Raw genomic sequence first — 112,441 nt, 5'->3', positions numbered from 1 at the left:
GCTGCGATCGCCGATCATGATGGCGCGCTGCGGATCGACGCTGGCCTCGTCGAGCGCATAGCGGAGCAGGTCGCGCTTGTCGACGCGGGTGCCGTCGAGCTCGGAGCCGAACACGCGTTCGAAATACGGTTTCAGGCCGAAATGATCGACGATGCGCGTGGCGTAGACCGCAGGCTTGCTGGTCGCCACGAACATGCGCTGACGTGTCGCTGCGAGCGTCGACAATGTGTCCGTAATTCCGCTGTAAGCCTCGTTCTCGAACAGGCCGATGTCGCTGAAGCGCTCGCGATAGAGCAGGAGCGCGCGGTCAGCGAGTTCATCGGTCCCGGTGAGCTTCTTGAGGCTGGCATGCAGCGGAGGGCCGATGCACCAGGTCAATTCGTCCTCGCTCGGCACCAAAACGCCGAGCCGTTCCAGCGCGTACTGGATCGAGCGGGTGATCCCGGGCTTCGGGTTGGTCAGCGTGCCATCGAGATCAAAAAAGATTGTCACCATCGGAGCGGGACCTGCGTTGATACTGCCGCTCGTTGCTAGTTGGCTGGGGTTCCAAGTCAAGGTCCGAATTGTCCGATAGCGTCAATGCCATGCGAATAGCTCGGGTTATCGCTGTCTTGTGCCAGACCCTCGTGCTGTCGCCGGCGCTGGCGGAGGAGGCGCCTTCGTCCGTCGTGCCTCCGAACGCCGAGGAACCCGCGAAGCCGGCGGAGAAACCGAAGGACGCCCGCGAGAGCGACACGCGGGAGTCGCTCTGCCTGATCATCGAGGCGGCGGCGCGCGAGGCCAATCTGCCGCTGGAGTTTTTCGCCCGCGTGATCTGGCAGGAAAGCCGCTTCCAGTCCGATGCGGTCGGACCGGTGACCCGCAACGGCGAGCACGCACAAGGGATCGCGCAGTTCATGCCGGGCACTGCAAGCGAGCGCGGGCTGCTCAATCCGTTCAATCCGGTGCAGGCATTGCCGAAGTCGGCGGAGTTCTTGAACGAGCTGCGCAACCAGTTCGGTAATCTCGGCCTCGCGGCGGCCGCCTACAATGCGGGCCCGCGGCGGGTGCAGGAATGGCTCGCGGGCACGGGACCGATGCCGGAGCAGACCCGCAACTACGTCTTCGCCATCACCGGCACGAGCGTCGATGCCTGGGCCAAGGCAGGCAGCACCGGCAAGGGACCGCCGAGTTCACCGCCGACGAGCTGCCGCGATCTCATGGCGTTGCTCAAGCGCGCGCCCAACCCGTTCGTGGCCGAACTCGAGCAGCATGTCGAGCTTGCCGCCGCAAAGGTCTGGGGCGTGCAGCTCGCCGCTGGCTTCGACCGCAACAGGGCGCTGGCGATGTATTCCCGCGCGGTCACGCGGCTGAGCGCGGTGATCGGCGACCGCGATCCGAGCTTGCTGAGCTCAGTGATGCGCAGCCGCGGCACACGCGCCTTCTATCAGGTGCGCATCGGTGCCGACACGCGCGCCGAGGCGGATGATCTGTGCAATCGTATCCGCAAAGCGGGCGGTGCGTGCTTCGTGCTGAAGAACCGCGGTGTGAGTGGGTAGGGCTTGTCATTCGGGGCGCGCCTCTTGGCGCGAGCCCGGAATCCATCGGGCCGCAGAGATCGTGGTGAAATGGATTCCGGGCTCGCGACTTTGTCGCGCCCCGGAATGACGTCGGCGGGTGCCCCGCGCCACGTGCGCATGCCAGCCCCGCCGCGGGCTTTCTTGACGTGCGTCGCCGTATCGCCCGTTATGAGGCACGATTCCTCTCCTCGACCAAACCTCCCGTGGCGCTCCCTCCGCTCGATTCACCTCAATGGCAAAGCTCCTGGCGTGCCTTTGCGTGGGGGCTGCGCTCGATCACGCAGACGATTCTCACCATCGTGCTGTTCGTGACCTATCTCGGCATCGGCGCGCTCGCCCACGACACCCATTTCAGCCTGCTCTGGGCGCTCGCCTCGACGTTGTTCGTCTGGGCGGGTCCTGCGCAGATTATCCTGATCACCACGCTTGGCTCGGGTGCCACCATCATCCAGTCGGCGATCGCGGTCACCGTTAGTGCCATCCGCCTGTTTCCGATGGTGGTCTCGGTGTTGCCCTTGATGCGCACGCCGACGACGAAACGGCGCGAGCTGATCTTCGCCGCGCATCTCACCGCGGTGACGCTGTGGGTCGAATGCCACCGCTTCCTGCCGCTTGTGCCGCGCGAGCGGCGCATCGCCTTCGTCCACGGGCTCGGCTGTGGCTTGGTCTCGGTGTGCCTCTGCGCCAACACGGTTGGTTATTTCCTCGCCGCCAATCTGACGCAGACGCTTGGCGCGGCGATTCTGCTGCTGACCCCGCTGTCGTTCCTGTTCTCGACCGCACGCAATAGCCGCGAGGTCGCTGATGTCGTCGCATTGACGCTCGGGATCTTGCTCTATCCGCTGGCGGCGAAAATGAACTCGGGCCTCGACATCCTGGTCAGCGGCGTCGTGGCTGGCACGATCGCCTATGGCGTGCATTGGTGGCGGGAGGTGCGCGCATGAGCTTTTCGCAGCTCATCGGCGACTGGCATGCGCTCGCCGTGCTCTTCGTCGCCGGCGTCGTTCCCAACCAGATCTGGCGCATGCTGGGCCTGTGGTTCGGCGGCGGCATCGACGAGGGCTCCGAGTTGCTGGTCTGGGTGCGGGCGGTCGCGACCGCGATCCTGGCCGGCGTCATCGCCCAGATCGTGGTCGAGCCGCCAGGGGCGCTTGCCAGCGTGTCGGATATCTTGCGCTATGGCGCGGTGGGAGCGGGGCTCGTCGTCTTCCTGCTGACCCGCCGCTCGATCTTCGCGGGCGTGGTCACGGGCGAACTCTTCATGCTGGCCGGCAAGTGGTGGTTGGGCTAAAACCGCCGGCGAACAGCAAGGAACAGGAAATATGGTTCGCGAACAGGAGCTCCGCGAGGGCGAGGTCGCCATCGAGCTGCCGCCCGCAGAGGATGCCGGCCTCGTCTTCATCGGCCGCATCCGCACGCCCTGGACGTCGCGGCTGGAGACGCCGCGGCAGGGGCGTCACGACGGCCCGGTGTGCCGGCTCGAAATATTCGAGCCGTTCGTGCCGGCCATCAAGGGCGTCGATTTCTACAGCAACCTCGAAGTGCTCTACTGGCTCGACAAGTCGCGCCGCGACATCATCCTGCAGAGCCCAAAGAACAACGAGAAGACCCGCGGCACCTTCTCGCTACGCTCACCGGTGCGGCCCAATCCGATCGGCACCTCGATCGTGAAGCTGGTCGGCATCGAGGGCAATGCGATCCTGGTGCGCGGACTCGACTGCCTCGACAACACGCCGCTGATCGACATCAAGCCGGACCGTTGCGAGTTCACGCCCTTGGCGGCCCCGCAGAAGGGCGATTTCGAGACGGAGTGAAGTCTCTCCTCCGTCATTGCGAGGAGCCCTTGCGACGAAGCATCCACCGTCTCCGCGGAAGCAGTCTGGATTGCTTCGCTTCGCTCGCAATGACGAGGAGGAGCCATCGTAGCCCGCATGGAGCGAAGCGGAATGCGGGGACAGTCCCGGATTGCGCTTCGCTCCATCCGGGCTACGGGGCGCGCCCCGGAATGACGAGCGGAGAGATCTACCCCGCCTTCAACGCCGCCATCAGCTTGGCTGCGTGCTGTTCCAGCACCTTGGTGTCTTCCTTGCGGCTCGCGGGCGGCAGCATGGCGACACCGTCGCGGCGCGGCATCACGTGCATGTGGAGATGAAACACCACCTGTCCGCCGGCGGGCTCGTTGAACTGCTGCACGGTGATTCCGTCGGCCTCGAACGCCTTCATCGCGGCCGCCGCGATCTTGTGCGCGCCGCGGGCGACATGGGCGAAGTCGTCCGGTCTGATGTCGAGGATGTTGCGGGCAGCGGCCTTCGGGATCACCAGCGTGTGGCCAGGCACGCGCGGCATGATGTCGAGAAAGGCGAAGACGTGCTCGTCCTCGTACACCTTGTAGCAGGGCAGCTCGCCGCGCAGGATCTTTGCGAAGATGTTGTTGGTGTCGTAGGCGGTCATGCTAGCTCCTCGGCGGCTCCTCGAGATTTTGCGCTTACTGTCACCAGCCATCGCGAGGCGTCAAGACGCCTCGTCGGCGCCTTTGCGGAACGGGCCGAGCTCGGCGAGCTCGCGTCCGGCTTCCGCAACATAGGCGCGCTCGCGCTTGAGATAGTCGTCGATGGCGCGCCGCAGGCCCGGATCGGCGATGAAGTGGGCGGAATAGGTCGTCTTCGGCAGATAGCCGCGTGCGATCTTGTGCTCGCCCTGCGCGCCGGCCTCGACGTGCCGGAGGCCGCGCTTGATGGCGAAATCGATCGCCTGATAGTAGCAGACCTCGAAATGCAGGAACGGATGATGCTCGACCGCGCCCCAGTTGCGGCCGAACAGCGTGTCCGAGCCGATGAAGTTGATCGCACCCGCGATCCAGCGATTGTTGCGGCGGGCCATCACCAGCAGCACGTCCTCGCTCATCGTCTCGCCGATCAGCGAGAAGAACTCGCGCGTCAGATACGGCCGGCCCCATTTGCGCGAGCCGGTCTCCATGTAGAATTCAAAGAACGCGTCCCAGGCATCCTCGGTGATGTCTTTGCCCGTGAGCCAGTGGATAGTGATGCCGGCGGCGAGCGCATCGCGTCGCTCGCGCTTGATCGACTTGCGGTGGCGCGAGTTCAGCGTCGCCAGAAAGTCATCGAAGCTCGCAAAGCCGTCATCGTGCCAGTGGAACTGCTGGTCGGTGCGCTGGAGGAAACCGTGCTTGGCGAGCAGCTTCCATTCGGTCTCGCGGGCGAAGGTGACGTGCACCGAGGAGGCCTTGCTGACCCCGCACAGCGCCACCAGCCCGCTCGCCAGGGCCTCGCTGATCCGCTCGCGGTCGACACCGTCGCGGACCAGCAGGCGCGGTCCCGTTGCCGGCGTGAAGGGAACCGAGACCTGGAGCTTCGGATAGTACCGTCCGCCGGCCCGCTCATAGGCGTCCGCCCAGCCACGGTCGAAGACATATTCGCCCTGCGAGTGCGACTTGAGATAGCAGGGCACAACGCCGGCGACGTGGCCGTTGAGCTTGGCCACGAGATGCCGCGGTCCCCAGCCGGTGCGGATCGTCGCTGAGCCCGATTTCTCAGCGGCGGAGAGAAATGCGTGTGAGACGAACGGGTTATAGGCCGTCTTTAAGAGACCGGCGGAATCGCCTGGAAGGGCGGATGAGGTTCCCGTGCCATTCCCATTGCAAGCCTTGCCGGGATTGGCGCAGGCGTCCCAATCCTCCGGTGCCACTTCGCCAATCGAAGGTACGGCCTCGAGCGTGATTTCGGATGATGCCATCGTCCCCAAGATCGTGCATTGCAGCAGCGACTTCAAGGGTGGGGAACGCCTCTCTCGTGCCCCGGACGCAGCGCAGCGCTCCTTCAGCAGGGCGCTGCAGCGCCGGGGCCCATGTGGCAGCACGTTCGCGGGGGGATGGGTCCCGGCTCTGCGCCGCAACGCTTGGAGCGTCCGGACACGAGCGCGTTCGCATGCCGTACCCTACGGCACGAACCCCTCGAAGATCATCTGATCCGCATATTGACCGACCCGCGTCCGCTGCTCCGGCGTGCGCACGGTCCAGCCGAGCAGGGCGCAGCCGAAGACGTTGCGGGCAATCCAGGGGGCGGGGGCCGGCAGATGGTCGACTTTGAACGCCACGAAGTGGGGCTGGGTCTGGAAGCCGTGACGCAGGTACAGCATGCTGTCGCGCTGCGCCTGGGTCAGCTTGGCCCAGTACTCGTCCTCATAGGTCCGCTGCGCGACGATGCCGCGCGGGCGGGAGCGCAGCAGCTCGCGTAGCGCCAGCACCTGGTCGGGATCGAAGGACATGCCGACAGCGGGACCGTCGTAGGATGCCAGCACCTCGGCCATCCGCTTCACCAGCTTGCGGTCGCCGCCAAAATGGCTCTTCACCTCGATCACCAGCGGTACCCGGCCGGCGACCAGGGCGCAGAGGTCGCCGAGCGACATCATCCGCTCCGGCGTGTCCTTGAACTTGATGGCTTTCAGCTCGGCTGCGGTCTTCTCGATCACCTCTCCGGTGGCCTCGGTGAGGCGGCCGAGCGCATGGTCGTGATGCACCATGGCCTCACCGTCGGCGGAGAGCTGGATATCGACCTCGATCGAAAAATTGCCTGCGATTGCGGCCTGGACCGCCCCCGGCATGTTTTCCACGATGCCGCGCGAAATGTCATGCAGGCCGCGATGGGCGACCGGCCGGGCTGTCAGCCAATCCGGAGCGCGCATTCGTGTCAGGCGACCTCGAACACGCCATCGACCTCGACCGCCGCGTCGGCAGGCAGCGAGGCGACCCCGACGGTGGTCCGGGCATGGCGGCCCTTGTCACCGAAGGCCGCGACCATCAGGTCGGAGGCACCGTTCAGCACCTTGGGCCCGTCCAGGAAGTCGGGCGCCGAGTTGATGAAGCCGCCGAGGCGGACCACGCGCACGACCTTGTCGAGGTCGCCGAGCGCGGCCTTGACCTGGGCCAGCAGGTTCACCGCGCAGCCGCGGGCGGCCGCAGCGCCGTCTTCGATCGAGACGCCGGCACCCAGCTTGCCCTTGGCGATCAGCTTGCCGGCAGGATCGAAGCAGACCTGGCCGGAGACGAACAGCAAATTGCCGGTGCGCACGAACGGGACATAGTTGGCGACGGGAGTGGGGGCTTCATGCAGCTTGATGCCTTGTTCCGCCAGTTTCTGCTCGACTGTGCCAGCCATGTTCGACCTCGTTGTCCAAGAATTCATCTGCCCCGACGCCTCTGGAGGCCGGCGGTCCTGTTTCGCTCATCGTGCCGCCACATGCAAGCAACCGAAGGGGACTGCATTTTGTTGAGGCAGGGGAGGAGGTTCAACACGCGAGCCGCAACTTTACGTGAAACGGCCTCAGTTGCGACGCAATGGATCGGTCATTAAAATGTCGAATCTGCGCTTCCCCAGGGAATAGACATGGTGCACCTTTTCCGGACTTCGCTCGGTGTGATGGCGCTCGCGGCGGCCACTGTCGGCCTTGGGGGCTGGGCGCAGGCCGCCAACGGTCCGTTCCTCGCGCATCAGGCGCTGTATGACCTCAGCCTCGTGAAATCGCGCTCCAACTCGGTCAACAGTGCCCGCGGCCGCATCCTCTACAATTTCACGGGGAATGCCTGCGAGGGCTATACCTCGGAATTCCGCCAGGTCTCCGAGCTCGACAGCGGCGAGGGTAAGGTCACGCTGAGTGACCTCCGCTCCAATTCCTGGGAGGACGCTGCCGGCAAGAGCTACCGCTTCAACATCGAGACGCGGATGAACGAGGCCGATGCAGGCCGCGTCGACGGCTCGGCCGAGCGCGACGGCGACCACATCAACGTCAAGCTGAAGCTGCCGGCGCCGAAGACGTTTACCCTCGACGGCAAGATCGTATTCCCGACCGAGCAGATCCAGCGCATCATCGCTGCGGCCAACGAAGGCAAGTCGCTGCTCGAGCTCTCCGTCTATGACGGCTCCGACGACGGCCAGAAGGTCTACAACACGCTGACCGTGATCGGCCAGCCGATCCCGGCCGACCGTGCCACGGCGTCCGACCCGTCGATCTCCGACGAGCATATGAAATCGCTCAAGCGCTGGCCCGTCACCGTCAGTTACTTCGACCGCGAGGCCCAGCAGAAGGAAGGCGAGCAGACGCCGGTCTACGCGATGGCGTTCGAGCTCTACGAGAACGGCGTCTCCCGCCAGCTCGTGCTCGATTACAACGATTTCGTGATCTCCGGCGCGATGGGCAAGTTCGACGTGAAGGACAGCAAGCCCTGTAATTGAGGGGCTGTCGCTCTTTCCTCCGTCATTGCGAGCGCAGCGAAGCAATCCAGACTATTTCCATGGTGGCAGTCTGGATTGCTTCGTCGCTTTGCTCCTCGCAATGACAGCTAGCTCTCCGCGCGCTCTCCCGCTACGCTCGGTCCCAATCACAAACATCCGGGAGCCAACCATGCCCAAGCTCGACCATCTCCACCCCAGCGGCCTGCATCACAATCCCGCCTATTCCCACGTCGTCACCGCTTCCGGTGCCCGCACCATCTACATCTCCGGCCAGGTCTCGGTGGACGAGGAGGGGCGGATCGTCGGCGAGGGCGATATTGCTGCACAGACGACGCAGGTGATGCAGAATCTCGGCCACGCGCTGAAAGCGGCGGGGGCGAGCTACGCCAATATCGTCAAGATCACGACCTTCGTCGTGAACTACAAGCCGGAGCTGCGCCCCATCATCGGCAAAGCCCGGTCCGTCTTCTTCGAAGGCATGGAGCCACCGGCCTCTACGCTCGTCGGCGTCTCCGCGCTGGCCGCGCCGGAGTGGCTGATCGAGATCGAGGCGGTAGCGATCGCGGATTGAGGTCTCTCTGTAGCCCGGATGGAGCGAAGCGTAATCCGGGTCTGCTGCTAGGATGCGCTGTCCCGGATTGCGCTCCGCTCCATCCGGGCTACGAGTGTCTCGCGCCAGACATCTTCTGTAGAACAGCCATCGCTTCATCGGCCTTGTCGACAGGCACGAAGAGGTGATCGTGATGGAAGGCCGAAACGGCATTCACGCTGATGCCAGCTGCGGCGAGATGGGCTGTGATCGCAGCCAGGAATCCGACCGCGTCCAGCGACGAATGAATCGTCAGGGTGATCAGGCGCGAGGCGAACTCGTAGCGCAGGCCTGCCGCTTCGGCCTCTTCGCGAGCGATCACCAGTGTCGTTCCTTCGCGTTCGCGGAACGTCAGCATCGGACTGATGGTGGCTGGAATACTCGCGCTGGGCGCAAGCGTGCAAAATACGAAGATGCCGTCCAGGATCTCCGGCTTCATGTTGCTCAGCAGCGCGTCGAGATGGCGTTCGCCTGTCACGATGCCAGCCCCTGAACCGGTCGGATCGTTTGAGCCCTTGCGAAGCAATCGGCGACAGAGGCTGTTGGAGCCATTGTCAACATACCTTTGTATATCTCCTCTATTCCTTCTCATGCGCTGACCTTACGCTGGTAGAATTGAGCGACGGCGGGAGATTCTTACAATTTGAGCCCACTCGGGTCACTGCGAGGAGGCTCAAATGAACGTCGTCATTCGAAAGCTCAACGGCTTGTGGCACCTCATCGTCGGGTCTTGTCAGATCCGAACGCCGTTCCTGGAAACTCAGGATCGGCAGTTGGTCGTTCAGTATGCCCGGCGCGCCTATCCGGGTGCACGGATCTTCGAACGCGACTGAGTTGAGCAGGACTCGATCACTCCTGCGCCTTCTCCGGCCCCTCATACGCAATGCCGCGGATCACCGCGGCACTGCCGAACTTCTTGCGCAGACTGTCCACCGCGCGCTCGGCGTGCGCGGCGCGGCGGTCGAGCATGTCGGTGTCGTCGGAGGCCGAGCCGTCACGCAGCGCGCTGACGCCGGCGCCCATCAGGCGGAAGGCGGTGCCGTCGATCTCTTTTGCCAGCATCTCGCGGCAGATCGAGAAGATCTTTGCGGCGAGCTGCGTCGGGGCGGCGATCGACTGTGAGCGCGTGCGCTGGCGGAAATCGGCGGTCTTCAGCTTCAGCGTGACGGTCGAGCCGGCGAGCTCGCTACTCTTGAGACGCGACGACGTCTTCTCGCACAGCCGCCACAAGGTCTTCTCCAGCGTCGCGAAATCGCGGATGTCGCTCTCGAACGTGGTCTCGCTGGAAATCGTCTTGGCGCCGCGATCAGGCTCGACGCGGCGGTCGTCGATGCCGCGCGCAAGCCGCCACAGCCGGCGGCCGTCACTCGGAAACTGCCGCATCATCTCGATCTCGTCGGCCTTCTGCAGATCGGCGATGATGCGGAAGCCGCGCTGCACAAGGCGTTCCTGCGTGGCCGGTCCGACGCCAAAGATGAAGCCGACCGGCCTCGAAGCCAGCATCAAGCGCGCTTCGTCCTGGTCGAGCGCGGCAAAGCCGCGCGGCTTGTCGAGGTCGGAGGCGATCTTGGCCAAGAACTTGTTGCAGGACAGGCCGACCGAGACGGTGATGCCGATGTCGCGCTCGACCTCGCGCGCAAAGCGCGCCAGCACCTTTGCCGGGATCATGCCGTGGACGCGCTCGGTGCCGGACAGATCGAGGAAGGCCTCGTCGATCGAGAGCGGCTCGACCAGCGGCGTCAGCGCCTGCATGGCCTGGCGCACCTCGCGGCCGACCCGGACATATTTCGCCATGTCGGGGCGGATTACCGTCGCATGCGGACAGGCCTCCAGAGCCTTGAACATCGGCATGGCCGAGCGCACGCCATAGGTCCGGGCGATGTAGCAGGCAGCCGACACCACGCCGCGCTTGCCCCCGCCGATGATGACGGGCTTATCGGCGATAGCAGGATCGTCGCGCTTCTCGACGGTCGCATAGAAGGCGTCGCAGTCGATATGGGCGATGGTCAGGCCCGCGAGCGCGCGGTGGCGGACCAGGCGAGGGGATCCGCAGGAGGAACAGCGCCGCACGCCCATGTCCAGATCGGCCAGACAATCCCGGCAGAAGCAGCGGGGCCCGGCCGGATCGGGGGAGGTCACGGCACGTCGCGCTCCCAGGAGGGGTCGCCGAGCGCGTCGCCCAGCACCTGCCGCGCTGCGGCAACATTGGTCGGATGCAGTTCCGCGGTCTTCGCAAAGGCCTTCACGGTCTCGTCATCGCGCAGCACGAAATCGAGCACGCTGAGCAGGAAATTGGGGTCGGAAGCGGCATTGCGCAGGGTCTCCGGACCGACCCCTGTCTCAGCCAGGAACAGGCCCAGCCGCTCGGGCTCGCCGGCGACGAAGGACAGGGCCTGAATCGCAACGATTTCAGCGACTTCGCGGGGGTTGTGAACAGGCTTTTTCACGGGGCCGGTTTGCCTTTCCGTTAACTTTCGGTCTCTAATTTGGAATCATCATGCCCGAGTCTTCGCCTCGAGTCTTGCGAGCCCGACAAGCAACTGGAAACCACATCGCAGAAAGTCGGCCCTCGGGTTTAACGAAACTAGAGCGAATCTGGGGCTAGTTTGAATCCAGTTTTCGAAGCGCCGGCGAGCGGCGCCTGAGGCGTCACATGTATGGGTCTGCGGACCAATCAGGAGGGCGGGATGGCTAAGACCGTCCTGATCGTGGAAGACAACGAGCTCAACATGAAGCTCTTCCGCGACCTGTTGGAGGCGCACGGCTACCAGACCTCCGGCACCAGCAACGGCTACGAGGCGCTCGATCTCGTTCGCAAGATGCGGCCCGACCTCGTGCTGATGGATATCCAACTGCCGCAGGTCTCGGGCCTCGAGGTGACGCGCTGGATCAAGGACGATCCGGAGCTGCGCGCCATTCCCGTCGTCGCGGTCACCGCCTTCGCGATGAAGGGCGACGAAGAGCGCATCCGCGAGGGCGGCTGCGAAGCCTATTTGTCCAAGCCGATCTCGGTCGGCAAATTCATTGAGACGGTCCGGCGTTTTATCGGATAGGAAGTGAGTTCAAAGTGTCCGCGCGTATCCTGGTTGTCGATGACGTTCCTGCCAACGTCAAGCTCCTCGAAGCCCGCCTGTCTGCCGAATATTTCGACGTGATGACTGCGGCGAACGGCGCCGAGGCGCTGGCGATCAGCCGGCGCGCCGAATGCGACATCATCCTGCTCGACGTGATGATGCCCGACATGGACGGCTTCGAAGTTTGCCGCCGCCTGAAGACGGATCCTGCCACCCACCACATTCCCGTCGTGATGGTCACCGCGCTCGACAGCCCGTCCGACCGCAACCGCGGACTCGAAGCCGGCGCCGACGATTTTCTGACAAAACCCGTCTCCGACGTCGTGCTGATCGCGCGTGTGCGCTCGCTGACGCGCCTGAAGATGATGACCGACGAATTGCGCATGCGCGCCATCACCTCGCTCGAGATCGGCATGCAGGCGCCCGAGCGCAGCGCGGTGGCCGATACCGGCAAGGGCGGCCGCATCCTGCTGGTCGACGACCGCGAGTCCTCCTATGAGCGGCTGGCGACGATCCTCGCCGCCGAGCACACCATCGACGTCGAGCCGAGCCCGACGGAAGCGCTGTTCCACGCCGCCGAGGGCAATTACGACCTCTTGATCGTTTCGCTCGACCTGAACAATTTCGACGGCCTGCGGCTCTGCAGCCAGGCGCGCTCGCTGGAGCGCACGCGCCACGTGCCGATCCTGGCGATCGCCGACCCCGAGAACTCGACGCGGCTGCTCCGCGGCCTCGAGATCGGCGTCAACGACTATCTGCTGCGCCCCATCGACAAGACCGAGCTGCTGGCGCGGGCCCGCACCCAGATCCGCCGCCGCCGCTACACCGATCACTTGCGCGACAACGTGCAGAACTCGATCGAGATGGCGATCACCGACGCGCTCACCGGCCTGCACAATCGCCGCTACATGGAGAGCCATCTGGCGACGCTCGCCGAGCAGGCCGCGACCCGCGGCAAGCCGCTCGCGCTGATGATTTTGGACATCGATTACTTCAAGTCGATCAACGACAATTACGGCCACGACGCCGGCGACGATGTGCTGCGCGAATTCGCGGTGCGGGTGCGCAAGTCGATCCGCGGCATCGATCTGGCCTGCCGCTACGGCGGCGAGGAGTTCGTCATCGTGATGCCCGAGACCGATCTGCACGTCGCCGGCATGGTCGCCGAGCGCCTGCGCCGCTCGATCGCAGGCGAGCCGTTTGCGATCCACAAAGGGACGAAGCGTATCGAGGTCACGATCTCGATCGGCCTGACCACGCTGGAGCAGAAGGGCGAGGCGGTCGCCGACGTCCTCAAGCGCGCCGACACCGCGCTCTACCGCGCCAAGCACGACGGCCGCAACCGCGTGGTGGTGCAGGCGGCGTGAGCTGCCGGCACAAAAAGTGCGAAAACAACCCCATGCACAGTAGCCGGCGGTAGCAAGATCAACGGCTTACGCGAGGAGCAGCGCGGTTTGCGCTGGCGGCAGCGCCATTTGACACGTCGGGCAAAACAGGGGCATTCTGCTATCATCCCGAACAGATCCTACAAACTCCGCTGTCACTCCCCGGGCACGCGGGGAATCCAGTACGCCGCGGCTTCTTGGTTCTAGTTTCACTGTCTCTGGAATACTGGATCACCCGCCTTCGCGGGTGATGACACCGAGTGATGCGGTGGCAGCGATCACTGCGGCGGACGCTTGTCCTTCACCGGCTTCGCATCATCCCCCACATCCACCCCCGCATTGCGCAGCAGCACCTTCGCCGCTTCCTTTGCCGCCCTGGCCATCGCCGGATCGTCGCGGACGAGATCCTGCGCGATGGAGCCGTCGACGAGCAGCACGAGCTGGGTTGCGAGCGCGTCGGCATCGGCGACGCCGAGCTCGGTCAGCCGATCACGAAACCAGACACGGCGGCTTTCCTTGAAGGCGATTGCGATCTTCTTCACGGCGCGGTCGGAAGGCCCGAGCTCGGCGACCGCATTCACGAACGGGCAGCCGCGAAAATCCTTGGATGCAAAGCGACGCTCCAGCGAATCGAACGTCGCAAGGATCTGCTCGGCCGGCGGCTTGTCGGAAGGGCGCGCGCTGACGAAGCGGCGCTCGAGGTAGGCAGCGATCAGCGCGTCCTTGGAGGGGAAGTGGTTGTAGAGCGTGCGCTTGGAGATGCCGATCTCGGCCGCGATGGTGTCGACGCCGATGGCGCGAATGCCTTGCAGATAGAACAGCTTGTCGGCGGTCTGAAGGATCCGCTCTTTCATCGTCTGTGGGGCGGGCGGGGGAGCCATGCGGTAGCGCGCGTCCTGTTCGCTTGACAACACCGGCCCTTTTATAGCCTAAGTACACAGGTCTGTGTAACCAAAATCAACGGCAAAAGCAGACGGCGGCGTTCGCGCCGCGCCCAAAAGGGAGAAGAAAAATGCCCCTGTTGCAGGTTCTGCGTCCGACATTGCCCATCCTGATCGGCGCCTCGATCATGCTGACGCTGAGCATGGGACTGCGGCAGTCGCTCGGCATCTTCCTGCAACCGCTGACGCATGACATCCACATCTCGGTGTCGGATTTCACACTGGCGCTGGCCGTGCAAAACCTCGCTTGGGGCTTTCTCCAGCCGCTCGCCGGCGCCATGACCGAGCGCTACGGCTTTCGTCCCATCATGATCGTGGGCGCGCTGATGTACATCGTCGGCCTTGCGCTGATGGCGACCGCCAACGGGCTTGTCAGCATCATGATCGGCGCCGGCGTTTTGATCGGCACCTCGCTGGCCTGCACGGCGGCTGCGATCGCGATGTCGGTGGCGGCGCGCGCGGTGCCTGAGACGGTGCGTTCCACCGTGCTCGGCATCGTCTCCGGTGCGGGCTCGCTCGGCGCGCTGCTGTCCGCGCCGATCGGGCAGATGCTCAACGAGGGCTTTGGCTGGCGCATTGGCCTTGCCGGCTTCGTTATCATGTCGGTGCTGATGATCCCCGCCGCCTGGTATGCCGGGCGCGTCGACCAGATTCCGCTGCCCAAGCCGGCCGCCGACGAGATCGACGATGCTACGGCTGCGATCGCGGCGCGGACTGCGTTCGGCAATGCGTCCTTCGTGGTGATGACCTGCGCCTATCTCGTCTGCGGCATGCAGCTGGTGTTCCTCACCACGCATCTGCCGTCGTATCTGGCGATCTGCGGCCTCGACCCGATGCTGAGCGCGCAGACGCTCGGCATGATCGGCGGCTTCAACGTGCTGGGCTCGCTGTTCTTCGGCTGGGCCGGGCAGCGCTGGAACAAGCTGGCGCTGCTGGGCGCGATCTACATCCTGCGCTCGCTGGCGCTTGCCTGGTATTTCATGCTGCCGGCGACGTCGTTCTCGACGCTGCTGTTCGGCGCCATCATGGGCTTCCTCTGGATGGGCGTTGGTCCGCTGGTCGCGGGCGCGGTCGCCGAGATGTTCGGCCTGCGCTGGCAGGCGATGATCCAGGGCCTCGCCTTCATGAGCCACCAGATCGGCAGCTTCCTCGGCGCCTACGGGGGAGGGCTGCTCTACGACGCGCTCGGCTCCTACACCATGGCCTGGCGCATCGGAGTGGCACTGGGCCTCGCGGGCGGCATCGTGCAGGTCGCGTTCGCGCTGATCAGGCCGTCGCAGCCGCCGGTGTTGAAGGCGGCGTAGCGAGGGGCGTTGTCGTCAGCGCCAGCCCACGAGTTCAAGCAAACCTCGCGCCGCTTGGCCGCGAATAGCCGCTCGTGCCCCTGAAGCCGACCTGGCGCGCTGTCCAGACCCCGGCCTTTCGTCCGGCTGGGACGGAAGATGTTCATCCTGCTATATTAATTCCAAACTGGCAGGGTGGCGGTGGCTATGGCGCGCGTTGAGAGACGGTTAGCGGCGGTGCTGGCAGCGGACGTTGCCGGTTATTCGCGGTTAATGGGCGCCGATGAGGTCGGCACGCTCGAAGCCCTTAAGGTCATCCGCCGCGAAATCGTCGATCCAGCCATTGCGGAGCACAAGGGCAGGATCGTCAAGACAACTGGCGATGGCCTCCTGGTCGAATTCGCCAGCGCCGTCGACGCGGTGACATGCGCCATGGCCGTTCAAGAGAAGTTGGCCGGCCGGGAAGGACAGATTGCCTTTCGCATCGGCATCAACATCGGCGACATTATCAGCGACGAAAACGACATCTTCGGTGATGGCGTGAATGTGGCCGCACGCGTTGAGAACGAGTGCGCGCCAGGCGGCGTGTGTCTGTCGGGAAGTGCGTTCGAACAAGTCAGGGGAAAAACGACATTCGAGTTCGATGATCTAGGCGAACGATCGCTGAAGAACATCGATCGGGCGGTTCGACTATATGGGGTCAAACCTGCCAATGCGAAGCCAGCGACGGCGGAGAGCAATCGACTGCTGTCATTACCCGACAAACCTTCAATTGCGGTTCTGCCGTTTCAGAATATGTCCGGCGACCCGGAACAGGAGTACTTCGCCGATGGCATGGTGGAGGACATCATCACCGCGCTGTCGCGCTTCAAATGGCTGTTCGTGATCGCCCGCAATTCGACCTTCACGTACAAGGGGCGGTCCGTTGACATCAGGCAGGTCGGACGCGAACTGGGGGTTCGTTACGTGTTGGAAGGCAGTGTGCGACGGGCAGGCGACCGCGTACGGATCACAGCGCAGCTGATTGACGCGGAGACCAGGGCCCATATCTGGGCAGATCGCTACGACCGCGCGCTCGACGACATCTTTGCCTTGCAGGACGAAATTACCGTGAGCACTGTCGCCGCGATCGAGCCCAGCGTGCGTCAGGCCGAAATTGAACGGGCGAAGCGCAAACGGCCTGAAAATCTCGACGCCTACGATCTCGTGTTACGTGCGACGCCGCTGGTGGATACTGGGATGCCGGAGGGCGCGTCGCAGGCGGTGCCACTCCTCGAACGCGCACTTCTACTCGAGCCGAACTACGCGCTCGCGCACGGCCAAACGGCCTTTTGCAATGAAATACTGTATCTCCGAGCGGGAAGGCGTGAAGACAATCGCACGGCCGCGATAAGGTACGCGCATACTGCAGTGGCGCTTGGTCCCGACGATGCCCCGGCACTCGTCTACGCCGCAATCGCTATCGGTCTCGTCGAACATGACCGTATCTTGGCCCTGGAAACCTTCGAGGCCGCCCTGGCAATTTCCCCGTCGGCGGCGTGGGCCTATTCCTGGGGCGCGTTGATCTTGGGCTGGGGAGGGGAAGCCGAGCGCGCCATCGAATGGGGCGAGCGGGGTATCCGCCTTAGTCCATTCGATCCCTGGATTACCGCAGCACTGCATGGCATTTGCATGGGCCATTTTCTTCGTGGACGCTATGAAGATGCCGCGGCGGCAGCGCAACGGGCCATTCGCAGCAAACCAGGTTTCAGCGTCTCGCACATGTTTTTGGCGGCGTCGCTTGCCAAACTCGGACGAATGGAAGACGCGAACGCAGCCGCCGAGCGCGTGATGCAACTTCAGCCCAATTTCAGCAGCAATGGTCAGTGCTCCGCCATCGGCTGCGTGCCGTTGCTCGCAACACCCCTGATCGAAGCAATGCGCGCTTCAGGTCTGCCCGAATAACCGGGATCCGCCGCCTGATGCGTCAGCACAGTTGACTTTTAACCAAAGTTCCACAGGGCTAGGTTGCCAAGATTAATGATCGCGCTCCCGCCAGATGGTGAGAGGAGGCGTGGCATGATCGAACAGCCGCACTTTGATGCGTATTCAATCCCAGCACGTATCTGCTTTACCGTTGCATTGCTTGGTTGTGCCGTACTAATCGCCGTGTTGGTTACGAGCGTCTACTTCCTGGAATAAGGTGTTGGAGTGAAACGAACCAGGCTCGCGCCATCGGCATGGCGGCTGGGAGAACGCTGACCGCCCGTTCCGGGCCACCGGTCCGCGCGAAGCGCGTGCGGGGGCCCACTGCATGCCCATGGCCTACAACCGAGCTTGATCGGAGATATGGGGGACCCGCTGTCGGGCGGTCAGAACAGCGCGCCGTGCTCGCGCGGGCACTCTACCGACGATCCCGAATACTGGGCCAATTCTTACCTGCGCGAGGCATCTCAAGGACCCTCTGGAGCAGCGTGGGATGGCCAAGAACGGCGCGCAATTCCGGCCTTTCGAGCCATGCGACTGCATCCTCCAAGCTTTCGCATTCCTCGAGCTTGGTGGTTGCCGTCGCCAAAGGCACGTCGACGGCGCCAAATTTGCGCGGCCTGGCAAGCGATAGCGATCCCAAATGCTGGCCTAGCAGTTCTGGATCCTGGCTGAGCTGGTGCAGGGCCCCGGTTATCGCTGTTGGCTCAGATGCGGCGAGTTCGTTTGCACGGAGCACCACAGCGGGCGGGTCGTTGGTTTCCGGCGTGGCAAAAAGTCCGGGCGTCTTCAGTCGCTCAGACGTCATGAGGCCCAACGGGATTGAAAGCAGAAGACCCAGCACGACAGGCGACATCCAAAGCAGCAGCGGCAGAGAGACCGCGTAGGCACTGAGCAACAGGGCCAATCCGCAGAGCGTGGGGCCGACGAGCTTGCGATAGATTTCGCCTCGAGCCAGGTAGCCATCGCTTCGGCGCTGCACCTGCCAGCCCGCGTCCCGGCCAGCTAGAATTTCAAACACGGCCTTGGTCTGGAGGATCATCATGCACGGAGCGATCAAAGCCGCAAGAAATGTCTCGCAAACGACTCCGGCCAATACGCGAGGATTCCCTGCGAATCCGATCCGCTCTCTTCGATTGCCGATCAGCACCAGATAGGCCAGCAGCTTCGGCAGGATCAGAAGTCCCATGGTCGCTGCAAAGACCTGGGCGGCAAGCACCGGGTCCTGTTGCGGCCAGGTCGGAAACAAACTGAAGCCTTTGGGAAAATATTCCGGTCGGATGAAGTGCGCCTGCAGTGCAATCAGCAGGCCGAGCACCAGGAATAGAAACCACAGCGGCGCGGTGACATAGGCGCCGATGCCTGTAAGCAAATGCAGACGCGACACCCAGTGTAGCCCGCGCGCGGGCAACACAGCGAGATGCTGAAGGTTACCCTGGCACCAGCGACGATCTCTTGCCGCAAAGTCCAGCAGTGACGGCGGGGCTTCTTCGAAGCTGCCGCCGAGGGTCGGTGCCAGATAGATTGCCCAGCCCGCGCGGCGCATCAACGCGGCCTCGACAAAATCATGGCTCAAGATGTGACCCCCGAAAGGCTTACGACCGCTCAGCTCCGGCAGGCCGGCCTCCGCAGCGAACGCCCGTACGCGGATGATGGCGTTGTGGCCCCAGTAATTGCTGTCGCCACCGTGCCACCAAGCATTGCCGGCTGCAATGATGGGGCCGTAAACGCGCCCCGAGAATTGCTGCAGCCTACTGAACATTGTGCGCGCGTTGACGATGACCGGCTGCGTCTGGATCAGCGCAGCAGCGGGATGGGACTCCATCGCGTTGACAAGGCGAACTATTGTGTCGCCTTCCATGAGGCTGTCCGCGTCGAGAACGATCATGTGATCATAGGCCGAGCCAAACCTCATGACCCAGTCGGCGATATTGCCGGACTTGCGCGCGATGTTGTTGGAGCGATGCCGGTAGTACAGCCGAGCGGCGCCGCAGGCGCGGCGCAGCCGAATGAAGGTCAGCTCTTCACGAATCCAGATGTCGGGATCGGTCGTATCGCTCAGTAAAAACCAGTCGAACTGGTCCCCATATCCGGTCGCTTGAACCGATTCATACATTGCGCGTAGCCGCGCCATGAGATGATGCGGGTCCTCATTATAGGTGGGTAGCAGCATGGCTGTGCGCGAGGTGATAGGAGGCAGTGAGCCCGTCGCATCGATCGGCAGAAAAGACCGGCTGCGCGTGAGCAGCACGAAAAATCCGGCGAGCGCGGACATGAAGGAGAGCGCGACCCATGCGAGCAGCACGAGGAAAAAGCCGAGCAGCACCGCCTCGAGAAAGGTTACACCGCCAACTTTCACCACGTCATACATGCCGTAGCCGCCGGCAAGCGTCAGCACCCCAGTCCCGACAAAAATAAAGAGGCGGCGAACCATCAAAGTGGTACCCGAATGCTCCGGCGACCGGTTAGCTTCAGTCGCGCGATCCAGCCGGCAAGGCAGCATCGGCAGCGGACTTTCCGGCGGCAGAAATGGGCTGCCAGGGGCGTTCGGCGAAGGCGTCGGCGACGGTCTTAGGGCGTCCATCGATAGGTCCACACTTCGGAGACTGGCGCTTCGTTTTGCGCCAGGAAAGCTCGTAATTCGATTGCGGCTTGCTTCTTGACCGAGCATTGGAAGCTCAGACGCCATCCGCCTGTCATGGGATTAGGTTGCGTGACGATGTTGCTGACTTCGGCTTTTGCAGCGGTCACCACGCCTTTGATGGTCTTGGCATCGATGCCTTTGAGTCGGTCCCCCATCAGTTCCAGCACGAACAATTTGCTATCGTCACCCCGGCTTCCGATCCCCGTTCGCGTGAACCGTGCGAGCGCCTCCGGTTTGGGGGCGTCCGGCCCCCAGTGCAGCCGATAGGTGAAGATGTGTTCGCTTTTGGCTTTCAGCGGCTGCTTCGGTTGCCACAGCGCTGCGATGTTGTCGTGGACCTCCTCCTTGGTAGGTATCTCGAATAATTTCACCGCTCCTTCGCCCCAATCGCCGATCGGCTCGAACCATAGGCTTGGGCGCTTTTCGAAGTTGGATTCGAGGTCCTGATAGGCGAAGAAATTCCTCTCCCGCTGCATGAGGCCGAAGCCGCCCGGATTGACGTCGGCAAAGCTGCTGACCTGCAGATCGTGCGGATTGTTCAGGGGACGCCAGAGTTGCTCACCTCTACCGTTGAAGATCGCAAGTCCATCCGAGTCGTGAACCGCGGGGCGGAAATCGTCAAAATCTTTGCGATCGTTCGGCCCGAAGTAGAACATGCTGGTCATAGGCGCGAGCCCGGCATGCTCGACGTCTACCCGCGGATAGAGAGCCATCTCGACGTCGAAAACCGTGCTTTGGCCAGGCCGGATCGTGAATCGGTAGCTTGCGGCCGCACTCTTACTGTCCAGCAGCGCGTGTACTACGATGGAAGAGGCATTCGGCACCGGCTTCTCCAGCCAGAAGGCCTTGAACGCCGGGAACTCTTCGCCCTTGCTCTCGCCGGTATCGATCGCTAGTCCGCGCGCGGACAGGCCATACGTCAGTCCTTTCGCGACTGCTCGGAAGTAACTGGCGCCCAGGAACACACAAACTTCATCGTAGTAATCCGGCCTGTTGATCGGAGCGTGAATGCGGAATCCGCTAAACCCGATGTCGACATCCGGCCATTGTCCGAGACCCTCTCCGAACGAGAAGTCGTCGCGCCGATACGGAATCGGCATGAAGCTCCCGTTCACCACCTGAAAAATCTCGACCCGGTTCTTGTAGAAAAAGCCGCGGTGAAAAAATTGCACTTCGAACGGTAGCTTCTCATCACGCCACAACGCCTTCTCAGGCGTGAAGCGAATTGATCGGTATTGATCGTAGTTGAGATTCTTCAGTGCATCCGGCAGCTTCTCGTCCGGAGGCTCGAATGATTTCGCGGCAAGGGCGCGGGCAAGCTCGCGCACGTAGGACGGGCTGAATGGCGGGGCGGAGCCCGTCTGAGCCTTCGCTGCACGCAGCAGCATGGTGGCAGCCGAGAAGGCAGCCGATGCGCGAAGGACTTGCCGGCGGTTCACGCTTGCGTCTCCCCGTTCAAAACAGGTGGGGAAACGGCCTATGTTCTCCGGAGTTCCATGCGGGTAAGGGGATGTGACACTGCTGACTCCAGAAAAAAATGTGCGGACGGACTCAGGAGAGGGTCTGCAGCAATGGCAGAACGGCCCTGGATTGCTTCGTCGCACCAGCGACAAAATTGCTTTGCAATTTTGTCGCGGGCTCCTCGCAATGACGGCGTGGAGAAATGGTAGCGCATCAATTTCTGTCTCGTGCCCCGGACGCAGCGCAGCGCCTCAGCGGTGCGCTCCTGAGCCGGGGCCCATGTATCAGCATCGCGCTGTGTTGCTTTCTGGGGCTCGGCTCTGCGCAGCAGCGCGACCGGACGATGCTCCGCATCGCCTAGGCTGTATCGCGTTCGGGACACGACAGGGGTCGCAAAATAAAAACGGGGCCCGAAAGGGCCCCGCAAAACTCTTCAACGCTCAGCCGATCTTACTTGATCTTGGCTTCGCGGAATTCGACGTGCTTGCGCGCGACCGGATCGTACTTCTTCTTGACCAGCTTGTCGGTCATGGTGCGCGAATTCTTCTTGGCGACGTAGTAGAAGCCGGTGTCGGCCGAGGACACGAGCTTGACCTTGATGGTGACCGCTTTGGCCATGTTCAGAACCTCAGGAATAAAGGGAATCTGGAGCCGGCCAAACGGCCCGCGTTGGCCGGCAACCTAGCCAGAAACCGTCTGATGTCAAGGTTTTAGGGCCGGAAATCTACCCGAAACGGCCCCATTATGCCTCAAAGAACCGGTTTTTCGGCCGCGGCAGGCCCAGATTCTCCCTCAAAGTGGGCCCTTCATACTCTTTGCGGAAAATCCCGCGGCGCTGCAGCTCCGGCACGACCTTGTCGACGAAATCGTCGAGGCCGGCGGGCAGGAACGGGAACATGATGTTGAAGCCGTCCGAGCCGCGCCCGACCAGCCATTCCTCCATCTGGTCGGCGATGGTCTTGGCGGTGCCGACGAAGGACAGCCCGCCATAGCCGCCGACGCGCTGGGCGAGCTGGCGGACGGTGAGCTTCTCGCGCGCGGCGAGATCGACCATGCGCTGGCGGCCGCTCTTGCTGGCGTTGGTCTCGGGGATGTCCGGGAGAGGGCCGTCCGGATCGAAGCCCGAGGCATCAGTGCCGAGAATGACGGACAGCGAGGCGATGGCGCTGTCGTAATGCACGCGGCTGTCGAGCAGCGCGCGCTTCTCCTTGGCTTCATCGACGCTGTCGCCGACCACGACGAAGGCGCCGGGCAGGATCTTGAGGTGCTCAGGATCGCGGCCGACCTTCTCCATGCGACCTTTGATGTCGGCATAGAGCTTTTGGCCGTCGGCGAGGCTGCCGCCGCCGGTGAACACGGCTTCCGCGGTCTCGGCGGCGAGCTGCTTGCCGTCTTCGGACGCGCCGGCCTGCACGATCACCGGCCAGCCCTGCACCGGGCGGGCGATGTTGAGCGGACCGCGCACTTTGAGATATTTGCCGTTGTGGTCGAGCGTGTGCATCTTCGCGGGATCGAAGAACAGGCCGCTCTCGACGTCGCGCACGAACGCATCGTCCGCGAAGGAATCCCAGAGGCCGGTGACGACGTCGTAGAATTCGCGGGCGCGCCTGTAGCGCTCGGCGTGCTCCATGTGATCGTCGAGGCCGAAATTCAGCGCCGCGTCCGGATTCGAGGTGGTGACGATATTCCAGCCGGCGCGGCCGCCGCTGATGTGATCGAGCGAGGCGAAGCGGCGCGCGACGTGATAGGGCTCGTCGAACGTGGTCGAGCCCGTCGCGATCAGGCCGATGCGCTCGGTGACGGCCGAGAGCGCCGACAGCAGCGTGAACGGCTCGAATGACGTCACGGTGTGGCTGCGCTTGAGTGCATTGATCGGCATGTTCAAGACGGCGAGGTGATCGGCCATGAAGAAGGCATCGAACTTGCCGGCCTCGAGCTTTTGGATCAGCTGCTTGATGTGACCGAAATTGAAGTTGGCGTCGGGCCAGGCGCCGGGATAGCGCCAGGCGCCGGTGTGGATGCTGATCGGGCGCATGAACGCGCCAAGCTTGAGTTGCCGTTGTGCCATCGCCCGGTGTCCGTTTTGGGTGTCGTTGGGGAAAGACATAGGCACGCGGCGGAACTCCGCCATTGGCGGCGGCGGGAAGATTATTTTGTTTTTGCAGATCTCTCAGCACGTCATTCCGGGGCGCGCCTTTTGGCGCGAACTATGATGCGCAATCGCGCATCTGAGAATCCATCGAGCCGCAGACACGGTGGATGAATGGATTCCGGGATCGCGCTGCGCGCGCCCCGGAATGACCAGTGGAGAGAGTCGCGCCCCGGAATGACGGAGAGGGGAGCGCCGATCAGCTCAAAACATCCTTTTGCATCTTGCCGCCGTAGAAATGGAAGAACGGCACCGGCGCATCGTGGCGGAGCGGGCCGGCGGCAAGGCGGGTGTCGAGCTCGTTGAGCACGTTGCGCGTCATCGGATGCAGATCCGCGAGCGGTTTTGAGCCGAGCTCGACCCAGACCAGCTCGACCAGCTCGGCATCGGCATGGATCACGCCGTCGACGCGGTGGGTGATCGCGGAGGCATCCGCCGTGAAGAAGCGCGTATCGAAGCGCTTGACGCGGCCGGGCGGGGTGATGGCGCGGGCGATCAGGAACAGGCCGGATGGGTCGGGCAGGAGGCCGGCATCCGCGAATGGCTTCCAGGGGCCTTCGAGCTTGGGCACCTTGCCCTCCGCTTGGCGGCCGAGGCACAGACCAGTCTCCTCGCAGGCTTCGCGGATCGCAGCAATGGCGAGCGACTTCGCGCGCGAGGCCGGGGTCTTCGGGCTGCCCTTGGCGAGATTGGCTTCGAGCTCCGTGGTGATAGGGGCAGCGCAGGGCACGCGATAATCGGCCTTGTCGACGCGGCCGCCGGGGAAGACGAACTTTCCGGGCATGAACACCACCTTGTCGTGGCGCTTGCCGACCAGCACTTTCGGAATGGGCCCGCTGCGATCGACCAGGATCAGCGTCGCCGCATCCCTCGGGCGAAAATAGGGATGGTGGTCGGCTTCCTTCTCATCGTGAACCTTGGCCTTCTCCACTGCTTGCGCAATATCCGTCATATCCTCACCCAAACCGTTTTTTGCTTCTTACTTACACAGGCGGAATACCATCGGGAGGGTTCTCGTCAAACCCGTGCATGCGCAGAGCCCATTGCAAGCCGACCACAGCTCCCTTCACGGGCTGCAATAGCGCGAGTGAGGCGACGAAGGTGAAGGGCAGATAGGCCACGAAACTGAGCCAGATCGGCGTAGTGTAGTTGGTCTCGATCCAGAGGATGGTCGGCACCACGATGTGACCGACAATGACGATGACGAGATAGGCGGGCAGATCGTCGGCGCGATGCGGGGTGAAGTCGAGGCCGCATTTGGCGCAATTGTCCGCCGTCTTCAGGAAGGCGCGGAACAGCTTGCCCTCGCCGCAGCGCGGGCAGCGGCCGCGAAAGCCGCGCTTCATCGCAGCCCACACGTCGCGCTTCTCGACGAGGCCGCTCTCGCGCGTCCAGATCTTTGGGGCCGTGCTCATCGTCACCATGCCTTGCCCTTCTGTCCCTTGCCTTTGCCCTTTCCCCTGACCTTCCTGCCCTTGGCAGATTTTTGCTTTTCCGGCTTGCGTTTTCTCTCCGGACTGCGGCCGGGATGCGGCTTGGACGATTTGCGCTGCGAGCGGAACGGCCGGCGCTCGCGGGGGCCGGTCTCGCGTTCTGACGACAGCAGTTCGAAGCGTAGCGCGCCTGCGATAGGAGCTGCTTCTATCAGCCGGACGTCGACGACGTCACCCAGCTGATGCATGGTGCCGCTGCGCGTGCCGACCAGGGCGTGGCGGCTCTCGTCATAGTTGAAATATTCCGTGCCGAGGGATCGGATCGGGATCAATCCGTCGGCGCCGGTCTCGCTCAGCTTGACGAACAGGCCGGCGCGCGTGACGCCGGAGACGCGGCCCTGGAAGCTGGCGCCGATGCGGTCGGCGAGATGATGCGCGATCAGGCGATCGACGGTCTCGCGCTCTGCCTTCATCGCGCGCCGTTCGGTCAGCGAGATATGCGCGGCGACTTCGCCGAGACTTTCCGGCGTCTCGCTGTCGGGCAGGGCGCCTTCGCCGAGGCCGAGCGCGCGGACCAGTGCGCGGTGCACGATGAGGTCGGCATAGCGGCGGATCGGCGAGGTGAAATGCGCATAGCGACGCAGGTTCAGGCCGAAATGGCCGTAATTCTCGGAAGAGTATTCCGCCTGCGCCTGGGCGCGCAGCACGACCTCGCTCACCAGCGGGTAATAGTCGTGACCTTCGAGCTGGGCCAGCACGCGGTTGAACAGGGTGGGGCGCAACGCGCCTGATTTCGCGAAGGGAACGTCCAGCGTCTCCAGAAACTCGCTGAGCGCGTGGACCTTCTCCAGCGTCGGCTCGTCATGCACGCGGTAGATCAGCGGCAGCGATTTCTTCTCCAGCATCTCGGCCGCGGCGACGTTGGCGAGGATCATGAACTCCTCGATCAGCTTGTGCGCATCGAGACGTTCCGGCACGACGACGCTGTCGACCGTGCCGTCGCTCTTCAAAAGGATCTTGCGCTCGGGCAGATCGAGATTGAGCGGATCGCGCTCGTCGCGGGCGCGCTTGACGCAAGCATAGGCGGCATAGAGCGGCCTCAGGATCGGATCGAGCAGCGGGCCGGTGGTGTCATCGGGTCGACCGTCGATCGCAGCCTGTGCCTGCGCATAATGCAGCTTCGCCGCCGAGCGCATCAGGATGCGGTGGAAGGTGTGCGAGCGCTTGCGTCCGTCGGGTCCGATCACCATGCGTACCGCGAGCGCGCCGCGCGGCTCGCCCGGCACCAGCGAGCAGAGATTGTTGGAGATGCGCTCGGGCAGCATCGGCACGACGCGGTCAGGGAAATAGACCGAGTTGCCGCGATCGAGCGCGTCGCGGTCGAGCGCGGTGCCCGGCCGCACATAGAAGCTTACGTCGGCGATGGCGACGTTGACGATGAAGCCGCCCTTGTTGTTGGGATCATCGTCGGCCTGCGCATGCACCGCGTCGTCGTGATCCTTCGCATCCGGCGGATCGATGGTGACGAGCGGCACGTCGCGCCAATCCTCGCGCCCTTTCAGGTTCGCCGGCTCGGCCGCCTCCGCCTCGCGCTCGGCCGCAGGCGAGAATTGCAAGGGGATGTCGTGGGCGTAGATCGCGATCAGGCTGATCGCCTTCTCCGACTTGACCGAGCCGAGCTTCTCCTTGACGCGGCCGGAGGCGAGGCCAAAGCCGCGCGAGCGGACGATGTCGACGCTGATGAGGTCGCCGTCCTGTGCGCCTTGTGTGTCGGCCTTCGCGATGTTCAATTCGCGGTCGGCGAACTTCTTGTCGACGGGGACGAGCCGTCCGCCGCCTTCGGGCAGTGCTCGGAATACACCGAGGATGCGGCTCTTGGCCTTGTCGATGAGCTTGATGATGCGGCCGCGATAGGCGGGGCCTTCGTCCTCGTCGGTGCGTTCGATGCGCAGCAGCGCGCGGTCGCCGACACCGGCGGCGGTGCCAGACTTGGGCCGGCGCGGCATCTCGATCAGGATTTTGGGCGGCTCGCCGCTTTCGACCTCGTCCCATTCGGCGGGGGAGGCGATCAATTCGCCGTCGCTGTCGCGCCCGGTGATGTCGGCGAGCAGCGTCGGCGGAAGCGTGTCCGGCTCGGAGACCTTGTGGCGCTTCTTCTTGATGATGCCGTCGTCGGCGAGCTCGCGCAGCATGCGCCTGAGCTCGGCGCGATCGGCATTCTTCAGGCCGAACTCGCGCGCAATTTCGCGGGTCCCGACCTTTCCGTGGTTTGCCTTGATGAAGGCGACGATGGCTGTCCGGTCGGGAAAGCCACGGTCATTCTTGCGTTTCACTTAACCTCTAATTCTTGCCGGCACTCTTCTTGGCCGGAGCCTTGGTGGCGGCTGCCTTGGTCGGCGACGGCTTTGTGGCAGAAGTCTTTGCCGTCGACGGCACGGCGGCGCGCGCCTTGCTGGTGGATTCGGTTTTCGATTTGGCCGCGGCTTTCTTCGCGGCCGGTTTCTTCGGCTTTGGCGCGGCGTCCTCGCCGTCCGTAGCCTTCTTGGCCTTGGCGGGCTTGGCCGCCTTCTTCGCCTTGGTCTTGCCGCCACCCTTGGCCGCGCGCTCGTCGATCAGCGCGATCGCCTGCGGCAGCGTGATGGCGTCCTTTTCGAACTCGGCCGGGATCGTGGCGTTGACACCGCCTGCGGTGACGTAGGGGCCATAGCGGCCGCTCTTCACGGTGACGGTGCCGAGCGTCGGATGATCGCCGATTGCCTTGCCGGGATCGGCGCCGAAGCGGCGGCTCGGGCCCTTCGCGACCTTTTCCGCGATCAGCGTCACCGCGCGGTTGAGGCCGATGTCGAACACCTCGTCGCCGGCCTCGAGGCTGGCGTAAGTCTTCTCGTGCTTCACGAACGGCCCGAAGCGGCCGAGGCCGGCGGTGATCGGCTGACCGGTTTCCGGGTGCTTGCCGATCTCGCGCGGCAGCGACAGCAGTTTCAGCGCAAGCTCGAGGTCGACATCGCTGGGCGAGGTGCCCTTCGGAATGCCCGCGCGCTTCGGCTTCTCGCCTTCCGCATAATCCTTCTGCTCGCCGAGCTGGATGTAGGGGCCGAAGCGGCCGGCCTTGACCCAGACATCGAAGCCGGTGTCGGGATCCTGGCCGAGCGAGCGGTCGGCGTTGGCTTCGCCATCGGCGGCGAGCTGGCGGGTGTAGCGGCACTCCGGATAGTTCGAGCAGCCGACGAAGGCGCCGAACTTGCCGGCCTTGAGGTTCAACCGGCCGGTGCCGCAATTCGGGCACTGCCTGACGTCGCCGCCATCGGCGCGAGGCGGATAGATGTGCGGGCCCAGCATCTCGTCGAGCACGTCCAGGACCTGCGCGACGCGCAGATCCTTGATGTCGTCGACGGCGCCGATGAAGTCGCGCCAGAAGTCCTTCAGCACCTCCTGCCAGGAGATCTCGTTGTTGGAGATGCGGTCGAGCTGCTCTTCGAGGCCCGCGGTGAAATCGTATTCGACGTAGCGGCTGAAGAAGCTCTCGAGGAACGCGATCACGACGCGGCCCTTGTCCTCGCCATGCAGGCGCTTCTTCTCCAGCTTGACGTAGCCGCGGTCCTTCAGGACCTGGAGGATCGAGGCATAGGTCGAGGGCCGGCCGATGCCGAGCTCTTCCATGCGCTTGACGAGGGATGCCTCAGAGAAGCGCGGCGGCGGCTCGGTGAAATGCTGGGTGACGGCGAGTGACTGCCGCTTCAGGGCTTCACCTGCGCTCATGCCGGGCAGGCGGCGGGAATCCTCGTCCTCTTCGTCGTCGCGGCCTTCCTGGTAGAGCGCGAGGAAACCGTCGAACTTGATGACCTGGCCGGTGGCGCGCAGCTCCAGCGTACGGCCGCCGGCTTTCGCGGTGATGTCGACTGTGGTGCGTTCCAGCTCGGCCGCTTCCATCTGGCTCGCGATGGTGCGCTTCCAGATCAGCTCATAGAGCCGGGCCTGATCGGCATCGAGCTTGCGGCTCATGCTGTCGGGGCGGCGCGAGAGGTCGGTCGGACGGATCGCCTCGTGCGCTTCCTGGGCGTTCTTGGCCTTGGCCTGGTACTGGCGGGGAGCGTCCGGCACATAGGCGTTGCCGTAATCCTCGCCGATCACCTTGCGTGCCTGGGTGATCGCCTCGGGGGCGATCTGGACGCCGTCGGTACGCATATAAGTAATGAGTCCGGTGGTCTCGCCGCCGATGTCGATGCCTTCATAGAGGCGCTGGGCGATGCGCATCGTATGGGCCGGCGCGAAGCCGTATTTGCGGCTGGCTTCCTGTTGCAGCGTCGAGGTGGTGAAGGGCGCCTGCGGATTGCGTCGCGCAGGCTTGGCATCGACCGCGGTCACGGCATAGGCGGCCGCTTCCAGCGCCTTCTTGAAGTCTTCGGCCTCCGCGCCGGTGCCGATGTCGAGGCGCTGGATCTTCTTGCCGTCGGCGCCGACCAGGCGGGCCTCGAAGGCATCGCCGCGCGGGGTCAGCAGGGTCGCGACCAGCGACCAATATTCGCGCGGGACGAACTTCTCGATCTCGAGCTCGCGGTCGCAGACGAGGCGCAGTGCCACCGACTGCACGCGGCCGGCCGAGCGCGCGCCGGGCAGCTTGCGCCACAGCACGGGGGAGAGGGTGAAGCCGACCAGATAGTCGAGCGCACGGCGCGCCATATAGGCGTCGACCAGCGCGCCGTCGATCTGGCGCGGATGCTTCATGGCTTCCGAGATTGCCTGCTTGGTGATGGCGTTGAACACCACGCGCTCGATCTTCTGGTCCTTCAGCGCGCGCTTCTCTTTAAGCACCTCCAGCACGTGCCAGGAGATGGCTTCGCCCTCGCGATCAGGGTCGGTGGCGAGAATCAGGCGGTCAGCGCCTTTCAGCGACCTCGCGATATCGTTCAGCCGTCCGGCGGCCTTGGGGTCGACCTCCCAGATCATCTTGAAATTGGCGTCGGGATCGACGGAGCCATTCTTGGCGGGGAGGTCGCGGACATGGCCGAACGACGCCAGAACCTCGTAGGACGAGCCCAGATATTTGTTGATCGTCTTGGCTTTCGCCGGCGACTCCACAATGACGATATTCATGTAGTTCCAGTAACTTATGGGAAAATCTTGGGCCGAAAACGAAAGGACTCGGGTCGGCCGTTTCGACCCGAACATGGGTGGTGAGGCCGGTCCTGTCAAATCGGCGGGTGTTGAAAGCCGCCGCAACGGGAAAAGTTTCATATCGAGAAAGTTGCAAAATACCACCTTGGAGTTGCGGTCGATGTCGGCATAATGTTTCTCCGGGGCATGGATTCGGGGTGGGCTGGTGACTAGGCCAGGAAAGAAACGGGCGCGCGCTTCATCGGGCGCGCCGGGAGGCGCGCGCAACGAGGAACCGGGGGAAGGCGGGGCGGATGAGGCGGTGGCCTTCATTGCCGAGCAGACCGCTGCCCTGCGCAAGCTCGCCGAGCGCCACAAGCTGCACGTGTTACATTATCTCTTGGGCATGACACAGCTCGAGGCCGACGAGCATCTGAGGCTGCGGAGCAGGCGCAAGCTGTCGTGAGGGGGCGGCCAATATCAGATCCGTCATCCTGAGGCGCGAGTGGCGCGATGCCGAGCATCGCGCCGGGAGCCTCGAAGGATGAACGGCCGAGTTGCCAGCCGGGCCGTCGCCCTTCGAGGCTCGCCGAAGAGGCGAGCGCCTCAGGGTGACGGTGATAAAAATGAGTACGCTGCATCAACGTCGTCATTGCGAGCGTAGCGAAGCAATCCAGACTGCCGCCGCGGAAAGACTCTGGATTGCTTCGCTGCGCTCGCAATGACGGTGGGGCGGCAGCGCGTTGCTATCCCGCCGACCGCCGCCGTCGCGCCGGCCGCGGCTTCAACATGGTGTCGGCCGGGCTGAGCAGGCGGCCGTCCTCGGCGCGCATTTCGAGCTTCTTCACCGGGCGGCCCTTCTCGCGATCGACCAGGATCGTCGCGATCCCCTCGGGGTGATCGTCGAACTCCTCGCTCCATTGCCGGAGGGCCACCAGGATCGGGAAGGTGCCGCGCCCCTTGGGCGTCAGCACGTATTCCTGGTAGGCGCTGCCGTCGGAGGCGGGGGCGGTTTCCAGAATGCCGTGATCGGCCAGCGCGCGCAGCCGCGCCGCCAAGATGTTCTTGGCCATCCCGAGCTTGCTCTGGAATTCGCCGAAACGGCGTAGGCCGAACAGCGCCTCGCGGATGATCAGCAGCGACCACCAGTCGCCGAGCGCCTCCAGCGATCGCGCGATCGGGCAGGCATCGCCCTCAAAGCTCGTTCGTTTCACCATGGTCTCGTCTCTATCGCTTCCGTCGGAGTGGGCGGGTCCGATCACGCGCTTGTGTGGTTGCATCATAAAACCATTTGCCCTAGATGGCAACGTAGTTTCATCATGCAACTACTGGAGGCGAGCGTGAGACTGAAGAACAAGACGGCCCTGATTACCGGCGGCAACAGCGGCATTGGCCTTGCGACCGCAAAGCTGTTCGTGGCCGAGGGCGCTAGGGTCGTGATCACCGGGCGCAACAAGGAGACGCTGGAGGCGGCTGCGAAGGAGCTCGGGCCGAATGCGCTGGCGCTCGCCGCCGACGCCACCGACATCGCCGCGACGGAAGCCGCGATCAAGAAGGGCACCGAGACGTTCGGCAAGCTCGACATCGTCTTCGCCAATGCCGGCATCGCCGGCGGCACGCCGCTCGGCTCGGCGACGCTGGACGTCTTCGAGAAGGTCATCAGCACGAACCTCACCGGCGTGTTCTTCACCGTTCAGTCGGCGCTGCCGTATCTCAACGACAATGCCTCGATCATCCTCAACGGTTCGGTGATCTCCGTGCTCGGCATTCCCGGCTACTCGGCTTACGGCGCCGCGAAGGCCGGCGTGCGCGCGATGGCGCGGACCATGGCCTCGGAACTGTCGCCGCGCGGCATTCGCGTCAACGTGGTGGCGCCCGGTGCGATCCGCACGCCGATCTGGGGACCTGCGGTCGCGACGCCCGAAGCCGAGAAGGCGTTCGAGAAGCGGATCGCGCTATCGACGCCGCTGGGGCGGATCGGCGAAACGGATCATGTTGCGAAGACGGTGCTGTTCCTCGCCTCCGATGATTCCGCCCATGTGCAGGGCCAGGAGATTTTCGTCGACGGCGGCGCGGTGGCCTCGCCGAGCGGCGCGCCGATCTATCGCGGCTGATCAAATCAAGCGCAAATTGAATCGGCCGGCGCGGTGCACGCGGTTGCGCCAGCTGGTTCCTGTGCCTTGCGGGATGTTTCCAAAATCTTGCGTAAGGCGTTGAACCTTCGCGCATACCGCCAATACATTCTTACGGGGTCAGAAGACTCATCTGAGGGAGTCTGCGATGCCGAAAGCAGCCCGTATTTTTTCCGCGATTCCATCACCGCGAAGATCCGCCGTTCCGGTGAAGCGCTCCGGTACATCCGAACTCGTCGCGGTCGCATTGTTTTCCGCAATTGGCCTGTTGGTCTCGCTCGTCGCCGTGATCCTGGGCATGCAGGGCGTCTGGATCTAGCTTCGCAGATCGTGCGACCTACGACCGGCCGCCGCAGACGATTTCGCGGCGACCGGTCACGTGATCTCAAGCGGCGCGCAGGCTGGTTGCGGCCTGGAGCGCGCCGGTGAGAGCCTTCTCGCGGTGGTCCGGCCCGACCTGGATGCCGTCGGCAGGGATGAATTCGACGCTAGTGATCCCCATGAAGCCGAACACCCAGCGCAGATAGGTTTCGAGATGCTCGCCGGCCGCGTATGGCGTCTCGGCGCCGTAATAGCCGCCGCGTGAGATCGCGACGATCACGCGCTTGCCGCCGGCGAGCCCCTGAGGTCCGGTCGCGCCGTATTTGAACGTCTTCCCCGCCACGAGAATGCGGTCGATCCAGGCCTTGAGCTGGCTTGGGATCGTGAAATTGTACATGGGCGCGCCGATGACGACGATGTCGGCGGCCAAAAACTCGTCCAGCGCGGCCGCGCTTGCGGCGAGGTCGGGTGCGAGTTCCGCCGGCGCGGGTGCGCCTTGCGCGGCCGCCAGGTGTGAGCCGGAGAGGTGGGCGAGCGGGGTCTGGGTCAGGTCACGATAGGTGATGTCGAGCGCGGGCGTCGCCTGGCGGAGCCGGTCGACGATGGCGGCGGAAACCTGCCGGCTGACGGAGTGGGGGCCGAGGACGCTGGAGTCGAGATGGAGGAGTTTCATTTGGGGTCACCCTGGTATAAGTTTGTAACCAGCGCTACATGAGTGACTATCGAAATCCTCGCAAGAACGCACTTTTTTGAGCCATGGGCACATTATTGAAACCTGAAAACACCGATTTGCCTGCTCCGGCGAGGCCAAATCCAAAACCAGATACGAGGCCCGGCCCAAGGCCGGATCCCAACCATGCGGATTGTCGTGGGGTCGCCTCCGTGCTGTCCCGTGTCGGCGACAAATGGAGCGTGTTCGTCATCATGATGCTCAGCGACGGGCCGAAGCGCTTCAATGAGCTGAAGCGCATGATCAACGGCATCTCGCAGCGGATGCTGACCTTGACGCTGCGCGGGCTGGAGCGCGACGGCCTCGTCACGCGCACGATCTTTCCGACCATCCCGCCGCGCGTGGACTATGAGCTGACCGATCTCGGCCACGGACTGTCGCAGCCTGTCGAGGCGCTCGGCAAATGGGCAAAGGACCATCTGGGCCAGATCGAGGCGGCACGGACGCAGTTCGATCAGCGCAACGACGGCTAGGGTTGCAACTCCGACGATCGATTCCGTCATTCCGGGGCCCGAGCGGAGCGAGGGAGCCCGGAACTCCATCTAGCCGCAGAGTGCGTGGACGAATGGATTCCGGTCTCGCGACTTCGTCGCGCCCCGGAATGACGGCTCTCCAGTGAACAAGACGTCAGAGACCCAGCACTAGAGCAGCGACACCAGCCCGCCGCCGTGACGCTCCAGCTTGCCGGCGAGCTCGAGCTCCAGCAGCACGGTTCGCACGATCGCGGGCGAGGCGCCGGACATCCGCACGAGATCGTCGATCGAGATTGGGGCAGGGCCGAGCAGGCCGGTGATCTGGTCGCGGTCGTGGCCTTGCGGATCGCTCTCGAACGGCTCGCTGTCTGGCTCGCTCGCCGGATGCATCAGCGGGCGCTCCATGATCGGCTGCACCGCATTGACGATGTCGGCGGCCTCGGTGACGAGCGTTGCGCCCTGCTTGATCAGATCGTTGGTGCCGGCGGCGCGCGGATCGAGCGGCGAGCCGGGCACTGCGAACACCTCGCGGCCCTGTTCGGCCGCCATGCGCGCGGTGATCAGCGAGCCCGAACGGTGCGCCGCTTCCACCACGACCACGCCGAGCGATGCACCGGAGATCAAGCGGTTGCGGCGGGGAAAATCGCGGGCACGCGGCTCATGGCCGAGCGGCATCTCGGAAATCGCGGCGCCCTCATGGTCGAGGATCGCGGCGAGCAGGTCGCCATGCTCGGGCGGATAGATGCAATCATGCCCGCCGGCGAGCACGGCGATCGTGCCGTCTTCGACGCTCGCGCGATGCGCGGCCTGGTCGACGCCGCGGGCGAGGCCGGAAATGATGACAAAACCGGCTTCGCCGAGCTCGCGCGCAAGCTGGCCGGCAAACTTCAAGCCGGCACCGGAGGCGTTGCGCGAGCCGACGATCGCGATCATCGGTCGCATCAAGGTTTTCGCGTCGCCGCGCACGGCGAGCAATGGCGGCGCATCGTCGAGCGTTGCGAGCCGTACCGGATAGCCGTCTTCGCCGGGCGCGAGCCAGGCGATGCCGAACTTGCGGCTTGCGGCGAGCTCGGCCTTCGCTTCATCGGCGCTACAAATGCGCCCCGATCGCTGCGCACCGCCGCGGCGCGCCAGATCCGGCAGCCGCTCCAGCGCGGCGCGCGCGGTGCCGAAATGGTCGACCAGCGAACGGAAGGTGCGCGGCCCGACATTGTCGGAGCGGATCAGCCGCAGGTGGTCGATCCGCTCAGCCTCGGTCAGCTCCACGCTCGGATTGATGGCGTCCACGGCGTCTCCTTGTGAGTGCAGCATGGAACAACCTGAGGGCGTTGCGCAACAGTGACGTGCGCTTGCGCGACCGCGCCCCGATGCTAAAAGCGATGCCAATAAGAAGGATTTTGCCATGATCTCACTCGCCGACCTCCAGCGCCGCATTGAAGCCGGCGAGTTGTTGCCCGATGCCGCGATCGCTCAATCGCATGCGGTGATCGAGGCCAAGGAGAAGGACGTCCGCGCCTTCGTCCGCCACGACAAGGCCGCGAAGGCGCAAGGCGCCGGTCCGCTGCGCGGCATCGCCGTCGGGATCAAGGACATCATCGACACCGCCAATATGCCGACCGAGATGGGCTCGGAGATCTATCGCGGCTGGCAGCCGCGCTCGGATGCGCCGGTCGTGATGATGCTGAAGCGGGCGGGCGCCACCATCATCGGTAAGACCACGACCACGGCGTTCGCCTCGCGCGATCCCACGCCGACGCGCAATCCGCACAATACGGGCCATTCGCCGGGCGGCTCATCCTCCGGCTCGGCGGCGGCGGTCGGCGCCGGCATGATCCCGCTGGCGCTGGGCACCCAGACCGGCGGCTCGGTGATCCGCCCCGCCGCCTATTGCGGGACCGCCGCGATCAAGCCGTCGTTCCGCATGCTGCCGACGGTCGGCGTCAAATGCTATTCGTGGGCGCTCGACACGGTCGGCCTGTTCGGCGCGCGCGCGGAAGATCTCGCGCGCGGACTGCTGGCTATGACGGGGCGCAGCGAATTCTCCGGCATCACCGCAGCGAAGTCGCCGCGGATCGGCGTCGTCAGGCAGGAGTTTGCCGGCGCTGTCGAGCCGGCGGCTGAAGAGGGGCTGCAGGCCGCGATCAAGGCGGCGACGCGCGCCGGCGCCAGCGTGCAGACCATCGATCTGCCCGAAGCGGTGCAGGAGGCCTGGCGCATCCATCCGATCGTCCAGGATTTCGAGGCGCATCGCGCGCTGGCCTGGGAATTTTCCGAACGCCACGACGAGATCGCGCCGATGCTGCGCGCGAGCCTCGATGCGACGGCCGGCCTGACGCCGAAGGAATATGACGAAGCGCGGCGGATCAGCCGGCGCGGCCGCCGCGAGCTCGGCGAGCTGTTCGAGGGCGTCGACGTGCTCCTGACCTATTCCGCGCCGGGCACGGCGCCGGCCAAGGAGCTCGCGACCACGGGCGATCCCCGTTACAACAGGCTCTGGACGCTGATGGGCAATCCTTGCGTCAACGTACCGGTGCTGAAGGTCGGCGGCCTGCCGATCGGTGTGCAGGTGATCGCACGCTTCGGCAACGATCCGCTCGCACTCGCAGCGGCCTGGTTCCTGGAGGAGGCGCTGGCGAAATCAGGCTAGTGCGGGTTCGTCGGCAACAATGCGCTGGCCGGATGCTGCCAGCGCGGCGCTGCTATCCGCACCTTGCTTCAGCCAGCGCTCCGCGGCCTCGCGGCCGCTGCGGTGCAGGAGGCGAATGAAGCCGCGGCCGAGATCGGTGGACGAGCGCTGCGCCAGCCCATCAACAAAGTCTTCTGCCGCGATCCTGGAGAGCCGCAGCGATGGCGCGGCATGAGCCTGCACCCATTCGATCGCGGCGATCTCGGCGTTGAGCGCGGCGTTGGCCGCGATCTGGTCGAGCCGGCGGTCGATCGCGGCGAGCGTGATCGGCACGTAGCTGTCGCGCGCCGGCGTGACCTGGACCAGCAGGACATCGGACGTGGTCGTTTCCTGCGCCAGCCGCAGCAGCGGCGGGTTGCCGCCAAAGCCGCCGTCCCAATAGGCCTCGCCGTCGATCTCGACGGCGCAGTGAACGAGGGGCGGGCAGGTCGAGGCCAGCGCGACGTCGGCGGTGACAGCGTCATTGCGGAAGATCTGTTGCTGGCCGTCGTGGATCCGCGTCGCTGCGATCAAGAGCGTCGGACAGTTCGGATGACGCAGGGCGGCGAAATCGATGTCGCGCGACAGCGCCTGCCGCAGCGGATCGAGATCGAACGGATCGAAGTGGCCGGAGCGCAGCGTCGGCCCGAACGCGACCGAGCTTCCCGCCGGCGAGAAGCCGCCGACCAGCATCAGCGCGCGGAACGAGGCTTCGTGCATCAGGCGGAGCCAGAACCGGTTCAGCCGTGACCGGGCGCCTTCGCGCCCGCCTTCGGCAAAGCCGGAGGCGAGCAGGAGTGCGTTGATGGCGCCGGCGCTGGCGCCACTGATGGTGTCGATCGCGATGGAGGGCTCTTCCAGCAGCCGCTCGAGCACGCCCCAAGTGAAGGCGGCGAAGGTGCCGCCGCCCTGAAGCGCCAGCGACAGTTTTCGCGGCGGCCATTGATCGGAATGCGTCCGCGCGGGCGCGACCGGTGCAGCCGGCTCGACTGTCGCAGGTGCTTGCACAACGAGATCAGGCTGCGGTGCTTGCGGTAAAGCGGGAGCAGGTTCTGGTGCGGGAGGCGGCGAGGCCGCATCGGACCAGATGTTGGTCATTGACAGCAGTCGGCTCGCTGCGGTGCCCGGAGCACCCTGCGAACCAACCCCGTCATGCGCGCCGACAATCTTCTCGCTCATTCTGAGCTACCGCGTAACGCTATCCACGCTGTCGGGATGACAGCCCCAGAACCCCGCTGGCCAATACAACAGTGATTCGGCCGCAAGTTGCGAACAGGATTTGGGATTTAATGTGGAAGGACCGCTTCGGTATCCGTAGACGCCCGGCTTTGGATTCTTGTTTTGATGCGTTTTCTTGACGCGAACCGGCATCCGCTTCGCTCAACACTCTAGGCCTTCTCGCCGATCCGGCTTTCTTTGCCCGCTTGCAAGCGCTTGATGTTCTCGCGATGCGCGTAGAACAGCAACAGCGTCAGCACCGCTGTCAGAGCAGACAATGCGAGGTGCCCGAACCACCACAGGAACATCGGCGTGATGAACGCCGCCACCAGCGCGGAGAGCGAGGAGTAGCGGGTGGTGAAGGCGGTCGCCAGCCAGAGCAGGCAGAACACGACGGCGCCAGGCCAGAACAGGCCGAGCAGGATGCCGATATAGACGGCCACGCCCTTGCCGCCTTTGAACTTGAGCCAGACCGGGAAGAGATGGCCGAGGAAAGCGCCGAGCCCGGCCACCATGGCGGCATTGGGGCCTGCAATGTAGCCGGCGATCACCACGGCCACAGTGCCCTTGAGCGCGTCGAACAGCAGGGTGCCCGCGGCAAGGCTCTTGCGTCCCGTGCGCAGCACATTGGTGGCGCCGATACTGCCGGAGCCGATCGAGCGGATATCCTGCGTGCCCGCGAGCTTGGTGAGGATCAGCCCGAACGGAATCGAGCCGAGGAGATAGCCGATGACGAAGGCCACCGGCAAAAATGCTTCAAGCCCCATGGCTGAATCTCCATGTCGAACGATCGCGCGCGTCAGACATGCTCGTACACCGTCCGTCCGCCGACAATGGTGCGCACCACGCGGCCTGTAAAGCGCGCCTCGTCGAACGGGGTGTTCTTGCAGGGTGATTTGAGGTCGGCGGGATCGACCACCCACGGCGTATCGGGGTCGATCACGATGACATCCGCCGGGCTGCCGGCGCGCAGGGTTCCGCCTTGTAGCCCGAGCAGCTCCGCCGGTCGGGTCGACATCGCGCGGATCAACGTCTTCAGTTCCATCTCGCCATTGTGCACGAGGCGCAGGCCCGCGGGCAGCATGGTCTCGAGTCCGACGGCGCCGGGAGCGGCTTCCGCGAACGGCAGGCGCTTGACCTCGACGTCCTGCGGATTGTGGTCGGACATGATGACGTCGAGAAGGCCGGAGGCGAGCGCCGCCACCAGCGCGCGGCGGTCGTCCTCGGTGCGCAACGGAGGCGACAGCTTCAGGAACGAACGATAGGGCCCGATGTCGTTCTCGTTCAGCGCCAGATGATTGATCGAGACGGAGGCGCTGACGGTAAGCCCGGCGTCGCGGGCGCGCTCCAGGATCTCGAGGGAGTCGATGCAGGTCAGCGACGCCGCGTGGTAGCGGCCGCCGGTGAGCGCGACGAGCCGCAGATCGCGCTCCAGCATCACGGCCTCGGCGGCGTTCGGAATGCCCATCAGGCCGAGCCGGGTGGCGAACTCGCCCTCGTTCATCACGCCTTCGCCGACGAGGTTCGGATCCTCGGTGTGATGCACGATCAGCGCGTCGAAGTCGCGGGCGTAGGTCAGCGCGCGGCGCATCACCTGGGCGTTGGTCACGCTTCGGTCGCCGTCGCTGAAGGCGACCGCGCCGGCGGCTTTCAACAGGCCGAACTCGGTCATCTCCTCGCCGTGCATGCCCTTGGTGAGGGCCGCCATCGGCTGGATGTTGACGATCGCGGTGTCGCGCGCGCGCCGCATCACGAAGTCGACCGTCGCCGAATTGTCGATGACGGGCGAGGTGGCGGGCTGGCAGATGATGGTGGTGATGCCGCCGGTCGCGGCGGCCTGGCTCGCCGAGGCAAAGGTCTCGCGGTGGCTGAGGCCGGGCTCGCCGACGAAGGCGCGCATGTCGATCAGGCCCGGCGCCACGATCTTGCCGGTGCAATTGACGATGTCGGTGCCTTCGGGGACGCCGGCCGCACCAATGCCGCGACGAGTCTCGCGGATGGTGCCGTCGGCAATGAGGACGTCGGCGACACCATCGAAATCCCTGGAGGGATCGACGACGCGGGCGTTGGCGAGCAGGATGGGGCGGCGGTCGGTCAACATCGGCATCACGCGTTCGGCAGGTTGCGGGCGAGCGCTTCCAGCACGGCCATGCGCACGGCAACCCCCATCTCCACCTGTTCGCGGATCAGGGACTGGGCGCCATCGGCCACGATCGAGTCGATCTCCACGCCGCGGTTCATCGGGCCGGGATGCATCACGAGCGCGTCCGGCTTGGCGTAGGCGAGCTTCTTCTGGTCGAGCCCGAAATAATAGAAGTATTCGGATGACGAGGGCACGAAGGAGCCGTTCATGCGCTCGCGCTGCAGCCGCAGCATCATGACGATGTCGGCGCCTTCGAGGCCCTCGCGCATGTCACGCGCGACCTCGACGCCCATCCGCTCGATGCCGGGCGGCAAGAGCGTGGAGGGGCCGACGACGCGGACGCGGGCGCCCATGGTGTTGAGCAGGATGATGTTGGAGCGGGCGACGCGCGAATGCAGCACGTCGCCGCAGATCGCGACCACGAGGCCCTCGATCCGACCCTTGTTGCGGCGGATGGTGAGCGCGTCGAGCAGGGCCTGCGTTGGGTGCTCATGCGCGCCGTCGCCGGCATTGATCACGGAACCGTCGACCTTGCGCGCCAGCAGTTCCACCGCGCCGGAGGCGTGATGGCGCACCACCAGGATGTCAGGGTGCATCGCGTTCAGCGTCACCGCGGTGTCGATCAGGGTCTCGCCCTTGCGGATCGAGGACGAGGACACCGACATGTTCATGACGTCGGCGCCAAGCCGCTTGCCGGCGAGCTCGAACGAGGACTGGGTCCGGGTGGAGGCCTCGAAGAAGAGGTTCACCTGCGTCCGTCCCCGCAGGACGGTGCGCTTCTTGTCAACCTGGCGGTTGAGCTCGACATATTCTTCGGACAGGTCGAGGAGGCCGGTGATGTCGGCCGCGGAAAGGCCCTCGATGCCCAGCAAATGCCGGTGGCCGAGGACGAAGGTCGATTTCGATGTCATTAAAAGCAGAGCTATAGGGGGGGACGGCGGGGGGAGCAAGGGGCAAAGACGGGGAAGTGAGTTATCCCCTGATCTGTCGGCGCGGGCGGCGCGACGTCATCCTCCCTGTCATGCCCGGGCTTGTCCTGGCTTGTGCCGGGCATCCACGTTCTTCTATCGCATTTGACGCAAAACAACGTGGTCGGGACAAGCCCGGGCATGACGGTCCGGAGGCCATAGCGTGAGATCACTTCTGATTGCGATTGTCGTGATGGCTATCGTTTCGCCTACCCACGCCCAATCGCTGCCCGGCGGTTTCGTGTACCTGCGCGACATCGATCCCAGCATCATCCAGGACATCCGCTACGCCACATCGAACAATTTCGTTGGCCGTCCGCTCGCCGGCTACGGCGCCGGCGAATGCGTGGTGAAGCGGGAGGTGGGGCTGCGGCTGAAGGCAGTTCAGGAGGAACTGGCGGCGCAAAATCTCTCGCTCAAGATGTTCGACTGCTACCGGCCGGCGCGGGCCTCGCTCGACATGGTGAAGTGGTCGCAGAACGGCCACGAGACGGCCGCCGAGCGGCGCTACAATCCCAAAATTCCCAAGACCGAGCTGTTCCGCCTCGGCTACATCGCGAGCCGTTCGCAGCATTCCACCGGGGCGGCACTCGATCTCACTCTGGTCGATCTCAAGGGCGACAATTCCGCCAAATATGATCCGTCAAGGATCTATGCCGACTGCACGGCACAGGCCGAGGCGCGGGCGCCGGAGGGCAGTGTCGACATGGGTACCGGCTATGACTGTACCGACGCCAAGGGCCATACTGCGGCACCATCGATCAACCCGGCCCAGCGCGCCTGGCGCAAGCGGCTGGTGACTGCGATGGCGAGGCAAGGCTTTGTGAACTATTCGAAGGAGTGGTGGCATTTTTCCCTGCCGGGGGCGGGCGGGGCGGCCTATGATTTCCCGATCCAGCCGCGGCGGAACTAAGGCCCCGTTCGAGGAAGCGCAGATGACCCAGCCGAGCTTTGCGACCCACGAGGTCTTCAACCAGTCGCCGCCGTTCGAGAACGTCGACCTGTTCGCGGTGGATCGGCCGCTGGTCGAGGCAGTCAAGGCCAATGGCGGCGCGGCGGCGGAACGCGAGCTGTCGGAGTTCGGCAAGCACTGGGGTTCGGCCGCGATGGCTGATCGCGGGCGCGTCGCGAACGAGAACACGCCAAAACTGCGCACCTTCGATGCCAAGGGCAATCGTCGCGACCAGGTCGAGTTTCACCCCTCGTATCATGAGCTGATGGCGCACAGCGCGCATGCCGGCGTGCACAATTCGACGTGGACGGCGGACGGGAAGCCTGCGGGCGATGCCGCCGAGGTCATCCGCGCGGCAAAATTCTATATCGCCGCGCAAGTCGAGACCGGCCATCTCTGCCCGATCACCATGACGCGCGCCTCCGTGGCCGCGCTGGCGATGCAGCCGGATCTGCTCGCGCGCGTGATGCCGGTGCTGTCGACGAAAAGCTACGATCCCAGCTTCGCGCCGTGGTGGGAGAAGCGCGGCATGACGCTCGGCATGGGCATGACCGAGAAGCAGGGCGGCACCGACGTGCGCGCCAACATGACGCGCGCAGTGCGCGACGGCGATGCTTACCGCATCACCGGCCACAAATGGTTCATGTCGGCGCCGATGTGTGATGCGTTCCTGGTGCTGGCGCAAGCCGACGCTGGGCTGACCTGCTTCTTCATGCCGCGCTTTGCGCCGGATGGCTCGGTGAATGCGATCCAATTCCAGCGGCTGAAGGACAAGCTCGGCAACCGCTCCAATGCCTCCTCCGAAGTCGAATTCCTCGGCGCCTATGCGCAAGCGGTGGGCGAGGAGGGCAAGGGCATCCGCACCATCATCCAGATGGTGCAGCTGACGCGGCAGGATTGCGCGATCGCCTCCGTCGGCCTGATGCGCTCGGGCCTCGCACATGCGCTGCATCACGCCCGTCACCGCAGCGTGTTCCAGAAGCATCTCGCAGACCAGCCCTTGATGCAGGCGGTGCTGTCGGACATGGCGCTGCATGTCGAGGCGAGCACAGCCCTGGTGATGAGGCTCTGCCGCGCCTTCGACCGCATGCCGCACGATGCGGCGGAGGCCGCGTACATGCGCCTGCTGACGCCGGCGATCAAATACTGGACCTGCAAGAGCGCGCCGCCGTTTCTCTACGAGGCGATGGAGTGCCTCGGCGGCAACGGCTATGTCGAGGACGGCATTTTGGCGCGTCACTATCGCGAGTCTCCCGTCAACGCGATCTGGGAAGGCTCAGGCAACGTCATGTGCCTCGACGTGCTGCGCGCGCTCTCGCGCGAGCCGGAGGCGGCGATGGCGGTGCTGCAAGCGCTTGCCGCCGAGACGAAGGGGCTACCAGGGGCAGGAGATGCGGTGGCGTTCATCGGCAAGACCTTCCGCCGTGCCGACGGCGAACGGGTCGCGCGGCTTGCGGTCGAGAAGCTGGCGTTACTCGCTGCGGCTGCGGCGCTGAACGGCGTGTCACCGCACGATGCCGAACTGTTCGCGAGCACGCGTCTCGCTGCCAATCACCCCAGCATGTACGGTGCCGTGGAGCTCGACAGCGCCGACGTGCGCGCGTTGCTGGAGCGCGCGCTGCCGTGAGTCTCCCTAACGAAAGCCTTTTGATGGACTCCGTTAATCCCGATCATCCGCCATTGAGGGTAACGCCTGCGACGCCGCACGTCTGGATGTTCTGGGGCACGGCGCTGTGGGGCCTCCTCATCTTCGTCGCGATGTTCGTCGGGCAGATCGGCGCGATCGTTCTGCTGGTGGCGGAGCGTGGTTTGCCCATGGACCTCGCCTCGCTGCAACTCGTCGGCCGTGAGCCACAGGCGCTGGCGCTGTCGGTCACCATGGGCCTGCCGGCGACGCTGGCCGCGGTCTGGCTTGCCATTCGTATCAAGCAGGCGTCCTTCGTCGATTACCTCGCGCTGCATTGGCCGGCCTGGAGGCAACTGCTGTTCGGCGCCGTGGGGCTCGTCCTGCTGGTACTGGCCTGGGAGACGATGTCACGCGCGCTCGGGCGCGAGGCGACGCCGGGCTTCATGGCCGATCTGTTGAAATCGGGCCGCGACAAGGGCGCCGCAATGGTGCTGCTGTTCGCCTTCAGCGTCGCGGCGCCGATGTCGGAAGAAGTCCTGGCGCGGGGCTTCCTCTATCGCGGCTGGTCGGCAAGCTTCCTGCGGGTGCCTGGCGCGATCCTCCTGTCGTCGCTGGTGTGGACGGTCGTGCACCTGCAGTATGACATGTACTTCCTCGCCGAGGTCTTCACCATCGGATTGTGGTTCGGTTACATGCGCTATCGCGCCAATTCGCTCTGGCTCACGACCGTGCTGCATGCGCTCAACAATCTGACCGCAGTGGTGTTGACGATGTGGCTGGGTGTCTGACGGCAGTTGCCCCACGTTCCGTCATGCGAGCGCAAGCGAAGCAATCCAGAATCGTTCCGCGGAGGTATTCTGGATTGCTTCGTCGCAAGGGCTCCTCGCAATGACGAGGTGAGGGAGCTCGCAATGACGAGTCTTAGGCCGCCAGCGCGATCGCGACCGGCATCGTGATGGCCGCAAAAATCGTCTGCAGCGTGATGATCTGCGCCAGCAGCGGCGCATCGCCGCCCATCTGGCGGGCCAAGACATAGGCGCTGGGCGAGGTCGGCACCGCTGCGCAGATCGCCACGATCGCGAGGCTGTTGCCGGAAAGCCCGAACCAGGCACCGAGCACCAGCGCGAGCGCGGGCATCAGCGCGAGCTTGAAGACGACGCCGATCGCCGCTCCCAGGCTCGGGCGCAAGAGGCCTTCGAGATGCAGGCCGGCGCCGGTGACGAGCAGGCCGATCGCGAGCGAGGAGCGGCTCAGCGCATCCGCCACCTCGTGCCAGAGTTTCGGCAGCGGCAGGTGCGTCAGATTGACGACAAGGCCGATCACGCAGGCCCAGATCAGGGGATTGCGGATCACCGTCATGACGATGGCGCGTGCGGACTGCTTTTCAGGCGCGGCGTAATGGGCGAGCACCACGACGCTGAGCACGTTGACCAGGGGAATGATCGCGACCATCGCCACGGAGGCGAGCGCCAGCCCGACGTCGCCGAACAGGTTGGCGGCGACCGACAGCCCGACGAAGGTCTGCCAGCGCGTTGCGCCCTGAAAGATCGAGGTGAAGGCGGGGCCGTCGATGCCGAGCCGCGACAAAGCGGGGCGCAACGCGAGGCACAGCAGCGACATCGCGAGCGCCGACAGCAGTAGCGCGCCGCCGACGCCGGCGACCGGCACCTTGGAGAGGTCGGCCTTCACCAGCGTCTGGATCAGCAGCATCGGAAACAGCACGAAATAGGTCAGCCGCTCCAGTCCGTGCCACTGCGTGTCGAGCCGCATCAGGCTGCGCTTCAGCACGACGCCGAGCACGATGAGGACGAAGACCGGCAGCAGCGCCGCGATGACGACGGCCATGGATCAGTCGATCCCCGGGCTAGCGCGAAGATTGGCGAGGCGGTCGAGCGCGCCTTGCAGGATGAAGATCGCGGCATGCTCGTCGATCACCTCGGCGCGCTTGGCGCGGCTGACATCCATGCCGATCAGCTCGCGCTCGACCGCAGCGGTCGAGAGCCGCTCGTCCCAGAGGCCGATGGGGAGCGCGGTCAGGCCGGCGAGATTGCGGGCGAAGGCGCGCGTCGACTGCGCGCGCGGGCCCTCGCTGCCGTCCATGTTGATGGGCAGGCCCAGCACGAAACCGGTCGCCTTGCGCTCGGCCGCGATTGCGAGCAGTCGGGCGGCATCCTGCTTGAATGCCTTGCGCTGGATCGTCTCGACGCCGGTCGCTAGCCGCCGGTCGGGATCGGACACGGCAACGCCGATGGTCTTGGTACCGAGGTCGAGCCCGATCAGCGCGCCGCGTGCGGGCCAGTGGGTTGCAGCATCGACGAGTGGCAGGATAAGAGCGGGCATGGCCTTAGCGCATATCACGCGTCGCGCTGCGGAGTGAACCCTGGACATGGATGCACTGACACTATTCGGCCTGTTTGCCGTGACGGCGATGCTGGTCTGCTATGCACTGGAAGACCGCAGCCATTGGTTGGTGCTGCTGTTCGCGGTGTCCTGCGCACTTGGCTCGGCCTACGGCTTCCTGCAGGGCGCCTGGCCGTTCGGCCTGGTCGAGGCGATCTGGGCTCTGGTGGCACTGCGGCGGTGGCACCGGAAGGGCTAGCGACGGAAGCTCGTCTTTGGACCCGTCTGAGCCTTTCGAAACCGTGACGCACACATGCGCGAAGATCGATCATTTGTTGCGTAGTTCACACAAGCAAAGCACTCCCCATGACATGATGCCGCGCGCGCGGCAGCCGGCATCAATTGACGCGTTGGTTGTGGCGCGATAGGATTATGAGGCTAAAGTAGTAGGGGGCCCAACCCCGATTTGAACAATCATTGGCAGTGAACGGCAGATCAGGCCGCATTGCAGCCTTGGCGCAATTTTCAGCGTCCGCACGTCGATATTCATCCGAATTTTCGAGAGGTCATCATGTTCATCAAGCCAAGCCTGATCGCGGGCTCAGAAAGGCGATTCAAGCAAGCCGAGTTTTCACCGGAAGCCTTGAACCGGAAATTGGGCGACGGCCCGATCGAGATGACGGTCGAGAAGAAACGCCTGCGCCAGCGCCAGCTTTTCGCCGAGACACGGGACGTGCAGGCGGCCGAGATCGGCCTCGAGCGGATCATCCAGGGCAACGATCTCGACAGCATCAACTACCTCGCCAAGGGTACGGCGGCCTCGCGCCCGGTCTGTCGCATCCAGCTCAGGGATATGAGGTCAAATCTGCTCGGCTATGGCTCGGGCTTTCTGATCGGGCCGGGCCTGCTGCTCACGAACCATCATGTCTTCGGCAAGCCGTCCGATGCAGCCAATTCGATCGCCGATTTCAACTACGAACTGGACATTTCGGGACAAGAGCGCGTGCCGGTCAGATTCGGATTCGAGCCGGGCAAATTCTTCTACACTAACGACAGGCTTGATTTCTCGCTCGTCGCGGTGGCGCCGACCTCGCTGTCAGGCGATGAGCACCTCGAGGATTGGGGATGGCTGCCGCTCAGTGGCGCGCCCGGCAAGGCTGACCCTGGCGAGTACCTCACCATCGTCCAGCATCCCAGCGGGCAGATGAAGCAGGTCTGCGTCCGCGAGAACAAGCTGCTCAAATATGTCGGTGACTTCCTCTGGTACAACACCGATACCACGGCCGGCTCGTCGGGCTCGCCGGCGTTTAACCGCTTCTGGCAGGTGGTCGCGCTGCACCACAGCGGCGTCCCGAGGAAGGACGCGCGAGGCCGCACGCTGACCAAGGATGGCAGAGTGTGGGAGGCCTCGATGGACGAAACCTCGATCGACTGGATCGCCAACGAGGGCATCCGGATCAGCGCGATCGTCGCCGATCTCAAGGTTTCCGTGGGCTCACTTCCTCTGATCAAGCCGGTGCTCGACGAGGAGGAGCCGCCGACCCGGCAGGAGGTCGCGAAAGTCCCGCGTCCGGCCGCCGCAGCTCCCTTCGGAGCGAGTGTCTGGGTCGAGCAGTCTGTCGACGGAAGCTCGCTGGTGGTCCCGATCCGCGTGCCATTGCCAATGTTCAGGAAGGACATTGCTCCGCCGGCGCCCGTTCCGAACCTTGGGGGCAATGGCGGAGCGCCGAACGGCGGCATGCAGAACGGCGGCAAGCCCTTGATCGTCCCGCCGGTCGGCCTGTTGCCTCACATCAGCGCGAAGAACGGCCTGCCCATGGAGGCGGTGCACATCGATCAAAGCACGCTGAAATCGCGGCCCGGCTACAAGGCGAATTTTCTCGGCAGCGGCAAATTTTCCGTCCCCTTGCCGAAGATACCAGCCGCCCTCAAATCCCGGGTTGCGATGTTGAAGGGCAGCTCCAAGCAGTCCGAGCTGAAATATTTCAACTATAGCGTCGTCATGAACAAGGCGCGCAGGCTCGCCTTCTTCAGCTGCGTCAATATCGACGGCGGCGAGCAGCAGGACGTCGGCAAGCGCGAAGGCGATTCCTGGCTGCGCGATCCACGCATCGACGACGAGGCCCAGATCGGCGACGAGTTCTACCGCAAGCAGGCGACGTTCGAGGCCGACCGCAGCAAGAATCCGTTCGATCGCGGTCATCTCGTGCGCCGTCTCGATGCGACCTGGGGCGACACCGTCGCCGCCGCCAAGCAGCATGGCGACGATTCTTTCCATTTCACCAATTGCTCGCCGCAATTCTTCTCGTTCAACCAGGGCAAGCAACTCTGGGCCGGACTGGAGGATTATACGCGCGATGTCCTGCTCGAAGGCGAGGAGAAGGGCATCGTGATGAACGGTCCGGTCTTCGACGGACCGGATGCCGACGGATCGGATTTGCCCAATCCGGCCGGCAAGTCGCACAAGGATCCGAGCTTCGGTGGCGTTCAAATTCCGAAATACTTCTGGAAAATCCTGATCCGACGCGACGACGACGGTCTCAAGGCGGCGGCATTCCTGATGAGCCAGCGAAAGCAGGTCATGGAGATCGACCGGATCCAGGAGGCGGATTTGCTCGAGCGGTTGTCCGAAGAGGATGTCAGCGTCTTCCAGGTCTCGATCGCAGACCTGATGAAATTGACCAGGCTCGACTTCGGCAATCTCGTGGACGCGGATTCGCACGAGGCGACCTCAGTCGGCCCGCGCCGGATCGAGTCGTATGAGGACATTCGAGTCAGATAGTGCTTCGGTTCGCCGAGCCGCGAAACCGATGTGGCGTTCGGGTGAGGGCAGCGGTGCGCTCTGCAGAGACACTGCATGATCCTCACCCGACTTTCCTTCGGGCCCGTGTGGACGTCAGCGGATTGCGATCGGATTGATCATCGCCTGCACGCCGCCGGTCCAGCGCGGCTGGCCAAGCACGAACAGGAATTCGTATCCCTTGTCCCGGGCGAGCGCAGCGGTGTCCATGTTCTCGAGGATGTAGGTCCCGTTCATCGCGAGCAGGATCTGGTGCACCTCGAACACGTTCTTGGACTCGAACGGCAGCACCTCGAGCGCCCAGGTATCGGCGCCGATCGCGACGACGCCCTTGCCGGTCAGGTACTTCGCACCCTCGACGCCGAGGCCGGGCTCGCCCGCCGAATAGCGCTTGTCATCCTTGCCGATCAGGCTGAGCCAGCCGGTGTGGAAGATGACGACGTCGCCCTGGCGGATCTCGACGCCTTGCTTCTTGGCGGCTTCCTCGATCTCCTTGACGTTGAAGGCGGTGCCTTCCTTGACCACGTCGGTGTTGAAATAAGCGGCCATGTCGAGCAGCACGCCGCGCGTGACCATCGGCGGCACCTTCTCGATGCCGAGCTTCTTCAGCCCGTTGGGATCGGCGAAATCGGCGAGCTTGTTGCCGTTGTAATAGACATGCTCGACGCCGAGATGGCCGAGCCCGTCGAGCTGGCTGCCGATGCCGACCCAGGTGTCGAGGATATCGTCGTTATACGTCGCCTTGTTGGGACCGAGACCCGGGCTGCCGGCCTGTCCGGGCTGCACGATGGTCAGCTTGAACGCGCGCGGCGGATAGGCTGGTGTCTGCGGCGTGACGGGAATGCCGAGGGCATAGGTCTTGCCGGTCTTCACCAGCGACGCCGCTTTCACCACGAGCTCGGGTGTCATGTAGTTGGCGGCGCCGATCTCGTCGTTCGGCCCCCATTTCGATTTGGTCCAGTCCTGTGCGCTTGCAGTTCCTGTTATCGCCGACAACGCAGCGACACAGCACAATACGAGCGTATTGCGCATCGACAATCCTCCCGATGTTTTGGCTTCGTTATGGTTTCGCGCTGGCCAGTCATTCATCCTAACGTAGAAGGAGAGCGGCCTTCAAAGTTTTTCGACGTGCTGCGTTGCGACGGCTGAACGCAACGCAGCGTGGATTGATTCAAGTACGACAGATTTGTGACAGTGAATTTCGCGCGGTGGAACGGATTGCGTCGCGTCAGGCCGCGATGACGTCGTCATCTTTCGTTAGGCACGCAGCAAAGCCACTGAGCGCGCTGGTTTGATGGCCGGCGCAGCGCTGGATGAAGAGGGTCTCGACGCGCCCGTGCGAGGCGCTCAACGTGTGGATCGACACATTGCCGTTCATCGCGCTGCATTCGACCACCGCGCGCGGCAGCAGCGTCACGCCCATGTCGGCGGCGACGCAGCCGATCATGCCATCGAGCGTGCCGAGCTCGAAGCGCGCGGCCGACGGCCAGCCGAACTCGACGAACACTTGCTCGAGCCGCTGACGGTAGGTGCAGCCGGTGCGGAACACCAGCGCGGTCGGGCCGGATTCCGGCGTGCCGGCGCGCAGCTCGGCCAGCGAAGCCCAGCGACGTGCGCTGACCAGCACCAGCTCTTCGCGGAAGGCGCTCGTCGCGATGAGATCGGCATGTGCGATCGGGCCCGCGACGAAGGCGCCGTCGAGCGTGCCGTCGAGCACGGCGGCGACGAGGTCGGCAGTCGGCGCGGTGCGCAAGGAAAGTCGCACGGCGGGGAAACGGCGATGGAAGTCCGCCAGCAGCGGTGGCAGCCGCACGGCCGCCGTCGTCTCCATCGATCCGATCGCGAGCGGCCCCTTCGGCTCGCCATCGTCACGCGCGGCGAGCAAGGCTTCGCGCGACAGCGCCGCCATTTTTTGCGCGTAGGGCAGGAGGCGCTTGCCGGCGCCAGTCAGCGTCATGCCGCGGCTGTGACGTTCGAACAGCGGCGTCCCGATCTCCGCCTCCAGCGCCTTCACGCGCTGGGTGACGTTGGACTGCACCGTGTTGAGCTCTTCGGCCGCGCGGGTGATGCCGCCGGTGTGGGCGACGGCGGCAAAGGTCTGGAGATCGCTGAGTTCCATGGCGCCGTTCCGTTTTTGAGATGGTACCGTTCTCTAGAATTCAATTTTAGAGAATGCTATTCGCGCCTAATCTTCCTGTCCAGAGTGGGAGGACGCATGCCGATCGCGACGTCGCTGACGAACCTTCTTGGGATCAAGCATCCGATCCTGTCGGCGCCGATGGACACCATCGCCGGCAGCCGGCTGACCCGCGCTGTCAGCGGGGCTGGCGGATTCGGCATCCTGGGTGGTGGCTACGGCGACCGTGCCCGGCTTCAGACAGAGGCCGCAGAGCTGAAGGGCTTTGCGCCGTTTGGTATCGGCTTCATCACCTGGAGTCTGGCAAAACAGCCCGAATTGCTCGACATCGCACTCGACGCTCGCCCGCAGGCCATCATGCTGTCATTCGGTGATCCCGCGCCGTTCGCGCCGCGCATCAAGGCGGGCGGCGCGCGATTGATCTGCCAGGTGCAGAGCGAGGACATGGCGAAGCAAGGGCTCGATTCCGGGGCGGACATCCTGATTGCACAAGGTACCGAGGCCGGCGGCCATGGCGCATCACGCACCACGATCGACATCGTGCCTGCGATCGTCGATCTCGCGGCAGGGCGCGTGCCGGTCGTCGCGGCCGGCGGTATCGCCGATGGCCGAGGCCTCGCCGCAATGATGATGCTCGGCGCATCTGGCGTGCTGATCGGCACGCGCTTTTATGCGAGCCTGGAGGCCAATGGCGCGGGGGAAGCGAAGCGACGCATTCGTGAAGCCGATAGCAATGACACCGTGCGCGGCGTCGTGTTCGATTGGTCGCGAAATCTGTTCTGGCCGGCGCCATTTACCGCGCGCTCGCTGGTCAATGATCACATCAAGCGCTGGACCGGTCGTGAGATCGAGTTGATGCAGCGCGCAAGCGAGGTCGCCGTGGAGTATGCTGCGGCGAAGGCCGCAGGCAATTTCGAGATTGCTGCGGTTTTTGCCGGCGAGGCGGTCGGCCTGATCCATGACATTCCGTCTGCCGCGGAGATCGTCGAACGCATTGCGGCTGAAGCCGAGCAGCTGCTTGCCGGACAGCGCAACTCGGTGAGAGGTACGCACGCTCTTCCACACTCCCCTGGAGGGCCCTCCAGGGGAGGGTAAGGAAAACAAGTAGTGAGAGAACACCCATGTGGCCTGACCGTCGACTGATCGATCTCTTCAAGACCGAATTCCCGATCGTGCTGGCGCCGATGGCGGGCGTGATGGATGCGGAGCTGGTGATTGCGGCCGCGCAGGGCGGGGCGCTGGGGTCGCTGCCCTGCGCGATGGTCTCGGCGGAGAAGGCACGCGAGCAGGTCGGTCTCATCCGCCAGCGCGTGAAGGCGCCGGTCAACATGAACTTCTTCTGCCACACGCCTGTCGAACTCACGGCCGAGGCTGAGGCGCGCTGGAAGCAGCGGCTGGCGGGCTATTACACCGAGCATGGCCTCGATCCCGCCGCGCCGATCGCTGCGGCGAACCGTGCGCCGTTCGATGCGGCCTTCCGCGAGGTCGTCGAGGAGCTGAAGCCGGAAGTCGTCAGCTTTCACTTCGGCTTGCCGGAGCAAACTCTGCTCAAGCGCGTCAAGGCAGCCGGCTGCCTCGTGATCTCGTCCGCCACTACGGTGAAGGAAGCGGTCTGGCTCGAGCAGCACGGCGTCGATGCCGTGATCGCGCAAGGCGCGGAGGCGGGCGGTCATCGCGGCATGTTCCTGACCGACAAGATCGCCGAGCAGCCCGGTACGTTCGCGCTGGTGCCGCAGGTCGTCGACGCCGTGAAGGTGCCTGTCATCGCATGCGGCGGCATTGCGGACGGGCGCGGCATTGCCGCGGCCTTTGCGCTCGGTGCATCCGGTGTGCAGATCGGCAGTGCCTATCTGCGCTGTCCGGAATCCAAGGTCACGGCCGGAGGCCGCAAGGTGCTTGCCGAGGCGGGCGACGAGTCGACCGTCATCACCAATGTCATGACCGGCCGTCCGGCGCGCGGTGTCCAGAACCGCCTGATGCGCGAGGCGGGCCCGGTGTCGCCGGACGCGCCGCCCTTTCCCCATGCCGCGACCGCGCTGGGGCCGCTCAAGGCGGCTGCCGAAAAGCAGGGCAGGGTAGATTTCACCAATCTCTGGGCCGGCCAGGCCGTAGCCCTCGGCCGCGAGGTCCCGGCGGCCGAATTGACCCGGGATCTCGCCAAATCGGCGCTGGCCCGCATGAAAGCCCTTGCTGGCTAGGCGGGAAGCGCCGGTTGCGGCGCAAAAGCGGCCTCTGCTATACGGCGGTTAGGTTTTGCCGTGAGAGGCCTTATATAATGTCCGTCGACGCCGCTACCGTCCGCCGCATCGCGCATCTGGCGCGCATTGCGGTTTCCGAGGGCGAGGTTCCGCATCTGCAGGGCGAGCTCAACGCCATGCTCGCCTTTGTCGAGCAGCTCTCGGAGGTCAATGTCGAGGGCGTGGAGCCGATGACCTCGGTCACTCCGATGCAGATGAAGAAGCGGCAAGACGTGGTCAATGACGGCGAGATCGCCGACGATATCGTTGCGAACGCGCCTGCGACCGAAGGACACTTCTTCCTAGTGCCCAAGGTCGTCGAGTAATTTAATTCAGGACGTAGTCCGATGTGCCTGCTTTGCGACGATGAGAAGGCCTATCAGGCCTATATGAACTATCTCGACAAGATGGAGCGGCAGGGCAAGGCTGCCGATCCCAACGTCGCCGTCAATGCCGTGCTCGACGAGATCGAGGCCGCCGCGAAAGCAGCCGCCAAAAAAGACGACCCGGCCAACGACAAGACCCTGTCTCCGTTCTTCTGCAGCCCGATCAATAAATGACCGATTTGACATCGCTGACGCTCGCCGAGGCCCGCAAGGGCCTCGCGGCCAAGACCTTCACGTCGCTCGAGCTGACCGACGCGCATCTTTCCGCGATCGAAGCCGCGCGCGTGCTCAATGCCTTCGTCATGGAGACGCCGGACCAGGCGCGCAGCATGGCGCGCGAGGCGGACGCCAGGATCGCCAAGGGCGACGCCGGTCCGCTCGCCGGCATCCCGCTCGGCATCAAGGATCTGTTCGCGACCAGGGGCGTGCGCACCACGGCCTGCTCGAAGATCCTCGGCAATTTCGTGCCGACCTATGAGTCCACCGTGACCTCGCAGCTCTGGCGCGACGGCGCGGTGATGCTCGGCAAGCTCAACAATGATGAGTTCGCGATGGGCTCGTCGAACGAGACCTCGTGCTTCGGCCCGGTCGGCAATCCCTGGCGGCGCGACGGCTCGAACACGACGCTGGTGCCCGGCGGCTCATCCGGTGGTTCGGCCTCGGCCGTCGCGGCGCTGCTCTGCATGGGCGCGACCGCGACCGACACCGGCGGCTCGATCCGCCAGCCGGCGGCGTTCACCGCGACCGTCGGCATCAAGCCGACCTATGGCCGCTGCTCGCGCTGGGGCATCGTCGCCTTTGCCTCCTCGCTCGATCAGGCCGGTCCGATCGCGCGCAGCGTGCGCGATAGCGCGATGCTGCTACGCTCCATGGCGGGTCACGATCCCAAGGACACCACCTCGGCCGACATTCCGGTGCCAGACTACGAGGCTGCGATCGGCAAGTCCGTGAAGGGCATGAAGATCGGCATCCCCCGGGAGTATCGCCTCGATGGCATGCCGGCGGAGATCGAAAAACTTTGGGAAGCGGGCGCGGCCTGGCTCAGGAGTGCCGGCGTCGAGCTCGTCGAGGTGTCGCTGCCGCACACCAAATATGCTCTGCCGGCCTATTACATCGTGGCGCCGGCGGAGGCCTCCTCTAACCTCGCGCGCTATGACGGTGTCCGCTACGGCCTGCGCGAACCGGCTAAGAACATCATCGAACTCTACGAAAACACCCGCGCCGAAGGTTTTGGCGCAGAGGTGAAGCGCCGCGTCATGATCGGCACCTATGTGCTCTCAGCCGGCTATTACGACGCGTACTATTTGCGCGCCCAGAAGGTGCGCACACTGATCAAGAAGGATTTTGAGGACTGCTTCGCAAAGGGCGTGGATGCCATCCTGACGCCAGCGACGCCGTCGGCGGCCTTCGGCATCGGCGAGAAGGGCGGCGCCGATCCCGTCGAGATGTACCTCAACGACATCTTCACGGTGACCGTGAACATGGCGGGCCTGCCCGGCATCGCCGTGCCCGCCGGCAAGGACGCGCAAGGCCTTCCGCTCGGCTTGCAACTGATCGGCCGTCCCTTCGACGAGGAGACGCTGTTCTCGCTCGGCGAGGTGATCGAGCAGGCCGCCGGCCGCTTCACGCCCGCGAGGTGGTGGTGAATGTCGCGGCGTTCATTGCGAGCCTCGACGGCGCGGCGCCAGCGCCGGAATTGAACGCGCCGCTCGCCGGACTCTGGTGGGCGGCCAAAGGCGACTGGGACCGCGCGCACAAGATCGTCCAGGACGAGAGCAGCCGCGAGGCGGCTTGGGTGCACGCCTACCTGCACCGCGTCGAAGGCGATCTCGGCAATGCCGGCTATTGGTACCGCCAGGCCGGCCAGCCCACAGCAAAGGATTCATTGGAAGCAGAGTGGCAGCGGATCGCGGCCACGCTGCTCGGGAGCAAGACATGAGCACGGCCACGCACAAGCTTCTCAAGGGCGCCACCGGCGATTGGGAGATGGTCATCGGCATGGAGATCCATGCGCAGGTGACCTCGAACTCGAAACTGTTCTCGGCCGCCTCGACCGCGTTCGGCGGCGAGCCGAACAGCCACGTGTCGCTCGTCGACGCCGCGATGCCCGGCATGCTGCCCGTCATCAACGAGGAATGTGTCAGACAGGCTGTCCGGACCGGGCTCGGCCTCAATGCGAAGATCAATCTGCGTTCGGTGTTCGACCGCAAGAACTATTTCTATCCGGACTCGCCGCAGGGCTACCAGATCAGCCAGTACAAGTCGCCGGTCGTCGGTGAGGGCGAGGTGCTGGTCGAGCTCGACGGCGGCCGCAGCGTCACCGTCGGCATCGAGCGGCTGCATCTGGAGCAGGACGCCGGCAAGCTGCTGCACGACCGGTCGCCGACCATGTCCAATGTCGACCTCAACCGCTGCGGCGTGGCGCTGATGGAGATCGTCTCCAAGCCCGACATCCGCGATGCCGAGCAGGCCAAGGCCTATGTGACCAAGCTACGCTCGATCCTGCGCTATCTCGGCACCTGCGACGGCGACATGGAGAAAGGAAGCTTGCGTGCCGACGTCAACGTCTCCGTGCGCAAGCCCGGCGGTCCGCTCGGCACCCGCTGCGAGATCAAGAACATGAACTCGATCAACTTCATCGGCCAGGCGATCGAGTACGAGGCGCGGCGTCAGATCGAAATTCTGGAGGATGGCGGGGCGATCGACCAGGAAACGCGGCTCTATGACCCCAACAAGGGCGAGACGCGCTCGATGCGGTCCAAGGAAGAGGCGCACGACTATCGCTACTTCCCCGATCCCGACCTGCTGCCGCTGGAGTTCAGCCAGGAATTCGTCGACGAGCTGAAGGCTGAGCTCCCGGAGCTGCCGGACCAGAAGAAGACGCGCTTCGTCGCCGATTTCGGCCTGTCGGCCTACGACGCCAGCGTGCTCGTCGCCGAGCGCGAGAGCGCAGTGTTCTACGAGACGGTGCTCGACAAGCTTGCCAACCGCGCCCGTGACGGCAAGATGGCGGCGAACTGGGTGATCAACGAGCTGTTCGGCCGTCTCAACAAGGAAGGCCGGGGTATTACGGACTCTCCCGTCAACGCCGAGCAGCTCTCAGGGATCATCGACCTGATCGGCGAGGGCACGATCTCAGGCAAGATCGCCAAGGATCTGTTCGAGATCGTCTGGCAGGAGGGCGGCGATCCCCGCGCGCTGGTGGAAAGCCGCGGCATGAAGCAGGTCACCGACCTCTCGGCGATCGAAAAGGTTGTCGACGACATCATCGCGGCCAATCCCGACAAGGCCGCGCAGGTCAAGGGCAAGCCGCAGTCGCTCGGCTGGTTCGTCGGCCAAGTGATGAAGGCGTCCGGCGGCAAGGCCAACCCGCAGAGCGTCAACGAGCTGCTCAAGTCCAAGCTCGGCGTCTAGCCTCGCGCGTTTGAATGAGGTGACGAACACGCTTCGTCACCTCGCTTTCCGCTCTTGGTGCGACGCTCGCGCGCATCCTCGGCGGTAAACTTCATCCCGATCGATGGTGATACGGCGGCCGAATCGCCAGCGCGCGATTCGCGCAAAACGGCGGCTTGCACATGCTCAGGCGAGCGTTCGCGCCGTTAAGCATGAAAATTTTTTCGTTGCCAAAAGTCGCGACTCAGAGTCCGCGAAACGCCTTCGCGAGGCGATCGCGCGACTCGCGACGCTCATCATCGCGTTGCTCATGCGCGATGCATGCGCGCGGAAAAATACTTGCTGCATAGTGTTTTTCTGCAATCGCATCCGTCGCAAACGCCGACGATGCGCCCACTCTCTGCGATCGCAAGCACACGTGATGCAGTGCGCTTGCGTCGCGCTCGCCAAGCGCACGCGCGTTGCGCCGTCAACACTTCTTTAAGCGAGACGCTGTTTTTTTCTTCGTGTTGGTGTATTCGGGATGAAGTGCATTCGATCCCCGAGTGCACGCAGCGATTAAAGCCATCTCACACATCGGAGGGCAACATGGCCAAGAAAGCGAAGAAGGCGAAGAAGGCGAAGAGCGCAGTGAAGAAGACTGCGAAGAAGACCCGCAAGGTCGCGAAGAAGAAGAAGTAACTTCGCTTCTGAAGTTGCCGGCTCCAGATAGCCGGCACGTCATCAGCGCCTCCTAAAGGTTCTGGTCGACGATAGAGGGTGTCGGCGAGACATCAGGTCAACGGTCGGATCGTTTCTCTTTCGCGGTCCGGCAGAAGAAACGAGTTTTCTTCGTTCGGTGCGGTTCTCCTCAAGGGGCTCCGCAATTTCACAAGCGGCCTTCGGGCCAACGTGGAATCTGGTCCTGACGTGTTCGCCGACGCCCTCGTTCTCTTGAAGCCGGGGCATTGCCGGCATTCCTTTCCCGACATTGCTGATCTGACCGCGACGCGGCCGCGCGCCTTGCTCGCACTGCCTTGGGCAGGCAAGGGCTGCGGCCTGATTGCACGCTGTTCGCACGCCGCTTCTCCGTTCGCGGTGTCATCGCCCCGCTCGACCGGGCGATCCAATTCTCCGAGACGGCGGTGGTTGAGTAGATCCGCCGCGGCGTACCGCATTCCCCGCCGGAGCCTGTCATCGGGCTCGCCGGAGGCGAGACCCGGTGGCGGGGCATGACAGGGCGGGCGCGGCCACGACGGCGATCCGCTCCGACAAATCGTAACCGCAGGACATCCGCCACCGCGCGCGATGGTTATCGTTCTCCCAAAATCGCAAGGTAAACCGAATCTGACGAATTGCAGAAGTATCTGCAAGTCAGGGACTTTTCGAATTCCCTGCGCAGGCACCGCGCGTTCGCGTTTACGTCTGCTTCATCGCGATACTTAAACTGCCATTCAAATTTGCCCGCCATCATCGCCTCCAACAAGCCGGCAAACGGCAATGGGGATGAGTTGAACAGTGCACGATCCCGGGAAGGGGCATGCACATCAGAGTTGGACGGGAGCCGCGCTCGAGGGAACGAGACGGCATAAGAAAAAGGGGATGCGACATGTTTCAGGGTACTTTCGATCTGGAGACCGCGACGCCGATCGACGCGAGCGCGCTCTCGGATGTGCTGTTCGAGCGCGGCATCTATTGGGCGAGTGGCCGCTCCGGCCTCGTCGATCTCGTTGCCGCGCATAAATGGTTCAACCTCGCCGCGCTGAAGGGCCGCAAGGACGCCGTCGCGCTGCGCCAGGAAGTCGCCGGGCAGATGTCGGACGCCGAGATCTCTGCCGCGCAGCGCGAGGCGAGGGCGTGGGTCTCCGCCCACTGAACTGAGAATCGCATCCGCATCCGTGTTTCCACGGGTGAGCTCGGTTGCGCTGGATCAAATTCCCTCGTCGTGCGGTCCCCTAGATCCGCACGGTATGAGCGATCCCGACCAGAATGGGCCAAACAATGGCCGATGGCTTCCGATTCAGATCGCGCCCGACGATTGCGATCTGGAACTCGGTCGGCTCCACAAGACGGGCATTTTGCCCTGGACTTTTCCATGCCGGCGCAGGTCTGGCGTCTGGTTCAACGTCTGGGCGGGTGAGGCGGTGCTGATATCGCCCTCGCACTGGCGGATCTGGCGATCCAGCCGCTAGACGCGCGCACGCATATATAAGGTCAGTGCGAATCGCAGGAACTCGCCGCGAGGATCCATTCGCGAGGCTTGCGCCGCCGGCCGCTCGTCAGCTTTCAGGTGAAAAGAACCCGCCGCCCTCAATTCTGCCGCTTGCGGCCCGCCGCCGTGTCGGGCATACCCGGCGTATTGGAGACGTGGCCGAGTGGCTGAAGGCGGCGGTTTGCTAAACCGTTATAGGCTTGTAAAGGCCTATCGAGGGTTCGAATCCCTCCGTCTCCGCCAGCCAAGCTGGCCCGGACATAGATACCCCCGCATCACACATAGAGAGAGCTGACCTGGTCGAGATCTGGCCTCGCCTGTCGGGGCCAAGGCCGTTTCGCCGCCATCGATAACCGTTGGGCTGAGCGAGATTCGGAGGTGCTTGAGTCTCGTCCGATTCTACGATTCGAGCGCGCCTGGGTCGCCACATCACGGCCCTCCGCTCGCCGCGCCTTAGGTGCGGAATTTTGACGGCAAGCGGAACCTCTCTGAAAACATCAATAAAAACAAAGTGTTGCGAGTGCGCCGCGATCACATCTACGTGTTATTTGTGCAACACCCGTTGGAAAACACGTTTCATAGGCCCGCTTCGGAGTGTTCTTTTGTTGTGTGTGCAAGGACGTTCGGTAATTGTGACTGAGCGACGGAGGGGGGCATCCCAAGGTCGTCCCGTTTAGGTCATTCGCTTAAGTAGACCTAAGCTACGAGGATGCGTTGATTTCCAACGTCTTTTCGCGGGCAGTTCAAATGGCTTTGTACAGCGGTTTGTACGAAGCTTCAAACTTGGAGGTTTAACATGAAGTTGGTAAAGAGCCTTTTGCTCGGCTCTGCGGCGGGTCTGATCGCCGTTGGCGGGGCGCAGGCAGCCGATCTTCCCGTGAAGGCCAAGGCGGTCGAATACGTGAAGATCTGCTCCCTGTACGGTGCAGGATTCTACTACATCCCCGGCACTGACACCTGCATCAAGCTGGGTGGCTATCTGCGTGCTGAAGTCGGGCTGAACACGAACAGCATCTACGGCATTCAGAACGGCGCGCCCGCCGGCGCCCACAACCGCCTGAGCAACTACTACACGATGCGTGCTCGTGAAGACCTCAACATCGACACGCGCACCGCCACCGAATACGGCGTCGTCCGCACCTTCTTCGATGCGACGTTCTCCTGGACCACCGCCGGCTATGTCGGCACCGGCTCGGCCACGGGCACGACCGCAGGCACCTTCACGACGGCTGGTACCACCACCCTCAACCCGTCGGACGGCGGTACCTCGGGCGGTTCGCTCGGCGTGTACTACGCCTTCATCCAGTTCGCCGGCTTCACGATGGGTAAGGCCGTGTCGCAGTTCGACGCGCCCTGGACCAACTATCCCGGCAACAACATCGACAGCCTCGTCGGCGGCAGCGGCACGGTCACTGGCGTCAACCAGTTCACCTACACCGCTGACTTCGGTCAGGGCGTGACGGCGGCGTTCTCGGCGGAAGACGCGACGGCCTACTATCAGGCAGGCAACCTCAACCTGTTTGGCATCACTGCTGCCGGCGCCCTTGGCGGTTCCTATGGCTCGAACGCCGTCGGCGGTTCGCGTTCGCCGAACCTCGTTGCTATGGTCCGTGTTGACCAGGCCTGGGGTCTGTTCCAGGCGTCGGTTGCTGCGCATGACAACCACGTTGCCTATTACGGCGCGAGCGAGATCACTGGCCACCCCGATGACAAGTGGGGCTGGGCGGTTCAGCTCGCTCTGTCGATCAAGAACATCCCGACCGGTGCGGGTGACACGCTCAACATCCAGGGCGTCTACACGGATGGCGCGACCCGCTACAACTTCCAGAACCTCGCGGGTAGCTCGTACTCCATGTACAGCGGTTCGGACGTCGCCTATCAGAGCGTCGGCTTCGCCAATGCGCCTGATACGGTGTTCGTCCCCGGCTCCAACCAGGAATCGGTGAAGACCTGGGGCTTCCGCGGCGCGTTCACCCATAACTGGGATCCGTACTGGAACACCGCTCTCTACGGTGCCTATGCGCATGCCTCGTTCGGCTCGCTGGCCAAGAACTTCCTCTGCGGCGGTGGCGGCTTCGCCGGCTTCTTCGCGGTGCCAGGCGTTACCTCGTGTAACCCTGACTTCAACGTCGGCCAGGTGGGTGTGATCACCCGTTGGACCCCGGTGAAGAACCTGACGTTCTCGGCCGACTTCAACTGGACGCGTATTGATCAGAAGTATGCCGGTGTGGTTGGTCCTGTTACGCCGACCGCGACCTTTGCCAAGCCCTTGGCTACCTACGAGCTGAAGGATCAGGACAGCTTCACGCTGCTGCTCCGCGCTCAGCGCAACTGGTAAGTTCGTCTAAACGATCGACCTCCAAAGGCCCTCGGCGGGAAACTGCCGGGGGCTCTTGTGTTTTTCTGACATGGCGAAAGTTGCTCAACCGGCAAACGAGCCTAATTGCAACGGCTGGTGTCGTCTTGTGGGGGTCTACCCTCCCGAGACATTCTCCTGAGACAGAAATACCGTCTCAATAGGGTTGACATTTGAATTACGAGACATCACTGTCTCATGGTCTAAAACCTAATGAGACAGGACTGGCGAATGACCATTATCGGGTACGCCCGCGTGAGCACCACCGATCAACACCTCGACCTCCAAGAGAACGCTTTGCGCGCGGCAGGCTGCGACCTGATCCGTTCTGAGAAGCGCAGCGGCACCACGACGGCGGGCCGTGAGGAGCTTCGCACCGTTCTGGATTTCCTGCGGGCTGGCGACACACTCATGGTAACGCGGATTGACCGTCTCGCTCGCTCCGTTGGCGACCTTCAGGATATCGTGCGCACTGTGAAGGCGCGCGGCGCATCCCTGAAGGCGACAGAACAGCCCATCGACACCGGCACAGCAGCAGGCAAGTGCTTCTTGGACATGCTGTCAGTGTTCGCTGAGTTCGAGACCAACCTCCGCAGAGAGCGTCAGCTTGAGGGCATTGCGGATGCAAAGGCGCGCGGTGTGTACCAAGGGCGCAAGGCTTCCATTGATCCCGCACAGGTCAAGGCGTTGCGAGCCCAAGGCATGGGAGCGTCGGACATTGCCAAGACCCTCAAGATTGGCCGCGCATCGGTCTATCGGGTTTTAGAGGAGAGCTGAGGACCGGCCAAAGCGCCGCCTGATTTAGCTGCGGCATAGCTAGCGAAGGGACTCCGGGGCGGCCGGGGGCCCTTCCCGGAAACTTTGGGCCCACATGGCTTCAAAAAGTCGGGCTAAAGGCCGAGGCCCTGTCGAGCTGAACAGGGCGGTGTGCTTCCCGGAAGTACCGTGGGGGCCCACCTATAGCGCCCACGCGGAGCGGGAGTCCTGCACGACTCTAGGGAGTCCACTGGTGGCCGGTCTGGCTACCCGCTGGGGAGGACCGGGCCGAGCGTCGAAGGCCCCCACGGGCTTCCTAGAGTCCTACAGCGGCATTGTGGTTCGGGACCCTGTGCGCGGCGGCGATCAGGGTGAGACTCCAGCGACAATCAAGGTGAGACTGCGCCGATGGGGACGGACCGAAGGGAGGGCGTAGCCCGACCGGAGGACCGTCCCCATCGGCGTGGCGCGTTTTTGGACCCGTCTGGCGGCTGGGCGGGGCTGGTGCAAGCTTTTGATTCGTCTCGACAAGAGGGAATCGATGCCTTGCCTGGCCTTCACATCACCGACCACCAGATGAGGCTGTACATGACCTACCGACTGACATTGTCCCCCGAAGCGGCCGCGGCCAAGGCGGGGTTCTCGAAAGCGAGTGCGTATCGGATTGAGGGCGATGCGCGCCCGCCATCGCAGAAGAAGGCGCCGAGGGGCCGGCGACGATCCGATCCACTCGCGCCCTATTGGGACGCCGAGATCGTTCCGATCCTGAAGGCTGCTCCCGGCATCCGCGTGATCGGTGTGCTGGACGAACTGCGCCGGCGGCATCGCGACCTCAACCCCAACATCCGACGCACGCTGGAGCGGCGCATCAATGCGTGGCGGGCGCTCAACGGCCCCGAACAGGACGTGATCTTCCGCCAAGAGCACGAGCCCGGGCGGCTGGGTCTGTCCGACTTCACCGACGTGAGCGCGCTCGGCATTACCATCGTAGGTGAGCCACTCGATCACCGGCTCTATCACTTCCGGTTGGCGTTCTCCGGCTTCGAGCATGCCCATGTCGTGCTCGGGGGCGAAAGCTTCGTCGCCCTGGCGGAGGGCTTGCAGAACGCCCTGTGGGCGCTTGGCGGCGTTCCACGGGAGCATCGCAGCGACAGCCTATCGGCGGCGTTCCGCAATCTGGCGGCTGACGCGCGTGAGGATCTGACACAGCGCTACGCTGCGCTGATGGGCCACTATGGCATGGCACCAACACGCAACAATGCGGGCATTGCACACGAGAACGGCTCGATCGAGAGTGCGCACGGCCATCTCAAGCGCGCACTGGAAGATGCGCTGTTGCTGCGGGGGACGCGCGACTTCGCCAGTCTCGATGCCTACCGGGCTTTTGTCGACGAGATTGTCGGCCGGCGCAACGCCAATCTCGCCAAGCCGATCGCGCTCGAGAAGGAGGCATTGGCGCCGCTGCCGAAAGGCCGCACGACCGACTTCGACGAGAAAGTGATCCCGGTGACGTCGTCAGGCGGCTTCATCCTGCGGCGCGTGTTCTACACCGTTCCTTCAAGGCTGATTGGCCATCGCCTGCGTGTGCGCATCTTCGACGACCGGCTCGAATGCTTCCTCGGCGTCACGCCGGTTGTGACGTTGCGGCGCGGTCGGCCTGTGTCGGAGAGCCAGGGCGGGCATGTCGTCGATTATCGGCACGTCATCCATGCCCTGCGGCGCAAGCCGATGGCGCTCCTCAACCTCGTCTATCGCGACCAGCTCTTCCCGCGCGCCGCTTACAGACGCCTGTTCGAGACCTTGCGGGAGCACGGTGACGATCGGCGCGCCTGCAAGGTGACGGTCGAACTTCTAGCGCTGGCCCACGAGCGAGCCTGCGAAGCCGAGCTCGCCAAGGCGATCGCGATGGATCTGGACGCCGGACAGTTACCCGATCTTGCCGCGCTGCGCGACCGCTTCCGACCCGAGGCGGCCTCGATCCCGCGCGTCGCCGTCAAGCTGGCGCCGCTCGACGTCTACGATGAACTCGCCTCCGTCAGCGTCATGTCGGGCCGCTCGAATCTGGGAGAGGCAGCATGACCAGCATCGCCACCTCCGTCGATGCTGCTCGTGTCGAGTTGCTTCTCAATGAGCTCCGCCTGCCGGGCGTCAAGGCGATCTGGCCGAAGCTCGCCGCACAGTCGGACAAGGAAGGGTGGCCTGCCGCCCGCTTCCTCGCCGCCCTTGCCGAGCACGAGGCATCCGATCGTACCCGCCGTCGGATCGAGCGACACATGGTGGAAGCGCGTTTGCCCGCCGGCAAGACGCTCGCCACCTTCGACTTCGAGAGCGTGCCGATGCTATCAAAGGCACAGGCGATGGCGCTCGCTGCCGGCGACGCCTGGTTGAAGGCCGGCGCCAATTTGCTCTTGTTCGGTCCACCGGGCGGCGGCAAGACCCATCTCGGCGCGGCGATCGGCCTGGCTCTCGTCGAGAACGGTTGGCGCGTTCTCTTCGCGCGCACCACTGATCTGGTGCAACGGCTGCAGGTCGCGCGGCGCGAGCTGGCGCTGGAGTCCGCGATCGGCAAACTCGATCGCTATGACCTCCTGATCCTCGACGACATCACATATGTGAGCAAGGATCAGGCGGAAACCAGTGTGCTGTTCGAGTTGATCGCCGCCCGCTACGAACGACGCTCGCTGCTGATCACGGCCAATCAGCCATTTGGCGAATGGGGGCGTATCTTCCCGGACCAAGCAATGACGTTGGCTGCCATCGATCGTTTGGTCCACCACGCCACGATCCTCGAGATGAACGTCGAAAGTTACCGTCGAAAAGTTGCCCTCGATCGCAAGCGCGGTCCAGGCCGGCCGCCTGTTCACACTACCCCCAACGAACTCGACAAGACTGCGATTGACGCTGGCAGCGCCGCTTGATTGTCGCGCAGCGTCAATCAACGCTTGCCAAGCCGGCGGCCAGCGTCAATTATCTCCTGACTCGGCCGCCTCGTCTCATCTTGATTGACGCGCCGCTCTCATCCTGATTGTCGCGCTATAACCCTGTTCGGCCCCAAAGCCAGACCACCAGCCGTTGGCACATATACGGCGATTATAGCCCAGCCTGCTAACAGCCAAATTCGTTCTCCGTTATAGGCGATGTGCGCTGTGTGTGCTCTGGGGGGCTTTAGCTGTTGCTAATAGCTATCTCCTCAACCCCATATGGGCCAAGGGGTTAGTAAGGTCATCACGGGACAAACAGGCGCTTTCCCTGCCTGCTGTTGATTTTGAGGCTCGGGCTGACGGGGACTTGGTTGACGCGGAATTGCCCCCCGAAAGCTGCCATCAACGCCATCGCGCCTTGGCGCTCATGCTGCTCGGGTACAATCAGGCTGTCATGCACTGCTAAGCTAGGGACGCCATCCCGCATCAACCCTTGCATCGCTGCGACAACAACGCGGCTTTCGTCGAACATCAGATCAGCCCAAGTACGCACCCGGCCGTCCTTTAGCGGCTGGCCCCATTGGCGGAGAAGCGGGTGGTGCTTGATTATCAACTCACCTAGCTGGACCGGAGGATACCGATTGGTGTCCAGAGGATGGCCGTGCTCTTCCTCGTAATCCTCCAGGATGACCGTAGGCCACTTGTGCAACGGCCCTGTGCTCCCGAACGTCGCGGCCACCCAAAGCTTCACGACGGCGCGCGCCTCCTCGCCGAGTCCGGGGATAACGTAAGGGTCCTGCTCCCTGTCCAGCTGTAAGCCATGCCAAGCGTAGAAGATGGTCAGGTAGCTCGCTCGCAGATCAATTTCGACTACGGGCGAGCCATTGATTGTCATGTCAAGGCGGCTCTCGCCGCTCTGCTGCTGGTAGTTCTTGTCTGCCGGTTGGCTGTACAGACGCCCGCCCTGATCCCAATTGAAGTCTGCGGCGTCCCCGTTCTGGAAGATACGGACATAGCCTCGGTGTATGCAGCCACCGCCGAAGGTCTGCTTTGCAAGAAACTCATTCAGCTCCCGCACGTCCGCTTCAAGCTTCAGGGACAGGTCCGTGTGCTCGAACTTCAGTCGGCGGCCTTGCACCTTGCGGCCACCATCCCATGTGCTGGCGGCGCGTTTCTGAAGCGGCTGCTTCGGCAAGCCGTAGTCGAAGTGGTCTAGCGCATTGTCCAAGCTAATTCCGTGCTCGCCCGCCAGCGCTATGAGCTTGTTGGTAGGACGATAGCGCGCGGCCCATCGACGGTTAGCCAGCGCCGGTCCGCTTTCGTCAAATTGGACCCATTGACTAACGACACCGCCATAATGGTCCACAAAGCCAAGCTCTCGCATGGCTTGCTGAAGAGCAATGAAGGCCCGCGCGCCTACCCCCGGCCCCGTGAAGCTGTCCTTCTTGAGTGATCGATAAACCCATTTGCCCTCAGCGCTCAACAAATCAGCTAGGAACGCCGCGATGGCGGGCTTGAGTTTCTTGCGGTTCGCCCTGGGCTCCCCGAAAAACTCTGTGTGGGCTAACTGATTCAGCACCAATTCATTAACGGCCTCGGTGAGAGCCTGCGCCGCTTCGGTGCCCGCGTGTCCCTCAAGGGAAGCGAAGGCAGCATCGCGCAGCTCGTCTCCATTAGATGCCTCCGTCTCCGGGGCAGCGGAAAGTGCGTGTTTCAACAACGTAGTGTTCTTTCTCTTGTAACCTTCCCCATGTGAGCACCGTTCTCCGACGGTTCTCAAGTTGCCTCGATGTAGGGGTTGGTGTGCCCAGCGACCGCACGCCGGTTATTGCTCACTGGCATTATACCCGAAGGGGTTGCAGCTACGCGGCAGCGGCCTACTTGGCGGCGATTTCCTCCCGAGTAGCGCATTGAGTTGGTCCCAGAGGTCACATCAGTCTAGCTTGTACATTGGGAATTTCTTCACGGCTTCGGCGAGGTCCTCCGGCAGCGGTTTCGTGTAAGCTCGTCCTATTGTCGCCGGCGAATGCCCGGTGATTGCGTCGCTGTAACGTTCATCAATGCCTGCACGAGCTGCCATGGCCTTGAACGTGTGGCGCCATGCGTGATTGGGGCTTATCTCTGGATCGGTTATGCCGAGGGAGCGGACCCAAGTGCCAACCTGAGACCTCATGCGCTCAGCGGCGCTCTGCCGAGGTCCATCTTCGACCTTTGCGACCGGACGCTGCTTCGTAGGGTAAAACAGTGGCCGGCCTTGGGCACGCTCAACAAAATCGAGAAATCCTTGTTCGATGAGGTGCTCGTGGAGAGGGACCGTCCGAGCCTTCCGTGTTTTTATTTTACCGGCTGATGGTGTCAGCTTAGCGAAGTGCATTCCATTGCGCTGCTGAATGTCGCTCGCTCGCAGTTGCGTAATCTCGCCAGCGCGGGCACCAGTATAAGCGCAAATCCAAGGCACCCACCGAAATGCGCGCTCGCGGTAGGACTTGGTGTCGTCGCAGCGTAGCGCGGCGCCCAAGATAATCTTGATCTCGGCGTCATCGAAGGCTTTCGTTTCGCGCTCGGTATTCTTCCGAGGCACACTGATGCGCACCTCTGGAAACGGATTGTTGTCGATGATCTTTTCTGCGACACCCCAACCAAAGACCGTCTTCAGGGCAGTCCGCCATGCGGCTGCAACGGTTCCGGCTGACCGATATTCATTGACCAGCCCGTTCATCCACGTCTTGGCCTTTTCAAAGCTGATGTTTCTGACATCGGGAAAATGTCGATCAGCTTCCTTGAACACGGTGGTCCAGCGGTAGACCGTTCCTTCCGCCGGCTGCACAGCTTTCGTCCAAGCCTCGAACAATTCCATCGCCTTGACAGGAGTACTTCCCCCGAGCTCTGCAAATTGGGGGAACCCCTGCTGATGGACATCCGGCGAGTAGTCGCCACGCGCCATTGCTTCCAATCGCTGGAATGCCGGCAGTAGGTTGTCGCTAACGGCGTCTAAGAAAAGATTGGTGGCATCCGGAGTCAAGCTGAGGCCCTGTTCCAAAAGGAAGGCAGCAGTCTGGGCTTCAGCAGCGATGGCGGGGCGGACTTCTTCTCTGACCTGCGGATCGAACTGCCAATCCCAATGTGGATCATCCATTGGGCGCTCTTCGTAGTCATCCGGCGCATGTGGGCGGATCACGTTCCAGACTAGGATTTCTGTCAAAGTTCTCCAATGAGCAGGCGTGCGAAGGTCACGTTCGTGTCGCGCGACGAACCAAGTGTACCACCTGCCTGCTAATGCGTAGGCGTTTTGGCGAGTCAGTGGTTGGGGGCCGTTCTTTTTGGCAGCTCTGAGGCCGCCGATGCGGGTCTCGATGTCGGCTAACCATTCACCGAAGCGGGCCCGCGCCTCGTGATCCGATGCTCCCTTTTCGAGCCGGAACTTCTCTTCCCAAGCGTTCCCATACCTCGCCGCATACTCCGTTCGGATGTCTTTCGGGATTACCTTTCGGGCCACGTAAGCCCCGGTAGAAGTGCGCGTTAGTCCAGCCATCAGCAGTGCCATTTTGTACGGTGCCTTGTAGTTACAGGCATCCAGATAGCTATGGCAATCCAGTAACTTACTGAATTTTCTGAACCTCAGCTCTCCGAGTTCTCGGATCGCTTAAGTCCCTCGCGTTCATGCGGGTGTGTCCGAAGGCGCGAAGGAGCCGAAAGCGGTGATTTAGAGGGGGTTGGGGAATTGGCCGTCCGGTCAGTGACCTTCCCTGAAAAGCAACTTGGAGGTTTAACATGAAGTTGGTTAAGAGCCTTTTGCTCGGCTCAGCGGCGGGTCTGATCGCCGTGGGCGGAGCGCAGGCAGCCGATCTGCCCGTGAAGGCCAAGGCGGTCGAATACGTGAAGATCTGCTCCCTGTACGGTGCAGGATTCTACTACATCCCCGGCACTGACACCTGCATCAAGCTGGGTGGGTACCTGCGCGCCGAAGTCGCGCTGGGCACCAACAGCGTCTACGGCATTGCGAACGGCGCTCCCGCCGGTGCGCACAATCGCCTGAGCAACTACTACACCGCACGCGCTCGTGAAGATCTCAACATCGACACGCGCACCGCCACCGAATACGGCGTCGTCCGCACCTTCTTCGATGCGACGTTCTCCTGGACCACTGCCGGCTACGTCGGCACCGGCTCGGCCACGGGCACGACCGCCGCTACCTTCACGACGGCTGGCAACACCACCATCAATCCGACGGACGGCGGCACCTCGGGCGGTTCGCTCGGCGTGTACTACGCCTTCATCCAGTTCGCTGGCTTCACGATGGGTAAGGCCGTGTCGCAGTTCGACGCGCCCTGGACCAACTATCCCGGCAACAACATCGACAGCCTCGTCGGCGGCAGCGGCACGGTCACTGGCGTCAACCAGTTCACCTACACCGCTGACTTCGGTCAGGGCGTGACGGCGGCGTTCTCGGCGGAAGACGCTACGGCCTACTATCAGGCCGGCAACCTCAACCTGTTTGGCATCACTGCTGCCGGCGTCGTTGGGGGTTCCTACGGCTCGAACGCCATCGGCGGTTCGCGTTCGCCGAACCTCGTCGGTATGGTCCGTGTCGACCAGGCCTGGGGTCTGTTCCAGGCATCGGTTGCTGCGCATGACAACCACGTTGCCTACTACGGCGCGACCGAGACCACTGGCCACCCCGACGACAAGTGGGGCTGGGCGGTTCAGCTCGCTCTGTCGATCAAGAACATCCCGACCGGTGCGGGTGACACGATCAACATCCAGGGCGTCTACACGGATGGCGCGACCCGCTACAACTTCCAGAACCTCGCGGGTAGCTCGTACGCGATGTACGGCGGTTCGGGCATTGCGTATCAGAGCATCGGCTTCGCCAATGCGCCTGACACGGTGTTCGTCCCCGGTTCCAACCAGGAATCTGTGAAGACCTGGGGCTTCCGTGGTGCGTACACCCATAACTGGGATCCGTACTGGAACACCGCTATCTATGGTGCCTATGCGCATGCATCGTTCGGATCGCTTGCCAAGAACTTCCTTTGCGGTGGTGGCGGCTTCGCCGGCTTCCTCGCAGTGCCAGGCGTTACCTCGTGTAACCCTGATTTCAACATCGGCCAGGTGGGTGTGATCACTCGCTGGACCCCGGTGAAGAACCTGACGTTCTCGGCCGACTTCAACTGGACGCGTCTGGATCAGAAGTATGCCGGCGTGATCGGTGTTACACCGGCTGCTACCGTTGCCAAGCCGACGGCGGTCTATGAGCTGAAGGACCAGGACAGCTTCACGCTGCTGCTCCGCGCTCAGCGCAACTGGTAAGTTTGGTCTAACGACCTGACAGAGAGCCCCGGCGGGAAACAGCCGGGGCTTTTCTTTTGCCGGCTTGCTCTCGCCTCGGGTCATGACGGCCAGAGTTGGCGCCACGCGTTCCATTGATCGATCATTCGTCGAGACCTGATCGAAGCCGTTGCGAGAGAGGGATTTCCGCGCGGCCCGCATGCCCCGTGCATGGCGAGGCATGGGCAGGCTGTGGCTGACCGATCCGCCTTGTGCAGAGCGACCCGCCGATCCGGCCTTGCAGCCGGGCGCGCCCGCTGCGTTCAGCTTCAAACAGGCCGACAATGGTGAGCTGGTCGATGTGGCAGTGACCTTTTGCAGACCTCGATCGAGGCCGCCTTCGGAAGAGGCGCCCGAAGGTCGCGTGACTGCGCAGTCCGTCCGTCGGAGACTTAAGGCCCGACGGAATCGCTTGCCACCGATGCTCCCGGCAGCAAATCGGGCGAGGGTGTTGCTATTCCACGCTGCCAGTGCCGCGGCGCAAATCGGCTTCGATCTGCAGCCGCGTGCCTCCGCCGAAGCGGGCGCGGTAGACCTGAAGGTTCTCCATGATCCGCTGCACGTAGTTGCGCGTCTCGGAGAAGGGGATCAGCTCGACCCAATCGACTGCGTCGACCTTCGGGTCGCGCGGATCGCCGTAGCGCTCGACCCACTTCCTCACGCTGCCGCGGCCGGCATTGTAGGCCGCAAACGTCATGATGTAGGAGCCGCGATAATCCTCGAGCAGTCCGCCGAGCTCGGCCGAGCCGAGCGTGGCGTTGTAGACCGAATCGTTCTTCAGCCGGGACAGGTCGTAGGTCGCGCCGTGGCGTTTGCAGACGTAACGCGCGGCGTCCGGCGTCACCTGCATCAGCCCATAGGCCTGCGCCGGCGAGACCACCGACGGATTGAATGCGCTCTCCTGCCGCGCGATCGCATAGACGATGCTGCGCTCGACCTGGGGGCCGATCGGCGTGAACTGCGGAATGCCGTTGACGGGGTAGGCGTAGAAGTCGAATGGCAGGCCGCGATTGAGCGCGGCCTTGCCGAGCAGCAGCATGCCGCGCGCGTCGGTGTAGCGCTGGGTGAGCTCGCCGAGGCCGGCAAGCGCTTCGGGATCGCCGTTCTCGCCCATGTCAGCGAGCATGGGCACCGCGAGTTCGCGCTCGTCGAGCTCGTAGAGCAGTTGCGCCGCGCGCACGATCTCCAGCCGTTCGGCGCCGCGTCCGCGCGGCGGGTTGTTGAGCTCGATCTGGGGCAGGCCGAGTTTCGCGCGCGCGAGCTGGCCGTAATAGCTGGTCGACTGCTCGGCGGCGCGGGCATAGGCGTTGCGCGCTTCCTGCTGGCGCCCCATCGCTTCCGCAGCGCGGCCCTGCCAATAGCCGGCGCGCGCCAGCGTGGTCGGGTTGACGCTGCCCACGCCGATACGGGCGAAGTGCTGGGCGGCGGTCGCGGGATCGTTGAGGAAGCGCAGCGCGATCCAGCCCGCGGTGAACTCCTGCTCGGTCTTGTAGATGTCGCGCGAGGGCAGGGCGGCATCGCGCGCGATCAGATAGGCGCTGCGGAATTCCTCGGTGTCGATCATCTTGCGTGCCAGGAGGCGCCGCTCGATCCACCATTCGTCGAGATTGTGGAGCCGGTTCGGATCCTTCGGCGCCGAGAGCATGAGCTGCGCCGCTTCGGCAAACTTCTCCTCACGGCGCAGGAGCTGGATCTTGCTGAAGATGAAGCCGGGATCGCTGTGCAGCTCGCGCGGCACGGCATCGAGCAGCGCGCGCGCATTCGGCGCCTTCTTGACGGCAGCGATGCGAGCCTTGGCGAGCGCGACATAGCCGCCGCCGAGGCGTTTGGCGGCGCGCAACGCGGCTTCGCTCTCGCTGCCGTAGAGCAGGGTGTCCATCCGCGCCTTCTGATCGCCTGCCGTCAGCAGGGCGCCGAACTGGTCGAGCGCGTTGTTCTCGGTATCCTCCGACATCGGATCGCTGCGCCAGGCCTCGCGCACCAGCCGCTCGGCGTTGGCGCGGTCGCCGCGCGCCAGCATCGCCTTGGCAAGCGTGAAGCGACCCTTGGCGGAGATCGGGGACTCATTCTCGAACCACGACCACGCAACTGAATCGTCGCGCCTGTCGTCCCACATCGCAGCCTCGAGCCGCCGACGCAGGAAGGTCTGCGACGGCCAGCTCGGATTGGCAGACAGGAAGGCGCGGTAGCGCTCCACGGTCGCGCCATTGTCCTCGCTGCGCAGGATGATCCATTCCGCCAGCTTTCGCGCGACGGGATCCGAGATCGAAGCAGCATAATTGGTGGCGTCGCCCGCCTTGCGCTTGCGCACGAGCTCGATGACGTTTTCCAGCGTGTCCTTGTCGGCCTGCGACGTCGACGACGTTGCGGCGACCGCGGCCGGTATCAGCGGCTTGCGCGGCGCTGCATGCTGGCGGGTCGCAGGAGCCAGCACGGGAGCTGCGGACGGTCTGGCGGCGGCCGGGGCGGTGGGTCTGACGGTGGCCGTCGAAGCCGGGGCGGGTGCGGGCTTGGACGGCGCGCCGTTGGCGGTCGGTTTTGAAGTTGGCGCGGCGGCCGCTGCCGCAGGCTTGGATGCTGCCGCGGGCTTGGATGCTGCCGCCGGCTTGGGCTTGTCCTTGGTGGGTTCCTTGCCGGCGTTCTTCCCAGCGTCCTTGGCCGATTTGTTCGCGGCATCCTTGGTCGGGGCGCTGGCCGCGCTCTTGCTGGCGCCCTTGTTGGCGCCCTTGGCCGTATCCTTTGAAGTTTCCTTGCCGGTTCCCTTGGACGAGTCCTTGGCGGCTGGCTTCGCGGAATTCTTGGCCTCGTCCGCGGTCGTCTCGTTGGACTTGTCACTTGACTTGGCCAAGGCTGCACAACCGACGGACAGCCCTGCCATCAGGCATACGACCAGACCGGCGGATCGCCATGCGGCACGAGGAAAGGAGGTCACGGCGTTTCGTCGCCCCGAATCAGTCAAGTAGCCCAAAATCTAGCTGTATTGATTGAATATGCGGACAAAATACCAACAGCCGCTTACCTCGGGCCAATTTGCACCATCACCGCGGCAAAATCGCGGCCTAAACGGTGCGTCACACGGCGGCGGGCCTTTTACCGGCGGGATAGACCCGATATGTATGGGGCTTGCTCAAGAGATCGCCGCGTACGGAGGAAGTCCATGGCAGCCAAGACGAAATTCCGGGGGTCGTTCACCGCCTTGGTCACGCCGTTCAAGAACGGCTCGCTGGACGAGGCAGCGTTCCGCTCGCTGGTCAATTGGCAGATCTCAGAAGGCACCAACGGCCTGGTGCCGGTCGGCACCACCGGCGAGAGCCCGACGCTGAGCCATGACGAACACAAGAAGGTCGTCGAATGGTGCATCGCTGAAGCCAAGGGCCGCGTGCCTGTCATCGCGGGTGCCGGCTCCAACTCGACCAAGGAGGCGATCGAACTCTCTCAGCACGCCGAGAAGGCGGGCGCGGACGCCGTGCTGATCGTGACGCCTTACTACAACAAGCCGACCCAGGAAGGCATGTATCAGCACTTCAAGGCGATCAACGATGCGATCGGCATCCCGATCATCATCTACAACATCCCGCCGCGCTCGGTGATCGACATGTCGGTCGACACCATGAAGCGGCTGTGGGAGCTGAAGAACATCGCCGGCGTCAAGGACGCCACCGCCAGCATGGTCCGCGTGTCGCAACAGCGCGCGGCGATGGGTGAGGACTTCAACCAGCTCTCCGGCGAGGACGCGACCATCCTCGGCTACATGGCCCATGGCGGCCATGGCTGCATCTCGGTGACCTCGAACGTCGCGCCGCGCCTGTGCGCGGAGTTCCACGTGGCCTGGCAGAAGGGCGACCACGCCACCGCCCTGAAGCTGCACGACAAGCTGATGCCGCTGCACAACAACCTCTTCATCGAGAGCAATCCGGCGCCGATCAAGTACGCGATGTCGCTGCTCGGCAAGCTGGACGAGACGCTGCGGCTGCCGATGGTGCCGGTCTCCGAGCCGACCCGCGTGGCCGTGCGCAGCGCAATGGTGCACGCCGGCCTCATCAACTGACGCATCGGCGTTTGGGGAGCATTTCATGAGCGTCGAGGAGAAGGGCATGCAGATGCTCAAGGAGTTCCGCGAATTCGCCATGAAGGGCAACGTCGTCGACCTCGCGGTCGCCGTCATCATCGGTGCGGCCTTCGGCGCCATCGTCAATTCGCTGGTCGGCGACGTGATCATGCCGATCATCGGCGCCGCTACCGGCGGGCTCGACTTCTCAAACTACTTCACCCCCTTGTCGAAGGCGGTCACCGCCACCAATTTGGTTGAAGCGAAAAAGCAAGGCGCCGTACTTGCTTGGGGCAACTTCCTCACGCTGACGATCAACTTCATCATCATCGCCTTCGTGCTGTTCCTGGCGATCCGGGTGATGAGCCGGCTCAAGAAGGAGCAGGCCGCGCCTGCGGCGCCGCCTAAGCCGTCGGCCGAGGTCGAGCTGCTGACCGAGATCCGTGATCTCCTCAAGAAGTCTTGACGCGCGCGCTTCATCCGAACTGTTAGAATCCGTGCGCATCTTGATCAGGTTTGTCTGCGATGGCCGATAAGAACGAACGTCCGATCAAGGTGATGGCGGAGAATCGCAAGGCCCGCTTCAACTACGCCATCGAGGATACGATCGAGGCGGGCATTGCGCTGACCGGCACCGAGGTAAAGTCGATCCGCAACGGCAAGAGCACGATCGCGGAATCCTACGCCGACTCGAAGAACGGTGAGATCTGGCTGATCAACGCCACCATTCCTGAATATCTCCAGGGCAATCGCTTCAATCACGAGCCCAAACGGCCGCGAAAACTGCTGCTTCACCGCCGGCAGATCAACAAGCTGATGGGCGCGGTCGACCGCGAGGGCATGACGCTGATCCCGCTCAAGCTCTACTTCAACGAACGCGGTCGCGCCAAATTGCAGCTGGCGGTTGCCAAAGGCAAGAAGCTGCACGATAAGCGCGAATCCGAGAAGAAACGCGACTGGAGCCGCGAGAAGGGCCGCCTGATGCGGGCGAGGGGATGATAGCAGGATGATCCAGAGGAACCTGCTCGAGGTCGATTGGAGCCGGATTCCCGCGCCTGCCGACGACGGTGGCGCCGCCCATCTGAGGGGCATGACGTTGCCGCCGATCGGCCTGCTCGCGACGGACGATAGGTCAGTCACGCTGTCGGCGCTGCGCGGCCGTACCGTCGTGTTTGCCTATCCCCGCACCGGCGAACCCGGCAAGATTGCGCTGGTCGACGATTGGGACATGATCCCGGGCGCGCGCGGCTGCACCCCGCAGACTTGCGCGTTCCGCGATCTGTTTGCCGATTTGAAGGCGGCTGGCGCCTCGCACGTGTTCGGTCTCTCGACCCAGAGCAACGACTACCAGATCGAGATGGCCTCGCGGCTGCATCTGCCGTTCCCGGTGCTCTCGGACGAGAAGCTGGCGCTGACGCGCGCCCTGAATTTGCCGACGATGGAGGTCGCTGGCCTGACGCTGATCAAGCGGCTCGCGCTGATCATCGACGACGCCAGGATCACGCATGTGTTCTATCCGGTGTTTCCGCCAGACCGGAATGCCAGCGATGTGCTGGACTGGCTGAAGGCCAATCCCGCCAAGGGCTAGATCGCTAGCTAAGGTGGGATGAGCTTTGGTCGGTTGAATCGGTGCGAACCGAGGATTCACTTCTCCCCGTCGCGTAGAGGTGAACCCCGGACAACCGACCGGCCCAACTGCATAAGGCTCTAGTCGAGATCGGCCTTCACCTTCGCGAACACGGACCGGAACATATCGGGCGTCAGCACGCCGGTGTTCGTGTTGTAGCGGGAGCAGTGATAGCTGTCGTAAAGCTTGAACGCGCCGGCCTGGTGCACGGCGCCATGGCCGAAGGGGGCTTGCGAGCTCTTCAGATTCAGCGGCTTGAGCACGCTGTCGTGCGCAATCCGCCCGAGCGCGACGATCGCGCGCAGGTTCGGCATGGTCGCGAGATTCGCCGCAAGGAACTGGCGGCAGGTGGTGATCTCGATCGGGAGCGGCTTGTTCTGCGGCGGCAGGCAATGCACTGCGTTGGCGATCCGGCAATCGATCAGCTTCAGGCCGTCATCGGGGCGCGCTTGATAGGCGCCCTTGGCAAATCCATATTCGACCAGCGTCGCGTAGAGGAGATCACCGGCATAGTCGCCGGTAAAGGGACGGCCGGTGCGGTTGGCTCCCTGCATCCCCGGCGCAAGGCCGACGATCAAGAGGCGCGCCTTGATGTCACCGAAGGGCGCAACCGGCGCATTGTGCCACGATGGCTCGCGCGCGCGGTTGGCCTCGCGAAAGGCGACCAGGCGCGGACAGAGCGGGCAGTCACGGTCGGGAACGACGGTGGAAGGCTGGCGGCTTGACCGGGCCGCCTCACTCCTCGAAGTCGTCATCGCCCCTCGGCGCCATCGTGGTTGCGCGCTGGAGGAATTGCGGAGCGTGGTGGCGTCCCTCGCGCTCGCCGCGGTCGCGCGGGGCGGGGCGTTCGGACGGGTCGCGGCCGAGTTTGGATTGCAGCTCGACGAGGTCAGTGAAGACGTCGGCCTGGCGGCGCAGCTCGTCGGCGATCATCGGCGGCTGGCTGGCGATGGTGGAGACCACGGTGACCCGCACGCCGCGGCGCTGGACGGCCTCGACCAGGGAGCGGAAGTCGCCGTCACCCGAGAACAGCACCATCTGGTCGATATGCTCGGCGAGCTCCATGGCGTCGACGGCAAGCTCGATGTCCATGTTGCCCTTGACCTTGCGGCGGCCGGAGGCGTCGATGAATTCCTTGGTCGCCTTGGTGACGACGGTGTAGCCGTTGTAGTCCAGCCAGTCGATCAGCGGGCGAATCGAGGAGTATTCCTGATCCTCGATGATGGCGGTGTAGTAGAACGCCCGAAGCAGCGTCCCGCGGCTCTGAAACTCCTTCAGCAGGCGCTTGTAATCGATGTCGAAGCCCAGAGTTTTCGCCGTCGCGTAGAGATTGGCCCCGTCGATGAAGAGCGCGATCTTGTTGGTAGGAGAAAGTGACATTCAGTTTGCTCGCGTAGTGCTCGTGATTGATCGTTTATTGTTGGCGCGGCGGCAGCGAGCCGCGCAGGTCTTAAGGCGCCGTCGAAACCCGTCGAAACCGCAAATCCGGAGAAGTCGGGGCAATCAAGGTATAGTTATGGCGGTCCACACGCCCGGCGCTAACTTCGATGGCAGCCCGGCAAATCACCCATTCCGACCCCAATGTGGGGGTACCAGAGCCGTTTGGCGAGGCCAAATCACAAATTGGCCTTGCGAAATCGGCCCGCTCCCTATAACTAGCCCCAATCATCCACATATTTCGTCCCACCCACAACGGAGCGACAGGCCATGGCTCGCGTCACCGTAGAAGATTGTATCGACAAGGTCGACAACCGCTTTGACCTGGTCCTGCTGGCCGCCCACCGTGCCCGCATGATTTCGTCCGGTTCACAACTAACGGTTGACCGCGATAACGACAAGAACCCCGTTGTGTCTTTGCGCGAAATTGCCGAGACGACCATTTCGCCGGAGGACCTCCGCGAGGAGCTGGTGCACTCGCTCCAGAAGTTCGTCGAGGTCGACGAGCCCGAGCCCGATACGGTGCCGCTGATCGGTTCCGCGGGTGCGAGCGTCGATGCGGATGATACTGAGGTCGCCGTCGAACGCATGACCGAAGAGGAGCTCCTGAAGGGCCTCGAAGGCCTCGCGCCGCCCGAGGAGCAGCCGGAGGAGGACGAGTAGATCGTCCCGTCGCAATCATCGACCTCTTGTGATCTTATCAAGGCCCGAACCGTTGTTCGGGCCTTTGCTTTTGTTGGTGTTTTCGTGGTTACCATAGCGTTGTCGGTCCGCGCCGCGCCCTGTCACCGAATTGATCGGACGCGCCCGGGATCAGCGTTAAGATGTATACAACGGGCCGCCTCCGGGTCCGTTTGAAGGCAGGACGGCATGGTGTATCGGCGCTGGAAACCAATGCAGATGCAGGCCGCAACCGAATCGGTTGCCGTGGCCCCGACTGCGCCGGTGCCGCGCCCGGCGAAGCCACGCGCACGCATGATGCGTCAATATGACCTCGTCGAGCGCGTCAGGTCCTACAACCCCAACACCAACGAAGACCTGCTCAACCGCGCCTATGTCTATGCGATGAAGGCGCACGGCTCGCAGACCCGCGCGTCGGGCGACCCCTATTTCTCGCACCCGCTCGAAGTGGCAGCGATTCTCACCGATCTCAAGCTCGACGACGCCACCATCGTGGCTGCGCTGCTGCACGACACGATAGAGGACACCGAAGCGACGCGGGCCGAGATCGACCAGATCTTCGGGCCCGAGATCGGCGCGCTGGTCGAGGGCCTGACCAAGCTGAAGCGGCTGGAGCTGGTGTCGCGGGAGGCCAAGCAGGCCGAGAACCTGCGCAAATTGTTGCTGGCCATTGCCGACGATGTCCGTGTGCTTCTGGTCAAGCTCGCCGACCGCCTGCACAACATGCGCACGCTGGACTTCGTGCCGACGGAATCGCGCAGGCGCATTGCCGAGGAGACGCTCGACATCTATGCGCCGCTGGCCGGCCGCATGGGCATGCAGGAAATGCGCGAAGAACTGGAGGATTTGTCCTTCCGCACCCTCGATCCTGAGGCCCATTCGGTGGTGATGCAGCGGCTCGACGCGCTCGCCGAGCGCAACCGCAATCTGATCGGCGAGATCGAGGACCAGCTCTCCAACAATCTGCGCCACCGCGGGCTGGGCGCGCGGGTCTATGGCCGCCGCAAGAAACCGTTCTCGATCTGGACCAAGATGGAGCGCAAGTCGGTCGGCTTCGAGCAATTGTCCGACATCTTCGGCTTTCGCCTCGTCGTGAGTGACATCGAAGCCTGCTATCGCGCGCTCGGCATCGTCCATACCACCTGGCCGGTCGTGCCGGGGCGTTTCAAGGACTACATCTCGACGCCGAAGCAGAACGACTACCGCTCGATCCATACCACCGTGATCGGCCCCGGGAACCAGCGCGTCGAGCTCCAGATCCGTACCGAGGCCATGGACCAGATCGCCGAGCGCGGCATCGCCGCGCACGTCTTCTACAAGGAAGGCGTCGGCTCGCCGACCGAGTTCCTCAAGCGCGAGTCCAACGCGTTCGCCTGGCTGCGCCACACCATCGGCATCCTCTCGGAGAGTGCCAATCCCGAGGAATTCCTCGAGCACACCAAGCTCGAGCTGTTCCACGACCAGGTGTTCTGCTTCACCCCGAAGGGCAAGCTGATCGCGCTGCCGCGCCATGCCAACGTGATCGACTTCGCCTATGCGGTGCATACCGACGTCGGCAACAGCGCGGTCGGCTGCAAGATCAACGGCAAGTTTGCGCCGCTGTCTTCGGAGCTCCAGAACGGCGACGAGGTCGAGGTGCTGACCTCGGAGGCGCAGTCGGCGCCGCCATCGGCCTGGGAGACGCTCGCGGTCACCGGCAAGGCGCGCGCCGCGATCCGCCGCGCTACGCGCACCGCCGTGCGTGATCAATATGTCGGCCTCGGCCGGCGCATCGTCGAGCGCCTGTTCGAGCGGGCCAAGATCGAATACGCCGACGACAAGCTCAAGGGCGCGCTGCCGCGGCTGGCGCGGACCTCGATCGAGGACGTCATGGCGGCGGTCGGCCGCGGCGAGATCAAGGCCTCCCACGTCGCGCGCGCGATGTATCCCGACTACAAGGAGGAGCGCATCGCGCGCTATGGCGCCAAGAAGGGGCTCGCTGCCAAGCTCAAGGAGAAGTCGTCGGAGTCGCCGCGCAGCCCGGTCGCGATCCCGATCCGCGGCATCAATTCCGACCTGCCGGTGAAGTTCGCGCCGAATGGCGGCGCCGTGCCCGGCGACCGCATCGTCGGTATCGTCACGCCGGGCGAGGGCATCACGATCTACCCGATCCAGGCGCCGGCCCTGAAGGATTTCGAGGAGGAGCCGGAGCGCTGGCTCGACGTGCGCTGGGACATCGAGGATTCCGCGCCGCAGCGCTTCCCGGCCCGCATCAAGGTCGAGAACGTCAATGAGCCCGGCGCGCTGGCACAGATCGCGACGGTGATCGCCGAGCACGACGGCAATATCGACAACATCAGCATGCAGCGCCGCTCACCTGATTTCACGGAGACGACGATCGACCTCGAAGTCTACGATCTGAAGCATTTGAGCGCGATCCTCGCCCAGTTGCGCGCGAAGGCGGTCGTCGCCCGCGTCGAACGTGTTAATGGATAGACGCTTAGCGTCTGCTCTATCGCCCTGATTTCGTGAGTCCTGCAAATGCCCGCACTTCCGCTCCGCCTCGGCGTCAATGTTGACCATGTCGCAACCCTGCGCAACGCGCGCGGCGGGCGTAATCCCGATCCGGTGCGCGCCGCGCTGCTCGCGATCGAGGCCGGCGCCGATGGCATCACGGCGCATTTGCGCGAGGATCGCCGGCACATCCGCGACGAGGACATGGCGCGGCTGAAGGCCGAGATCTCCAAGCCGCTCAATTTCGAGATGGCGGCGACCGACGACATGATGCGCATCTCGCTCGCCACCAAGCCGCATGCGGTGTGCCTCGTGCCGGAGCGGCGGCAGGAGGTGACGACCGAGGGCGGATTAGATGTCGTCGGCCAGCACAATGCGCTCGCGCCCTATATCGCGCGGCTCAACGATGCCGGCATCCGGGTGTCGCTGTTCATCGCCGCCGACCCCGCGCAGATCGAGATGGCGGCACAGCTGCGCGCGCCTGTCATCGAGATCCACACCGGCGCCTGGTGCGACGCCGTCGTCGATGGCCACACCGACAAGGCCGAAGCCGAATGGCAGCGGATCGTGGCGGGGGCGAAGCTGGCCAAGGCTGCCGGGCTGGAGGTCCATGCCGGACACGGGCTCGACTATGCGACGGCGGAGACGATCGCGGCCTTGCCGGAGGTCATGGAGCTCAATATCGGCTACTACATGATCGGAGAGGCGCTGTTCGTGGGTCTGGCCGAGACCGTGCGCAGCATGCGCGCAGCGATGGACCGGGGCCGGAGCCGGGCATGATCATCGGCATCGGTTCGGACCTGATCGACATCACCCGCGTCGCCAAGGTGATCGAGCGCCACGGCGAGCGCTTCCTCGACCGCATCTTCACCGTGGCCGAGCGGGCCAAGGCGGAGCGGCGCGCCAAGAACGAGAAGATGGTGGTGGCGACCTACGCCAAGCGCTTTGCCGCCAAGGAGGCCTGCTCCAAGGCGCTCGGCACCGGCATCAGGCGCGGCGTCTGGTGGCGCGACATGGGGGTGGTCAACCTGCCGGGGGGACGGCCGACCATGCAACTGACCGGCGGCGCCTTGGCCCGGCTTCAGGCCCTGACGCCGGAGGGCTTCGAGGCGCGGATCGATGTGTCGATCACCGACGACTGGCCGCTCGCACAGGCCTTCGTCATCATTTCCGCCGTTCCGCCGGCCAAGCCCTGACAGGGATCCAGGAAATCTCATAATTCGTTTGAAATACCAAGGTCTTATGCAGTTTTGATGCGATCCTTGATTGCGTGGTCTTCGACAACGGTCTAAAAGTCCGCCGACGCAAATCAGGCTGGGTGAATTCGGCTTTACGCCGGAATTGGCCCTCACTATCAGAATCAGGACAATCTCCTTGGGCCGCGAACCGATGGGCTGTTCGCGGGAGGAGGGCGCTCTGTGACCGCCGGCCGGAATTGAGAGAGCAATGAGCGTGACTTCGGGAACGAAAACTGAGAGCGGCGTCGGCGAAACGATCCGGGTCGTGATTCACGCTCTGCTGATCGCGCTGGTGATCCGCACGTTCCTGTTCCAGCCGTTCAACATCCCGTCTGGCTCGATGAAGGCGACGCTGCTGGTCGGCGACTATCTGTTCGTCTCGAAATATTCCTACGGCTATAGCCACTATTCGATCCCGTTCTCCCCGCCGCTGTTCTCCGGGCGGATCTGGAGCTCGGACCCGAACCGCGGCGACATCGTCGTGTTTCGCCTGCCCAAGGACGATTCCACCGACTACATCAAGCGCGTAATCGGTCTTCCCGGCGACCGCATCCAGATGCGGGACGGTCTGCTCTACATCAACGACACCCCGGTCGAGCGGCAGCGCATGAGCGAGTTTGTTGGGGAGGATCCGTGCGGCTCCGAAGGCGGCGGCATCTCCCGGGTGAAGCGCTGGAAGGAGACGCTGCCGAACGGCGTGTCCTACGAGACGCTGGACTGCGCCGACAACGGCTACATGGACAACACCAACGTCTACACGGTGCCGCAGGGCCACTTCTTCATGATGGGCGACAACCGCGACAACTCGACCGACAGCCGCTTCCTCGGCCAAGTCGGTTATGTGCCGCAGGAGAATTTGATCGGCCGCGCCCAGATGATCTTCTTCTCCATCGCCGAAGGCGAGCATGCCTGGATGTTCTGGCGCTGGCCGTGGGCGGTGCGCTGGAATCGTTTCTTCAAAATCGTTCGATGAAAGACGAAGCCAAGGACATCGCGACCCCACCGACGGAGGCGCAAGGCGCCCCTGATGGCGAAGCTGCGACCAAAACGCCGGCGAAGAAGAAGCGGACGCGAAGCAGCAAGGCCAAGGGCACTGATGCGAACGCGGCGCTCGAGGCGCGCATCGGCCACAGCTTCACTGATCCGAACCTCCTGATGCAGGCGATCACGCATGTCTCGGCGCTGAAGTCCGGGCGCAAGCGCGGCGACAGCTATCAGCGACTGGAATTCCTCGGCGACCACGTGCTCGGGCTGGTCGTCTCCGACATGCTCTACCACGCCTTCCCGAACGCCGACGAAGGCGAGCTGTCGAAGCGGCTTGCCGAGCTCGTGCGCAAGGAGAGCTGCGCCGACGTCGCAAAATCGCTCGGCCTCGTCGACGACATCAAGCTCGGCTCGGTCGGCCCCAGCGCCGACGCCCGTCTGCGCAAGAGCGTGCTCGGGGACATCTGCGAGGCCGTGATCGGCGCGATCTTCCTCGACGGCGGCCATGCGGCGGCAGCCGAGTTCGTCAGGCGCAACTGGACCGAGCGCATGCACAAGCCGCGCCGTCCCTTGCGCGACCCCAAGACCGTGCTCCAGGAATGGGCGCAGGGGAAGGGGCTGCCGACCCCGGTCTACCGCGAGGTCGAGCGCACCGGCCCGCACCACGATCCGCAGTTCCGCGTCGCGGTGGACCTGCCGGGATTGGCCCCGGCCGAAGGCATCGGCGGCAGCAAGCGCGCGGCAGAGAAGGTGGCAGCTTCAGTGATGATCGAACGCGAAGGCGTCGGCGGCGGCAATGACGGCTGAAGCAAGCGGCGAGGCGCCCACCGCGACGCGCTGCGGCTTCGTTGCGCTGATCGGTGCGCCGAATGTCGGCAAGTCCACCCTGGTCAACGCGCTGGTCGGGGCCAAGGTCACGATCGTCTCGCGCAAGGTGCAGACCACGCGCGCGCTGATCCGCGGCATCGTGATCGAGAACAACGCGCAAATCATCCTGGTCGACACGCCCGGCATCTTCCTGCCCAAGCGCCGGCTCGACCGCGCCATGGTCTCGACCGCCTGGAGTGGGGCGCACGACGCCGATCTCGTCTGCGTGCTGCTCGATGCCAAGACGGGTATTGACGAGGAGGCCGAGGCGATCCTCGCCAAGGCGGCCAGCGTCAACCACGAGAAGATTTTGGTGATCAACAAGGTCGATCTGGTCCAGCGCGAGAAGCTACTGGCGCTGGCGCAGGCCGCCAACGAGCGCATGAAGTTCGCGAAGACCTTCATGATTGCGGCAATCTCAGGCGACGGCGTCGACGACATCCGCACGACGCTGGCCGAGATGGTGCCGCCAGGCCCGTTCCTCTATCCCGAGGACCAGATGTCGGACGCGCCGATGCGGCAGCTGGCGGCCGAAATCACGCGCGAGAAAATCTATCAGAAGCTGCACCAGGAATTGCCCTACCAGTCCACGGTCGAGACCGACAAGTGGGAGGAGCGCAAGGACAAGTCGGTGCGCATCGAGCAGACGATCTTCGTCGAGCGCGAAAGCCAGCGCAAGATCGTGCTCGGCAAGGGCGGCGCCACCATCAAGTCGATCGGCGCGGACTCGCGCAAGGAGCTGATGCAGATCTTGGACGTGCCGGTGCATCTGTTCCTGTTCGTCAAGGTGCGCGAGAACTGGGGCGACGATCCCGATCGCTATCGCGAGATGGGGCTGGACTTCCCCAAGGAATAGCCAAGCAAAGATCGGTATCCGATGAGCGTGCCCAGTAACGTCCGGCGCTTCGAAGCGCTGCTCTATGCATCGTTGATGCTGGATGCCCTGTCGGTCGCGGTGCAGGACCGCACGCCCAATGCCGAGACGACCGAGCAGATGATCATGACGGCGACGCTGCTCGCCGGCGGCATGATCTTGCTGCTGGTCTATTTCGTTTGGCTCGCTGCGCATTGGCGTAAGAACTGGCCGCGCTGGGTGCTCGCGGCAGCCCTCGTGCTGTCAGTGATCTCGCTCGGCCAGATCATCGGCGAGAAGGGCATGCAGCTCGACAGCGCCATCGAGGTCGTCTCCTGCGCGCTGACCACGATGGGACTGTATTTCTCCTTCACCGGGGATGCGCAGGGCTGGTTCAACGCGTGAAGTTTCACGCGGTGCCGTAGCAACCATTAAACGCCGAGGAGTTTTTCAGTCCACGGCGTTCCGCGTTGCACGACGGTGTTGGCATAGATGAGCAGCTTGCGCGCGCATGCGATGAGAGCGGCATTGTGAGCCTTTCCGGCCGCAGTCAGGCGGGCATAGAGGGCCATGACGGCCTTATTCCAGCGGAAGGCCGCAGGCAGGGCTGCCGCAAACAGAGAGCGACGCAGGCGAGCGCGGCCGCCGGCGATACGGCGTTGGCCCTTGTACTGCCCGCTATCGTTGTCGAAGGGAGCCAGCCCGGCAAGGGCTGCGACTTCCTCCCGGCTGACACGGCCGAGTTCAGGCATGCGGACCAGGAGGGCCAGTGCCGTGCGCTCACCGATCCCGGGAATGCTCATCACTAGGTCAAGGCGGACAGCGAGATCGTGGTGAGCGCGTAGTTGCTTGGCGATGTGACGGATTTGGGAGAGCCGCCTTGCCTTCAACCGGGCAATGTCATCCAGCACGATGCGGCGTAGCCCAGGCTTATCGAGATGCTCGAGCCGGGTCTTGAAGCGCTTGATGTCGTCCTCGATCTGCTCGAGGAAGGTGAGCTGCTCGGCGAGCTCCGCCAAGCGCGGATCCGGCGCACTCCTCACCTCTTCGAGCGATGCCGCGCAGGCAGCAATCAGCGCGGCATCCAGCGTATCGTTCTTGGCGCGACGCAATCGGGAGCGGCCGAACGCCTTGACCTGGATCGGCTGCAGCACCAGCACGATGACGCCGGCCGCACGCAAATGCTCCACTACCCCACGCTCGTAACCGCCGGTCGCTTCGATCCCGACTCGCTTGACGCCAGCTTTGGTCAGCAGTTGCACCAGCTTCCGCCAACCGGGAAGGTCGTTGGCGACCTCCCAACCCTCGTCTCGACCATGAACTACAATGTCGAGCTTCGCCTTGGACGTATCGATTCCCGCTGTCGTCGTGCTAGTCTGTGCCATCTTCGTCGACCCTGCCTTGTGAAGCGAACCTGATTGTTCCGGCAACCATCCGGGTCCGATGAAGGTGCTGGCGCGATCCTGCTACGGGGCAGCCACAAACTGCTCAGGGTGGGCGCGATCCGATCGCCAGCGGCCTGCCGCGGGTTGCAGCCGCGGCAGGCCATTCCTCACGGAACACGCCGACAATATCTGATTGCGCTATTACAAGGGTGGGCAAAGGCGCGCCCTTGCGCGCCGTGCCCACCAAGTTTGGCCATGGATCAAAATCGGTGGGCACGCTTCGCTTTGCCCACCCTACGGTCCCTCGAATGGGCTACACTTCCTCCCATGGAATGGACCGACGAAGGCATCGTGCTGGGCGTGCGGCGGCATGGCGAGTCGAGCGCCATCGTCGAGCTGCTGACGCGCGCGCATGGCCGCCATCTCGGTCTCGTCCGCGGCGGCGCCGGCTCGCGGATGCGGCCGCTTTTGCAGCCGGGGAACAGCGTCAGTGCGGTGTGGCGGGCGCGGCTCGACGAGCATCTCGGCACCTATGCGATCGAGGGATTGAAGCTGCGCGCAGCGACGCTGCTGGCATCGTCCCACGGGGTCTACGGCGTCACCCATCTGGCCTCGATTGCGCGGCTGCTGCCCGAGCGCGATCCGCATGAGGCGATCTTTGCGCTGCTCGAACATTCGCTCGACGATTTCGACGATATCGGCGGCGCCGCCGTGCACGTCATTCATTTCGAGCTGGCGATGCTCGCCGAGCTCGGCTTTGGGCTCGCGCTGGAAAATTGTGCGGTGACCGGGGAGACCACGGACCTGATCTATGTCTCGCCCAAATCCGGCGGCGCGGTGTCGCGCGGCGCGGGCGAGCCGTGGCGCGACCGGTTGCTACGCCTGCCGCCATTCCTGCGCCAGGGCGAGGTGCAGACCGATCTCACCGAGCAGGATCTCCTGGACGGTTTTCGGCTCACCGGTCTGTTCCTGCTGCGCCACGTGCTGGAGCCGCGCGGTCAGGGCCATTCCGACGCGCGCGCCGGCTTCATCAACGCCTTGATGCGGCAGCAGGCGAGGGCGGCAATCCCGGCGCCATGATGAAATCGCGTTTCTGCCTTGCCAGCCAGCATAGATTTTCCGGGAACCAAATCAGGCCGGCCGGAATTGGCTCGCGGGTTCCACAATGGGGGACAGCCTAAATGTTGATCAGGGGATTCGCCTTATCCGCGGCGCTGCTCGCGTTTGCGCCTGATGCAATGGCCGGCGAGCCGCAACCTGGCGTATTTCGCCGGGCGTCCTGCACGGTCGTCCGGTACTATGTGGCCAAATATTCTGCTGCGGCCGCAGAGGCATGGGCGCGGTCCCACGGCGCGACCGAGGCCGAAATCGACGCCGCCCGCCGCTGTGTGACCAATGCGCCGCCGGCTCAATCCCCTGGCCAATCCAAGACCCAGCCTGTGACAGCCGGCTGGGCCGGCCAGTAGGCCGCCCACAGGGAACCAATCGATCCTTGCCCGATTCGCTTCCACGGTTTAACCGGGCGGCATGGGAAAACGAATCGTTCCGCCGGAAGAACCGGCCGAAATTCACGAGGTGCCGCTGCGTGACGCGCTGGAAGAGCGCTATCTCGCCTATGCGCTCTCCACCATCATGCACCGTGCGCTGCCGGACGCACGCGACGGCCTGAAGCCGGTGCACCGGCGCATCCTCTACGGCATGCGCCTGCTCCGCCTCGACCCCGGCACGGCCTTCAAGAAATCCGCAAAAATCGTCGGCGACGTGATGGGCTCGTTCCATCCGCATGGCGACCAGGCGATCTACGACGCCATGGTGCGCCTTGCGCAGGATTTCTCCTCGCGCTACCCGCTGGTCGACGGCCAGGGCAACTTTGGCAATATCGACGGCGATAATCCCGCCGCCTACCGCTACACCGAAGCGCGCATGACCGACGTCGCGCGGCTTCTGCTCGAGGGCATCGACGAGGACGGCGTCGAATTCCGCGCCAATTACGACGGCCAGTCGAAAGAGCCGATCGTGCTGCCGGGCGGCTTCCCGAATCTGCTCGCCAATGGCGCGCAAGGAATCGCGGTCGGCATGGCGACCTCGATCCCGCCGCACAATGCCGCCGAGCTGTGCGATGCCGCGCTGCATCTGATCGAGAAGCCCGACGCGAAATCCAAGGCGCTGCTGAAATGGGTCAAGGGCCCGGATTTCCCGACTGGCGGCATCTGCGTCGATTCCAAGCAGGCGATTGCGGAAGCTTACACCACGGGCCGCGGCTCGTTCCGCGTCCGCGCCAAGTGGCAGCAGGAGGAGGGTGCGCGCGGCACCTGGGTGGTTGTCGTCACCGAGATTCCGTATCTGGTGCAGAAGTCGCGGATGGTCGAGAAGATCGCTGAGCTGCTCGACCAGAAGAAGCTGCCGCTGGTCGGCGACATCAGGGACGAGTCGGCCGAAGACGTCCGCCTCGTCATCGAGCCGAAGTCGAAGAACGTCGATCCCGCCCTGATGATGGAATCGCTGTTCCGGCTGACCGAGCTCGAAAGCAAGATTCCGCTGAACCTCAACGTGCTGATCAAGGGCCGCATTCCCAAGGTCGTGGGGCTCGCGGAGTGCTTGCGCGAATGGCTCGATCATCTGCGCGACGTGCTGATCCGCCGCAGCAACTACCGCAAGGCGCAGATCGAGCACCGCCTGGAAGTGCTTGGCGGTCATCTCGTCGCCTATCTGAACCTCGACAAGGTGATCAAGATCATCCGCACCGAGGACGAGCCGAAGCCGGCCCTGATCAAGGCGTTCAATCTCACCGAGATCCAGGCGGAGGCTATCCTCAATATGCGTTTGCGCAATCTGCGCAGGCTCGAGGAAATGGAGATCCGCAACGAGGACAGGGATCTCCGCAAGGAGCTAAAGGGCATTGAAGGCGTGCTCGCTTCCGAAGCCGAGCAGTGGAAGAAGGTCGGCGAGCAGGTCGGCAAGGTCCGCGACATGTTCGGACCCAAGACGCCGCTCGGCAAGCGCCGCACCACCTTTGCGGATGCACCCGAGCACGATCTCGCCGCGATCGAGGAAGCCTTCGTCGAGCGCGAGCCGGTGACGGTCGTGGTCTCCAACAAGGGCTGGATCCGCACCATGAAGGGGCATGTCGAGGATCTCTCGGGCCTTGCCTTCAAGCAGGACGACAAGCTCGGCTTCGCCTTCTTCGCCGAGACGACGTCGAAGCTGCTGCTGTTCGCCACCAACGGAAAATTCTACTCGCTCGACGTGGCCAAACTTCCGGGCGGCCGCGGCCATGGCGAGCCGATCCGCCTGTTCATCGACCTCGAGCAGGAGGCGGCGCCCGTTGCGCTGTTCGTGAACAAGGGCGGACGCAAATTCCTGGTCGCGAGCCACGAGGGCCAGGGTTTTGTCGTCAACGAGGACGATTGCGTCGGCACCACCAAGAAGGGCAAGCAGGTCCTCAACGTCGACATGCCGAACGAGGCGCGTGCGATCACCGAGGTGCTTGGCGACACCGTCGCGGTCATCGGCGACAACCGCAAGATGCTGATCTTCCCGCTCGACCAGGTCCCGGAGATGGCCCGCGGCCGCGGCGTGCGCCTGCAGAAATACAAGGACGGCGGCCTCTCCGACGTTGCGGTGTTCGACGCCAAGGCGGGCCTGACCTGGAAGGACTCCGCGGGTCGGGAATTCTCGGCGACCATGAAGGAGCTGGCCGAGTGGCAAGGCACCCGCGCCGATGCCGGCCGCCTGCCGCCGAAGGGTTTTCCGAAGTCGAATAAGTTCGGCCGGGTGATCGGGTAGGGCGGTCCCGTGTCCCGGACGCGCTGCAACGCTTTTCGCGTTGCTGCGCAGAGCCGGGACCCACGCTGCACGGATTGCTCGGAGACATGGGCCCCGGCTCTGCAGCGCACCGCTGAAGTAGCGCTGCACTGCGTCCGGGGCACGAGAGAGCGTGAAGCGAGCACCTGTCTTTCCACCGTCATTGCGAGCGCAGCGAAGCAATCCAGAATCCCGCCGCGGAAAGACTCTGGATTGCTTCGCTGCGCTCGCAATGACGGAGCAAGCCGGGAGGCCATCGCTCTGCAATTCACATTTCAAATAGCGCGCGAGCGTTCGCATTCCCGCGGCGCATGTCGCCCGAGTTTTGCTCCAGGTGCACCCTCGAAAAAGACAAGGGCGCAGGGAAGGCCGGGCGCCGACTGGCACCCGCAGGTCCGTGCGCTGTAGAAATGCACACGGGTGGACCACAGGTGATGCCGGTCGCCCGGCCTTGGTTTTAACGGTGTCCTTCGTGCTCTCTCCGGGGAGCGATGCACTATTGCCCCCGTCGCCCTGCAGATGGCTGATGTGCGGACCCGGTTGGGTCGCAGGCATCACCGCAGGACTTGACGCACAGACCCCGGGCGTCAGGACCACACGACTTCTCCGTCCGCGCACGTCTCCGCTGGGACTTCGAGGGCTGGCGTGTGCTCGCCCCCGAAGCCATGCGAAGACGCTGTCCGCGTCGTGTCGTGCACTTAGTTCGTCAATATTTCTTACAGTAATTCCCCGGAGTTGCTGTTTCGTCAAACACGGTCTGGGATGCGGCATTGCATGCTCTGTGGAGCAACAGCCGCGCTGCATTCGAATCGTACATTGAGTTGGAGACGATCATGCGCAACATCGTATTGGTGATGGCATTCGTGATCTCGCTGTCGACTCCGGCTTTGGCTCAGAAGCCCGAGATTGAAGCGATCAACAACAAATTTGTCGAATTTTTCAACAAAGGCGATTTCCCTGGCATTGCGTCGCTCTATAGCGCTGATGCGATCGCCATGCCGCCCGGTTCTTCGATGGCGCGGGGCCGAGCAGCCATCGAAGTCATGTGGAAAAGCATGGCGGAACAAGTCGGCGACCCGAAGCTCACGACTGTTGATGTGAAGGCGCTCGGCCCTTTGGCGGCACGCGAGATCGGCACGTTTGCTCTGAAGACCAAAGGGCCGACACCGCAGGAAGTGACTGGGAAGTACGTCGTTGTTTGGGAAAAGGTCGGAAATGACTGGAAGCTCGCCACCGACATATGGAACGAGGGCAAGTAGGCCAGTCGGCGTACGTGTCTGTTGTTGACCCATCAGCGAAGTGGCGGCGGTTCTCATTGAGGTCCGTTTGGTGGGGCATAACAGACGTGATTTGCTAACGCTGACATCACCGATCAATGGGCTCACCTGTGACATCCGGCTCCGAAGGCAGGCTGAGAGCTTTGAACCTCCCGTTCGCCACGTCGACCTATATCTTGAAGAACCATGCGCGCATGAGGATCGTCGTCGTTTCGCCGGGAGGAGATGATGACGATTCCGCGCGACTTCCGCGGTCGGCCGAACTCTAGGGGGAGAACGGATGAGCAAAATCCTAATTTGCGGCGGAGGCGTGATTGGATTGTGCACAGCGATGATGCTTGGTCGCGATGGCCACCGAGTCACAGTCCTAGAGGCTGACCCGGCCGATCAACCTGCGGCGCCCGCCGAGGGATGGAATTCGTGGGAACGTCCGGGAGTTGCCCAATTCAGGCAACCTCATAACCTCAGTTCGCGATTTCGGATGATCAGCGATCAGGAATTGCCGGGGTTGACTGATGGTCTGATTCGAGCCGGTTGCGTTTGGGTGGACTATCTGGACAGTCGATCTCTTCCCCCAACCATAGCGGATCGGACGCCGCGTCCGGGCGACGAGGCCATACGCTTCGTCACCGGTCGGAGGCCCATTATTGAATGCGCCGTAGCTGCAATGGCGCAAGTGGCACCTAACGTGACCATTCGTCGGGGCACCAAGGTTCGCGAACTGATCACGGGCGCTTCGGCGATCCGAGGTGTGCCGCACGTTGCAGGGGTACGCACGACATCTGGCGAAGAGATTCGCGCTGATCTGGTAATCGACGCCATGGGACGACGAAGCGCGGCCTGCGATTGGATCGTCAGCGCGGGTGCCCGTAGCCCGATCGAGGAATGCGAGGATAGCAACTTCGCTTATTTTACGCGGTATTTCTCGGGGCAACGGCGGCCTCGCAGGACGGGACGTGCACTCACGCCGATGGGCTTGTTTTCGATCCTTACGCTGGACGGGGACAATGACACCTGGTCGATCACTTTGTATACCTCGTCGAAGAACAAGGCGATGCGAGCCTTGCGCGATACGGCGACATTCCATCGCGTCGTCTCCGCATGTCCGCGGCAAGCCCATTGGCTCGACGGCGAGCCAGTAACGCCCGTCCTTCTGATGACGGGAGTTGTCGACCGATACCGGCGGTTTGTCGTCGATGGTCGGCCGGTCGTCACGGGATTCGCCGCTGTAGGTGATGCATGGGCGTGCACCAATCCGTCCGCTGGACGCGGCTTGAGCGTCGGCCTCCTACACGCGCAGGTGCTCCGTAATGTTGCCCGCCGACACATCGACGATGCCGGAGCTTTCTCCCGGGAATACGACGCTGACACCGAAAGCCAAGTCGGTCCGTTTTATCGAAATCAGATCGCCGCGGACCGCGTTCGGATCGCCGAAATGACAGCTCTGGAAGAGGGCATGCCGATGCCCGCGCCCAACCCAGTCATGGCCAAGCTTCTGGTGGCATCATCCCAAGACGCAGACGTGCTCCGTGGCCTGATCGAAATCGCAATGTGCCTTGCGCTGCCTCAGGACGTCATCGCTAGACCGCATGTAGCCGCAAAACTGGCCGAGTTGGACGGCTGTCAATTGCCGCAAGACCCCAGCATCGTCGATCGACAACGGATGGCAGCGCTACTGGATGGCTGATCCTAGCGAAGCCAGCCACACTTCCGCGCGTGGTCATGGGGAGCACCGCTCGTCGCGAAACATTCGTTTCTCTTGCTAACCATGCTCTAGATTACCCCCGCCAGCCGTAGCGCCACGCCGGCGGCGCTGCTGCCCGCAAGCACCGTGAGCATGCCGAGCTTGAAGCGGAAGATCGCGGTGGCGGCCGCGATCGACAGCACCAGCGCCGGAACATCGACGCTCGTCAGCACCGGCCTGTCGAAGTCGAATGGAAACGCGTGCACCGGCACGGTCTCGCGGAACAGCGTGTGTAGCGCGAACCAGATCGAGAGGTTCAGGATCACGCCGACCACCGCGGCGGTGATCGCGCTGAGTGCGCCGGCCAATCCCGTATTGCCGCGCAGGCGCTCGATATAGGGCGCGCCGACGAAGATCCAGAGGAAGCAGGGCGTGAAGGTGACCCAGGTCGCGAGCAGTCCGCCGAACGTTGCTGCGAGCATCGGCGACAGGCCGCTTGCGTCGCGATAGGCCGCCATGAAGCCGACGAACTGGAGCACCATGATCAGCGGGCCCGGGGTGGTCTCGGCCATGCCGAGGCCGTCCAGCATCTCGTGCGGCTTCAGCCAATGATAATGCTCGACCGCCTGCTGCGCAACATAGGCCAGCACGGCATACGCGCCGCCGAAGGTGACCAGCGACATTTTTGAGAAGAACAGCGCGATCTGGCTGAAGACGTTGTCCTGACCGAAGGCCGCGAGCAGCGCCACGACTGGCACGAGCCAGAGCGCAAGCCACAACGCACCGACACGGATCGCGCGCCCGGTGTTGGCACGCACATGCTCGGGCACGGCTTCGCCGAGCATGCTGTCGATCGCAGCATTGTTGCCGCCATGGCCGTGACCGGCCGGCGCGAATTCCGGACGGCCACTTCTGGCGCCGGCATAGCCGATGATGCCGGCAGCGATGATGATGATCGGGAAGGGCACCGCGAGGAAGAAGATCGCGACGAAGGCCGCGGCCGCGAGCGCGATCATGATGCGGTTCTTGAGCGCGCGCTTGCCGACGCGCACCACAGCCTCGACGACGATGGCGAGCACGGCGGCTTTCAGCCCGAAGAACAGCGCCTCGACGAAGCTGACATTGCCGTAGGCGGCGTAGACGTAGCTGAGGCCCATGATGGCGATGATGCCGGGCAGGATGAACAGCCCGCCCGCCATCAGCCCGCCGGCGGTGCGATGCATCAGCCAGCCCACATAGGTCGCCAGCTGCTGCGCCTCCGGTCCCGGCAGCAGCATGCAGTAGTTCAGCGCATGCAGGAAACGGCCTTCGGAGATCCACTTCTTCTCCTCGACCAGGATGCGATGCATCACGGCGATCTGGCCCGCGGGCCCACCGAAGCTCAAGGACGCGACGCGCAGCCAGACGCGAAATGCCTCATTGAAGCTGACGCCGTGACCGGCGTCAGCTCCTGCTTGAAGGTTACGGGTATCCATTACGCCTTCACCTTGTTGGTCGGCCAGTTGTGGGTCTCGGCCGTGGCATCGCGGCACCAGCGGTAGAAGGCGTCGTAGAGCAGCATGCCGGCCTCGAGCTGTTCGAGGTCATCGTCATACATGCGCGACAGTCCGAGCGAGGCCGCGAGCAGGCCCGGCGCCTCTGGCGCGAGATCGGGCCGCGCGGTGTCGGCGCCGCGCACCAGCGTCGCGAGCCGGAGCAGGGCAGGCGAGGCGATCCCGAATTCCTCGATCATGACGTCGAAGGTACAGAGCTCGCCGCGGTGGCTCCAGAACACGTTCTCGATGTCGAAGGGAGCTGCATTGAACCGCTCACCGACGCCGACCACCTCGGACGGTGTCACATACAGGAACACCGCGTTGGGGTCGACAAAGCGACGGATCAGCCAGGGGCAGGCAATGCGGTCGATCTTCGGCCGCGCCCGCGTGACCCAGACGGTGCGCCCCCTCGCATCGCGCGGCGGCAGCTTGCGCGTGTCGAGCAGCGGCAGCTTGGCTGCCTTCCAGCCCTCGAAGCCGCCGTCCAGCGTCTCGGCCTGGACGCCGAGCTGGCGCAGCCAGGCCGCCGTGCCCTGTGCGAGCTTTTCGCCGCGCAGGCACGCGACGATCGCCCGGCGGTCGGCGAAGTCGCGGCCCCAGTCCTGGACCTTGTCGTGGCTGAGCTTGATCGAGCCGGGGATCAGCCGCTGATCAGCGGCAAAATCCTCCTCGGTCCGAACATCGATAAGTGCAGGGGCATTGGCCGTGCCGATCAGGCGCGCCAATTTGTCGGATGATATGGTCGTGAAAGTAGACATGATGCGTCCTCGCAAAAACCAAACGGGACGCGATACTTGGGCATGTCGCCTCGTGGGGAGATCGCTCAAATCCCCATGGCGCAGATTACAGCGAAACTAAGCTGGACTGTCAATCCACTGGACGATTGGGCCTTAGAAAATCGGACCCCGGCGGTCTATACTGCGCGCCGACAGCCCTGAATTTTCTGGAGAATTCGATGCACTCGCACTCCATCGAGCAATGGACCCACGACCACGCCTTCCTCGGCGACAAGCACGAGGAGAACGAGCGGCGCACCTGGCTCGTGGTCGTCCTGACGCTGGTCATGATGGTCGGTGAGATCGTCGCCGGCTCGCGGTTCGGTTCCATGGCGCTGCTCGCCGACGGCTGGCACATGGGAACGCATGCGGCCGCGCTCGGCATTGCGGCGTTCGCGTATCGTTTCGCGCGCCGGCACCTCGGAAATGCGCATTTCACCTTCGGCACCGGCAAGTTCGGCGATCTCGCCGCCTTCTCCAGCGCGATCATCCTGGGCCTGATCGCGGTCGAGATCGCCTATGAGAGCGTGCTACGGCTGATCGCCCCGGTGCCGATCGTCTATGGCGAGGCGATCGCGGTTGCCGCGCTCGGCCTGTGCGTCAACCTCGCCAGCGCGTGGCTTTTGCGCGGCAGCCACGATCACCACCATCACGGCCATGATCACGGCCATAGCCACGCGCATGATCATCGCGATGATCATGACAACGACCATGATCATCATGGCCATCACCACCATCATCATCACGACAACAATCTTCGCGCTGCCTATGTGCACGTCATGGCTGATGCGGCGACCTCGGTGCTGGCGATCGCAGCACTCGTCGTCGCGATGTATTCAGGCTGGATCTGGGCCGATCCAGCCGTCGGCCTGATCGGCAGCGTCGTGATCGCGAGCTGGGCGTTCGGCCTGATCAAGTCATCAGGTGCGGTGCTGCTCGACGTGCGCGCCGACGAGAAGCTGGAGCGGGTGATCCGGGCGCGCATGGAGATCGGTGACGACCGCGTCACCGATTTGCACCTGTGGCAGGTTGGCCCCGGCCATTGTGCCGTGCTGCTCTCGGTGGTGTCGGACCAGCCGAAGCAGCCGGCCGTCTACAAACGGCGACTGGCCGGACTGAAGGGCCTCAGCCACGTCACGGTCGAGGTCGAGACCTGCCCGCATTGACGGGCTTTACGGGAATTCCGCGAACGGGCCGGGGTTGATCCTCGGTCGTGGCCTGCATGGCTGTACGGGAGGAACAACAATGATGCCCAGGATGAAGTTCGCGCTCGCCATTGCTGCACTCGCTCTGTCCAGCCCTTCAGCGCTGGCACAATCGGAAAAGACCGGCGTCGAAAGGCTCTACGTGCTCAATTGTGGCGAGGGCACCGCGGGCGACATCTCGCGCTGGACGCCCGGCCTGAACGAAGGCAAGACGATGGACTTCGTCGACACCTGCTATCTCATCAAGCACAGCAAGGGCTGGTTCCTGTGGGACACCGGCATTGCCGATTCCGTCGCCGCGATGCCGAATGGGCTCGTGCCCGCCGATCCCAAAGCCGTCACCTGGCGCCGGCCGAAGACGCTTGCCGCCCAGCTCGAGCAGCTCGGCGTCAAGCCCGCCGACATCAAGGCGATGGCGGTTTCGCACACGCATCCCGATCACACCGGCAATGTCGAACTGTTCCCGCAGGCCACGCTCTATGTGCAGAAGGCCGAATATGATTGGCCCGCCGCCAACAACGAGCCGCGCTTCAAGCCGTCACATCCGGTCGAACTGCTAGCGGGCGATAAGGACGTGTTCGGCGACGGCAGCATGACGATCCTGTCGACGTCCGGCCACACGCCGGGGCACCAGTCGCTGCTGGTGAAATTGCCGAAGACCGGCGCGGTGATCCTGTCGGGCGATGCCGTGCATTTCAAAGACAATTGGGACAATCGCCGCGTGCCCAGCATGAACGTGAGCAAGGACCAGACCGCGGCCTCGATGCAGAAGATCGCCGACACGCTCGCCAAGGAAAAAGCCCAGCTCTGGATCAACCACGACAAGGCCCAGCGCGCCAGCCAGAAGATGGCGCCGGAGTTTTACGAGTAGAGCGTTTTCCAGCGAAGTGGACACGGTTCGCGCCAAGAAAACGCGTCAAAATAAGAACTGGGTGCGTGACGACGCTGCTGCCATGATGCTGGCAGCAGCTGCGTGCTAGGGCCCGCGAAAGCTCCGCAACAGGAGATGATCGTGGGCGAATGGGCCGGGGTTGCGATCGCGCTGGCGTCGAGCAGCCTCGGTGGCACGGCGGCGGCCATTACTCGCTATCTCGTCGGCGGCGCCGATCCCATCCTGCTCGCGATCCTGCGCTGGGGGATCGGCTTTTTCTGCCTCCTGCCGTGCGCGCTGATGCTCGGCGTGCGCTGGCCGCAGCGGCCCGATTGGCCGGCCGTGGCGCTGCTTGGCGTCTGCTTCTTCGGCCTGTTTTTCATCCTCTACAACATCGCGGTGTCCTACACGACCGCCGCGCGCGCCAGTCTTGCGCTCGCGACGTTGCCGCTCCACACCATGGTGGTCGGAGCGCTGCTTGGCGTCGAGCGGCTGATGGCGCGCAAGATCACCGGGGTCGGCATCGCCGTGCTCGGCGTGGCCGCGGCGCTGGCCGCGGGCCTGGCGCAGAGTCCGCCAGGAGCCTGGCGTGGCGAATTGATCATGACCGCGGCCGTATTCTGCATGGCTTTCTACAACGTGTTGTCGCGTCCGCTCATGCAGCGATCGAGCGCGCTCGGCTTTCTCACCGTCGGCATGGGTGCGGGCGCCGTCGTGCTGGTGCTGGCGGGTCTGGTGAAGGGCAGCTTCGCGGCGCTCGATCACTTCGCGACGGCGCAGTGGATCGCCGGCATTTATCTGGGCATTGGCGGCGGTGCGCTCGCCTTCATCCTCTGGGTCATGGCGCTGCGGCGGGCAACGCCGACCCGCGTCGCCAACACCATGACGGTCAATCCGATCGCTGCCGCTCTGCTGGCGGCGCTGCTCATCGGCGAGCCGATTACGCCCAATCTGCTTGTCGGCCTGATTGCGGTGTTCGCCGGGATCTGGATCGCGACCAGCGAGACGAAGCCGCCCTAAAGCGCGATGAGCCTAGGATGAATCGTCACCGCGCTTTAGGTTTTTGTTTTGAGCATGATCTTTTCGGAAAACCGCTGCACACTTTTCCGGATCATGCTCTAGCTCCGCGGGACGGTTGCCGCGGGCGGACTCGCTTCGGGCGTCTTCTTCGGCTTCAGCGTGCCGGCATAGAACGAGAGCAGCCATACCAGCAGGATGGCGAGGAGATAGACGCCCCAGGCCTGCGGCGGCGTGGTCGCCCAGCGCAGGAGGCCTTTGAATGTGCGGGGCGGGCCGGCGTCTTCGCTCATGGCCCGCTTGTGCGTGAAAGTGGCTGGGCGGTCAATCCGGGCGTCGCTCCGGGCGGATCAGGAACAGGGCCGCCAACGCCGAGAGGCTGAGCGCGGAGGAGACGATCAGCACCTTGGCGCCCATGACGTCGATCAGCAGGCCGAAGGCGAGCGGCGCCACCGCCTGCGCCATCCGCGCCGGCGCGCCGATGATGCCGAGACGATAGCCGAAGTCCTTCGGCCCGAAGATCGCGAGCGGCAGCGTGCCGCGCGCGATCGTCAGGATGCCGTTGCCGGAGCCGTGGAACAGCGCAAACGCGCTCGCCGCGGCGCCGCCGAAGATTGCGACGACCACCGCGCCGATCGGATGGGTGAGGCAGGCGAGCCGCGTCGACCACAGCGGATGGAAACGGCTGAGGACGCCGGCTTCGAGGATGCGTGCGCCGACCTGGGCCGGCCCGATCAGCGCGCCGGCTGCGATGGCCTCGACCGGCGTTGCGCCCGTCGTCTCCAGGATGCGCGGGAAATGCGCGGCCATCGCCCCGGTGACGGTCCAGACCGCGGCGAAGATGAAGGCGAGCAGGATCATGGTGCGGTCGAGCGGCAGGTGCGGCTTCTCGGCGGTCGCTGCGGCCTGCCTGGCGCCCTTGATCGCCGGGAGCATGAAGAAGTTGAGAGGCAGGCCGACCAGGATGTTGGCGGCGGCCCAGGCAAAGCACGTCTCGCGCCAGCCGATATGCGACAGCCCCCAGGCGGTGAGCGGCCAGCCGACCGTGGAGGCGAAGCCCGCCATCAGCGTGATGCCGGTGATGGGCCTGCGCGCCTCGGTGCCATAGATGCGGCCGAGCGCGGCGAAGGCGGCGTCATAGAGGCCCATCGCCATGCCGATGCCGAGCACGAGCCAGGCGATCGCCATCACCGCCACCGACTGCGAGAGCCCGAGCAGGACGAGGCCGGCGGCGATGGTCAGGTTTGAGGCCGACAGCACCTGCCGTCCGCCGACAAGATCGATCTGTCGCCCGATGCGCGGGCCGAGCATCGCCGCGATCACGAGCGAAGCCGAGAACGCGCCGAAGATCCAGTTGGAGGAGACGCCGAGGTCGTGCGCCATGGGATCGGCAAGCAGCGCCGGCAGATAATAGCTGGAAGCCCAGGCCAGGGTCTGCGTGGTGCCGAGCGCCAGGATGATCGGAAGCTGGCGCTGGGTCATTTGCGCGTGCTTCCGATTCTGGCCGACAAAGTCATCATCGCCGGCATTTGCAGCCCGCGCGGCGGACGCGTCAACCGCGGCGGCGGCATATTCGACCTGCAAGGGACGGGAGCCTGGCGTCACGTCGGCCCTCGCGCCTTTCGCTCGTCACGAATGCGCGTCATAATGGCATATGCAAGTAACTTCGCGCCTTTCACTGATGAACTGGGTCGCCGGCCAGGGGCTTACGGGCCTCGCTGAACCCGAGCTGCTCCGCGGTTTCTGCGAGCGCTGCTGCGCCGAAGGGCTCGACCTGTCGCGCGGGCTCGTGGTCATCGACACGCTGCATCCGATCTACGAGGGCCGCGCGTTTCGCTGGAGCGATACGCCAACCAACGAGAGCGACGTCATCGAATACGGTTCGACCGCGGAGGGCGACGCCGCCAAGAACTGGCGCCGGTCGGTGTTCTATCATCTGCTCGAGCACGGGCACGACGAGATGGTGATCGATCTTGCTGATGCGCCGTCGCTCGATTTCTCGCAGATCGGCGACCTCGCCGAAAAGGGCCATCGGCATTTTCTTGCTTTCGTGCATCGATTCGGCGAGACCGGCGCGCTCGGGCAGATGGACTGTCTCTACTCCTACTGGACGACGCGGCGCGAGGACGGCTTTACGGAATCCGAGCTGGTCGCGCTGCGCGACCTCGTCCCCGTTCTTGGTCTCGCGATCAAGTCGGCGCAGCAGGTGGACATCGTGCGCACGCTCGGCCGCGTCTATCTCGGCCGCGACGCTTCCGAGCAAGTGCTCCGCGGGCGCATCTCGCGCGGCGTTACCGAGCGCATCAACGCCGTGCTTTGGTATTCGGACCTGCGCGGCTCGACCGGTATCAGCGAGAGCATCGGTCCCGACGAGATCATTCCGTTCCTCAATGACTATGCGCAGGCCGTGATCGACGCCATCCACGATGCCGGCGGTGACGTCCTCAAGCTGATCGGCGACGGTGTGCTCGCGATGTTCTGGGGCGAGGATATGGCGGATGCGCGTCGGGCCGCGCTGCGCGCCGAGCATCTGTTTCGCAAGAACATCACTGCCTTGAACAAGCGCCGGGCGGCCGACGGCCGTCCCACCACGTCGGCCTATATCGGCCTGCATGTCGGGGAGGTCTTCTACGGCAACATCGGCAGCGAGGACCGGCTCGATTTCACCGTGGTCGGGCCAACCGTCAACGAAGTCAGCCGCATCGCCTCGATGAGCCGCTCGGTCGATCGCGAACTGCTGGCGTCGTCGGAGTTTTACAAGGGTCTCGACGCCACCGGGCGCCGCTATCTCGTCTCCACCGGCCGCTATGCACTGCGCGGCATCGGTCGCGCGCAGGATCTGTACACGCTCGATCCCGACGTCGACGCCAGCGAGCCCGTGACGGGGAGCTACGAGCGCTATCTGGCGGGTTAGCGCAGGCTGCTTCCCCAACGTCGTCCTGGCGAAAGCCAGGACCCATAACCACCGTCCATAGTTTTGCGAAGATTGGTGATGACCACCGCAGTTTTGCGAAGATTGGTGATGACCACCGCGCAACACGTCTACTCCCTAGGGTAATGGGTCCTGGCTTTCGCCAGGACGACGCCAGGAAATGGTTCAACACCGCGCCGGCGCCTCATCGCCCACCATGTCGGGCTGCCGGTCCAGCGCCACGGCCGGTGACAGCAGGATCACCAGCGCCTGCACGCCGAACACGGCGGCGGCGAGATAGAGGCAGGCTTCCGCGCTCCAGATGCCGCCGACGATTGCGCCCAGCGCCGAGCCAAGCGGGCGGGCGCCGTAGCTCATGATGTTGATGGCGGAGACGCGCCCCAAGAGGCGCGGCGGTGTCACTGACTGGCGCAGTGTCGTTGTCGAGATCACCCACAGGATTGGCCCGACGCCGAGCAGGAAGAAGCTCAAGGCCGCAAGCCAGGGCGAGGGGACCAGCACCGTCAGTGCCATCACGAGCGCGGCGACGAAGCCGGTGACGGGCCCGAGCCCGACCACGGTGCCGAACGCGACGCGCTGCATCACGCGCGTGGCGACCAGCGCGCCGATCACCATGCCGACGCCGTACATCGTCAGCACGGTGCCGACGCCGGCGGCGCTCAGGCCGAGATGGCGCACGGCATAGGGCACGAACACCGCGATCTGCACGAACCATCCGGTGTTGAAGATGAACTGGGTGATGAACACCGGCCGCAGCAGCGGGTGGTGAAACACGAAGGCTGCGCCTTCGCGGATGTCCTGGAACGGGTGGCGCTGCGGCGCCGGCGCGCGAGCAGGCTCGTAGATGCCGGCGAGCAGCACCACTGCGACGGCCGAGAGCGCCGCGGCAAAGCCGAAGGCCGGGCTCGCGCCCCACCATCCCACCAGCGCGCCGCCGAGCGCAGGGCCGCTCGCAAAGGCGATGGTGCGCGCGAGCTCGATCCGCGCATTCGCCGCGGGCAACAGGTCCGGGCTCACCAGCGACGGCACCAGCGCCGGTGCGGCCACGCTGTAGACGACGGTGCCGCACACCGCAGCGAAGCCGAGCAACGCCAGCAGCGGCAAATTGAGCGCGCCCAGCGCCAGCAACAGCACGATGGCTGCGAGTGCGGCGGCCCGCAACGCCTCGGCTCCCGCCATCAGCCAGCGGCGGGAGATGCGGTCGGCGAGCACGCCGGCGGGAATGGCGAACAGGACGAAGGGCAGGGTGAGGGCGGTCTGTAGCAGGCCGGTCCGGCCTTCGGCGACCCCCAACGTCAGCACGGCGACGATGGGCGCTGCGGCCAGTGCGATCTGCTCGGCCGATTGCGCCGCAAGGTTCGACCAGGCGAGGCGGTTGAAGGTGTCAGGGAGGCGAGGAGGCGTTGACATGGCTCATATCCTGCAGAGGCGAATTTGCGCCAATGTTCGCCCGTGAGGACCACCGAACCCACCCGCTTCCCGACAAGAGGCGAGATTGCCACGGCCACGCCAGGAACCGGTGTGGCTAGATGCAGTTGCAAATGAGTTGCAATAAGAACCAAGTCGGGTATTCTGCCAGCATGGATGCCAGATCACCCCACCTGACCCCCGACGCAGCCGGCTGGCGTGCCGACGCGCCGACCACCAAGAGCCTCGCCGAGGTCAATTCCACCGTCGCCATTCCGGCCGCCGGCCGCTGGTGGCGGCGGCTGCTGGCCTTCGTCGGTCCGGGCTACCTCGTCTCGGTCGGCTACATGGATCCTGGCAATTGGGCGACCGACCTCGCCGGCGGATCGAAATTCGGCTACACGCTGCTCTCGGTCATCCTGCTCTCCAACCTGATGGCGATCCTGCTGCAGTCGCTGGCGGCGCGGCTCGGCATCGTCACCGACCGCGATCTCGCGCAGGCGTGCCGCGCCACCTATTCGCCGGCGGTCAACTTCCTGCTCTGGCTCGCCTGCGAGGCGGCGATCATTGCCTGCGATCTCGCCGAGGTCATCGGCACCGCGATCGCGCTGAAGCTTCTGTTCGGCATTCCTCTGATCGGCGGCGCGCTGCTCGCAGCCCTCGATGCCTTCCTGCTGCTGCTCCTGATGAACCGCGGCTTCCGCTTCCTCGAAGCCTTCGTCATCGCGCTGCTGGCGGTGATCGCGGTCTGCTTCGTGGTCCAGATCGCGGCTGCGGCGCCGCCGGTCGCGGAGGTGCTGCACGGCTTCGTGCCGAAGACTGAGATCTTCACCAATTCCGACATGCTCTACATCGCGATCGGCATCATCGGCGCGACCGTGATGCCGCATAATCTCTATCTGCACTCCTCGATCGTGCAGACGCGCGCTTACGAGCGCAACGACGAAGGCCGGCGCGAGGCGATCAAATGGGCGACGACGGACTCGACCATCGCCCTGATGCTGGCGCTGTTCATCAACGCCGCGATCCTCGTGGTGGCAGCTGCGACATTCCACAAGAGCGGCCATTCCGACGTCGCCGAGATCGGTCAGGCCTTCGAGCTACTGTCGCCGCTGCTCGGCCTCGGCATCGCCTCGACGCTCTTTGCGGTCGCGCTGCTCGCTTCCGGCCTCAATTCAACGGTCACGGCGACGCTCGCCGGCCAGATCGTGATGGAGGGCTTTCTCGACCTGCATCTGCCGAGCTGGGCGCGCCGCCTGCTCACGCGCGGCATCGCCATCATTCCGGTGATCATCGTCACCGCGATCTATGGCGAGCGCGGCACGGCGGATCTGTTGGTGTTCAGCCAGGTCGTGCTGTCGATGCAGCTGCCCTTCGCCGTGATTCCGCTGGTGCGATTCGTCTCCGACCGCCGCAAGATGGCGCAGTTCGCGATCCCGGTCTCGGTCGCCGCCGTCGCATGGATCGTCGCGGGGGTGATCGTGATTTTGAACGTGAAGCTGCTGGCGGATACGCTGTTCGGGTAATGTCGCCGCAATGCTTTCTGTCATCGCCCGGCTTGATGTTCAGCCCGGGGACATGACCGACGGGTGTTCGGGGACATAGCCGACACTTTCTCCGCTCGCCAAGTCGATGATAGCGATTTGGTGGGCGGCAAAGAAGATCCCGTATTGCGCATCGTTTGCCGAGGGGCGGATGGCGAGGCGCTCGCCACGGAAGGCCTGTGGCACTTTCCACAGACGTCCCTTGAAGCTGACATAGGCCTTGGTCGTGGAGACGCGGCGCACGATCTCATGGCTGTCGTATTCGACCTGTGGCAATCGATCGGGCATTGGTCGCTGGCTGGGCCGATATCGACTGGCCGGGACCTGTTGTCCGAGCGCCTCGTGTGGCCGTTCGAAGTTGTAGACTTCCCGCCAGGCGTCGAAGGCACGCTGCGTCTCTGCGAGATCGCGGAACTGTCGCAGTGCGAACACCTCAGCCGCGAGGGTGCGGTGGAATCGTTCATTCTTGCCGCGGCTTTGCGGGTGATATGGGCGGCTGCGGATGACGGCGACGCCAAGCTTGAGCAGCCACACCGAGAACCGTGTCCATCGCTCGCCGGAAGGATCACCCCAGGGCGAACCATTGTCGACGAAGAAGGCCTCCGGGAGCCCGTAGTGGCGAAAGGTCTTCTCCAGGCGGCTGCGCACGGTATCTGTGCGTTGATCGGCACAGGCCTGCAGACACAGATCATAGCGGGAGTGGTCATCCACCACCGTCAGAGGATGGCACTGGGTATCATTGCCGAGCCGAACCCAGCCTTTGAAGTCCATCTGCCACAACAGATTGGGGGCCGGCATCTCGAAACGCTGGCTTGCCATCGGGCCGCCGATCGGAGGCTTGATGCGGCCAGACCGACGCAAGATCTGATGAACTGTTGAGACTGCTGGCGAACGCAAACCATTGCGCTCCAGGCAGTGAGCTATCTTGCGAGCTCCCCATGCCGGATGGGCATCGCGCACCGCGAGAATACGTGCCTCGAGCTCGCAATCGGTCTGTCCCGGGCTCGCATGCGGTCGGCGCGAGCGGTCGTTGACATTCTGATCCGCTTGCCATCGTGCAAGCCACTTGTAGCCCGTGTCGGGATGGATATTGAACCGCCGGCAGAGCTCCCGCCGGTTCGCTCCCTCCTGCATCGCAAGCCGCACGAACTCCCGCCGCTGATCCATCACCGACACCTCTCGCCAGGGCATGGACTTGGCCTCCTTTACCGCCAAATCCCTGCACTATGATGTGTCGGCTATGTCCCCGAACACCCGTCGGTCATGTCCCCGGGCTGAACACTTGACCGGGCGATCCAGTATTCCAGAGCGCGTTGTGATTGAGTCGAGAAGCCGCGGCGTACTGGATGTCTCGGTCCCGGCTCCGCCAAGGCTACGCCGGGGCCACAAGCGTGCTCGGCCGCCGAAGCTTTAGCGAACGCGGCAAGCCGGGGCATGACGGTGAGCTAATCCTGCGGCTCGGACGTCGTGTCCCCCTGCGCGTCGATGCGCAGCCAGCCTGAGGGCGCGAGGCGCTGCTGCGGCAGGAAGCGGGCCTTGTAGTCCATCTTCTTGGAGCCCTCGATCCAGTAGCCGAGATAGACGTAAGGCAGGCCTTGGCGCCGCGCGCGCGCGATGTGGTCGAGGATCATGAAGGTGCCCATCGAGCGGCTGACCTGGCTCGGCTCGAAGAACGAATAGACCATCGACAGGCCATCGCTGAGCACATCGGTCAGCGCCACGGCGATCAGCTCTTCGCCGCGGCCGGTGAGGCCGCTGTCCGGGCCGCGCTTGCGGTACTCGATGATACGGGTCTCGACATGGCTATCCTCGACCATCATGGCGTAGTCGAGCACGGTCATGTCGGCCATGCCGCCGTGGCGGTGGCGGGCATCGAGATAGGCGCGGAACACCGAATATTGCTCGGAGGTGGGCACCGCGCTGCGCTGCTCGCCGATGATGTCGGCGTTGCGCGCCAGCACTTTTCGGAAGTTGCGGGAGGGCCGAAACTCGTTGGCGATCACCCGGACAGAGACGCAGGCGCGGCACTGGTCGCAGGCGGGGCGGTAGGCGATCGACTGGCTGCGGCGGAAGCCGCCATGGGTCAGGAGGTCGTTGAGGTCACCGGCGCGCTCACCGACGAGGTGCGTAAACACCTTGCGCTCCTGCCGGCCCGGCAGATAGGGGCACGGGGAAGGCGCCGTGAGGTAAAATTGAGGGGTATCGCGCGAGTGCTGGGTCAAGGGACGTCGTAGGCCTCCGAACTGTATCTCAGCATCGCGCTACGGACGCTCCCGGTCAATTGGCCTGCTCGGCAGATCAGTCAGTCTAGAAGGCCCGGGTTGATAGGTCGTTGATCAGTACGTCCTTGCGGCCTGGGGCGCGGGTACGCGAACCGAGTTGTTAATCACGACCGTTCCCAGCACGAAATCATGCAGCAGGCGACGGCGGCCGTTGAACAGGCCGACCAGCACCACGAAGGGCGACAGGAACGAGATCGTCACCCAGAACAGCACGGCATGGGTGGCGCCGAGGACGAAGTAACCGGGCGCGCCGTACCAGGTGCGCAGTTCCAGATCCATCACGCGCATGCCCACTGTTGCGGAGGAAGGGCCGCCGATGCTGGCGCCGTAATAGACGATGGCCCAGACCACCGAGGCCGGCCAGGCGATCCAGAACAGCGCCCAGCCAATGCCGAGCGTCACCACGCCGAACAGGGCGATGAAGATGTAGCCGAGGATCACCGGCACCGAGATCACGACCATGTCGATCAGGAAGGCGAACACCCGCCGCGTTGCAACGCCGCGGAACAGTTCCGGATGCAGATAGGGGTCGTAGGCGTGCGGCTGCATCCCGCCGTCGTTGCGCCAGGCGCCTGAATTGCCCGAGTCCGACATGTCCGTTTCTCCCAGCGAACCCCCCGTGCCAGGACATGGGAACAGGTCGTCCGCATGCCAAGGGCGCGCTGGGATCAACAAGCGAAAATATTCCGGCGATTCGGCGGCTGTCGGAGGCAGCGAGCTGTCGATCCTGGTGTCGTCCTGGTCCCATTACCGCAGGAAGGAGTGATTGCGGCGAAATGCCACTACGAGTCCTCGTCAAACAGAAGCTGGTGAGTATGGGTCCTTCGCAGGACGACGATGAGGAGGCAGGTGCGCCCGGTCTTCGCCGAAACGACGATGGGGAGGCAGCGGTAGGATGGGCAAAGGCGCGTTAGCGCCTTGCCCACCATCGTTCCGCGATCACAAGCCGGAATAGTGGGCACGTCGCTACGCGACTTTGCCCACCCTACAGCACCTTATCCTTGGCTCCGCAGCTTCTCCGCGGCCTTCGGCGCGAAGTAGCTCAGCACACCGTCGGCGCCGGCGCGCTTGAAGGCGAGCAGGCTCTCCATCATGGCACGGTCGCCGTCGAGCCAGCCGTTATTGGCGGCGGCTGCGATCATCGCGTATTCGCCGGAGACCTGGTAGGCGAAGGTCGGCATCGCGAAGGTATCCTTCACGCGGCGAACCACGTCGAGATAGGGCATGCCCGGCTTCACCATCACCATGTCGGCGCCTTCGGCGATGTCGAGCTCGACCTCGCGCAGTGCTTCATCGGTATTGGCGCTGTCCATCTGGTAGGTGCGCTTGTCGCCGGTGAGCGTCTTGGCCGAGCCGATGGCGTCGCGGAACGGGCCGTAGAAGGCCGAGGCGTATTTGGCCGCATAGGCCATGATCTGCACGTCGATCAGGCCTGAGCGGTCCAGCCCCTCGCGGATCGCGGCGACGCGGCCGTCCATCATGTCGGAGGGCGCGATGATGTCGCAGCCGGCCTCGGCCTGCACCAGGGCTTGGCGCACCAGCACCGCGACCGTCTCGTCGTTCAAGATCTTGCCGTCGGAGATCAGGCCGTCGTGACCGTGACTGGTGAACGGATCGAGCGCGACGTCGCAGAGAATGCCGATCTCCGGAAACTCCTTTTTGATCGCGCGCACAGCCTGGCAGACCAGATTGTTCGGATTGGTCGCTTCCGATCCTTCCTCGTCGCGCAGGGACGGGTCGGTATAGGGAAACAGCGCGATGCAGGGGATGGTGAGCTTCATCGCACGCTCGACTTCGCGCACGGCCTGGTCGACGCTGAGGCGGTCGACGCCGGGCATCGAGGCGACCTGCTCGCGCTCATTGCTGCCGTCGATCAGGAACAGCGGCCAGATCAGATCATCCGTGGTGAGGACGTTCTCGCGCACCATGCGCCGGGCCCACTCGGCCTTGCGGTTGCGGCGCGGACGGACGGTCAGATCGAGGGCAGGGGAGGCGCCGGCATCATCCCGGCGCGAAACCTCGCGCAGTTCGATCGGACGTCCGTATTTGATCGCCATTACTCTTCCTCCGGCTGGAATTATTCTTATACCAGCTCGCATGGTTCCCGTCACCGCGGCTTGACCTGCCGCAAGGGATGGCCCCCGATTGATTTTGCGGGGCGAAACAGCCAGAAGGGGGCCATGTCCGAGATCTCCACCCGCGATGCGGCCCGCGACAATGCCAGGGACAATGCCAGAGACACCGCCAGGGATGGCGCGATGTCGGTGGCGGCGATCTCGTCGGAGCGCTCCCAGTCCGATGACAATGTGTGGACGCGCCGGCTCGTGTTGTTCCTGCGGGTGATGGCGCTGCTCTCGATCCTGAAGGGTCTCTATCACTGGGCGCAAGTGACAGGTTTCGTCGGTGGCGAGGACGAGGCGTTCGAGAACCAGTCGATGGCCTGGCAGGCCGCGACCGTCTACTTCGCCGTGATCGAGCTTGTCGCGGCGGTTGGTCTGTGGCTGGCGACGCCCTGGGGCGCGGTGGTGTGGTTGACGACCGTGGTGTCGATGGCGGTGATCGAGCTGATGTTCCCCGGCATCTACGGCGGCAGCCTCGTCGTGGTCGGCGTCGAAGCGTTCATGCTCGCCGCATATCTCGCGCTCGCTTGGATGGCCGCGCGGGAACGACCGCCATAGGCGACGTGGTCGCCCGCAAAGATAATCGCGTGCCCCGGACGCAATGCGGCGCGCCCCTGGCGATGCGAAGCATCGTCCAGTGCGGCGTGATGCGTTGCAGAGCCGGGGCCCATCTTACCGCAATCTCGTTGTCGCCTTCTGGGTCCCGGCTCTGCGCTTCGCTTGTCCGGGACACGAGACTGGCGTTAGCGGAGTTGTGCGCGATTGGTTGACCGCTGGTTGCCTAAAATTTGCGGTAAGTTTTCGTTGACCAGCCTGTTCCGCCACAGCTGTTACGCGCCCGTTTCGAAACGGGGCGGGGCTGTACTGGAATGCGACAATAGGGGCGGACGGAGGGTGAACAGGACCTTGCGAGGGTCAACAGAGGGTTGCGAAAAGTCCTTTTGCGACAGGCTTAATCCGCAATTCACTGTCTTAAATTCATGATCTCTTTATTCTCTTATTTAAGCCGATCTTCAAACGAGCCCCTTAAGTTGCACCTATCAGACGGAACACAAGTTTCGTCGAATAAGTGTCGATAAAAACGACAACAGGGGAAGTGTCATGATGAAAGCCGTCGCAACTGCGGCAGATACCGCAGAGCGCGTCTCCGGCCAGCAGGGTTCGGTGCAGTCGCTCTATCTGGAAGCTTTGACTCTGGTGGAGCGGCTGCATCGCCGGCTCCTCGACGTGATCAAGGATGAATTCGATCGCCGCGGCCGTGCGGACATCAACTCGGTCCAGGCGCTCCTGCTCTACAACATCGGCGACAAGGAGCTGACCGCGGGCGAGCTGCGCACGCGCGGTTACTATCTCGGCTCCAACGTCTCCTACAATCTGAAGAAGCTCGTCGAGCTCGGCTTCCTCGATCATCAGCGCTCGCGCGTTGATCGCCGCTCGGTGCGCATCCGCCTGACCCCGCAGGGCCACGAAGTCCGCCGCATCGTCGATGCGCTCTACCAGAAGCACGTCAAGACGGTGGAGCAGGTCGGCGGCATCTCCGGCGAGGAGTTCTCGACCCTCAACAAGTCGCTGCACCGTCTCGAGCGGTTCTGGACCGACCAGATCCTGTACCGGCTCTGAGTTCCAAGGGACAAGGCCAAGCCGGCCCCCACAAGACCGGCAAGCCTTTCCGAACGTGGCTTAAACTTCCCCAGGCGCTCCGGCCCGGATCCCTCCGGACCGGCGCGCTTTTAATTTTTTGCACCTGCGAAAAAAGTCTCGCGGATGAGGAACCAGTTCCGGGCTCGGCGCTTATCTCCTTCGGATCGGAGAATGTCGATGCTGGTCGAGCGCGGGCCTCAGGCGATGAACGTGGAACTCGTGAGCGAGGCCTACGCCATTGCCGCGAACTACCTTCGCCGCTCCGGCACGATCCCCGACTCCCTTGTCACCGACGAGCGCCTGCTCAGGATCATCGTCAAGCTGCTCCAGCAGGGCGAATTCAACAAGATCAGGCTCGCCAATAAGGCGATCGCCCGGTTCGAGACGCAGTCCGAGGCCCGCGCGGTTGCCTGATCAAAACTCCCAAGATTCAAGAGAACCAGAGGGTGCCATGGAAGCCGCCATCGACCGCATCATGCAGACCTATGACCTGCTCGCCAACCGCACCGCAGCGGCGAGCGAGGAGGCTCGGGCCAAGGTCACCAACTATCTCAATACGTTGATGGAGGCCGGCGAAAAGGACACCCACCGGTTGACGGTTTGCGGCCTGACCTATCTCCGGCAGCTCGACGGCAGCGTGGACCCGGTGAAGGCGGGCTATACCGGGCTATGAATCGCCACCGGCTGGGGCCGGCGGCCGTTGGCGCGAGGTGAGGCCCAAAGCGGTCCTAGTCCGGACAGTCGCAGAGGAGCGGTTCTATGAAACCGCTCCAGCGCCGAAAACCTCAAATCTCCACCATATCTTGCATAAATCTCTTGTCCGACCCGCAAATGCTTGGCCGGGGGCGGGCAATGTGGTAGATCGCGCGTGCTTCCGACCGCCACACCAGACCCGCCCGTAGCCCGCCAAAAGGCTGCGGCGGTGGAGATATTCGCAAGATGACCTCAGCCAAAACCGCCTCCGCGCCCGATTCGTTTTTCACCGCCTCGCTCGAGCAGGCCGACCCGGACATTGCCGCCGCCATCAGGGGCGAACTCGGCCGGCAGCGCCATGAGGTCGAGCTGATCGCCTCCGAGAACATTGTCAGCCGGGCCGTGCTGGAAGCGCAGGGTTCGGTGATGACCAACAAATATGCGGAAGGTTATCCGGGCGCGCGCTACTACGGCGGTTGTGAGTGGGTCGACGTCGCTGAGAACCTTGCGATCGATCGCGCCAAGAAGCTGTTCGGCGCTGGCTTCGCCAACGTGCAGCCGAACTCCGGCAGCCAGATGAATCAGGCGGTGTTTCTGGCGCTGCTCCAGCCCGGCGACACCTTCATGGGTCTTGATCTTGCGGCCGGCGGCCATCTCACCCACGGCTCGCCCGTCAACATGAGCGGCAAGTGGTTCAAGGCCGCGCACTACACCGTGCGCCGCGAGGACCAGATCATCGACATGGACGCGGTCGCCAAGCAGGCCGAAGAGGTCAAGCCGAAGCTGATCGTCGCGGGCGGCTCGGCCTATTCGCGCGCCTGGGACTTCAAGCGTTTCCGCGAGATCGCGGACAGCGTCGGCGCCTATCTCTTGGTCGACATGGCGCACTTCGCCGGCCTCGTCGCCGGCGGCGTGCACGCTTCGCCGGTGCCGTATGCCCACGTCACCACCACCACGACGCACAAGTCGCTGCGCGGTCCGCGCGGCGGCCTGATGCTGTGGAATGACGAGACGCTGACCAAGAAGCTGAACGGGGCGATTTTCCCGGGCCTCCAGGGCGGCCCCCTGATGCATGTGATCGCGGCCAAGGCGGTTGCCTTCGGCGAGGCGCTGCGTCCGGACTTCAAGGTCTATGCCAAGAACGTCGTCGAGAACGCCAAGGCGTTGGCCGAGGCGATGAAGAGCCACGGTTTTGATATTGTCTCTGGTGGTACCGATAACCATCTGATGCTCGTCGACCTCAGGCCGAAAGGCCTGAAGGGCAACGTCTCGGAGAAGGCGCTGGTCCGCGCCGCCATCACCTGCAACAAGAACGGCATTCCGTTCGACCCCGAAAAGCCCTTCGTCACCTCGGGCCTGCGTCTCGGCACTCCCGCCGCGACCACCCGCGGTTTCGGTGTCGCCGAATTCCAGCAGGTCGGCGGCATGATTGCCGAGGTCCTCAACGCGATCGCGCAATCCGACGACGGCAAGGCGCCGCTCGTGGAAGCTGCGATCAAGGAACGGGTCAAGGCGCTCACCGACCGGTTCCCGATCTACCAGTAAGGCTTGGGTAAACGGATGCGCTGCCCGAACTGCAACAGTCTCGATACGCAGGTAAAGGACTCGCGTCCGACCGAGGACTCTTCTGTCATCCGCAGGCGGCGCGTATGCGTCGCCTGCAATTTCCGCTTCACCACCTTCGAGCGCGTGCAGTTGCGCGAGCTCACGGTGATCAAGCGCAACGGCCGCCGCGTGCCGTTCGACCGCGACAAGCTGATGCGCTCGGTGCAGATCTCTCTCCGCAAGCGGCAGGTCGAGCCGGAGCGGGTGGAGAAGATGGTCTCCACCATCGTGCGCGAGCTCGAGACCGGCGGCGAGGCCGAGATCTCGTCCGAGGTGATCGGCGAGACCGTGATGGAGCATCTGCGCACGCTCGACGACGTCGCCTATGTGCGCTTCGCCTCCGTCTATCGCAATTTCCGCGAGGCCAAGGATTTTGCCGACGTGCTCGGCGAGCTCTCCGGTGAGGAGGAAGCGCGGCTCGCCGCGATCCGCAAATGATCTTCCGCATATTGGAGGATCAGTTCGCGCAGAAGGCCCGTGAGGCCAAGGATGCCGATCTCCGCTTCATGCAGCTGGCGCTTTCGCTTGGGCGCCGC

106 protein-coding genes and 1 tRNA gene (2 of these 107 cut by a window edge) are annotated in these 112,441 nt (G+C 64.0%); 64 read left to right on the top strand and 43 right to left on the bottom strand.

Annotated features, from left to right (window positions below):
* Window positions 1–495, bottom strand: partial view of an HAD family hydrolase gene (locus LRP30_RS23255; RefSeq protein ID WP_249756427.1) — the 5' portion only. Its footprint begins 144 nt before the window's first position; only the first 495 of its 639 coding nucleotides appear in the window; the start codon lies at window positions 493–495; the stop codon falls past the left edge of the window.
* An 89-nt stretch (window positions 496–584) separates the two neighbouring features.
* Between LRP30_RS23255 and LRP30_RS23250 the strand changes: the two genes are divergently transcribed.
* The 4 genes from LRP30_RS23250 (at window position 585) to tsaA (ending at window position 3,373) form a co-directional block, all read left to right on the top strand.
* Window positions 585–1,538: a lytic transglycosylase domain-containing protein gene (locus LRP30_RS23250; protein ID WP_249761817.1), complete on the top strand. Its 954-nt coding sequence runs from the start codon at window positions 585–587 to the stop codon at window positions 1,536–1,538.
* Window positions 1,539–1,762: 224 nt separating this feature from the next.
* On the top strand, window positions 1,763–2,503 hold the full coding sequence (locus LRP30_RS23245) for an AzlC family ABC transporter permease (RefSeq protein WP_249761816.1): 741 nt from the start codon (window positions 1,763–1,765) through the stop codon (window positions 2,501–2,503).
* The gene (locus tag LRP30_RS23240) at window positions 2,500–2,850 is read left to right on the top strand and encodes an AzlD domain-containing protein (protein WP_249756426.1); all 351 of its coding nucleotides are present in this window, start codon (window positions 2,500–2,502) and stop codon (window positions 2,848–2,850) included. Before LRP30_RS23245 ends, LRP30_RS23240 begins: the two co-directional genes overlap by 4 nt.
* 31 nt (window positions 2,851–2,881) lie before the next feature.
* Window positions 2,882–3,373, top strand: coding sequence for a tRNA (N6-threonylcarbamoyladenosine(37)-N6)-methyltransferase TrmO (tsaA, locus tag LRP30_RS23235; protein WP_091889533.1), 492 nt, complete (start codon window positions 2,882–2,884; stop codon window positions 3,371–3,373).
* A 208-nt stretch (window positions 3,374–3,581) separates the two neighbouring features.
* Here the strand turns inward: tsaA and LRP30_RS23230 are convergent, their stop codons facing one another.
* The 4 genes from LRP30_RS23230 to LRP30_RS23215 all read right to left on the bottom strand — a co-directional run bounded on the left by LRP30_RS23230 (window position 3,582) and on the right by LRP30_RS23215 (window position 6,733).
* The gene (locus LRP30_RS23230) at window positions 3,582–4,010 is read right to left on the bottom strand and encodes an HIT family protein (RefSeq protein WP_249756425.1); all 429 of its coding nucleotides are present in this window, start codon (window positions 4,008–4,010) and stop codon (window positions 3,582–3,584) included.
* 60 nt (window positions 4,011–4,070) lie between these two features.
* Window positions 4,071–5,312 (bottom strand): GNAT family N-acetyltransferase, encoded by a 1,242-nt coding sequence (locus tag LRP30_RS23225; protein WP_249756424.1) that lies wholly within the window; start codon window positions 5,310–5,312, stop codon window positions 4,071–4,073.
* A 201-nt stretch (window positions 5,313–5,513) separates the two neighbouring features.
* Window positions 5,514–6,260, bottom strand: a complete 747-nt coding sequence (locus LRP30_RS23220; RefSeq protein WP_249756423.1) for a glycerophosphodiester phosphodiesterase — start codon at window positions 6,258–6,260, stop codon at window positions 5,514–5,516.
* Window positions 6,261–6,265: 5 nt separating this feature from the next.
* Entirely contained in the window at window positions 6,266–6,733 is a 468-nt protein-coding gene (locus LRP30_RS23215) for a RidA family protein (protein ID WP_018321130.1), read from the bottom strand.
* Window positions 6,734–6,961: 228 nt separating this feature from the next.
* Here LRP30_RS23215 and LRP30_RS23210 point away from each other — a divergent pair, with 228 nt between their 5' ends.
* Both LRP30_RS23210 and LRP30_RS23205 read left to right on the top strand, forming a co-directional pair.
* Window positions 6,962–7,807: a cell envelope integrity EipB family protein gene (locus tag LRP30_RS23210; RefSeq protein ID WP_128933297.1), complete on the top strand. Its 846-nt coding sequence runs from the start codon at window positions 6,962–6,964 to the stop codon at window positions 7,805–7,807.
* Between the two features lie 169 nt (window positions 7,808–7,976).
* The gene (locus tag LRP30_RS23205) at window positions 7,977–8,378 is read left to right on the top strand and encodes a RidA family protein (protein WP_128955674.1); all 402 of its coding nucleotides are present in this window, start codon (window positions 7,977–7,979) and stop codon (window positions 8,376–8,378) included.
* Between the two features lie 88 nt (window positions 8,379–8,466).
* Here LRP30_RS23205 and LRP30_RS23200 read toward each other — a convergent pair whose 3' ends face one another.
* Complete coding sequence (locus tag LRP30_RS23200; protein ID WP_128955675.1) at window positions 8,467–8,874, bottom strand: ACT domain-containing protein; 408 nt, start codon at window positions 8,872–8,874, stop codon at window positions 8,467–8,469.
* A gap of 199 nt (window positions 8,875–9,073) precedes the next feature.
* On the opposite strand from LRP30_RS23200, the gene LRP30_RS23195 reads away from it, so the two are divergent.
* Complete coding sequence (locus LRP30_RS23195; protein WP_008548553.1) at window positions 9,074–9,229, top strand: hypothetical protein; 156 nt, start codon at window positions 9,074–9,076, stop codon at window positions 9,227–9,229.
* A 16-nt stretch (window positions 9,230–9,245) separates the two neighbouring features.
* Here the strand turns inward: LRP30_RS23195 and LRP30_RS23190 are convergent, their stop codons facing one another.
* Complete coding sequence (locus LRP30_RS23190) at window positions 9,246–10,535, bottom strand: DNA polymerase IV (protein ID WP_128955677.1); 1,290 nt, start codon at window positions 10,533–10,535, stop codon at window positions 9,246–9,248.
* Window positions 10,532–10,843, bottom strand: a complete 312-nt coding sequence (locus LRP30_RS23185; protein ID WP_091895933.1) for a DUF3572 domain-containing protein — start codon at window positions 10,841–10,843, stop codon at window positions 10,532–10,534. Before LRP30_RS23185 ends, LRP30_RS23190 begins: the two co-directional genes overlap by 4 nt.
* A 240-nt stretch (window positions 10,844–11,083) precedes the next feature.
* On the opposite strand from LRP30_RS23185, the gene LRP30_RS23180 reads away from it, so the two are divergent.
* A complete protein-coding gene (locus tag LRP30_RS23180) occupies window positions 11,084–11,449 on the top strand; it encodes a response regulator (protein WP_008566616.1) in 366 nt (121 codons plus the stop codon).
* Window positions 11,450–11,463: 14 nt separating this feature from the next.
* Window positions 11,464–12,837: a PleD family two-component system response regulator gene (locus LRP30_RS23175; protein WP_249756422.1), complete on the top strand. Its 1,374-nt coding sequence runs from the start codon at window positions 11,464–11,466 to the stop codon at window positions 12,835–12,837.
* Window positions 12,838–13,133: 296 nt separating this feature from the next.
* On the opposite strand, the gene LRP30_RS23170 is transcribed toward LRP30_RS23175, so the two are convergent.
* Window positions 13,134–13,736, bottom strand: coding sequence for a TetR/AcrR family transcriptional regulator (locus LRP30_RS23170; RefSeq protein ID WP_164940019.1), 603 nt, complete (start codon window positions 13,734–13,736; stop codon window positions 13,134–13,136).
* Window positions 13,737–13,867: 131 nt separating this feature from the next.
* Between LRP30_RS23170 and LRP30_RS23165 the strand changes: the two genes are divergently transcribed.
* Window positions 13,868–15,100, top strand: coding sequence for an MFS transporter (locus tag LRP30_RS23165; protein WP_091895942.1), 1,233 nt, complete (start codon window positions 13,868–13,870; stop codon window positions 15,098–15,100).
* Window positions 15,101–15,286: 186 nt separating this feature from the next.
* Window positions 15,287–17,023, top strand: coding sequence for an adenylate/guanylate cyclase domain-containing protein (locus tag LRP30_RS23160; protein ID WP_283811286.1), 1,737 nt, complete (start codon window positions 15,287–15,289; stop codon window positions 17,021–17,023).
* A 439-nt stretch (window positions 17,024–17,462) separates the two neighbouring features.
* On the opposite strand, the gene mdoH is transcribed toward LRP30_RS23160, so the two are convergent.
* The 8 genes from mdoH to topA form a co-directional block, all read right to left on the bottom strand.
* Window positions 17,463–19,628, bottom strand: a complete 2,166-nt coding sequence (mdoH, locus tag LRP30_RS23155) for a glucans biosynthesis glucosyltransferase MdoH (protein WP_249756421.1) — start codon at window positions 19,626–19,628, stop codon at window positions 17,463–17,465.
* Window positions 19,616–21,076, bottom strand: a complete 1,461-nt coding sequence (locus LRP30_RS23150) for a glucan biosynthesis protein G (protein ID WP_249761815.1) — start codon at window positions 21,074–21,076, stop codon at window positions 19,616–19,618. Before LRP30_RS23150 ends, mdoH begins: the two co-directional genes overlap by 13 nt.
* Before the next feature lie 523 nt (window positions 21,077–21,599).
* Complete coding sequence (rpmG, locus tag LRP30_RS23145; RefSeq protein ID WP_007603295.1) at window positions 21,600–21,767, bottom strand: 50S ribosomal protein L33; 168 nt, start codon at window positions 21,765–21,767, stop codon at window positions 21,600–21,602.
* A gap of 124 nt (window positions 21,768–21,891) precedes the next feature.
* On the bottom strand, window positions 21,892–23,217 hold the full coding sequence (locus tag LRP30_RS23140; protein WP_249756420.1) for an LLM class flavin-dependent oxidoreductase: 1,326 nt from the start codon (window positions 23,215–23,217) through the stop codon (window positions 21,892–21,894).
* Between the two features lie 280 nt (window positions 23,218–23,497).
* Window positions 23,498–24,250, bottom strand: coding sequence for an NUDIX domain-containing protein (locus LRP30_RS23135; protein ID WP_249756419.1), 753 nt, complete (start codon window positions 24,248–24,250; stop codon window positions 23,498–23,500).
* A 31-nt stretch (window positions 24,251–24,281) separates the two neighbouring features.
* Window positions 24,282–24,722 carry a DUF983 domain-containing protein gene (locus tag LRP30_RS23130; RefSeq protein WP_128947097.1) on the bottom strand — a complete coding sequence of 147 codons (441 nt, stop codon included), beginning with the start codon at window positions 24,720–24,722 and terminating at the stop codon, window positions 24,282–24,284.
* Window positions 24,716–27,064 carry a ribonuclease R gene (gene rnr / locus LRP30_RS23125; protein WP_249756418.1) on the bottom strand — a complete coding sequence of 783 codons (2,349 nt, stop codon included), beginning with the start codon at window positions 27,062–27,064 and terminating at the stop codon, window positions 24,716–24,718. The genes LRP30_RS23130 and rnr overlap by 7 nt, the downstream gene beginning before the upstream one ends.
* A gap of 7 nt (window positions 27,065–27,071) precedes the next feature.
* Window positions 27,072–29,825 carry a type I DNA topoisomerase gene (gene topA, locus LRP30_RS23120; protein ID WP_249756417.1) on the bottom strand — a complete coding sequence of 918 codons (2,754 nt, stop codon included), beginning with the start codon at window positions 29,823–29,825 and terminating at the stop codon, window positions 27,072–27,074.
* Window positions 29,826–30,147: 322 nt separating this feature from the next.
* Between topA and LRP30_RS23115 the strand changes: the two genes are divergently transcribed.
* Window positions 30,148–30,291 carry a hypothetical protein gene (locus LRP30_RS23115; protein ID WP_244551336.1) on the top strand — a complete coding sequence of 48 codons (144 nt, stop codon included), beginning with the start codon at window positions 30,148–30,150 and terminating at the stop codon, window positions 30,289–30,291.
* A 280-nt stretch (window positions 30,292–30,571) separates the two neighbouring features.
* Here the strand turns inward: LRP30_RS23115 and LRP30_RS23110 are convergent, their stop codons facing one another.
* Window positions 30,572–31,042, bottom strand: coding sequence for a helix-turn-helix domain-containing protein (locus LRP30_RS23110; protein ID WP_249756416.1), 471 nt, complete (start codon window positions 31,040–31,042; stop codon window positions 30,572–30,574).
* A 123-nt stretch (window positions 31,043–31,165) separates the two neighbouring features.
* Here LRP30_RS23110 and LRP30_RS23105 point away from each other — a divergent pair, with 123 nt between their 5' ends.
* Window positions 31,166–31,939 (top strand): SDR family oxidoreductase, encoded by a 774-nt coding sequence (locus LRP30_RS23105; protein ID WP_249756415.1) that lies wholly within the window; start codon window positions 31,166–31,168, stop codon window positions 31,937–31,939.
* 166 nt (window positions 31,940–32,105) lie between these two features.
* Window positions 32,106–32,276, top strand: a complete 171-nt coding sequence (locus LRP30_RS23100; protein ID WP_249756414.1) for a hypothetical protein — start codon at window positions 32,106–32,108, stop codon at window positions 32,274–32,276.
* Between the two features lie 66 nt (window positions 32,277–32,342).
* Here the strand turns inward: LRP30_RS23100 and LRP30_RS23095 are convergent, their stop codons facing one another.
* Window positions 32,343–32,951, bottom strand: coding sequence for an NAD(P)H-dependent oxidoreductase (locus tag LRP30_RS23095; protein ID WP_249756413.1), 609 nt, complete (start codon window positions 32,949–32,951; stop codon window positions 32,343–32,345).
* Window positions 32,952–33,034: 83 nt separating this feature from the next.
* Between LRP30_RS23095 and LRP30_RS23090 the strand changes: the two genes are divergently transcribed.
* Window positions 33,035–33,481, top strand: coding sequence for a helix-turn-helix domain-containing protein (locus LRP30_RS23090; protein ID WP_249756412.1), 447 nt, complete (start codon window positions 33,035–33,037; stop codon window positions 33,479–33,481).
* Window positions 33,482–33,649: 168 nt separating this feature from the next.
* On the opposite strand, the gene dprA is transcribed toward LRP30_RS23090, so the two are convergent.
* Window positions 33,650–34,792, bottom strand: a complete 1,143-nt coding sequence (gene dprA, locus LRP30_RS23085; protein ID WP_249756411.1) for a DNA-processing protein DprA — start codon at window positions 34,790–34,792, stop codon at window positions 33,650–33,652.
* A gap of 91 nt (window positions 34,793–34,883) precedes the next feature.
* On the opposite strand from dprA, the gene LRP30_RS23080 reads away from it, so the two are divergent.
* A complete protein-coding gene (locus tag LRP30_RS23080; RefSeq protein ID WP_249756410.1) occupies window positions 34,884–36,128 on the top strand; it encodes an amidase in 1,245 nt (414 codons plus the stop codon).
* Here the strand turns inward: LRP30_RS23080 and LRP30_RS23075 are convergent.
* The 4 genes from LRP30_RS23075 to LRP30_RS23060 all read right to left on the bottom strand — a co-directional run bounded on the left by LRP30_RS23075 (window position 36,120) and on the right by LRP30_RS23060 (window position 40,418).
* Window positions 36,120–37,325 carry a patatin-like phospholipase family protein gene (locus tag LRP30_RS23075; RefSeq protein WP_249756409.1) on the bottom strand — a complete coding sequence of 402 codons (1,206 nt, stop codon included), beginning with the start codon at window positions 37,323–37,325 and terminating at the stop codon, window positions 36,120–36,122. The two genes, LRP30_RS23080 and LRP30_RS23075, sit on opposite strands and share 9 nt — an antisense overlap.
* Window positions 37,326–37,534: 209 nt before the next feature.
* A complete protein-coding gene (plsY, locus tag LRP30_RS23070; RefSeq protein WP_128933319.1) occupies window positions 37,535–38,131 on the bottom strand; it encodes a glycerol-3-phosphate 1-O-acyltransferase PlsY in 597 nt (198 codons plus the stop codon).
* A 32-nt stretch (window positions 38,132–38,163) separates the two neighbouring features.
* Complete coding sequence (locus LRP30_RS23065) at window positions 38,164–39,465, bottom strand: dihydroorotase (RefSeq protein WP_164934960.1); 1,302 nt, start codon at window positions 39,463–39,465, stop codon at window positions 38,164–38,166.
* A 5-nt stretch (window positions 39,466–39,470) separates the two neighbouring features.
* A complete protein-coding gene (locus LRP30_RS23060) occupies window positions 39,471–40,418 on the bottom strand; it encodes an aspartate carbamoyltransferase catalytic subunit (RefSeq protein WP_091895998.1) in 948 nt (315 codons plus the stop codon).
* Window positions 40,419–40,668: 250 nt separating this feature from the next.
* On the opposite strand from LRP30_RS23060, the gene LRP30_RS23055 reads away from it, so the two are divergent.
* The 3 genes from LRP30_RS23055 to LRP30_RS23045 are packed head-to-tail and all read left to right on the top strand — an operon-like array spanning window position 40,669 to window position 43,842.
* Window positions 40,669–41,388, top strand: a complete 720-nt coding sequence (locus tag LRP30_RS23055) for a M15 family metallopeptidase (RefSeq protein WP_249761814.1) — start codon at window positions 40,669–40,671, stop codon at window positions 41,386–41,388.
* Between the two features lie 22 nt (window positions 41,389–41,410).
* On the top strand, window positions 41,411–43,054 hold the full coding sequence (locus LRP30_RS23050) for an acyl-CoA dehydrogenase family protein (protein WP_249756408.1): 1,644 nt from the start codon (window positions 41,411–41,413) through the stop codon (window positions 43,052–43,054).
* Between the two features lie 23 nt (window positions 43,055–43,077).
* Complete coding sequence (locus tag LRP30_RS23045) at window positions 43,078–43,842, top strand: type II CAAX endopeptidase family protein (protein ID WP_249756407.1); 765 nt, start codon at window positions 43,078–43,080, stop codon at window positions 43,840–43,842.
* Between the two features lie 133 nt (window positions 43,843–43,975).
* Here LRP30_RS23045 and LRP30_RS23040 read toward each other — a convergent pair whose 3' ends face one another.
* Together LRP30_RS23040 and ruvX are read right to left on the bottom strand one after the other, a co-directional pair.
* Window positions 43,976–44,899, bottom strand: coding sequence for an AEC family transporter (locus tag LRP30_RS23040; protein ID WP_249756406.1), 924 nt, complete (start codon window positions 44,897–44,899; stop codon window positions 43,976–43,978).
* Window positions 44,900–44,902: 3 nt separating this feature from the next.
* The gene (gene ruvX / locus LRP30_RS23035) at window positions 44,903–45,394 is read right to left on the bottom strand and encodes a Holliday junction resolvase RuvX (RefSeq protein ID WP_164934948.1); all 492 of its coding nucleotides are present in this window, start codon (window positions 45,392–45,394) and stop codon (window positions 44,903–44,905) included.
* Between the two features lie 46 nt (window positions 45,395–45,440).
* Between ruvX and LRP30_RS23030 the strand changes: the two genes are divergently transcribed.
* Both LRP30_RS23030 and LRP30_RS23025 read left to right on the top strand, forming a co-directional pair.
* The gene (locus LRP30_RS23030; protein WP_249756405.1) at window positions 45,441–45,653 is read left to right on the top strand and encodes a hypothetical protein; all 213 of its coding nucleotides are present in this window, start codon (window positions 45,441–45,443) and stop codon (window positions 45,651–45,653) included.
* A gap of 312 nt (window positions 45,654–45,965) precedes the next feature.
* On the top strand, window positions 45,966–48,176 hold the full coding sequence (locus LRP30_RS23025; RefSeq protein WP_249756404.1) for a DNA/RNA non-specific endonuclease: 2,211 nt from the start codon (window positions 45,966–45,968) through the stop codon (window positions 48,174–48,176).
* Between the two features lie 114 nt (window positions 48,177–48,290).
* Here LRP30_RS23025 and LRP30_RS23020 read toward each other — a convergent pair whose 3' ends face one another.
* Entirely contained in the window at window positions 48,291–49,226 is a 936-nt protein-coding gene (locus tag LRP30_RS23020) for a cyclase family protein (RefSeq protein WP_128955697.1), read from the bottom strand.
* Between the two features lie 196 nt (window positions 49,227–49,422).
* Window positions 49,423–50,313, bottom strand: a complete 891-nt coding sequence (locus LRP30_RS23015; RefSeq protein ID WP_249756403.1) for a LysR family transcriptional regulator — start codon at window positions 50,311–50,313, stop codon at window positions 49,423–49,425.
* 96 nt (window positions 50,314–50,409) lie between these two features.
* On the opposite strand from LRP30_RS23015, the gene LRP30_RS23010 reads away from it, so the two are divergent.
* The 13 genes from LRP30_RS23010 (at window position 50,410) to istB (ending at window position 64,568) form a co-directional block, all read left to right on the top strand.
* On the top strand, window positions 50,410–51,426 hold the full coding sequence (locus tag LRP30_RS23010; protein WP_249756402.1) for a nitronate monooxygenase: 1,017 nt from the start codon (window positions 50,410–50,412) through the stop codon (window positions 51,424–51,426).
* Window positions 51,427–51,452: 26 nt separating this feature from the next.
* Entirely contained in the window at window positions 51,453–52,529 is a 1,077-nt protein-coding gene (locus LRP30_RS23005; RefSeq protein ID WP_249756401.1) for a nitronate monooxygenase family protein, read from the top strand.
* A 77-nt stretch (window positions 52,530–52,606) separates the two neighbouring features.
* Window positions 52,607–52,894 (top strand): Asp-tRNA(Asn)/Glu-tRNA(Gln) amidotransferase subunit GatC, encoded by a 288-nt coding sequence (gene gatC / locus LRP30_RS23000; RefSeq protein WP_007611211.1) that lies wholly within the window; start codon window positions 52,607–52,609, stop codon window positions 52,892–52,894.
* Between the two features lie 21 nt (window positions 52,895–52,915).
* Window positions 52,916–53,128, top strand: coding sequence for a hypothetical protein (locus LRP30_RS22995; RefSeq protein WP_027547180.1), 213 nt, complete (start codon window positions 52,916–52,918; stop codon window positions 53,126–53,128).
* Window positions 53,125–54,600 carry an Asp-tRNA(Asn)/Glu-tRNA(Gln) amidotransferase subunit GatA gene (gene gatA, locus LRP30_RS22990; protein WP_249756400.1) on the top strand — a complete coding sequence of 492 codons (1,476 nt, stop codon included), beginning with the start codon at window positions 53,125–53,127 and terminating at the stop codon, window positions 54,598–54,600. Before LRP30_RS22995 ends, gatA begins: the two co-directional genes overlap by 4 nt.
* The gene (locus tag LRP30_RS22985; protein WP_091896038.1) at window positions 54,591–54,893 is read left to right on the top strand and encodes a hypothetical protein; all 303 of its coding nucleotides are present in this window, start codon (window positions 54,591–54,593) and stop codon (window positions 54,891–54,893) included. Before gatA ends, LRP30_RS22985 begins: the two co-directional genes overlap by 10 nt.
* Window positions 54,890–56,368 carry an Asp-tRNA(Asn)/Glu-tRNA(Gln) amidotransferase subunit GatB gene (gatB, locus tag LRP30_RS22980; protein WP_128933331.1) on the top strand — a complete coding sequence of 493 codons (1,479 nt, stop codon included), beginning with the start codon at window positions 54,890–54,892 and terminating at the stop codon, window positions 56,366–56,368. The genes LRP30_RS22985 and gatB overlap by 4 nt, the downstream gene beginning before the upstream one ends.
* Before the next feature lie 1,567 nt (window positions 56,369–57,935).
* Window positions 57,936–58,202: a hypothetical protein gene (locus LRP30_RS22975; protein ID WP_014494734.1), complete on the top strand. Its 267-nt coding sequence runs from the start codon at window positions 57,936–57,938 to the stop codon at window positions 58,200–58,202.
* Window positions 58,203–58,687: 485 nt separating this feature from the next.
* Window positions 58,688–58,781 (top strand) — tRNA-Ser (locus LRP30_RS22970).
* 553 nt (window positions 58,782–59,334) lie between these two features.
* Window positions 59,335–60,876, top strand: a complete 1,542-nt coding sequence (locus tag LRP30_RS22965; protein WP_249756399.1) for a porin — start codon at window positions 59,335–59,337, stop codon at window positions 60,874–60,876.
* A gap of 249 nt (window positions 60,877–61,125) precedes the next feature.
* Complete coding sequence (locus LRP30_RS22960; RefSeq protein ID WP_249756398.1) at window positions 61,126–61,671, top strand: recombinase family protein; 546 nt, start codon at window positions 61,126–61,128, stop codon at window positions 61,669–61,671.
* 555 nt (window positions 61,672–62,226) lie between these two features.
* On the top strand, window positions 62,227–63,729 hold the full coding sequence (istA, locus tag LRP30_RS22955) for an IS21 family transposase (RefSeq protein WP_249761693.1): 1,503 nt from the start codon (window positions 62,227–62,229) through the stop codon (window positions 63,727–63,729).
* The gene (gene istB / locus LRP30_RS22950; protein WP_249756397.1) at window positions 63,726–64,568 is read left to right on the top strand and encodes an IS21-like element helper ATPase IstB; all 843 of its coding nucleotides are present in this window, start codon (window positions 63,726–63,728) and stop codon (window positions 64,566–64,568) included. Before istA ends, istB begins: the two co-directional genes overlap by 4 nt.
* Before the next feature lie 307 nt (window positions 64,569–64,875).
* Here istB and LRP30_RS22945 read toward each other — a convergent pair whose 3' ends face one another.
* A complete protein-coding gene (locus LRP30_RS22945; RefSeq protein ID WP_249756396.1) occupies window positions 64,876–66,291 on the bottom strand; it encodes a hypothetical protein in 1,416 nt (471 codons plus the stop codon).
* 213 nt (window positions 66,292–66,504) lie between these two features.
* Entirely contained in the window at window positions 66,505–68,115 is a 1,611-nt protein-coding gene (locus tag LRP30_RS22940) for a tyrosine-type recombinase/integrase (RefSeq protein ID WP_249756395.1), read from the bottom strand.
* A gap of 227 nt (window positions 68,116–68,342) precedes the next feature.
* On the opposite strand from LRP30_RS22940, the gene LRP30_RS22935 reads away from it, so the two are divergent.
* Entirely contained in the window at window positions 68,343–69,881 is a 1,539-nt protein-coding gene (locus LRP30_RS22935; protein ID WP_128933333.1) for a porin, read from the top strand.
* A gap of 472 nt (window positions 69,882–70,353) precedes the next feature.
* Here LRP30_RS22935 and LRP30_RS22930 read toward each other — a convergent pair whose 3' ends face one another.
* The gene (locus tag LRP30_RS22930) at window positions 70,354–72,777 is read right to left on the bottom strand and encodes a transglycosylase SLT domain-containing protein (protein ID WP_249756394.1); all 2,424 of its coding nucleotides are present in this window, start codon (window positions 72,775–72,777) and stop codon (window positions 70,354–70,356) included.
* Between the two features lie 279 nt (window positions 72,778–73,056).
* Here LRP30_RS22930 and dapA point away from each other — a divergent pair, with 279 nt between their 5' ends.
* Genes dapA through LRP30_RS22910 form a run of 4 tightly spaced genes read left to right on the top strand, consistent with a single transcriptional unit; the run spans window position 73,057 to window position 75,535 of the window.
* Complete coding sequence (gene dapA / locus LRP30_RS22925; protein ID WP_128933335.1) at window positions 73,057–73,947, top strand: 4-hydroxy-tetrahydrodipicolinate synthase; 891 nt, start codon at window positions 73,057–73,059, stop codon at window positions 73,945–73,947.
* 25 nt (window positions 73,948–73,972) lie between these two features.
* On the top strand, window positions 73,973–74,413 hold the full coding sequence (gene mscL, locus LRP30_RS22920) for a large conductance mechanosensitive channel protein MscL (RefSeq protein WP_249756393.1): 441 nt from the start codon (window positions 73,973–73,975) through the stop codon (window positions 74,411–74,413).
* A gap of 59 nt (window positions 74,414–74,472) precedes the next feature.
* A complete protein-coding gene (smpB, locus tag LRP30_RS22915) occupies window positions 74,473–74,946 on the top strand; it encodes an SsrA-binding protein SmpB (RefSeq protein ID WP_024341117.1) in 474 nt (157 codons plus the stop codon).
* Between the two features lie 7 nt (window positions 74,947–74,953).
* Window positions 74,954–75,535, top strand: coding sequence for a peroxiredoxin (locus LRP30_RS22910; protein ID WP_128941348.1), 582 nt, complete (start codon window positions 74,954–74,956; stop codon window positions 75,533–75,535).
* Window positions 75,536–75,654: 119 nt separating this feature from the next.
* On the opposite strand, the gene LRP30_RS22905 is transcribed toward LRP30_RS22910, so the two are convergent.
* Together LRP30_RS22905 and LRP30_RS22900 are read right to left on the bottom strand one after the other, a co-directional pair.
* Window positions 75,655–76,329, bottom strand: coding sequence for a uracil-DNA glycosylase (locus LRP30_RS22905; RefSeq protein WP_128955708.1), 675 nt, complete (start codon window positions 76,327–76,329; stop codon window positions 75,655–75,657).
* Window positions 76,310–76,954, bottom strand: coding sequence for an NYN domain-containing protein (locus LRP30_RS22900; RefSeq protein WP_128933338.1), 645 nt, complete (start codon window positions 76,952–76,954; stop codon window positions 76,310–76,312). The genes LRP30_RS22905 and LRP30_RS22900 overlap by 20 nt, the downstream gene beginning before the upstream one ends.
* A gap of 327 nt (window positions 76,955–77,281) precedes the next feature.
* On the opposite strand from LRP30_RS22900, the gene rpoZ reads away from it, so the two are divergent.
* The 8 genes from rpoZ to LRP30_RS22860 all read left to right on the top strand — a co-directional run bounded on the left by rpoZ (window position 77,282) and on the right by LRP30_RS22860 (window position 84,532).
* On the top strand, window positions 77,282–77,674 hold the full coding sequence (gene rpoZ / locus LRP30_RS22895) for a DNA-directed RNA polymerase subunit omega (protein WP_007603391.1): 393 nt from the start codon (window positions 77,282–77,284) through the stop codon (window positions 77,672–77,674).
* A gap of 207 nt (window positions 77,675–77,881) precedes the next feature.
* The gene (locus LRP30_RS22890; protein WP_128933339.1) at window positions 77,882–80,167 is read left to right on the top strand and encodes a bifunctional (p)ppGpp synthetase/guanosine-3',5'-bis(diphosphate) 3'-pyrophosphohydrolase; all 2,286 of its coding nucleotides are present in this window, start codon (window positions 77,882–77,884) and stop codon (window positions 80,165–80,167) included.
* A gap of 45 nt (window positions 80,168–80,212) precedes the next feature.
* Complete coding sequence (locus LRP30_RS22885; protein WP_128941350.1) at window positions 80,213–80,965, top strand: pyridoxine 5'-phosphate synthase; 753 nt, start codon at window positions 80,213–80,215, stop codon at window positions 80,963–80,965.
* Window positions 80,962–81,381 (top strand): holo-ACP synthase, encoded by a 420-nt coding sequence (gene acpS, locus LRP30_RS22880; RefSeq protein WP_128933341.1) that lies wholly within the window; start codon window positions 80,962–80,964, stop codon window positions 81,379–81,381. The genes LRP30_RS22885 and acpS overlap by 4 nt, the downstream gene beginning before the upstream one ends.
* Before the next feature lie 250 nt (window positions 81,382–81,631).
* Window positions 81,632–82,396, top strand: coding sequence for a signal peptidase I (gene lepB, locus LRP30_RS22875; RefSeq protein ID WP_091893218.1), 765 nt, complete (start codon window positions 81,632–81,634; stop codon window positions 82,394–82,396).
* Window positions 82,393–83,214 (top strand): ribonuclease III, encoded by an 822-nt coding sequence (gene rnc, locus LRP30_RS22870; RefSeq protein WP_128941351.1) that lies wholly within the window; start codon window positions 82,393–82,395, stop codon window positions 83,212–83,214. Before lepB ends, rnc begins: the two co-directional genes overlap by 4 nt.
* Window positions 83,204–84,130, top strand: coding sequence for a GTPase Era (era, locus tag LRP30_RS22865; RefSeq protein ID WP_128933343.1), 927 nt, complete (start codon window positions 83,204–83,206; stop codon window positions 84,128–84,130). Before rnc ends, era begins: the two co-directional genes overlap by 11 nt.
* A 21-nt stretch (window positions 84,131–84,151) precedes the next feature.
* A complete protein-coding gene (locus LRP30_RS22860; RefSeq protein ID WP_128941352.1) occupies window positions 84,152–84,532 on the top strand; it encodes a hypothetical protein in 381 nt (126 codons plus the stop codon).
* A gap of 26 nt (window positions 84,533–84,558) precedes the next feature.
* Here the strand turns inward: LRP30_RS22860 and LRP30_RS22855 are convergent, their stop codons facing one another.
* Window positions 84,559–85,512, bottom strand: a complete 954-nt coding sequence (locus LRP30_RS22855) for an IS110 family transposase (protein WP_128930866.1) — start codon at window positions 85,510–85,512, stop codon at window positions 84,559–84,561.
* Between the two features lie 327 nt (window positions 85,513–85,839).
* Between LRP30_RS22855 and recO the strand changes: the two genes are divergently transcribed.
* The 5 genes from recO (at window position 85,840) to LRP30_RS22830 (ending at window position 92,280) form a co-directional block, all read left to right on the top strand.
* Window positions 85,840–86,592: a DNA repair protein RecO gene (gene recO, locus LRP30_RS22850; RefSeq protein ID WP_249756392.1), complete on the top strand. Its 753-nt coding sequence runs from the start codon at window positions 85,840–85,842 to the stop codon at window positions 86,590–86,592.
* Window positions 86,593–86,693: 101 nt separating this feature from the next.
* On the top strand, window positions 86,694–86,978 hold the full coding sequence (locus tag LRP30_RS22845; protein WP_128933346.1) for a hypothetical protein: 285 nt from the start codon (window positions 86,694–86,696) through the stop codon (window positions 86,976–86,978).
* Window positions 86,979–87,039: 61 nt separating this feature from the next.
* Window positions 87,040–89,298 (top strand): DNA topoisomerase IV subunit A, encoded by a 2,259-nt coding sequence (gene parC / locus LRP30_RS22840; protein ID WP_249756391.1) that lies wholly within the window; start codon window positions 87,040–87,042, stop codon window positions 89,296–89,298.
* A gap of 851 nt (window positions 89,299–90,149) precedes the next feature.
* Window positions 90,150–90,575 (top strand): DUF4440 domain-containing protein, encoded by a 426-nt coding sequence (locus tag LRP30_RS22835; RefSeq protein ID WP_128941354.1) that lies wholly within the window; start codon window positions 90,150–90,152, stop codon window positions 90,573–90,575.
* Window positions 90,576–90,873: 298 nt separating this feature from the next.
* Window positions 90,874–92,280: an FAD-dependent oxidoreductase gene (locus tag LRP30_RS22830; RefSeq protein ID WP_346016175.1), complete on the top strand. Its 1,407-nt coding sequence runs from the start codon at window positions 90,874–90,876 to the stop codon at window positions 92,278–92,280.
* An 86-nt stretch (window positions 92,281–92,366) separates the two neighbouring features.
* Here the strand turns inward: LRP30_RS22830 and chrA are convergent, their stop codons facing one another.
* Complete coding sequence (chrA, locus tag LRP30_RS22825; protein WP_128933350.1) at window positions 92,367–93,752, bottom strand: chromate efflux transporter; 1,386 nt, start codon at window positions 93,750–93,752, stop codon at window positions 92,367–92,369.
* Entirely contained in the window at window positions 93,752–94,570 is an 819-nt protein-coding gene (locus tag LRP30_RS22820) for a chromate resistance protein ChrB domain-containing protein (protein WP_164940024.1), read from the bottom strand. Before LRP30_RS22820 ends, chrA begins: the two co-directional genes overlap by 1 nt.
* Before the next feature lie 197 nt (window positions 94,571–94,767).
* Between LRP30_RS22820 and dmeF the strand changes: the two genes are divergently transcribed.
* From dmeF to LRP30_RS22805, 3 genes are all read left to right on the top strand, one after another.
* A complete protein-coding gene (dmeF, locus tag LRP30_RS22815) occupies window positions 94,768–95,754 on the top strand; it encodes a CDF family Co(II)/Ni(II) efflux transporter DmeF (protein WP_249756389.1) in 987 nt (328 codons plus the stop codon).
* 79 nt (window positions 95,755–95,833) lie between these two features.
* Window positions 95,834–96,664, top strand: coding sequence for an N-acyl homoserine lactonase family protein (locus tag LRP30_RS22810; protein ID WP_249756388.1), 831 nt, complete (start codon window positions 95,834–95,836; stop codon window positions 96,662–96,664).
* A 141-nt stretch (window positions 96,665–96,805) separates the two neighbouring features.
* Window positions 96,806–97,684, top strand: a complete 879-nt coding sequence (locus LRP30_RS22805; protein WP_249756387.1) for a DMT family transporter — start codon at window positions 96,806–96,808, stop codon at window positions 97,682–97,684.
* A gap of 98 nt (window positions 97,685–97,782) precedes the next feature.
* On the opposite strand, the gene LRP30_RS22800 is transcribed toward LRP30_RS22805, so the two are convergent.
* Window positions 97,783–97,974 carry a hypothetical protein gene (locus tag LRP30_RS22800; protein WP_128941361.1) on the bottom strand — a complete coding sequence of 64 codons (192 nt, stop codon included), beginning with the start codon at window positions 97,972–97,974 and terminating at the stop codon, window positions 97,783–97,785.
* Between the two features lie 31 nt (window positions 97,975–98,005).
* Entirely contained in the window at window positions 98,006–99,163 is a 1,158-nt protein-coding gene (locus LRP30_RS22795; RefSeq protein ID WP_128937370.1) for an MFS transporter, read from the bottom strand.
* A 172-nt stretch (window positions 99,164–99,335) separates the two neighbouring features.
* Between LRP30_RS22795 and LRP30_RS22790 the strand changes: the two genes are divergently transcribed.
* Window positions 99,336–100,595, top strand: coding sequence for an adenylate/guanylate cyclase domain-containing protein (locus LRP30_RS22790; RefSeq protein WP_128933356.1), 1,260 nt, complete (start codon window positions 99,336–99,338; stop codon window positions 100,593–100,595).
* Between the two features lie 183 nt (window positions 100,596–100,778).
* On the opposite strand, the gene LRP30_RS22785 is transcribed toward LRP30_RS22790, so the two are convergent.
* Window positions 100,779–102,023: an MFS transporter gene (locus tag LRP30_RS22785; RefSeq protein WP_249756386.1), complete on the bottom strand. Its 1,245-nt coding sequence runs from the start codon at window positions 102,021–102,023 to the stop codon at window positions 100,779–100,781.
* 170 nt (window positions 102,024–102,193) lie between these two features.
* Between LRP30_RS22785 and LRP30_RS22780 the strand changes: the two genes are divergently transcribed.
* Window positions 102,194–103,546 carry an Nramp family divalent metal transporter gene (locus tag LRP30_RS22780; RefSeq protein WP_249756385.1) on the top strand — a complete coding sequence of 451 codons (1,353 nt, stop codon included), beginning with the start codon at window positions 102,194–102,196 and terminating at the stop codon, window positions 103,544–103,546.
* Between the two features lie 39 nt (window positions 103,547–103,585).
* Here LRP30_RS22780 and LRP30_RS22775 read toward each other — a convergent pair whose 3' ends face one another.
* From LRP30_RS22775 to hemB, 4 genes are all read right to left on the bottom strand, one after another.
* Entirely contained in the window at window positions 103,586–104,755 is a 1,170-nt protein-coding gene (locus LRP30_RS22775; protein ID WP_128936665.1) for an IS481 family transposase, read from the bottom strand.
* Window positions 104,756–105,009: 254 nt separating this feature from the next.
* Window positions 105,010–105,786: an arginyltransferase gene (locus tag LRP30_RS22770; RefSeq protein ID WP_128933359.1), complete on the bottom strand. Its 777-nt coding sequence runs from the start codon at window positions 105,784–105,786 to the stop codon at window positions 105,010–105,012.
* Between the two features lie 114 nt (window positions 105,787–105,900).
* On the bottom strand, window positions 105,901–106,440 hold the full coding sequence (locus LRP30_RS22765; RefSeq protein ID WP_164939858.1) for an RDD family protein: 540 nt from the start codon (window positions 106,438–106,440) through the stop codon (window positions 105,901–105,903).
* 401 nt (window positions 106,441–106,841) lie between these two features.
* The gene (gene hemB, locus LRP30_RS22760) at window positions 106,842–107,903 is read right to left on the bottom strand and encodes a porphobilinogen synthase (RefSeq protein ID WP_249756384.1); all 1,062 of its coding nucleotides are present in this window, start codon (window positions 107,901–107,903) and stop codon (window positions 106,842–106,844) included.
* Window positions 107,904–108,026: 123 nt separating this feature from the next.
* Here hemB and LRP30_RS22755 point away from each other — a divergent pair, with 123 nt between their 5' ends.
* The 7 genes from LRP30_RS22755 to ribD all read left to right on the top strand — a co-directional run.
* Window positions 108,027–108,524: a DUF6163 family protein gene (locus LRP30_RS22755; RefSeq protein ID WP_128955723.1), complete on the top strand. Its 498-nt coding sequence runs from the start codon at window positions 108,027–108,029 to the stop codon at window positions 108,522–108,524.
* A gap of 543 nt (window positions 108,525–109,067) precedes the next feature.
* Complete coding sequence (locus tag LRP30_RS22750; protein WP_091893258.1) at window positions 109,068–109,586, top strand: MarR family winged helix-turn-helix transcriptional regulator; 519 nt, start codon at window positions 109,068–109,070, stop codon at window positions 109,584–109,586.
* A gap of 198 nt (window positions 109,587–109,784) precedes the next feature.
* Window positions 109,785–110,021 carry a hypothetical protein gene (locus LRP30_RS22745; protein WP_249756383.1) on the top strand — a complete coding sequence of 79 codons (237 nt, stop codon included), beginning with the start codon at window positions 109,785–109,787 and terminating at the stop codon, window positions 110,019–110,021.
* Window positions 110,022–110,058: 37 nt separating this feature from the next.
* Window positions 110,059–110,280 carry a hypothetical protein gene (locus LRP30_RS22740; protein WP_091893260.1) on the top strand — a complete coding sequence of 74 codons (222 nt, stop codon included), beginning with the start codon at window positions 110,059–110,061 and terminating at the stop codon, window positions 110,278–110,280.
* Window positions 110,281–110,546: 266 nt separating this feature from the next.
* Window positions 110,547–111,845 (top strand): serine hydroxymethyltransferase, encoded by a 1,299-nt coding sequence (glyA, locus tag LRP30_RS22735; RefSeq protein WP_128933364.1) that lies wholly within the window; start codon window positions 110,547–110,549, stop codon window positions 111,843–111,845.
* A 15-nt stretch (window positions 111,846–111,860) separates the two neighbouring features.
* A complete protein-coding gene (gene nrdR / locus LRP30_RS22730) occupies window positions 111,861–112,343 on the top strand; it encodes a transcriptional regulator NrdR (RefSeq protein WP_011087793.1) in 483 nt (160 codons plus the stop codon).
* Window positions 112,340–112,441 carry the beginning of a bifunctional diaminohydroxyphosphoribosylaminopyrimidine deaminase/5-amino-6-(5-phosphoribosylamino)uracil reductase RibD gene (gene ribD / locus LRP30_RS22725; RefSeq protein WP_249756382.1) on the top strand. It continues 1,047 nt past the right edge of the window, so 102 of the gene's 1,149 nt are visible here — the first part of the coding sequence; its start codon is at window positions 112,340–112,342; its stop codon lies beyond the right edge, outside the window. Before nrdR ends, ribD begins: the two co-directional genes overlap by 4 nt.

The sequence above is a fragment of the Bradyrhizobium sp. C-145 genome, from assembly GCF_023375135.1.
Taxonomy (GTDB): domain Bacteria; phylum Pseudomonadota; class Alphaproteobacteria; order Rhizobiales; family Xanthobacteraceae; genus Bradyrhizobium; species Bradyrhizobium zhanjiangense.
Note: the sequence above shows the minus strand (reverse complement) of the source record. Positions and strands in the feature narration are given on the sequence as shown.

What these genes read in the sequence shown, in the direction of transcription:
- LRP30_RS23250 (WP_249761817.1), top strand. Translation starts at nt 585, where the DNA reads ATGCGAATAGCTCGGGTTATCGCTGTCTTGTGCCAGACCCTCGTGCTG.
- LRP30_RS23240 (WP_249756426.1), top strand. Translation starts at nt 2,500, where the DNA reads ATGAGCTTTTCGCAGCTCATCGGCGACTGGCATGCGCTCGCCGTGCTC.
- tsaA (WP_091889533.1), top strand. Translation starts at nt 2,882, where the DNA reads ATGGTTCGCGAACAGGAGCTCCGCGAGGGCGAGGTCGCCATCGAGCTG.
- LRP30_RS23230 (WP_249756425.1), bottom strand. Translation starts at nt 4,010, where the DNA reads ATGACCGCCTACGACACCAACAACATCTTCGCAAAGATCCTGCGCGGC.
- LRP30_RS23225 (WP_249756424.1), bottom strand. Translation starts at nt 5,312, where the DNA reads ATGGCATCATCCGAAATCACGCTCGAGGCCGTACCTTCGATTGGCGAA.
- LRP30_RS23220 (WP_249756423.1), bottom strand. Translation starts at nt 6,260, where the DNA reads ATGCGCGCTCCGGATTGGCTGACAGCCCGGCCGGTCGCCCATCGCGGC.
- LRP30_RS23215 (WP_018321130.1), bottom strand. Translation starts at nt 6,733, where the DNA reads ATGGCTGGCACAGTCGAGCAGAAACTGGCGGAACAAGGCATCAAGCTG.
- LRP30_RS23210 (WP_128933297.1), top strand. Translation starts at nt 6,962, where the DNA reads ATGGTGCACCTTTTCCGGACTTCGCTCGGTGTGATGGCGCTCGCGGCG.
- LRP30_RS23205 (WP_128955674.1), top strand. Translation starts at nt 7,977, where the DNA reads ATGCCCAAGCTCGACCATCTCCACCCCAGCGGCCTGCATCACAATCCC.
- LRP30_RS23195 (WP_008548553.1), top strand. Translation starts at nt 9,074, where the DNA reads ATGAACGTCGTCATTCGAAAGCTCAACGGCTTGTGGCACCTCATCGTC.
- LRP30_RS23180 (WP_008566616.1), top strand. Translation starts at nt 11,084, where the DNA reads ATGGCTAAGACCGTCCTGATCGTGGAAGACAACGAGCTCAACATGAAG.
- LRP30_RS23170 (WP_164940019.1), bottom strand. Translation starts at nt 13,736, where the DNA reads ATGGCTCCCCCGCCCGCCCCACAGACGATGAAAGAGCGGATCCTTCAG.
- LRP30_RS23165 (WP_091895942.1), top strand. Translation starts at nt 13,868, where the DNA reads ATGCCCCTGTTGCAGGTTCTGCGTCCGACATTGCCCATCCTGATCGGC.
- LRP30_RS23160 (WP_283811286.1), top strand. Translation starts at nt 15,287, where the DNA reads ATGGCGCGCGTTGAGAGACGGTTAGCGGCGGTGCTGGCAGCGGACGTT.
- mdoH (WP_249756421.1), bottom strand. Translation starts at nt 19,628, where the DNA reads ATGGACGCCCTAAGACCGTCGCCGACGCCTTCGCCGAACGCCCCTGGC.
- LRP30_RS23150 (WP_249761815.1), bottom strand. Translation starts at nt 21,076, where the DNA reads ATGCTGCTGCGTGCAGCGAAGGCTCAGACGGGCTCCGCCCCGCCATTC.
- rpmG (WP_007603295.1), bottom strand. Translation starts at nt 21,767, where the DNA reads ATGGCCAAAGCGGTCACCATCAAGGTCAAGCTCGTGTCCTCGGCCGAC.
- LRP30_RS23140 (WP_249756420.1), bottom strand. Translation starts at nt 23,217, where the DNA reads ATGGCACAACGGCAACTCAAGCTTGGCGCGTTCATGCGCCCGATCAGC.
- LRP30_RS23135 (WP_249756419.1), bottom strand. Translation starts at nt 24,250, where the DNA reads ATGACGGATATTGCGCAAGCAGTGGAGAAGGCCAAGGTTCACGATGAG.
- LRP30_RS23130 (WP_128947097.1), bottom strand. Translation starts at nt 24,722, where the DNA reads ATGGTGACGATGAGCACGGCCCCAAAGATCTGGACGCGCGAGAGCGGC.
- topA (WP_249756417.1), bottom strand. Translation starts at nt 29,825, where the DNA reads ATGAATATCGTCATTGTGGAGTCGCCGGCGAAAGCCAAGACGATCAAC.
- LRP30_RS23110 (WP_249756416.1), bottom strand. Translation starts at nt 31,042, where the DNA reads ATGGTGAAACGAACGAGCTTTGAGGGCGATGCCTGCCCGATCGCGCGA.
- LRP30_RS23100 (WP_249756414.1), top strand. Translation starts at nt 32,106, where the DNA reads ATGCCGAAAGCAGCCCGTATTTTTTCCGCGATTCCATCACCGCGAAGA.
- LRP30_RS23095 (WP_249756413.1), bottom strand. Translation starts at nt 32,951, where the DNA reads ATGAAACTCCTCCATCTCGACTCCAGCGTCCTCGGCCCCCACTCCGTC.
- LRP30_RS23090 (WP_249756412.1), top strand. Translation starts at nt 33,035, where the DNA reads ATGGGCACATTATTGAAACCTGAAAACACCGATTTGCCTGCTCCGGCG.
- dprA (WP_249756411.1), bottom strand. Translation starts at nt 34,792, where the DNA reads ATGCTGCACTCACAAGGAGACGCCGTGGACGCCATCAATCCGAGCGTG.
- LRP30_RS23080 (WP_249756410.1), top strand. Translation starts at nt 34,884, where the DNA reads ATGATCTCACTCGCCGACCTCCAGCGCCGCATTGAAGCCGGCGAGTTG.
- LRP30_RS23075 (WP_249756409.1), bottom strand. Translation starts at nt 37,325, where the DNA reads ATGAGCGAGAAGATTGTCGGCGCGCATGACGGGGTTGGTTCGCAGGGT.
- plsY (WP_128933319.1), bottom strand. Translation starts at nt 38,131, where the DNA reads ATGGGGCTTGAAGCATTTTTGCCGGTGGCCTTCGTCATCGGCTATCTC.
- LRP30_RS23065 (WP_164934960.1), bottom strand. Translation starts at nt 39,465, where the DNA reads ATGTTGACCGACCGCCGCCCCATCCTGCTCGCCAACGCCCGCGTCGTC.
- LRP30_RS23060 (WP_091895998.1), bottom strand. Translation starts at nt 40,418, where the DNA reads ATGACATCGAAATCGACCTTCGTCCTCGGCCACCGGCATTTGCTGGGC.
- LRP30_RS23055 (WP_249761814.1), top strand. Translation starts at nt 40,669, where the DNA reads ATGGCTATCGTTTCGCCTACCCACGCCCAATCGCTGCCCGGCGGTTTC.
- LRP30_RS23050 (WP_249756408.1), top strand. Translation starts at nt 41,411, where the DNA reads ATGACCCAGCCGAGCTTTGCGACCCACGAGGTCTTCAACCAGTCGCCG.
- LRP30_RS23045 (WP_249756407.1), top strand. Translation starts at nt 43,078, where the DNA reads ATGGACTCCGTTAATCCCGATCATCCGCCATTGAGGGTAACGCCTGCG.
- LRP30_RS23040 (WP_249756406.1), bottom strand. Translation starts at nt 44,899, where the DNA reads ATGGCCGTCGTCATCGCGGCGCTGCTGCCGGTCTTCGTCCTCATCGTG.
- ruvX (WP_164934948.1), bottom strand. Translation starts at nt 45,394, where the DNA reads ATGCCCGCTCTTATCCTGCCACTCGTCGATGCTGCAACCCACTGGCCC.
- LRP30_RS23030 (WP_249756405.1), top strand. Translation starts at nt 45,441, where the DNA reads ATGGATGCACTGACACTATTCGGCCTGTTTGCCGTGACGGCGATGCTG.
- LRP30_RS23025 (WP_249756404.1), top strand. Translation starts at nt 45,966, where the DNA reads ATGTTCATCAAGCCAAGCCTGATCGCGGGCTCAGAAAGGCGATTCAAG.
- LRP30_RS23020 (WP_128955697.1), bottom strand. Translation starts at nt 49,226, where the DNA reads ATGCGCAATACGCTCGTATTGTGCTGTGTCGCTGCGTTGTCGGCGATA.
- LRP30_RS23015 (WP_249756403.1), bottom strand. Translation starts at nt 50,313, where the DNA reads ATGGAACTCAGCGATCTCCAGACCTTTGCCGCCGTCGCCCACACCGGC.
- LRP30_RS23010 (WP_249756402.1), top strand. Translation starts at nt 50,410, where the DNA reads ATGCCGATCGCGACGTCGCTGACGAACCTTCTTGGGATCAAGCATCCG.
- LRP30_RS23005 (WP_249756401.1), top strand. Translation starts at nt 51,453, where the DNA reads ATGTGGCCTGACCGTCGACTGATCGATCTCTTCAAGACCGAATTCCCG.
- gatC (WP_007611211.1), top strand. Translation starts at nt 52,607, where the DNA reads ATGTCCGTCGACGCCGCTACCGTCCGCCGCATCGCGCATCTGGCGCGC.
- LRP30_RS22995 (WP_027547180.1), top strand. Translation starts at nt 52,916, where the DNA reads ATGTGCCTGCTTTGCGACGATGAGAAGGCCTATCAGGCCTATATGAAC.
- gatA (WP_249756400.1), top strand. Translation starts at nt 53,125, where the DNA reads ATGACCGATTTGACATCGCTGACGCTCGCCGAGGCCCGCAAGGGCCTC.
- gatB (WP_128933331.1), top strand. Translation starts at nt 54,890, where the DNA reads ATGAGCACGGCCACGCACAAGCTTCTCAAGGGCGCCACCGGCGATTGG.
- LRP30_RS22975 (WP_014494734.1), top strand. Translation starts at nt 57,936, where the DNA reads ATGTTTCAGGGTACTTTCGATCTGGAGACCGCGACGCCGATCGACGCG.
- LRP30_RS22965 (WP_249756399.1), top strand. Translation starts at nt 59,335, where the DNA reads ATGAAGTTGGTAAAGAGCCTTTTGCTCGGCTCTGCGGCGGGTCTGATC.
- LRP30_RS22960 (WP_249756398.1), top strand. Translation starts at nt 61,126, where the DNA reads ATGACCATTATCGGGTACGCCCGCGTGAGCACCACCGATCAACACCTC.
- istA (WP_249761693.1), top strand. Translation starts at nt 62,227, where the DNA reads ATGAGGCTGTACATGACCTACCGACTGACATTGTCCCCCGAAGCGGCC.
- istB (WP_249756397.1), top strand. Translation starts at nt 63,726, where the DNA reads ATGACCAGCATCGCCACCTCCGTCGATGCTGCTCGTGTCGAGTTGCTT.
- LRP30_RS22940 (WP_249756395.1), bottom strand. Translation starts at nt 68,115, where the DNA reads ATGGCACTGCTGATGGCTGGACTAACGCGCACTTCTACCGGGGCTTAC.
- LRP30_RS22935 (WP_128933333.1), top strand. Translation starts at nt 68,343, where the DNA reads ATGAAGTTGGTTAAGAGCCTTTTGCTCGGCTCAGCGGCGGGTCTGATC.
- LRP30_RS22930 (WP_249756394.1), bottom strand. Translation starts at nt 72,777, where the DNA reads ATGGCAGGGCTGTCCGTCGGTTGTGCAGCCTTGGCCAAGTCAAGTGAC.
- dapA (WP_128933335.1), top strand. Translation starts at nt 73,057, where the DNA reads ATGGCAGCCAAGACGAAATTCCGGGGGTCGTTCACCGCCTTGGTCACG.
- mscL (WP_249756393.1), top strand. Translation starts at nt 73,973, where the DNA reads ATGAGCGTCGAGGAGAAGGGCATGCAGATGCTCAAGGAGTTCCGCGAA.
- smpB (WP_024341117.1), top strand. Translation starts at nt 74,473, where the DNA reads ATGGCCGATAAGAACGAACGTCCGATCAAGGTGATGGCGGAGAATCGC.
- LRP30_RS22910 (WP_128941348.1), top strand. Translation starts at nt 74,954, where the DNA reads ATGATCCAGAGGAACCTGCTCGAGGTCGATTGGAGCCGGATTCCCGCG.
- LRP30_RS22905 (WP_128955708.1), bottom strand. Translation starts at nt 76,329, where the DNA reads ATGACGACTTCGAGGAGTGAGGCGGCCCGGTCAAGCCGCCAGCCTTCC.
- LRP30_RS22900 (WP_128933338.1), bottom strand. Translation starts at nt 76,954, where the DNA reads ATGTCACTTTCTCCTACCAACAAGATCGCGCTCTTCATCGACGGGGCC.
- rpoZ (WP_007603391.1), top strand. Translation starts at nt 77,282, where the DNA reads ATGGCTCGCGTCACCGTAGAAGATTGTATCGACAAGGTCGACAACCGC.
- LRP30_RS22890 (WP_128933339.1), top strand. Translation starts at nt 77,882, where the DNA reads ATGGTGTATCGGCGCTGGAAACCAATGCAGATGCAGGCCGCAACCGAA.
- LRP30_RS22885 (WP_128941350.1), top strand. Translation starts at nt 80,213, where the DNA reads ATGCCCGCACTTCCGCTCCGCCTCGGCGTCAATGTTGACCATGTCGCA.
- acpS (WP_128933341.1), top strand. Translation starts at nt 80,962, where the DNA reads ATGATCATCGGCATCGGTTCGGACCTGATCGACATCACCCGCGTCGCC.
- lepB (WP_091893218.1), top strand. Translation starts at nt 81,632, where the DNA reads ATGAGCGTGACTTCGGGAACGAAAACTGAGAGCGGCGTCGGCGAAACG.
- rnc (WP_128941351.1), top strand. Translation starts at nt 82,393, where the DNA reads ATGAAAGACGAAGCCAAGGACATCGCGACCCCACCGACGGAGGCGCAA.
- era (WP_128933343.1), top strand. Translation starts at nt 83,204, where the DNA reads ATGACGGCTGAAGCAAGCGGCGAGGCGCCCACCGCGACGCGCTGCGGC.
- LRP30_RS22860 (WP_128941352.1), top strand. Translation starts at nt 84,152, where the DNA reads ATGAGCGTGCCCAGTAACGTCCGGCGCTTCGAAGCGCTGCTCTATGCA.
- LRP30_RS22855 (WP_128930866.1), bottom strand. Translation starts at nt 85,512, where the DNA reads ATGGCACAGACTAGCACGACGACAGCGGGAATCGATACGTCCAAGGCG.
- recO (WP_249756392.1), top strand. Translation starts at nt 85,840, where the DNA reads ATGGAATGGACCGACGAAGGCATCGTGCTGGGCGTGCGGCGGCATGGC.
- LRP30_RS22845 (WP_128933346.1), top strand. Translation starts at nt 86,694, where the DNA reads ATGTTGATCAGGGGATTCGCCTTATCCGCGGCGCTGCTCGCGTTTGCG.
- parC (WP_249756391.1), top strand. Translation starts at nt 87,040, where the DNA reads ATGGGAAAACGAATCGTTCCGCCGGAAGAACCGGCCGAAATTCACGAG.
- LRP30_RS22835 (WP_128941354.1), top strand. Translation starts at nt 90,150, where the DNA reads ATGCGCAACATCGTATTGGTGATGGCATTCGTGATCTCGCTGTCGACT.
- LRP30_RS22830 (WP_346016175.1), top strand. Translation starts at nt 90,874, where the DNA reads ATGAGCAAAATCCTAATTTGCGGCGGAGGCGTGATTGGATTGTGCACA.
- chrA (WP_128933350.1), bottom strand. Translation starts at nt 93,752, where the DNA reads ATGGATACCCGTAACCTTCAAGCAGGAGCTGACGCCGGTCACGGCGTC.
- LRP30_RS22820 (WP_164940024.1), bottom strand. Translation starts at nt 94,570, where the DNA reads ATGTCTACTTTCACGACCATATCATCCGACAAATTGGCGCGCCTGATC.
- dmeF (WP_249756389.1), top strand. Translation starts at nt 94,768, where the DNA reads ATGCACTCGCACTCCATCGAGCAATGGACCCACGACCACGCCTTCCTC.
- LRP30_RS22810 (WP_249756388.1), top strand. Translation starts at nt 95,834, where the DNA reads ATGATGCCCAGGATGAAGTTCGCGCTCGCCATTGCTGCACTCGCTCTG.
- LRP30_RS22800 (WP_128941361.1), bottom strand. Translation starts at nt 97,974, where the DNA reads ATGAGCGAAGACGCCGGCCCGCCCCGCACATTCAAAGGCCTCCTGCGC.
- LRP30_RS22795 (WP_128937370.1), bottom strand. Translation starts at nt 99,163, where the DNA reads ATGACCCAGCGCCAGCTTCCGATCATCCTGGCGCTCGGCACCACGCAG.
- LRP30_RS22790 (WP_128933356.1), top strand. Translation starts at nt 99,336, where the DNA reads ATGCAAGTAACTTCGCGCCTTTCACTGATGAACTGGGTCGCCGGCCAG.
- LRP30_RS22785 (WP_249756386.1), bottom strand. Translation starts at nt 102,023, where the DNA reads ATGTCAACGCCTCCTCGCCTCCCTGACACCTTCAACCGCCTCGCCTGG.
- LRP30_RS22780 (WP_249756385.1), top strand. Translation starts at nt 102,194, where the DNA reads ATGGATGCCAGATCACCCCACCTGACCCCCGACGCAGCCGGCTGGCGT.
- LRP30_RS22775 (WP_128936665.1), bottom strand. Translation starts at nt 104,755, where the DNA reads ATGCCCTGGCGAGAGGTGTCGGTGATGGATCAGCGGCGGGAGTTCGTG.
- LRP30_RS22765 (WP_164939858.1), bottom strand. Translation starts at nt 106,440, where the DNA reads ATGTCGGACTCGGGCAATTCAGGCGCCTGGCGCAACGACGGCGGGATG.
- hemB (WP_249756384.1), bottom strand. Translation starts at nt 107,903, where the DNA reads ATGGCGATCAAATACGGACGTCCGATCGAACTGCGCGAGGTTTCGCGC.
- LRP30_RS22755 (WP_128955723.1), top strand. Translation starts at nt 108,027, where the DNA reads ATGTCCGAGATCTCCACCCGCGATGCGGCCCGCGACAATGCCAGGGAC.
- LRP30_RS22750 (WP_091893258.1), top strand. Translation starts at nt 109,068, where the DNA reads ATGATGAAAGCCGTCGCAACTGCGGCAGATACCGCAGAGCGCGTCTCC.
- LRP30_RS22745 (WP_249756383.1), top strand. Translation starts at nt 109,785, where the DNA reads ATGCTGGTCGAGCGCGGGCCTCAGGCGATGAACGTGGAACTCGTGAGC.
- LRP30_RS22740 (WP_091893260.1), top strand. Translation starts at nt 110,059, where the DNA reads ATGGAAGCCGCCATCGACCGCATCATGCAGACCTATGACCTGCTCGCC.
- glyA (WP_128933364.1), top strand. Translation starts at nt 110,547, where the DNA reads ATGACCTCAGCCAAAACCGCCTCCGCGCCCGATTCGTTTTTCACCGCC.
- nrdR (WP_011087793.1), top strand. Translation starts at nt 111,861, where the DNA reads ATGCGCTGCCCGAACTGCAACAGTCTCGATACGCAGGTAAAGGACTCG.